117 protein-coding genes (2 of these 117 only partly in view) are annotated in these 114,500 nt (G+C 59.0%); 42 read left to right on the plus strand and 75 right to left on the minus strand.

Features of this window, described 5'->3' with window-relative positions; translation table 11 throughout:
* Positions 1–236 carry the end of a bifunctional DedA family/phosphatase PAP2 family protein gene (locus HU759_RS26750; RefSeq protein ID WP_017136045.1) on the plus strand. The gene continues 1,081 nt to the left of window position 1, outside the view, so only the last 236 of its 1,317 coding nucleotides appear in the window; the start codon falls outside the window, past its left edge; its stop codon occupies positions 234–236.
* On the opposite strand, the gene HU759_RS26755 is transcribed toward HU759_RS26750, so the two are convergent.
* From HU759_RS26755 to HU759_RS26765, 3 genes are read right to left on the minus strand one after another with little or no spacing between them, the layout of a single operon-like run.
* A complete protein-coding gene (locus tag HU759_RS26755) occupies positions 230–823 on the minus strand; it encodes an LON peptidase substrate-binding domain-containing protein (protein ID WP_017136044.1) in 594 nt (197 codons plus the stop codon). The two genes, HU759_RS26750 and HU759_RS26755, sit on opposite strands and share 7 nt — an antisense overlap.
* A 21-nt stretch (positions 824–844) precedes the next feature.
* Entirely contained in the window at positions 845–1,561 is a 717-nt protein-coding gene (locus HU759_RS26760) for an LrgB family protein (RefSeq protein ID WP_017136043.1), read from the minus strand.
* Positions 1,558–1,911, minus strand: coding sequence for a CidA/LrgA family protein (locus HU759_RS26765; RefSeq protein ID WP_017136042.1), 354 nt, complete (start codon positions 1,909–1,911; stop codon positions 1,558–1,560). Before HU759_RS26765 ends, HU759_RS26760 begins: the two co-directional genes overlap by 4 nt.
* Positions 1,912–2,077: 166 nt before the next feature.
* Between HU759_RS26765 and HU759_RS26770 the strand changes: the two genes are divergently transcribed.
* The 3 genes from HU759_RS26770 (at position 2,078) to HU759_RS26780 (ending at position 5,028) form a co-directional block, all read left to right on the plus strand.
* Positions 2,078–2,533: a MaoC family dehydratase gene (locus HU759_RS26770; RefSeq protein WP_099547585.1), complete on the plus strand. Its 456-nt coding sequence runs from the start codon at positions 2,078–2,080 to the stop codon at positions 2,531–2,533.
* 105 nt (positions 2,534–2,638) lie between these two features.
* Positions 2,639–4,357, plus strand: coding sequence for a C13 family peptidase (locus tag HU759_RS26775; protein WP_017136041.1), 1,719 nt, complete (start codon positions 2,639–2,641; stop codon positions 4,355–4,357).
* Positions 4,358–4,386: 29 nt separating this feature from the next.
* Positions 4,387–5,028, plus strand: a complete 642-nt coding sequence (locus tag HU759_RS26780; RefSeq protein ID WP_017136040.1) for an oxidoreductase — start codon at positions 4,387–4,389, stop codon at positions 5,026–5,028.
* Between the two features lie 114 nt (positions 5,029–5,142).
* Here the strand turns inward: HU759_RS26780 and HU759_RS26785 are convergent, their stop codons facing one another.
* The 7 genes from HU759_RS26785 to HU759_RS26815 all read right to left on the minus strand — a co-directional run bounded on the left by HU759_RS26785 (position 5,143) and on the right by HU759_RS26815 (position 15,648).
* A complete protein-coding gene (locus HU759_RS26785) occupies positions 5,143–5,427 on the minus strand; it encodes a YceK/YidQ family lipoprotein (RefSeq protein WP_170038070.1) in 285 nt (94 codons plus the stop codon).
* Positions 5,420–6,049, minus strand: coding sequence for a flavin prenyltransferase UbiX (gene ubiX, locus HU759_RS26790; protein WP_017136038.1), 630 nt, complete (start codon positions 6,047–6,049; stop codon positions 5,420–5,422). Before ubiX ends, HU759_RS26785 begins: the two co-directional genes overlap by 8 nt.
* Complete coding sequence (mpl, locus tag HU759_RS26795; protein ID WP_017136037.1) at positions 6,046–7,395, minus strand: UDP-N-acetylmuramate:L-alanyl-gamma-D-glutamyl-meso-diaminopimelate ligase; 1,350 nt, start codon at positions 7,393–7,395, stop codon at positions 6,046–6,048. The genes ubiX and mpl overlap by 4 nt, the downstream gene beginning before the upstream one ends.
* Positions 7,396–7,508: 113 nt before the next feature.
* Positions 7,509–8,609, minus strand: coding sequence for a hypothetical protein (locus tag HU759_RS26800; RefSeq protein ID WP_225933012.1), 1,101 nt, complete (start codon positions 8,607–8,609; stop codon positions 7,509–7,511).
* 487 nt (positions 8,610–9,096) lie between these two features.
* Complete coding sequence (locus HU759_RS26805; RefSeq protein WP_170038068.1) at positions 9,097–10,083, minus strand: hypothetical protein; 987 nt, start codon at positions 10,081–10,083, stop codon at positions 9,097–9,099.
* A gap of 276 nt (positions 10,084–10,359) precedes the next feature.
* On the minus strand, positions 10,360–13,566 hold the full coding sequence (locus tag HU759_RS26810; protein ID WP_170038066.1) for a hypothetical protein: 3,207 nt from the start codon (positions 13,564–13,566) through the stop codon (positions 10,360–10,362).
* Between the two features lie 171 nt (positions 13,567–13,737).
* Positions 13,738–15,648 carry a sigma-54-dependent Fis family transcriptional regulator gene (locus HU759_RS26815; RefSeq protein WP_169987403.1) on the minus strand — a complete coding sequence of 637 codons (1,911 nt, stop codon included), beginning with the start codon at positions 15,646–15,648 and terminating at the stop codon, positions 13,738–13,740.
* 271 nt (positions 15,649–15,919) lie between these two features.
* Here HU759_RS26815 and HU759_RS26820 point away from each other — a divergent pair, with 271 nt between their 5' ends.
* The 9 genes from HU759_RS26820 (at position 15,920) to HU759_RS26860 (ending at position 25,332) form a co-directional block, all read left to right on the plus strand.
* A complete protein-coding gene (locus tag HU759_RS26820) occupies positions 15,920–17,440 on the plus strand; it encodes an aldehyde dehydrogenase family protein (protein ID WP_058420203.1) in 1,521 nt (506 codons plus the stop codon).
* Between the two features lie 207 nt (positions 17,441–17,647).
* Complete coding sequence (gene eat / locus HU759_RS26825; protein WP_138450483.1) at positions 17,648–19,081, plus strand: ethanolamine permease; 1,434 nt, start codon at positions 17,648–17,650, stop codon at positions 19,079–19,081.
* A 64-nt stretch (positions 19,082–19,145) separates the two neighbouring features.
* Positions 19,146–20,540: an ethanolamine ammonia-lyase subunit EutB gene (locus HU759_RS26830; RefSeq protein ID WP_170038064.1), complete on the plus strand. Its 1,395-nt coding sequence runs from the start codon at positions 19,146–19,148 to the stop codon at positions 20,538–20,540.
* Positions 20,537–21,370 (plus strand): ethanolamine ammonia-lyase subunit EutC, encoded by an 834-nt coding sequence (gene eutC / locus HU759_RS26835; RefSeq protein WP_170038062.1) that lies wholly within the window; start codon positions 20,537–20,539, stop codon positions 21,368–21,370. Before HU759_RS26830 ends, eutC begins: the two co-directional genes overlap by 4 nt.
* A gap of 93 nt (positions 21,371–21,463) precedes the next feature.
* A complete protein-coding gene (locus HU759_RS26840; protein WP_099547578.1) occupies positions 21,464–21,922 on the plus strand; it encodes a GNAT family N-acetyltransferase in 459 nt (152 codons plus the stop codon).
* Positions 21,923–22,235: 313 nt separating this feature from the next.
* Entirely contained in the window at positions 22,236–22,889 is a 654-nt protein-coding gene (locus HU759_RS26845) for a DedA family protein (RefSeq protein WP_017136026.1), read from the plus strand.
* A gap of 6 nt (positions 22,890–22,895) precedes the next feature.
* The gene (locus HU759_RS26850) at positions 22,896–23,726 is read left to right on the plus strand and encodes a M90 family metallopeptidase (protein ID WP_170038060.1); all 831 of its coding nucleotides are present in this window, start codon (positions 22,896–22,898) and stop codon (positions 23,724–23,726) included.
* 93 nt (positions 23,727–23,819) lie between these two features.
* Entirely contained in the window at positions 23,820–24,347 is a 528-nt protein-coding gene (ppa, locus tag HU759_RS26855) for an inorganic diphosphatase (protein ID WP_003176323.1), read from the plus strand.
* A gap of 214 nt (positions 24,348–24,561) precedes the next feature.
* Positions 24,562–25,332, plus strand: coding sequence for a helix-turn-helix transcriptional regulator (locus tag HU759_RS26860; protein ID WP_186617112.1), 771 nt, complete (start codon positions 24,562–24,564; stop codon positions 25,330–25,332).
* A 288-nt stretch (positions 25,333–25,620) separates the two neighbouring features.
* On the opposite strand, the gene HU759_RS26865 is transcribed toward HU759_RS26860, so the two are convergent.
* Positions 25,621–25,857, minus strand: a complete 237-nt coding sequence (locus tag HU759_RS26865) for a hypothetical protein (RefSeq protein WP_138450496.1) — start codon at positions 25,855–25,857, stop codon at positions 25,621–25,623.
* A gap of 640 nt (positions 25,858–26,497) precedes the next feature.
* Here HU759_RS26865 and HU759_RS26870 point away from each other — a divergent pair.
* The 7 genes from HU759_RS26870 (at position 26,498) to ycaC (ending at position 34,341) form a co-directional block, all read left to right on the plus strand.
* On the plus strand, positions 26,498–27,829 hold the full coding sequence (locus HU759_RS26870) for an amino acid permease (RefSeq protein WP_225933013.1): 1,332 nt from the start codon (positions 26,498–26,500) through the stop codon (positions 27,827–27,829).
* Positions 27,813–29,108 carry an aminotransferase class III-fold pyridoxal phosphate-dependent enzyme gene (locus tag HU759_RS26875; RefSeq protein WP_170038050.1) on the plus strand — a complete coding sequence of 432 codons (1,296 nt, stop codon included), beginning with the start codon at positions 27,813–27,815 and terminating at the stop codon, positions 29,106–29,108. The genes HU759_RS26870 and HU759_RS26875 overlap by 17 nt, the downstream gene beginning before the upstream one ends.
* A 74-nt stretch (positions 29,109–29,182) precedes the next feature.
* Entirely contained in the window at positions 29,183–29,911 is a 729-nt protein-coding gene (locus HU759_RS26880) for a TetR family transcriptional regulator (RefSeq protein WP_170038048.1), read from the plus strand.
* 119 nt (positions 29,912–30,030) lie between these two features.
* A complete protein-coding gene (locus HU759_RS26885; protein ID WP_170038046.1) occupies positions 30,031–32,028 on the plus strand; it encodes an acetoacetate--CoA ligase in 1,998 nt (665 codons plus the stop codon).
* Complete coding sequence (locus HU759_RS26890) at positions 32,025–33,203, plus strand: thiolase domain-containing protein (RefSeq protein ID WP_170038044.1); 1,179 nt, start codon at positions 32,025–32,027, stop codon at positions 33,201–33,203. The genes HU759_RS26885 and HU759_RS26890 overlap by 4 nt, the downstream gene beginning before the upstream one ends.
* Before the next feature lies 1 nt (position 33,204).
* Positions 33,205–33,585: an OB-fold domain-containing protein gene (locus HU759_RS26895; RefSeq protein WP_017136017.1), complete on the plus strand. Its 381-nt coding sequence runs from the start codon at positions 33,205–33,207 to the stop codon at positions 33,583–33,585.
* 123 nt (positions 33,586–33,708) lie between these two features.
* On the plus strand, positions 33,709–34,341 hold the full coding sequence (ycaC, locus tag HU759_RS26900; RefSeq protein WP_170038042.1) for an isochorismate family cysteine hydrolase YcaC: 633 nt from the start codon (positions 33,709–33,711) through the stop codon (positions 34,339–34,341).
* A gap of 140 nt (positions 34,342–34,481) precedes the next feature.
* Here ycaC and HU759_RS26905 read toward each other — a convergent pair whose 3' ends face one another.
* The 7 genes from HU759_RS26905 to HU759_RS26935 form a co-directional block, all read right to left on the minus strand.
* Positions 34,482–35,639, minus strand: a complete 1,158-nt coding sequence (locus HU759_RS26905; protein ID WP_170038040.1) for a glutathionylspermidine synthase family protein — start codon at positions 35,637–35,639, stop codon at positions 34,482–34,484.
* Between the two features lie 12 nt (positions 35,640–35,651).
* A complete protein-coding gene (locus tag HU759_RS26910; RefSeq protein WP_017136014.1) occupies positions 35,652–36,365 on the minus strand; it encodes a DUF1190 domain-containing protein in 714 nt (237 codons plus the stop codon).
* Between the two features lie 18 nt (positions 36,366–36,383).
* Positions 36,384–36,812, minus strand: coding sequence for a DUF350 domain-containing protein (locus HU759_RS26915; protein ID WP_017136013.1), 429 nt, complete (start codon positions 36,810–36,812; stop codon positions 36,384–36,386).
* A 15-nt stretch (positions 36,813–36,827) separates the two neighbouring features.
* Positions 36,828–37,490 carry a DUF2491 family protein gene (locus HU759_RS26920; protein ID WP_099547566.1) on the minus strand — a complete coding sequence of 221 codons (663 nt, stop codon included), beginning with the start codon at positions 37,488–37,490 and terminating at the stop codon, positions 36,828–36,830.
* A 172-nt stretch (positions 37,491–37,662) separates the two neighbouring features.
* On the minus strand, positions 37,663–38,223 hold the full coding sequence (locus HU759_RS26925) for a rhomboid family intramembrane serine protease (protein WP_099547565.1): 561 nt from the start codon (positions 38,221–38,223) through the stop codon (positions 37,663–37,665).
* A 171-nt stretch (positions 38,224–38,394) separates the two neighbouring features.
* Positions 38,395–39,093, minus strand: a complete 699-nt coding sequence (locus HU759_RS26930) for a PspA/IM30 family protein (protein ID WP_017136010.1) — start codon at positions 39,091–39,093, stop codon at positions 38,395–38,397.
* Positions 39,094–39,110: 17 nt separating this feature from the next.
* Complete coding sequence (locus tag HU759_RS26935) at positions 39,111–39,692, minus strand: YjfI family protein (protein ID WP_032865490.1); 582 nt, start codon at positions 39,690–39,692, stop codon at positions 39,111–39,113.
* Between the two features lie 646 nt (positions 39,693–40,338).
* Between HU759_RS26935 and HU759_RS26940 the strand changes: the two genes are divergently transcribed.
* Entirely contained in the window at positions 40,339–43,509 is a 3,171-nt protein-coding gene (locus tag HU759_RS26940; RefSeq protein WP_170038038.1) for a hypothetical protein, read from the plus strand.
* Between the two features lie 59 nt (positions 43,510–43,568).
* Here HU759_RS26940 and HU759_RS26945 read toward each other — a convergent pair whose 3' ends face one another.
* Positions 43,569–44,600: a PDDEXK nuclease domain-containing protein gene (locus HU759_RS26945; protein ID WP_186617114.1), complete on the minus strand. Its 1,032-nt coding sequence runs from the start codon at positions 44,598–44,600 to the stop codon at positions 43,569–43,571.
* Between the two features lie 207 nt (positions 44,601–44,807).
* Here HU759_RS26945 and HU759_RS26950 point away from each other — a divergent pair, with 207 nt between their 5' ends.
* The 6 genes from HU759_RS26950 (at position 44,808) to HU759_RS26975 (ending at position 51,078) form a co-directional block, all read left to right on the plus strand.
* On the plus strand, positions 44,808–45,452 hold the full coding sequence (locus tag HU759_RS26950) for an NAD(P)H-dependent oxidoreductase (RefSeq protein WP_026013600.1): 645 nt from the start codon (positions 44,808–44,810) through the stop codon (positions 45,450–45,452).
* Entirely contained in the window at positions 45,391–45,759 is a 369-nt protein-coding gene (locus HU759_RS26955) for a MerR family transcriptional regulator (RefSeq protein WP_017136005.1), read from the plus strand. Before HU759_RS26950 ends, HU759_RS26955 begins: the two co-directional genes overlap by 62 nt.
* Positions 45,760–45,909: 150 nt before the next feature.
* The gene (locus HU759_RS26960) at positions 45,910–46,152 is read left to right on the plus strand and encodes an exodeoxyribonuclease VII small subunit (protein WP_003176346.1); all 243 of its coding nucleotides are present in this window, start codon (positions 45,910–45,912) and stop codon (positions 46,150–46,152) included.
* Positions 46,149–47,036: a farnesyl diphosphate synthase gene (locus tag HU759_RS26965; protein ID WP_138452003.1), complete on the plus strand. Its 888-nt coding sequence runs from the start codon at positions 46,149–46,151 to the stop codon at positions 47,034–47,036. The genes HU759_RS26960 and HU759_RS26965 overlap by 4 nt, the downstream gene beginning before the upstream one ends.
* Positions 47,037–47,146: 110 nt before the next feature.
* Positions 47,147–49,045, plus strand: coding sequence for a 1-deoxy-D-xylulose-5-phosphate synthase (gene dxs, locus HU759_RS26970; RefSeq protein WP_186617116.1), 1,899 nt, complete (start codon positions 47,147–47,149; stop codon positions 49,043–49,045).
* Positions 49,046–49,182: 137 nt separating this feature from the next.
* The gene (locus HU759_RS26975) at positions 49,183–51,078 is read left to right on the plus strand and encodes a TonB-dependent receptor (RefSeq protein WP_186617118.1); all 1,896 of its coding nucleotides are present in this window, start codon (positions 49,183–49,185) and stop codon (positions 51,076–51,078) included.
* A gap of 22 nt (positions 51,079–51,100) precedes the next feature.
* Here HU759_RS26975 and HU759_RS26980 read toward each other — a convergent pair whose 3' ends face one another.
* The 12 genes from HU759_RS26980 to nrdR all read right to left on the minus strand — a co-directional run bounded on the left by HU759_RS26980 (position 51,101) and on the right by nrdR (position 59,800).
* Positions 51,101–51,466: a hypothetical protein gene (locus HU759_RS26980; RefSeq protein WP_138451025.1), complete on the minus strand. Its 366-nt coding sequence runs from the start codon at positions 51,464–51,466 to the stop codon at positions 51,101–51,103.
* A gap of 128 nt (positions 51,467–51,594) precedes the next feature.
* Complete coding sequence (locus HU759_RS26985; RefSeq protein WP_138451027.1) at positions 51,595–52,395, minus strand: cobalamin-binding protein; 801 nt, start codon at positions 52,393–52,395, stop codon at positions 51,595–51,597.
* Entirely contained in the window at positions 52,392–52,811 is a 420-nt protein-coding gene (locus HU759_RS26990) for a nuclear FMR1 interacting 1 family protein (RefSeq protein ID WP_064454324.1), read from the minus strand. Before HU759_RS26990 ends, HU759_RS26985 begins: the two co-directional genes overlap by 4 nt.
* Positions 52,808–53,425 (minus strand): GTP cyclohydrolase II, encoded by a 618-nt coding sequence (gene ribA, locus HU759_RS26995; protein WP_017135999.1) that lies wholly within the window; start codon positions 53,423–53,425, stop codon positions 52,808–52,810. The genes HU759_RS26990 and ribA overlap by 4 nt, the downstream gene beginning before the upstream one ends.
* Positions 53,426–53,554: 129 nt before the next feature.
* Positions 53,555–54,280 (minus strand): transporter substrate-binding domain-containing protein, encoded by a 726-nt coding sequence (locus HU759_RS27000; protein ID WP_186617120.1) that lies wholly within the window; start codon positions 54,278–54,280, stop codon positions 53,555–53,557.
* Positions 54,281–54,335: 55 nt separating this feature from the next.
* Positions 54,336–55,301, minus strand: coding sequence for a thiamine-phosphate kinase (thiL, locus tag HU759_RS27005; protein WP_186617122.1), 966 nt, complete (start codon positions 55,299–55,301; stop codon positions 54,336–54,338).
* A 16-nt stretch (positions 55,302–55,317) separates the two neighbouring features.
* On the minus strand, positions 55,318–55,818 hold the full coding sequence (nusB, locus tag HU759_RS27010) for a transcription antitermination factor NusB (RefSeq protein WP_017135996.1): 501 nt from the start codon (positions 55,816–55,818) through the stop codon (positions 55,318–55,320).
* Complete coding sequence (gene ribE / locus HU759_RS27015) at positions 55,815–56,291, minus strand: 6,7-dimethyl-8-ribityllumazine synthase (RefSeq protein ID WP_003176356.1); 477 nt, start codon at positions 56,289–56,291, stop codon at positions 55,815–55,817. Before ribE ends, nusB begins: the two co-directional genes overlap by 4 nt.
* Positions 56,292–56,379: 88 nt before the next feature.
* On the minus strand, positions 56,380–57,471 hold the full coding sequence (gene ribBA, locus HU759_RS27020; RefSeq protein WP_017135995.1) for a bifunctional 3,4-dihydroxy-2-butanone-4-phosphate synthase/GTP cyclohydrolase II: 1,092 nt from the start codon (positions 57,469–57,471) through the stop codon (positions 56,380–56,382).
* A 15-nt stretch (positions 57,472–57,486) separates the two neighbouring features.
* Positions 57,487–58,149, minus strand: a complete 663-nt coding sequence (locus tag HU759_RS27025) for a riboflavin synthase (protein WP_017135994.1) — start codon at positions 58,147–58,149, stop codon at positions 57,487–57,489.
* 47 nt (positions 58,150–58,196) lie between these two features.
* Positions 58,197–59,333, minus strand: a complete 1,137-nt coding sequence (gene ribD, locus HU759_RS27030; protein WP_017135993.1) for a bifunctional diaminohydroxyphosphoribosylaminopyrimidine deaminase/5-amino-6-(5-phosphoribosylamino)uracil reductase RibD — start codon at positions 59,331–59,333, stop codon at positions 58,197–58,199.
* Complete coding sequence (gene nrdR / locus HU759_RS27035; protein WP_015886108.1) at positions 59,330–59,800, minus strand: transcriptional regulator NrdR; 471 nt, start codon at positions 59,798–59,800, stop codon at positions 59,330–59,332. Before nrdR ends, ribD begins: the two co-directional genes overlap by 4 nt.
* 140 nt (positions 59,801–59,940) lie before the next feature.
* Here nrdR and HU759_RS27040 point away from each other — a divergent pair, with 140 nt between their 5' ends.
* From HU759_RS27040 to trxA, 3 genes are all read left to right on the plus strand, one after another.
* A complete protein-coding gene (locus HU759_RS27040; protein WP_056861914.1) occupies positions 59,941–60,396 on the plus strand; it encodes a YbaY family lipoprotein in 456 nt (151 codons plus the stop codon).
* Positions 60,393–61,049 carry a 50S ribosomal protein L11 methyltransferase gene (locus tag HU759_RS27045; RefSeq protein WP_017135990.1) on the plus strand — a complete coding sequence of 219 codons (657 nt, stop codon included), beginning with the start codon at positions 60,393–60,395 and terminating at the stop codon, positions 61,047–61,049. Before HU759_RS27040 ends, HU759_RS27045 begins: the two co-directional genes overlap by 4 nt.
* A 132-nt stretch (positions 61,050–61,181) precedes the next feature.
* Positions 61,182–62,054, plus strand: coding sequence for a thioredoxin (trxA, locus tag HU759_RS27050; RefSeq protein ID WP_170038030.1), 873 nt, complete (start codon positions 61,182–61,184; stop codon positions 62,052–62,054).
* Here trxA and HU759_RS27055 read toward each other — a convergent pair.
* On the minus strand, positions 62,051–62,392 hold the full coding sequence (locus tag HU759_RS27055; protein ID WP_170038028.1) for a hypothetical protein: 342 nt from the start codon (positions 62,390–62,392) through the stop codon (positions 62,051–62,053). The genes trxA and HU759_RS27055 overlap by 4 nt on opposite strands.
* Positions 62,393–62,523: 131 nt before the next feature.
* Between HU759_RS27055 and HU759_RS27060 the strand changes: the two genes are divergently transcribed.
* From HU759_RS27060 to HU759_RS27080, 5 genes are all read left to right on the plus strand, one after another.
* Positions 62,524–63,135 (plus strand): DUF2796 domain-containing protein, encoded by a 612-nt coding sequence (locus HU759_RS27060; RefSeq protein ID WP_170038026.1) that lies wholly within the window; start codon positions 62,524–62,526, stop codon positions 63,133–63,135.
* A 149-nt stretch (positions 63,136–63,284) separates the two neighbouring features.
* Positions 63,285–63,995 (plus strand): ABC transporter ATP-binding protein, encoded by a 711-nt coding sequence (locus tag HU759_RS27065; RefSeq protein ID WP_017135986.1) that lies wholly within the window; start codon positions 63,285–63,287, stop codon positions 63,993–63,995.
* A 1-nt stretch (position 63,996) separates the two neighbouring features.
* Positions 63,997–65,262 (plus strand): ABC transporter permease, encoded by a 1,266-nt coding sequence (locus HU759_RS27070; RefSeq protein WP_017135985.1) that lies wholly within the window; start codon positions 63,997–63,999, stop codon positions 65,260–65,262.
* 11 nt (positions 65,263–65,273) lie between these two features.
* Positions 65,274–65,795, plus strand: coding sequence for a DUF3299 domain-containing protein (locus HU759_RS27075; RefSeq protein WP_017135984.1), 522 nt, complete (start codon positions 65,274–65,276; stop codon positions 65,793–65,795).
* A 95-nt stretch (positions 65,796–65,890) separates the two neighbouring features.
* Positions 65,891–66,589: an OmpW family outer membrane protein gene (locus tag HU759_RS27080; RefSeq protein WP_017135983.1), complete on the plus strand. Its 699-nt coding sequence runs from the start codon at positions 65,891–65,893 to the stop codon at positions 66,587–66,589.
* Positions 66,590–66,746: 157 nt separating this feature from the next.
* On the opposite strand, the gene HU759_RS27085 is transcribed toward HU759_RS27080, so the two are convergent.
* Positions 66,747–67,631: a sugar nucleotide-binding protein gene (locus HU759_RS27085; protein ID WP_017135982.1), complete on the minus strand. Its 885-nt coding sequence runs from the start codon at positions 67,629–67,631 to the stop codon at positions 66,747–66,749.
* 167 nt (positions 67,632–67,798) lie between these two features.
* Between HU759_RS27085 and HU759_RS27090 the strand changes: the two genes are divergently transcribed.
* Positions 67,799–72,046, plus strand: a complete 4,248-nt coding sequence (locus HU759_RS27090; protein ID WP_186617124.1) for a DEAD/DEAH box helicase — start codon at positions 67,799–67,801, stop codon at positions 72,044–72,046.
* 112 nt (positions 72,047–72,158) lie between these two features.
* Here HU759_RS27090 and HU759_RS27095 read toward each other — a convergent pair whose 3' ends face one another.
* A complete protein-coding gene (locus HU759_RS27095) occupies positions 72,159–74,261 on the minus strand; it encodes a mechanosensitive ion channel domain-containing protein (protein ID WP_186617126.1) in 2,103 nt (700 codons plus the stop codon).
* A 241-nt stretch (positions 74,262–74,502) separates the two neighbouring features.
* On the opposite strand from HU759_RS27095, the gene HU759_RS27100 reads away from it, so the two are divergent.
* From HU759_RS27100 to HU759_RS27110, 3 genes are read left to right on the plus strand one after another with little or no spacing between them, the layout of a single operon-like run.
* Positions 74,503–75,282, plus strand: coding sequence for an endonuclease/exonuclease/phosphatase family protein (locus tag HU759_RS27100; protein ID WP_017135979.1), 780 nt, complete (start codon positions 74,503–74,505; stop codon positions 75,280–75,282).
* A complete protein-coding gene (gene clsB / locus HU759_RS27105; RefSeq protein WP_099547547.1) occupies positions 75,279–76,541 on the plus strand; it encodes a cardiolipin synthase ClsB in 1,263 nt (420 codons plus the stop codon). Before HU759_RS27100 ends, clsB begins: the two co-directional genes overlap by 4 nt.
* Positions 76,531–77,487, plus strand: a complete 957-nt coding sequence (locus HU759_RS27110) for a lysylphosphatidylglycerol synthase domain-containing protein (protein WP_017135977.1) — start codon at positions 76,531–76,533, stop codon at positions 77,485–77,487. The genes clsB and HU759_RS27110 overlap by 11 nt, the downstream gene beginning before the upstream one ends.
* A 112-nt stretch (positions 77,488–77,599) precedes the next feature.
* Here the strand turns inward: HU759_RS27110 and HU759_RS27115 are convergent, their stop codons facing one another.
* Entirely contained in the window at positions 77,600–78,355 is a 756-nt protein-coding gene (locus HU759_RS27115) for an alpha/beta fold hydrolase (protein WP_017135976.1), read from the minus strand.
* A complete protein-coding gene (locus HU759_RS27120) occupies positions 78,345–79,454 on the minus strand; it encodes a DUF3182 family protein (RefSeq protein ID WP_017135975.1) in 1,110 nt (369 codons plus the stop codon). The genes HU759_RS27115 and HU759_RS27120 overlap by 11 nt, the downstream gene beginning before the upstream one ends.
* 249 nt (positions 79,455–79,703) lie before the next feature.
* Between HU759_RS27120 and HU759_RS27125 the strand changes: the two genes are divergently transcribed.
* Positions 79,704–80,267, plus strand: a complete 564-nt coding sequence (locus tag HU759_RS27125) for a cysteine hydrolase family protein (protein ID WP_017135974.1) — start codon at positions 79,704–79,706, stop codon at positions 80,265–80,267.
* A 20-nt stretch (positions 80,268–80,287) separates the two neighbouring features.
* Here HU759_RS27125 and tam read toward each other — a convergent pair whose 3' ends face one another.
* A complete protein-coding gene (gene tam, locus HU759_RS27130; RefSeq protein WP_186617128.1) occupies positions 80,288–81,049 on the minus strand; it encodes a trans-aconitate 2-methyltransferase in 762 nt (253 codons plus the stop codon).
* Between the two features lie 102 nt (positions 81,050–81,151).
* Between tam and HU759_RS27135 the strand changes: the two genes are divergently transcribed.
* Positions 81,152–82,060, plus strand: coding sequence for a LysR family transcriptional regulator (locus HU759_RS27135; RefSeq protein ID WP_099547542.1), 909 nt, complete (start codon positions 81,152–81,154; stop codon positions 82,058–82,060).
* 67 nt (positions 82,061–82,127) lie between these two features.
* On the opposite strand, the gene HU759_RS27140 is transcribed toward HU759_RS27135, so the two are convergent.
* Both HU759_RS27140 and HU759_RS27145 read right to left on the minus strand, forming a co-directional pair.
* Positions 82,128–82,655, minus strand: coding sequence for a single-stranded DNA-binding protein (locus HU759_RS27140; RefSeq protein ID WP_017135971.1), 528 nt, complete (start codon positions 82,653–82,655; stop codon positions 82,128–82,130).
* A gap of 9 nt (positions 82,656–82,664) precedes the next feature.
* Positions 82,665–84,059: an MFS transporter gene (locus HU759_RS27145; protein ID WP_170038014.1), complete on the minus strand. Its 1,395-nt coding sequence runs from the start codon at positions 84,057–84,059 to the stop codon at positions 82,665–82,667.
* 178 nt (positions 84,060–84,237) lie between these two features.
* Between HU759_RS27145 and uvrA the strand changes: the two genes are divergently transcribed.
* The gene (uvrA, locus tag HU759_RS27150; protein ID WP_026013597.1) at positions 84,238–87,072 is read left to right on the plus strand and encodes an excinuclease ABC subunit UvrA; all 2,835 of its coding nucleotides are present in this window, start codon (positions 84,238–84,240) and stop codon (positions 87,070–87,072) included.
* A gap of 65 nt (positions 87,073–87,137) precedes the next feature.
* Here the strand turns inward: uvrA and bfr are convergent, their stop codons facing one another.
* From bfr to rpoB, 36 genes are all read right to left on the minus strand, one after another.
* Complete coding sequence (gene bfr, locus HU759_RS27155; RefSeq protein WP_015886133.1) at positions 87,138–87,602, minus strand: bacterioferritin; 465 nt, start codon at positions 87,600–87,602, stop codon at positions 87,138–87,140.
* A gap of 155 nt (positions 87,603–87,757) precedes the next feature.
* The gene (locus HU759_RS27160; RefSeq protein ID WP_186617130.1) at positions 87,758–89,203 is read right to left on the minus strand and encodes a catalase; all 1,446 of its coding nucleotides are present in this window, start codon (positions 89,201–89,203) and stop codon (positions 87,758–87,760) included.
* Between the two features lie 241 nt (positions 89,204–89,444).
* Positions 89,445–89,831 (minus strand): 50S ribosomal protein L17, encoded by a 387-nt coding sequence (gene rplQ / locus HU759_RS27165; protein ID WP_017135967.1) that lies wholly within the window; start codon positions 89,829–89,831, stop codon positions 89,445–89,447.
* A gap of 41 nt (positions 89,832–89,872) precedes the next feature.
* Positions 89,873–90,874, minus strand: coding sequence for a DNA-directed RNA polymerase subunit alpha (gene rpoA, locus HU759_RS27170; RefSeq protein WP_003176403.1), 1,002 nt, complete (start codon positions 90,872–90,874; stop codon positions 89,873–89,875).
* A 22-nt stretch (positions 90,875–90,896) separates the two neighbouring features.
* Complete coding sequence (gene rpsD, locus HU759_RS27175; RefSeq protein ID WP_003210056.1) at positions 90,897–91,517, minus strand: 30S ribosomal protein S4; 621 nt, start codon at positions 91,515–91,517, stop codon at positions 90,897–90,899.
* 18 nt (positions 91,518–91,535) lie between these two features.
* Entirely contained in the window at positions 91,536–91,925 is a 390-nt protein-coding gene (gene rpsK, locus HU759_RS27180; protein ID WP_002555466.1) for a 30S ribosomal protein S11, read from the minus strand.
* A gap of 30 nt (positions 91,926–91,955) precedes the next feature.
* Complete coding sequence (gene rpsM / locus HU759_RS27185) at positions 91,956–92,312, minus strand: 30S ribosomal protein S13 (RefSeq protein ID WP_003210063.1); 357 nt, start codon at positions 92,310–92,312, stop codon at positions 91,956–91,958.
* 129 nt (positions 92,313–92,441) lie between these two features.
* Positions 92,442–92,558, minus strand: coding sequence for a 50S ribosomal protein L36 (gene rpmJ, locus HU759_RS27190; RefSeq protein ID WP_002555468.1), 117 nt, complete (start codon positions 92,556–92,558; stop codon positions 92,442–92,444).
* A 28-nt stretch (positions 92,559–92,586) separates the two neighbouring features.
* Positions 92,587–93,915 (minus strand): preprotein translocase subunit SecY, encoded by a 1,329-nt coding sequence (secY, locus tag HU759_RS27195; protein ID WP_017135965.1) that lies wholly within the window; start codon positions 93,913–93,915, stop codon positions 92,587–92,589.
* Complete coding sequence (gene rplO / locus HU759_RS27200; protein WP_003176407.1) at positions 93,916–94,353, minus strand: 50S ribosomal protein L15; 438 nt, start codon at positions 94,351–94,353, stop codon at positions 93,916–93,918.
* 3 nt (positions 94,354–94,356) lie between these two features.
* Positions 94,357–94,533, minus strand: a complete 177-nt coding sequence (gene rpmD, locus HU759_RS27205) for a 50S ribosomal protein L30 (RefSeq protein ID WP_003176408.1) — start codon at positions 94,531–94,533, stop codon at positions 94,357–94,359.
* A gap of 2 nt (positions 94,534–94,535) precedes the next feature.
* Entirely contained in the window at positions 94,536–95,036 is a 501-nt protein-coding gene (gene rpsE, locus HU759_RS27210; RefSeq protein ID WP_003176409.1) for a 30S ribosomal protein S5, read from the minus strand.
* Positions 95,037–95,039: 3 nt separating this feature from the next.
* Positions 95,040–95,390: a 50S ribosomal protein L18 gene (rplR, locus tag HU759_RS27215; RefSeq protein ID WP_017135964.1), complete on the minus strand. Its 351-nt coding sequence runs from the start codon at positions 95,388–95,390 to the stop codon at positions 95,040–95,042.
* Positions 95,391–95,400: 10 nt separating this feature from the next.
* On the minus strand, positions 95,401–95,934 hold the full coding sequence (gene rplF, locus HU759_RS27220) for a 50S ribosomal protein L6 (RefSeq protein ID WP_003176412.1): 534 nt from the start codon (positions 95,932–95,934) through the stop codon (positions 95,401–95,403).
* A 12-nt stretch (positions 95,935–95,946) separates the two neighbouring features.
* Positions 95,947–96,339, minus strand: coding sequence for a 30S ribosomal protein S8 (gene rpsH, locus HU759_RS27225; RefSeq protein ID WP_010566853.1), 393 nt, complete (start codon positions 96,337–96,339; stop codon positions 95,947–95,949).
* Between the two features lie 208 nt (positions 96,340–96,547).
* Positions 96,548–96,853 (minus strand): 30S ribosomal protein S14, encoded by a 306-nt coding sequence (gene rpsN / locus HU759_RS27230; RefSeq protein WP_003176414.1) that lies wholly within the window; start codon positions 96,851–96,853, stop codon positions 96,548–96,550.
* A 13-nt stretch (positions 96,854–96,866) separates the two neighbouring features.
* A complete protein-coding gene (gene rplE / locus HU759_RS27235; RefSeq protein WP_003176415.1) occupies positions 96,867–97,406 on the minus strand; it encodes a 50S ribosomal protein L5 in 540 nt (179 codons plus the stop codon).
* 20 nt (positions 97,407–97,426) lie between these two features.
* Entirely contained in the window at positions 97,427–97,741 is a 315-nt protein-coding gene (rplX, locus tag HU759_RS27240) for a 50S ribosomal protein L24 (protein ID WP_003176416.1), read from the minus strand.
* 11 nt (positions 97,742–97,752) lie between these two features.
* Positions 97,753–98,121, minus strand: coding sequence for a 50S ribosomal protein L14 (gene rplN / locus HU759_RS27245; RefSeq protein ID WP_002555479.1), 369 nt, complete (start codon positions 98,119–98,121; stop codon positions 97,753–97,755).
* Positions 98,122–98,144: 23 nt separating this feature from the next.
* Positions 98,145–98,411 (minus strand): 30S ribosomal protein S17, encoded by a 267-nt coding sequence (rpsQ, locus tag HU759_RS27250; RefSeq protein ID WP_003176419.1) that lies wholly within the window; start codon positions 98,409–98,411, stop codon positions 98,145–98,147.
* A 2-nt stretch (positions 98,412–98,413) separates the two neighbouring features.
* Positions 98,414–98,605, minus strand: coding sequence for a 50S ribosomal protein L29 (gene rpmC, locus HU759_RS27255; protein ID WP_002555481.1), 192 nt, complete (start codon positions 98,603–98,605; stop codon positions 98,414–98,416).
* The gene (gene rplP / locus HU759_RS27260; RefSeq protein WP_003232424.1) at positions 98,605–99,018 is read right to left on the minus strand and encodes a 50S ribosomal protein L16; all 414 of its coding nucleotides are present in this window, start codon (positions 99,016–99,018) and stop codon (positions 98,605–98,607) included. The genes rpmC and rplP overlap by 1 nt, the downstream gene beginning before the upstream one ends.
* Positions 99,019–99,030: 12 nt before the next feature.
* Positions 99,031–99,717: a 30S ribosomal protein S3 gene (gene rpsC, locus HU759_RS27265; RefSeq protein WP_003176422.1), complete on the minus strand. Its 687-nt coding sequence runs from the start codon at positions 99,715–99,717 to the stop codon at positions 99,031–99,033.
* Between the two features lie 13 nt (positions 99,718–99,730).
* Positions 99,731–100,063 carry a 50S ribosomal protein L22 gene (rplV, locus tag HU759_RS27270; protein WP_003103908.1) on the minus strand — a complete coding sequence of 111 codons (333 nt, stop codon included), beginning with the start codon at positions 100,061–100,063 and terminating at the stop codon, positions 99,731–99,733.
* Between the two features lie 11 nt (positions 100,064–100,074).
* Positions 100,075–100,350: a 30S ribosomal protein S19 gene (gene rpsS, locus HU759_RS27275; protein ID WP_002555486.1), complete on the minus strand. Its 276-nt coding sequence runs from the start codon at positions 100,348–100,350 to the stop codon at positions 100,075–100,077.
* Positions 100,351–100,366: 16 nt separating this feature from the next.
* Complete coding sequence (gene rplB / locus HU759_RS27280; RefSeq protein ID WP_003176423.1) at positions 100,367–101,191, minus strand: 50S ribosomal protein L2; 825 nt, start codon at positions 101,189–101,191, stop codon at positions 100,367–100,369.
* Positions 101,192–101,205: 14 nt separating this feature from the next.
* On the minus strand, positions 101,206–101,505 hold the full coding sequence (gene rplW / locus HU759_RS27285; protein ID WP_002555488.1) for a 50S ribosomal protein L23: 300 nt from the start codon (positions 101,503–101,505) through the stop codon (positions 101,206–101,208).
* Positions 101,502–102,104: a 50S ribosomal protein L4 gene (gene rplD / locus HU759_RS27290; RefSeq protein WP_017135963.1), complete on the minus strand. Its 603-nt coding sequence runs from the start codon at positions 102,102–102,104 to the stop codon at positions 101,502–101,504. The genes rplW and rplD overlap by 4 nt, the downstream gene beginning before the upstream one ends.
* A 12-nt stretch (positions 102,105–102,116) precedes the next feature.
* Positions 102,117–102,752 carry a 50S ribosomal protein L3 gene (gene rplC, locus HU759_RS27295; RefSeq protein ID WP_003194649.1) on the minus strand — a complete coding sequence of 212 codons (636 nt, stop codon included), beginning with the start codon at positions 102,750–102,752 and terminating at the stop codon, positions 102,117–102,119.
* Positions 102,753–102,833: 81 nt separating this feature from the next.
* Positions 102,834–103,145, minus strand: coding sequence for a 30S ribosomal protein S10 (rpsJ, locus tag HU759_RS27300; RefSeq protein WP_003186070.1), 312 nt, complete (start codon positions 103,143–103,145; stop codon positions 102,834–102,836).
* 159 nt (positions 103,146–103,304) lie between these two features.
* On the minus strand, positions 103,305–104,498 hold the full coding sequence (gene tuf, locus HU759_RS27305) for an elongation factor Tu (protein WP_003176426.1): 1,194 nt from the start codon (positions 104,496–104,498) through the stop codon (positions 103,305–103,307).
* A gap of 30 nt (positions 104,499–104,528) precedes the next feature.
* A complete protein-coding gene (gene fusA / locus HU759_RS27310) occupies positions 104,529–106,634 on the minus strand; it encodes an elongation factor G (protein ID WP_010206921.1) in 2,106 nt (701 codons plus the stop codon).
* A 30-nt stretch (positions 106,635–106,664) separates the two neighbouring features.
* A complete protein-coding gene (gene rpsG, locus HU759_RS27315; RefSeq protein ID WP_002555493.1) occupies positions 106,665–107,135 on the minus strand; it encodes a 30S ribosomal protein S7 in 471 nt (156 codons plus the stop codon).
* A 118-nt stretch (positions 107,136–107,253) separates the two neighbouring features.
* The gene (rpsL, locus tag HU759_RS27320; protein WP_002555494.1) at positions 107,254–107,625 is read right to left on the minus strand and encodes a 30S ribosomal protein S12; all 372 of its coding nucleotides are present in this window, start codon (positions 107,623–107,625) and stop codon (positions 107,254–107,256) included.
* 217 nt (positions 107,626–107,842) lie between these two features.
* Complete coding sequence (gene rpoC, locus HU759_RS27325; RefSeq protein WP_017135962.1) at positions 107,843–112,042, minus strand: DNA-directed RNA polymerase subunit beta'; 4,200 nt, start codon at positions 112,040–112,042, stop codon at positions 107,843–107,845.
* Between the two features lie 64 nt (positions 112,043–112,106).
* Positions 112,107–114,500 carry the 3' portion of a DNA-directed RNA polymerase subunit beta gene (rpoB, locus tag HU759_RS27330; protein WP_017135961.1) on the minus strand. Its footprint extends 1,680 nt past the window's final position, so 2,394 of the gene's 4,074 nt are visible here — the last part of the coding sequence; its start codon lies beyond the right edge, outside the window; it ends in the stop codon at positions 112,107–112,109.

Here is a 114,500-nt window from a genome sequence, read left to right on the forward strand (position 1 = left end):
CTTTTATTGCGCTGTCACGGGTTTACCTGGGCGCGCATTGGCCCACGGACATACTGGCCGGCACGCTGCTGGCGATGACGGTGTGCGCCTTCAGCCTGGCCGTCATCCAGTATCGAAGCCCGCTGCCGGCCATGCCGCAGAAAACCTGGTGGCTGCTGCTCCCGGTGCTGGTGGCGGTGCTGAGCTTTATCGCCCTCACCGGCACACCCCACGCCCTGTTGCGCTACGCCTACTGAGTGAACAGTTCGCCCTGCAACTCGTCGAGCAGCATCTGGATCGCATCCAGGCGCTGCTGCGGGTCATCGAGTTGCAGCAGGTCGATCTTGTCGGCCTCGGTGAACGGCAGCAGATACGCCAGCTGATTGCCCAAGGCTTGCTGGCCCTCGGCATGCGCGTCCATGTCCAGCGACGCCACCATCGGGTGCTCGGCCAGGGCCTGGAGCAACGCCAGCAGGTCGGCGTCCTCTTCTTCCAAAGGCTGGTCGGGCAGTTCCTCGAGCCATTGCACCTCGGCCACCAGCAACTGATCCTTCTGCACGCCGGCGTCGCGCACGCGGAAGCGGCGGCCACCTTCGACGCGAATCCCCAGCAGGCCGTTGTCCTGCTGTTTAAAATCGCGGATCAACGCTTCACAACCGATCAGCGCGTAGCCGTCCGGGGCCATGCCGACTTCCTTCCCGTCGAGGATGCACACCACACCAAAGCTTTCGCCCTTTTTCATGCAGCGGCTGATCATGTCCAGGTAGCGCGCCTCGAACAGTTGCAAGTCGAGGGTGCAGCCAGGGAACAGCACGGTATTGAGCGGGAACAGCGCCAGACTCATAAAGGTTTCCTTAAACCTGGTTTAAACGATCACCGACACGGCCAACGGCAGGAAAACCGCCGTGCCCACGCCCATCAGACTCATGGCCAACGCCGCGAAGGCGCCGCACTCTTCACTTTCCTGCAAGGCCACCGAGGTGCCGACGGCGTGGGCGGTCATGCCCAGCGCCATGCCACGCGCCTCGGGGCTGTGCACACCGAGGCGCGACAGGTACGCCGGGCCGATCATCGCGCCGATCACCCCGGTGATCAGCACAAACACCGCCGCCAGCGCAGCCACACCACCGATCTGCTCAGCCACCAGCATGGCAATCGGCGAGGTCACCGACTTGGGCGCCATGGTCATCAGCATCATGTGTTCGGCGCCGAACCACCAGCCCAGCAGCACACACAAGCCGGTGGCCACCACCCCGCCTATCACCAGCGTAGTAAAAATCGGCCAGAACAATTGACGAATCCGTCGCAGGTTCAAGAACAGCGGCACCGCCAAAGCCACCGTCGCCGGACCGAGCAGGATGCCCATGATCTCGGTGCTCTTGCGGTACTCGACGTAGGTCAGGCCGCAACTGAGCAGCACGCCGATCACCAGCAGCATGGACACCAGCACCGGCTGCAGGAAGACCCAGCGGGTTTTCTCGAATGCCGCCAGCACCAGTTGATAGGCGCCGAGGGTGATGCCGATGCCGAACAACGGATGATGAATAACCGCAGCCCACGCGCCCTGCCAGTCGCCGATCATTGATCGCGCTCCTTGCGCTTGACCATGCGCTGCATCAGCACGCCGACAAAACCCATGGCGATCACCAGCGACAAAACGAGCGCGCCGATGATGGCCCAGAAATCGGCGGCAATGTCCTTGGCGTAGACCATCACGCCCACCGCCGGCGGCACCAGCAGCAACGGCAAGTAACGTAACAGGCTGCTGGCAGCCAGGCTCAGGGGCTCGCCGACTTCACCGCGCCAGATCAAAAAACCCAGCATCAGCAGCAAGCCAATAATCGGCCCCGGCAGCACCGGCAACAGCAAATGGTTGATCGCGGTGCCGATCAATTGAAACAGCACCAGCCAGGTCAGGCCCCGTAACAGCATCGCTCTCTCCCCCCTCTAAAGCTGGGACGCATTATAAGCACGCCCGCCATATGCTTCGGCATTCGCCAAAAGCATGGTGGGTTGACCGGGTGGGTTGCCCATGATGATCTACATTGGTTCTCTGTAACTCATAAAAAACAGAATCGATGAACCAAGGAGAGTCGCAATGCCCTATGTACCTGTAGCGCAGCTCAAAGATTATGTCGGCAAGGAACTGGGACGTTCCGAATGGCTCACCATCGACCAGGCGCGCATCAACCTGTTCGCAGAAGCCACCGGCGATCATCAGTTCATCCACGTTGACCCGATCAAGGCCGCCAAGACCCCGTTCGGCAGCACCATCGCCCACGGTTTCCTGTCGCTGTCGTTGATGCCCAAGCTCATGGAAGACATCCTGATCATGCCCGAAGGCCTGAAGATGGCGGTCAACTATGGGCTGGACAGCGTGCGTTTTATCCAGCCGGTAAAGGTTAATTCCAAAGTCCGCCTGAACGTCACCCTCACCGACGTGACCGAGAAAAAACCTGGCCAATGGCTATTTAAGGCCACCGCCACCCTGGAAATCGAAGGCCAGGAAAAACCTGCTTACATCGCCGAGTCGCTGTCACTCTGCTTCGTGTAAGGCCGGGCCTGTGGCGAGGCAATAAACCTTGCCACAGTGTATGTAAATTTATGTATGAATCTCGCAGCTGCGGCATACTCGGCGCTCAATTATCCGGATCCCGCTATGCGCCCACTCGCTCCCCTTGCCCTTGCCCTGTTGCTCACCGCTTGCGGAGACGGCGAATCGCTGTTGCCGCCCGATGCGCGCCTGCCCGACGGCGGCCGTTACCGGGGTGATGTGGTCAACGGTTTGCTGCAAGGCCAGGGCCGCGTGGACTACCCCAATGGCAGTTGGTACGCCGGCCAGTTCGACAAAGGCCAGTGGCACGGCCAGGGCGAATGGCATGGCAGCAACGGCGAGGTCTATAAAGGCCAGTTCCAGCAAGGCCTGTTCGATGGCCAAGGCAGCCTGACCACGGCGGGCAGCAGCTACGTCGGCGGTTTCAAGAATGGGCGACGCAACGGCGAAGGCACCCTCAAAGAGGGGCAGATGACCTATCGCGGCGAATTCAAAAACGATCAATATTCCGGCCTTGGCCGCCTGGAATTGGCCGACGGCAGCCAGTACCAGGGCCAGTTCGTGCACGGCAAACCCAATGGCGAAGGCCAGCGCAACGACGACAGTGGCAACCAGTTCAGTGGTCGTTTTGTCGATGGCCAGCTTGAAGGCAATGGCACCTTCAACAGTGCCGACGGCGATATCTATGTCGGCCAGTTCAAACAGAACCAGCTCAACGGCAAGGGCCGTTATGAAAACGCCGACGGCGACGTGTGGATCGGCCAGTTCAAGGAAGGCGCGCTCAGCGGCAAAGGCGAGTTGATCGGTGTGGACGGCAGCCACTACGTGGGCCAGTTCAGCGAATGGCGCTTCAGCGGCGAAGGCCGTCTGAACCTCACCGACGGCAGTTTCTATGTCGGCGGTTTCGACAGCGACAGCTACCAGGGCAAAGGCACCCTGGTACTCACCGACGGCACTGTGCAGGCCGGCACTTGGGTCAACGGCATGCGCGTGCGCGATGCCGACGGCAAGTTGCTGCCCGACCCACTGGAGGTCGGCATACTGGCCCAAGGCCGCTTGCTCGATGCCGCCCTTGCCGCCGTGCCACCCTCCACGCCTGCCGTCGAGCTGTACACCCTGGTATTGGCCGGCGATGGCAAACAAAGCGTGTTCCTGCGCGAAGCCGATTACGTCAGCAACATGCTCGCCACGCGCTTCGGTGCGCGCGGGCAGATTCGTCTGGTCAACCACCGCGACCACATCGCCGACCGCCCGCTGGCCACCCGCGAAAGCCTGCGCCGCGCTGTGCAAACCCTGGCCGAACGCACCGGGCCGCAAGACCTGGTGTTTATCTACATGACCAGCCACGGCACCCACGAACATGAACTGGTGCTCGACCAGCCGCGCATGGAGCTGGCCGACCTGCCCGCCGATGAGCTGGCCGCCGTGCTTGCGCCGCTCAAGGACCGCGACAAGATCATCGTGATTTCCGCCTGCTACTCCGGTGGGTTTATCCCGGCCCTGAAGGACGAGCACACGCTGATCATGACCGCCTCGCGCGCGGATCGCGTGTCTTTCGGTTGCTCCGAGGAAGCGGACTTCACCTACTTCGGCGACGCCCTGTTCGCCCAGGCCTTCAACCAGACCGACGATTTGCAACAAGCCTTCAAACTGGCGCAGCTGCACGTGGCCGAGCGTGAACAGGCGGACAACTTCGAAGCCTCTGAACCGCAGATCTGGGCGCCCAAAGGCGTGATCGCCCACTGGCAATTGTTACGTAAACAGCAGGCACGAAAGGCGCTCGAAAGCGTCTCAATGAATAGCAAGGAAGCCAAAGGCAACTAAGCTGTAACGTGTAACAAGGGGGAAACACCATGTACCTGACACCTCAGCATATCCTGCTCGCCGGCGCCTCCGGCCTGACCGGCGAACACCTGCTCGACCGCCTGCTCAACGAACCCACGGTGACCCGCGTACTGGCACCTAGCCGCAAGCCGTTGGCCGAGCACCCACACCTGGAAAACCCGGTGGGTGACCCGGCGGTGTTCCTGCCGCAACTGAGCGGCCAGGTTGATATCGCCTTCTGCTGCCTGGGCACCACGATTAAAAAAGCCGGTTCAGAAGAAGCCTTCCGTGCGGTCGACCTGGACATGGTGGTGGCCTTCGCCAAGCGCGCACGGGAGATGGGCGCTCGGCACCTGATCGTGATCAGCGCGATTGGCGCCGACCCGAAGTCCTCGATTTTCTACAACCGCGTCAAAGGCGAAATGGAGCAAGCGCTCAAGGCTCAGGACTGGCCGCAACTGACCATCGTACGGCCTTCGTTGCTGCTGGGGGAACGCTTGGAATCGCGCCTGGCCGAGAAAATCGCCGGGCCGTTATCGCGGTTGATTCCGGGCAAATACCACGGTATCGAAGTCTGCGAACTGGCCCGCGCCATGTGGCGCCTGGCGCTGGAAGAGCAGGATGGCGTGCGGGTGGTGGAGTCGGATGAGTTGCGCAAGCTCGGCAAATGATCTAGCAGCGCCTGTGCGGGCCCCATCGCAGGCAAGCCAGCTCCCACCTTTGGAAGGCATTCCCCTGTGGGAGCCGGGCTTGCCCGCGATGGGGCCCGCACACTCAACGCAACACTAAAGCCCGCCCGTTGCGTTAAACCCCACACCCAACACCGTCAATAACGACAGCGGCAACAGCAAGGTGTCGAGCACCGCACTGGCCGGCAGGTCGATATGCGGATAGCTCGGCGCCTCAGCGCCAAATCGATCCTTGGCGCAACAGCCGCCATTGATCGCATACACATCCAGCCGCGTGCCGGCATACACCACCGGCGCCCCGGGTTGCGCGGCATCCAGCGTGCGCGCCGTGGCGCAGCCTGTCAGTTGCAGCGCCAACATTACCAGCAGCGCCTTATTCATCGCTGCTCAAATGGTGCTCGCCCCAACGTGGCAGCATGTCCTGGGGAATGTTCAGCAGGTTGAGAATGCGCGCCACTACAAAGTCCACCAGGTCATCGATGGTTTGCGGCTGGTGATAAAACCCTGGCGAGGCCGGCAAGATGGTCACGCCCATGTTCGACAGCTTGAGCATGTGCTCCAGGTGAATACTCGAATACGGCGCCTCGCGCGGCACCAGGATCAACTGGCGGCGCTCCTTCAGGGTAACGTCAGCCGCCCGCTCGATCAGATTGTTGCAGGCGCCCGTGGCAATCGCCGACAAGGTGCCGGTGGAGCACGGCACTACCACCATCGCCGCCGGCGCACCGGAGCCGGACGCTACCGGCGACATCCAGTCTTCTTTACCGTACACCTTGATCTGCCCGGCAGCCGCGCCGGTGTACTCGGTGAGGAAGGCTTGCATCATCTGCACCTTGGCCGGCAGTTGCACATCCGTCTCGGTGGCCAGCACCAGTTGCGCGGCCTTGGAAATCAGGAAGTGCACCTCGCGGTCTTCGCGCACCAGGCAGTCCAGCAAGCGCAGGCCGTAAGGCGCACCGGACGCGCCGGTCATCGCCAGGGTAATGCGTTCCGGGCCACTCATTTGAGCGCCTCGGCCAGCTTGCCGTGCAGGCCACCGAAACCGCCGTTGCTCATGACCACCACATGGGTGCCGGGCTTGGCTTGATGTTTGACGTGTTCGATGATCGCTTCAATGGAGTCGCACACGATGGAAGGCACCGTGCACAGCGCCGCAATCGCCGGCAGGTCCCAGCCGAGGTTAGTCGGGGCGTACCAAACCACCTGGTCGGCGTCGTTGACGCTTTCCGGCAAACCATCGCGGTGCGCGCCGAGTTTCATGGAATTGGAGCGCGGCTCAATAATGGCAATGATATTGGCATCACCGACGCGCTTGCGCAGGCCATCCAGCGTGGTCGCAATGGCTGTTGGGTGGTGGGCAAAGTCGTCGTAGATGGTAATCCCGTTCACATCAGCGACTTTTTCCATACGGCGTTTCACGCTCTTGAACGCGCTCAAGGCGGCGATGCCCATGGAAGGCACCACGCCCACATGCCGTGCGGCCGCCAGGGTGACCAAGGCGTTGGCGACGTTATGTTGACCGGTCATGTCCCATTCGACGACGCCTTGGGCCTCACCCTCGAACAGCACTTCAAAGCGCGAGCCGTCTTCGCTGAGCAACTTGACCTGCCACTGCCCGCCCGCGCCGGTGGTTTGCACCGGCGTCCAGCAGCCCATGTCGATCACGCGCTGCAGGGCCGGCTCGGTGGTCGGGTGAATGACCAGGCCTTCGCTGGGGATGGTGCGCACCAAATGGTGGAACTGGCGCTCAATGGCGGCCAGATCAGGGAAAATGTCCGCGTGGTCGAACTCAAGATTGTTGAGGATCGCGGTGCGCGGGCGGTAATGGACGAACTTGGAGCGTTTGTCGAAGAAGGCGCTGTCGTATTCATCGGCCTCAATCACAAAAAACGGCGTATCGCCCAAACGCGCCGACACCGAGAAGTTCTGCGGCACACCGCCGATCAGGAAACCCGGGCTCATGCCCGCATGCTCAAGCACCCAGGCCAGCATGCTGCTGGTGGTGGTCTTGCCATGGGTGCCCGCCACAGCAAGAACCCAGCGGCCTTGCAGCACATGGTCGGCCAGCCATTGCGGGCCGGAGACATAGGGCAAGCCCTTGTTGAGTACATATTCGACCGCCGGGTTACCACGTGACATGGCGTTACCGATCACCACCAGATCCGGGACCGGGTCGAACTGTGAGGGGTCGTAACCTTGGGTCAGCTCAATACCCTGGGCCTGAAGCTGCGTGCTCATGGGCGGATAAACGTTGGCGTCGGAGCCAGTAACGTGATGGCCCAACTCTTTGGCCAGGACCGCCATCGAACCCATGAATGTGCCGCAGATACCCAGAATATGAATGTGCATAGTTGACCTCGTAAACATCGAGGCAGGTTAGCGCAGGGAGTAGGAAATCGCACCTTTTAAACGGTCAGCGGGCGAGCGAAATGCGTCTGGCATTTCGCTCGATAGTGCCATCCTCAAGCGATGGCGGGTGCTTGAGTTTTGCGCTGACTGGCTTTCAAAGCAGCGAGCAAACGCAGGTTTTCATAGGCCTCGTCCATGCGCTTGAACTTCTTGTCGATCAGGTCAAGACGCCCTTCTGCATCGGCAGGTATGGGTTCGCCGGGTTTATATGGTTTAAAAATAATTCCGTTCTGCCGGGTGATCTTCTTCAATTGTTGCTCAGAGAACCTGAGTATCTTTTCCAGGTTGCTTAAGCGTGCGTCGTTATCGGTTGGCCAACGTTCACTCTTGGTAAATACACGGTTGTTCTCGCCCAACAGAATCATGACGGTGGAGCCCATGCCCAACAGCTTTATCTCGAAATCATCCAGGCGCTGGTCAATCGTGCCTGCCGAATCGGCTGTCGAATCGGGCGTCGAATCAACGTGCTCGGCAGCGTCACCTTTTTTGGGCGGGCTGCTGGCGCCGGGCAAAAACGGTGGCGGCAATACACCAGGGGCGTAAGAAGACTTGATCCGCTCTCCGGCGGCCACGGAGCCTGCATAGGCTGCTACGTTGATCGGCGCGCTGACCATCCCGGTGATACCGGCACTGATAGCCGCATCACGAGCAACGCGCAGGGCGCTTGGCCCGGTATCAATCACACCGGCCTTGACCAGTCTGTCGGCATCAAAAACTCGCTTGGCAGCCTCCGCCACACTGATAGGCGCCTGCTTGCGCAAATTGGCCATCATCAACTCGTCATTGGCCTTGATTTTATTGATCTGCATGACAGTGCTCCCCGCGTCCTTGAACCCACCGCCCTGGGGCTTGGGTGCAGGCCCGGGCTTGCTCGGCGGCGCGGGTTTAGGATCTGGTTTCGGCTTGGGCGGCACGGGCGGACGTGGGCGCGGTGGTAGCGGCGGCGGCCCAGGAGCAGGAGCAGGTGGTGGAGATGGAGGCCTCGGCCCCCTTCCACCTCCCCACTTGAGGTTTTTGCTCTCGATGGCCCCCTTGGTTTGCGACAAAGGCCAATCAGCAGGATCGCCTTTATACGACTCGAGCTGCGCAGCAGGCTGGTCGACGGATACAGGGTGTGAAGCAATGAAAGTGGCCATTGAAGGAATAATGTTCATAGTGTTCACCAGCGTGATTGTTATTGTATGAAAACACTCTAAGCAGTTGCCCTGAATGAGTGGGCACCCCACCCAGTACAGTTCCAGCCAGAGCCTGCCAACACGCCCTGTAAGACAAAGCCGTCTCACGGATGAAGCACAGCGTTAAACTCGACACTTTAAGCGTTCCCACCTACCTTGCTGTTCGAGCTATCTTTTTAGACTTGCACAGCCGCTCAGGCCGGCGCTGCAGCGCACTTTCGTACGCGATGAACGTGTTCATCCCGGCCCAGCACTTCTCTATGCCAATCAATCAGCGCCGATAGCGCTATGCGCAAGATCAGCAGAAACCGGAAGCACTCACATAAGCACGTCATAAAAAATTACTTCACCCGCAAGAAAAGCCCGCACTCTTTAATTAGAGTGCAGGTCAATCAGAGTGCAGGCGTTCAGCGCAGCGTCGACCTCGTTCCCGCCAATCGCCTGACCCGTGACACGCGCCGGCCTACTAGTTGGCACTGCCCGATACTTTCCCCTTTAAGACACCGAACAGTGCCGTCAGGGCCGCCAGCCTGGAATCGATGACAGCTGTGCGGGTCTTTATATCGTCGCTATCACCGCCCGAGGTAGCAGGTTGAAACTTAACGCCGTACTTTTGTGCATCCTTAACCAGTTCGGGCTCGCAATAGTCAAGTATTGCATCGAGAGAATCCAAACGTTCCTCATCGGTTTGCGCTGCCCATTTGTCCGATGGCCCAACATGCCCTTCGCCCCGCAGATTGGCTAAGGTATTGGCCACTTGAAATACACTTGTCTGCTTACGATCGACGAGCTTTCCTTCATCAACGGGGGCGCCCTCAGCAACGGTGACACCCTCAGCAACGGGGGCACCCTCAGCAACGGGGGTTGCACTGAGGTGAGGCTTAATAGTTTCATTGATAGTTCCGATGGTCACAAAAGCAACTATCGTAACTGGCAAAGTAATCGATGACGTCACCAGTGCATTTTTATACGCCTTACCCAGCTCAAATTTGGACTCCGCCCCTGAGGCTTTGCTTAAATCCGCTGCATTTTCCTCAAGCGCTCGAGAAGAGAACGGTGGAACCTCTTGCCCATCGACTCGACCCGGTGTGGGCTGAGCGAACAACTTGTCACGGGCTTCAGCATCTTTTTGCGTTTGCCACTTTTTCCTGTTCGCTTCTCTATAGTCAGCCACTTGCGAAGCAGTGGCATTTGTATCAGTGGCCTGCCCCGGCTGTCGTTGGCCACTGGCGTGCCCCGGACCTTCGAGGGATGTCACTTGTTTATCAATGAACCCCTGATCAAAACCGTTATTGCTACCGTCTGCGGGTTTGGCCGCTGCCGCGCCCTCTATCTTGGGAGCATCAGGTGTTCTTACAGGGCTAGGCGGCTCGCTTCTGGTCCATCCGCCACTGAAAAAATTCGAAATCTTTGAGCATACCAATGGCCGTTCAACTGCATTTGCAAATATCATAACGTTCTGCCTAATAATTAGTTTTAATTAGAAAGCCATCCATTTCCTTCAGCCATTAGGTGACACAAATACCTCATACAGTTCCAGGCTATAAAAAAATACGCACCCGCCACTGACCTACAACAACGTCGGCAAAAACGATCCAGGCACACAGGCACAGTGCGTCAGCCGCACGGATACTAAAAATCGCAGCCCGACGACTCAACCAAACGCGAACTTATTAACAACTCAGACGGGCGCGGCGACTTTTTCGCTAAGCCGCGCCCGTTAAAACCATTATGGTTTATCCGAAGGCGTCAGTGCATTCAGCACTCCAAACTGTGCTAACTGAGGGCCAAAGGGTGTATTGGTAACAGTACTGTATGCATACCAAGCGCCCTTTTTAAATAGCGCAACTACTGGCCTGCTTACACCGTCCGACTCCACCTGATAGAAGCCCTTGACAATATCACCCTCCTTGTAACTTCCTGTCACCTCATAAAATCTGTAATTCCCTTTCAGTCGAGCAAGCACCTCATCTGAATGTTTGCGTACCGTCTTTAAATCCTTACCTAAGGCGACTATCCCCCGTTTAAAGTTTTTTGGCAGATCAACGATATCGGTAACCCCCACAGAAGCACCGACCCCTGCAAAAAAAGACCGTTTGAGCACCTTGCCTGCTGACTTACCAAGCTTCAAGGCCCTATTCGCGGCACTCGCCCCGGGGAGAAAAAACCCTAAAAAATCGAACCCGATATTAAAAGCTGCGCCGGCAACATTGCCGTCGATCGCATCTTTAATACCATCATAGAAGGGAATAAGCGAAAGGAGAAAATTGTTGACAGCTTGATTAGCTCTGGTGTTCTTTTCAATCCTCGTTTCACCGAAAAGCTTTGTTTTTAAATAATCATAATCCTTGGTAAAAAAATCACCCACCGCGGCACCCAGCGAACCGTTTCGTTGAGAAAAATACGGCGTTCTTGCTTCACCGATTACATCAGGCGAATCACGCTCATTATTGGTGGCAAATTCTGTAAACACATTGTACGTGCCAGGGACTCGTGCCTCGTAACCCGGAGAAAAATACCTGCGATCGTCAAAGTTTGGCTGCTCTGCCGGCACTCCCTTTTCCTTAACAATTTTTCCCAGGGCTGGAAAATAACTAAAGTACTCAACCGCCCCCTGCCCGCCCTCAACTTTCATAAGCAAGCCTTGCCCCCCTTCCAACTCTTTGAGTTCGTGTGGAGTGGGCTTTCGGGGTTGGCGTCCGGGGTAAAGCTGTAGGTTGTTCGTTTCCTCTGTGCCCAAAAAAGGACGAGACACTCGCATGAACGTTACAGTTGATTGACTTATACGCTCCTGTTCAGCCATAGACAGCAAAGACGCCTGATATTTGAACTGAATAGCCCACCCCGCGGCCTGAGTCTTTTTATAGCCCTCAAACTTCTCAGCAAACGTTTGGCCGATATTGTTATCAAGCTCAGAAAAGCGAGACTTCATCTGCGTCCAAGGCAACTCCTTTTCATCACGTGACTTCCACCTGTCTGGCTCAAAAGGCTTCGTCATATAGACATCAAGTGGCGATACGATATAACGGCTATCCATGACACTGCATAAGGTTGTCTTCGTCGGATCAACATCCGGGTACACCCGTTTGAACTCAGACAGCGCCTCCGACTCCCGCGTCGGTGGCGGCTTCAATAACTCAGTGCGTGCCCATTCCAGTTCCCTTTTCTGCTTCTTTAACACGCGCTGTGATTGCTCAACCTCCTCGGGCGTATATCGACCGTCGGGGCTGTATTTTATCACCTTGTTAGCGACCCCCCACGCCCTAAGCGGATTGATCGACATGCTTGCTAACGCGTCCTCATCCTCAAGGAGATTAAGTTGCACATCGGCATAGTTCACTATTTGACGAAACGTCATGTTTCCCGATGCGCCGCCGCGATCTTCCTGCTCTACCAGTGCAACCGCTATAGAAAATTCAGTCCACGTATAAGACCCAAAAACCAGTTCGGGAGGAATATTTTTTACTTTGAGTTCAGGGGCGACGGCGGACAGTAATAGCTGCGCAGCAAGAGGGGCCACATCCGCGCCCAGCTTAGTTTCAAGATAAGTCGTAAAACGTTTAACAATCTCAGAAGCGCTAGCCCCCATATTGTCGCGTTGATAGAGGTTATAACCCGCCACGTTGAAGCATGACTTATCCGGGTTAGGATCAAGGTCCTGCAAGAGCGCCGCAGTCAATGCCTCAATCGCACCGGTCGGCGACTCTGCTGAGCTGATTCTTTTTTGTATGTCCAGGCCCAACGTCTGTGCATCGGGCGTCCGAATGAGCTGGTCCAATGCCAATGAGGGATTGTCCAGAATCATCTTCTGGGCAGGCGCCCCAGGCCTGTTCATCAGGCTACGTATAAAACTGCCGGCTCCTGCGTGAGAATCAGCAGCCGGGCTTGCATGTTTCAACTTCCACGGTTCCACTACCGCCTTCATCTTGCGCAACGCGGTTTTATTCAGCAGTCCAGCAATATGCCTGACGCCCCCACCGTCGGCCCCAGGCATCCGATGGGCAAGGTCAAAGGAGAGTGCGTTCGCCAAGCCAAGCGCCTGCGCACGGTTGCCAGGTAGCTTATGCCCCTTATTTTCGAGCATCTGAGCAACACTTATCTCCCGGCGCTGCTCCTCGATAAATAAACTTGAACGTCGGTCAATCGGGACCATAACGTTATTCAGATCTATTTTCCCTTCAGCATCGTCTACCTGGGCGTTCAGCGCCGCGATAAGTGCATGACGATTAGCGTCATCACCCAGCGCCTTGCCCTGCTCCACTAACGCCTCGACAGATCGCTGGGACGCATGACCCACAGGTGCGAACTCAAACGCTGACCCGGCCCTCAGTTTCTCTCGATGCGCGGCGGCTTGCGAAGGGGAGAGATCGATAGGTTCTGCGTAAAATCGACCCACCGTGTACAGCGGCACCTTACCGTCCGGCCAAGGATAACTGAACGCCTGCCCAGGCTTTGGAGCGATCACCCTGGCAATCGACAACAGCACCCTGGAGATGTCCGACCAACCCGAATTGTCTTCTAAGGAAAAAGTGTGGATCTTGCCATTTACAATTCCCGTCAATTCCCCGGCGAACGGATCCACTTTGAGGCTTTTGCTATCAAGGCCCTGTTCTTTCGCCCACGATAAAAACCCCCGGCTTTTAAAGGCGTCGTCCAATTGGGTCCGCCAACGACCGAGTGTGGACTGCGCAGGCACTTGAACATCCATTGGCCCCATTGAGGTGTGAAAGGAGCGCGTCGCTAATGCTAACGCGTAGGGCCTCGCCAACTGAGCGTCAGCCACCGCCCGGGTTTCGGGGGTGTCAGGCACCTGAGCATCCGTGTTGCGTTCATCATGTGCTTTATCGGTGCTAACCCTGGCGCCAGCCGCAGGAGGCTCATCGGCCCCTGTACTGAATAAGATGGGTGATACTTTCACTGCTTCAATATTTGTCATTTCCACACCCAAACCCGAATAAAAACAAGTAACTATTCAGAGACTGAGTGGCTCACAACTATACAAATCACACAAAAAACATCAGGCAAGGTTTATCCAAACGTTTCAACCCACTTCTCTCATGGGCGACTAAAAGCGGGCACTATGAGGGCTGCAGTAACAACGTGCAGATCACGCGTGTGAACAACGTTCAATTCCGTGCCGACGTAACTTCCTGTAAAGCGTATTCCGGCTCACGCCTAAACTTTCTGCCGTGCGGGACATGTGCCAATGTTGCTGTTTGAGTGCATTGAGTAACGCTACACGCTCTGCATCGTCCAGTACGCCCCCCTGCTGGGGCTCTAAAGCCCTCACGGGGCGCGGTTGGCGAATGATGGGCGGCAGGTCTTCAACGCTGATTTTCCCGTCCTCGCACAACGCCGCCAAAGTACGCAACACGTTGCGCAATTGCCGAATGTTTCCCGGCCAGGCGTAGTCCAGCAAAGCGCGCCGCGCTGGCTCATCAAGCACCACCGCTTGCCCTGCGGCTTCCTCCGCCAGCAAAAACGCCAGTAATTGCGCTTTGTCGCTGCGGTCGCGCAAGGGCGGCACGGCAATCTCAAGGCCGTTGAGGCGATAGTAAAGGTCTTCGCGGAAGCTACCGTCGGCAACACGCGCTAACAGGTCGCGGTGGGTCGCGCTGATGATTCTGACGTCCACCGCCTGCGGCGCGCCCCCGATGGGCACCACCACGCGGTCTTCCAGCACCCTTAAAAGACGGGTTTGCAACGCGAAAGGCATGTCGCCTATCTCATCGAGAAACAGGGTGCCGCCATCGGCCTGCTGTAATTTACCGCGCATGCCTTCTTTCAGCGCGCCGGTAAAGCTGCCGCCGCGATAACCGAACAACTCGCTTTCAATCAGGTTTTCCGGGATGGCGGCGCAATTAAGCGCAACGAAAGCCTTGTCGGCGCGCTGGCTGGCTTGATGCACCGCCTTGGCGAAGGCTTCTTTACCACAGCCGGTTTCGCCGTTGATCAACAGGGGCACGTCGCGCTCGAATACCCTGAGGGCCTTGCGAAAATCACTCTGTAACACCGGGTCGCCGAGGCAGATGCCCGGCAGGCGCGGTGCCTCGGGCTTGGCCATCGGCGCCGGCGGTGTACTCCGTGCCTGACCACGCAACGCAGCGAACAAATGCCGGCCATCGCGCGTACGCAACGGCCAACTGGCGGTGGCATTGGCACTGGCGCGGCCGAGCAACTGGTCCAGCGAGCATTCGAAAAACGCTTCCACCGGCTGCCCCAGCAAACCGCCCCGCGCCTGGCCCAGCAGGTTCAGGGCGCTCTGGTTGACCGCACAGATACGTCCGTCACCGTCGAAGGCCAGCAGCCCTTCGCTGAACAACCCCACAGATTCCGCCTGCAAGTGAAAGCGCAGCAGCCAGTGCTTTTCAAAATGGCGCAGGAAGTAACAACTTTCGATCATCTTGGCCGACAAGTTCACCAACGCCATGGTGTGGAACTGGCTTTGGCGCGACACCGCCTCACGTGCAGAAGACACATCCAGCACGGCCAGCAGTTCTCCATGGGGATCGAACACCGGGCTCGCTGAGCAGGTCAGACCGGTGTGGCGGCCGCGAAAATGCTCATCGCGGTGAATGGTCAGCGACTGGCGCTCCACCAAGCAGGTGCCGATGCCATTGGTGCCCTCGCACGCCTCGCTCCAGTCGGCCCCCAGCCATAGCCCCGCACGCTCGAACACCTTGCGCTCGGCCGGCGCGGTAACGCAGTTGAGGATCACCCCACGCGCATCGGTGAGCAGCACCGCATGGCCGGCGCCGGAAAGTTGTTGATGCAGGCTGTTCATCTCACTGCCGGCAATGCGCAGCACTTGCTGCAAGCGCTCGCGACTTTCCAGCAGGCGCCCGTGTTCCAGCACGGTGGGCGCCATGGTCAGCGCGGGGTCGAGGTGATAGTCCTCAAGGCACCGCAACCAGGACCGGGCGATGGACGGGTCGCTGCCGGGGCCGTGGGCGAGGTCTTGCCCGCGGGTGACGGTGAGGACCTGTTGAGCATGGCGACTGAAATGATCGTTGTGCATGTTCTTATTATTCTCCCTGCGTGAGAGCAGCCAGCATCCCCCAGCCATCCGGCCATTGCAATCCCGCGCCGACCCACCGGTCACAGGGTGTATCGCTTATGGCACAAACTGTCACACCGGCTGTGCCAGCCTTGTCACCGCAACACCTCGCAACAAAGCTCAAACCCTTGATTTAACAGGTGTGTAAAGCGATGGCCCAACCTTTGCTCTACGCTTTATCACGCGCAACACCGCTGTACTCCAATAAACATAAAAGCAGGAGATACCCACCATGCGTTACGCACATCCCGGCACCGAAGGCTCGATCGTTTCCTTCAAGGCCAAGTACGGCAACTTCATCGGCGGCGAGTTCGTTGCACCGGTGGACGGCAACTATTTCACTAACACCTCGCCGGTCAACGGCAAGCCCATCGCCGAATTCCCGCGCTCCACTGCCAAAGACATCGACAAGGCACTGGATGCCGCCCACGCCGCCGCTGACGCCTGGGGCAAGACCTCGGCCCAGGACCGCTCGCTGGTGCTGCTGAAAATCGCCGACCGCATCGAACAGAACCTCGAACTGCTGGCCATCACCGAGACCTGGGACAACGGCAAGGCCGTGCGTGAAACCCTCAACGCCGACATCCCGCTGGCCGCTGACCACTTCCGCTATTTCGCCGGTTGCATCCGCGCCCAGGAAGGCACCAGCGCCGAGATCAACGAACTTACCGCGTCCTACCACTTCCACGAGCCGCTGGGTGTGGTCGGCCAGATCATCCCGTGGAACTTCCCGCTGCTGATGGCCGCGTGGAAACTCGCACCGGCCCTGGCCGCCGGTAACTGCGTGGTGCTCAAACCCGCCGAGCAAACCCCGCTGGGCATCAACGTGCTGATGGAGCTGATCGGCGACCTGCTGCCGCCTGGCGTGCTGAACGTGGTGCACGGCTTCGGCAAAGAAGCGGGCGAAGCCCTGGCCACCAGCAAGCGCATCGCCAAGATCGCCTTCACCGGCTCCACGCCAGTGGGCTCGCACATCATGCACGCGGCGGCCGAGAACATTATTCCGTCCACCGTCGAGCTGGGCGGCAAGTCGCCGAACATCTTCTTTGCCGACATCATGAAAGCCGAACCTTCGTTTATCGAGAAAGCCGCCGAAGGCCTGGTGCTGGCGTTCTTTAACCAAGGCGAAGTGTGCACCTGCCCATCCCGTGCGCTGGTTGAAGAGTCGATCTACGACGACTTCATGAAAGTGGTGATGAAGAAGGTCGAGCAGATCAAACGCGGCGACCCGCTGGACACCGACACCATGGTCGGCGCCCAGGCGTCCGAGCAGCAGTTCGACAAGATCCTGTCCTACCTGGAAATCGCCAAGGGCGAAGGCGCGCAACTGCTCACCGGCGGCAAGGTCGAGCAACTGACCGGCGACATGGCCGGTGGTTATTACATCCAGCCGACCCTGCTCAAGGGCACCAATGAGATGCGCGTGTTCCAGGAAGAAATCTTCGGCCCGGTGGTGAGCATCACCACCTTCAAGGACGAAGCCGAAGCCCTGGCGATTGCCAACGACACCGAGTTCGGCCTCGGCGCCGGCGTGTGGACCCGCGACATCAACCGCGCCTACCGCATGGGCCGTGCGATCAAGGCGGGCCGTGTGTGGACCAACTGCTACCACCTGTACCCGGCGCATGCCGCGTTTGGTGGCTACAAGAAGTCCGGCGTGGGCCGTGAGACCCACAAGATGATGTTGGATCACTACCAGCAGACCAAGAACCTGCTGGTGAGCTACGACATTAATCCGTTGGGCTTTTTCTAACTAACACCCGCTCCACCATTTGAAATGCAATCAAGTGTGGGAGCTGGCTTGCCTGCGATAGCGGTAGTTCAACCAGCAAAAGTGGTGACTGCCCTACCGTCATCGCAGGCAAGCCAGCTCCCACATTTTGATCTTCGCAAGTACTCGCAACTCACGTTCGACACAAAGAGGTCGAGCTAGAACAATAACAACGGACGGTACTTCCCCATGCCTAGCGAACCCACTGGCTCTTCCGTCGACTTCGAAAAAGTCGGCACCGACTATTTCCAACAACGCGAACTGAAAAAAGGCGCCGCCGGCTGGGTGCTGCTGGTCGGCCTTGGCGTTGCCTATGTGATCTCCGGCGACTACGCCGGTTGGAACTTCGGCCTGGCCCAGGGCGGCTGGGGCGGCATGTTCCTCGCCACCTTGCTCATGGCCACCATGTACCTGTGCATGTGTTTCTCCCTGGCCGAACTGTCTTCCATGATTCCTACCGCCGGCGGTGGCTACGGCTTTGCCCGCAGCGCCTTTGGCCCTTGGGGCGGGTTCCTCACGGGCACCGCCATCCTGATCGAGTACGCGATTGCTCCTGCCGCCATCGCGGTGTTTATCGGCGCCTATTGCGAGTCGTTGTTCGGCATCGGCGGCTGGATGATTTACCTGGCGTTCTACATCATCTTTATCGGCATCCACATCTTTGGCGTGGGTGAAGCCTTGAAGCTGATGTTTGTGATCACCGCCGTCGCTGCGATTGCCTTGGGGGTGTTCCTGGTGTCGATGGTGCCGCACTTCAACGTCGCCAACTTGCTTGACATGCCGGTGACCGAGGCCAAGGGCGCCAGCACCTTCCTGCCGTTTGGCTATGTTGGCGTGTGGGCGGCGATTCCCTACGCGATCTGGTTTTTCCTCGCCGTCGAAGGTGTGCCCCTGGCCGCCGAAGAAACCAAGAACCCCAAGCGCGACCTGCCCCGCGGATTGATCGGCGCCATTGTGGTGCTGACCAGTTTTGCCCTGTTGATTCTGGTGATTGCGCCCGGCGGCGCCGGCACCTACGCGCTGATCAAATCGGGTAACCCGCTGGTTGAAGCACTGGCGTTGTCGTACGGCGGCTCGACCTGGATGGGCAGCTTCGTCAATCTGGTTGGCCTGGCCGGGCTGATCGCGAGCTTTTTCTCGATTATCTACGCCTACTCGCGGCAGATCTTTGCCTTGTCTCGTGCCGGCTACCTGCCGCGCAAGCTGTCGCAGACCAACAAAAGCAAGGCGCCGGTGCTGGCATTGGTGATCCCCGGCATCATCGGTTTCGGCCTGTCGCTGACCGGCCAGGGTGATTTGCTGATTCTGGTGGCGGTGTTCGGCGCGACCATTTCCTACGTACTGATGATGGCCGCGCACATCACGTTGCGCATCCGCCGCCCCAAAATGGACCGCCCGTACCGCACGCCGGGTGGCATTTTCACTTCCGGCATCGCCCTGGTACTGGCCTGCGTGGCCGTGGTAGCGGGCTTTCTGGTGGACCCACGGGTGGTGATTGGCGCTGCGATCATCTATGGAGTATTAATTGCTTACTTTGCTTTCTACAGCCGGCATCACTTGGTAGCAGGCACGCCCGAAGAGGAATTCGCGGCGATCCAGGCCGCAGAGGCCGCCTTGCACTAACTGCCGTAAACCTCGATGCGGGCGCCTTACTCACGGGCAGCCCGCGTCGCCAAGGAGACACTGTATGGCAAGCTTTACCCACGCGGTAGGTACACAGACCTACCGTTTCGACAGCCTCAAGGACGTGATGGCCAAGGCCAGCCCGGCGCGTTCCGGCGACTTCCTGGCCGGTGTGGCGGCGCAAAACGACGGCGAGCGCGTCGCGGCGCAAATGGCGCTGGCGAATATCCCGTTGAAACACTTCCTCGAAGAAGTGCTGATCCCCTACGAAAGCGACGAAGTCACCCGGCTAATCATCGACACCCACGATAAGCAGGCGTTTAGCGCAGTCAGCCACCTCACCGTCGGCGGCCTGCGCGACTGGCTGCTCAGTGATGCGGCCGACGAACATACCCTGCGTGCCCTGGCGCCCGGGCTGACCCCAGAGATGGCCGCCGCCGTTTCCAAGATCATGCGAGTGCAGGACTTGGTGCTGGTGGCGCAGAAGATCCGCGTGGTCACCCAGTTTCGCGGCACCATGGGCCTGCGCGGGCGCCTGTCGACCCGCCTGCAACCCAACCACCCGACGGATGAACCGGCGGGCATCGCCGCCAGCATTCTCGACGGCCTGCTCTACGGCAACGGCGACGCCATGATCGGCATCAACCCGGCCACCGACAGCATCGCCTCGATCTGCGCCATGCTGGAGATGCTTGACGCGATCATCCAGCGCTACGAAATCCCCACCCAAGCCTGCGTGCTGACCCACGTGACCACCTCCATCGAGGCCATCAACCGTGGCGTGCCGCTGGACCTGGTGTTTCAGTCAATTGCCGGCACCGAGGCGGCCAACGCCAGTTTCGGCATCAGCCTGAGCGTGCTGCAAGAAGGCTACGAAGCGGGTTTGAGCCTGAATCGCGGCACGTTGGGCCAGAACCTGATGTATTTCGAAACCGGCCAGGGCAGCGCCTTGTCGGCCAACGCGCACTTTGGCGTCGACCAGCAAACCTGTGAAACCCGCGCCTACGCCGTGGCGCGGCATTTCAAGCCGTTTTTGGTCAACACGGTTGTAGGCTTTATCGGCCCGGAGTACCTGTACAACGGCAAGCAGATCATCCGCGCCGGCCTCGAAGACCACTTCTGCGGCAAGCTGCTCGGCGTGCCGATGGGCTGTGATATCTGCTACACCAACCACGCCGAGGCCGACCAGGATGATATGGACACGCTGCTGACCCTGCTGGGCGTGGCCGGGATCAACTTCATCATGGGCATCCCCGGCTCCGACGACATCATGCTCAACTACCAGACCACCTCGTTCCACGACGCCCTGTACGCTCGGCAAACACTGGGTTTAAAGCCGGCGCCGGAGTTTGAGCAGTGGCTGGCGAAAATGGGCATCTTCACCCAAGCCGACGGCAAGGTGCACTTTGGCAACAGCCTGCCACCGGCGTTTCGCCACGCCTTGAAGCAATTAGGATGAAGGAGCCGCCTGTGCAACTCGACCTGCCTGACAACCCGTGGCTGGAACTGCGCCGCCTCACACCTGCACGCATTGCCCTGGGCCGCACCGGCACCAGCATCCCCACCAACGCGCAGCTGGATTTTCAGTTCGCCCACGCCCAGGCGCGCGATGCGGTACACCTGCCCTTCGACCATGCGGGCCTGAGCAGCCAAATGGCCGAGCGCGGGCGTGACAGCCTGTTGCTGCACAGCGCTGCGGTGGACCGGCACATGTACCTGCAACGCCCGGATCTGGGCCGGCGCCTGAGTGATGAGTCAGCCCAGAGCCTGCGCGACTATGCCGACGCCAACCCAGGTGGCGTGGATTTGGCCGTGGTGGTGGCTGATGGCCTGTCGGCGCTGGCGGTGCATAAACATACGCTGCCGTTTCTTACACGCATGGAGGAACAGACCCAGGCTGAAGGCTGGTCTTTATCGCCAGTGATTCTGGTGGAACAGGGCCGCGTGGCAGTGGCCGATGAAGTCGGCCAATTGCTCGGGGCCAAGATGGTGGTGATTCTGATCGGCGAACGACCGGGGCTCAGCTCGCCGGACAGCCTGGGGCTGTATTTCACCTACAACCCCAAGGTCGGACTCACCGATGCCTACCGCAACTGCATCTCCAACGTACGACTGGAGGGCCTGAGTTACGGCATGGCCGCCCATCGCCTGCTTTATTTGATGAAAGAGGCGTGTCGTCGGCAGCTGTCGGGGGTCAACCTCAAGGACGAGGCGCAGGTTCAGACCATTGAATCGGATGATCCTGACCTGATGAAAGGCAATTTCCTGCTCAGCCCACCCAATGACTGATAGCTGCACGATTGCGCTTTTTTGCGTCATTAGGCAGCATCGAGTCACGACCGCTTGTGTGGTCATACACCCATTTGGAAGTTGAGGCCTGGCATGCGGATTACTCAAGCGACCCTGGAACACCTGGACCTGCTGACCCCGTTGTTCGTCAAGTACCGTGAGTTTTATGGCGCGCTGCCCTTCCCGGATTCGTCGCGGGCCTTTCTGGAAAAGCGCCTGCGCCGCAAAGAGTCGGTGATCTACCTGGCCCTGGCGGATGATGACGACAAAAGGTTGCTGGGATTCTGCCAGCTGTACCCGAGCTTTTCGTCGCTGTCGCTTAAACGCGTGTGGATCCTCAACGACATCTACGTGGCCGAAGATGCCCGCCGGCAGCTGGTGGCCGACAACCTGATACGCACCGCGAAGAAGATGGCCAAGGAGACCCAGGCCGTGCGGCTGCGGGTGTCGACCAGCAGTGACAATGAAGTGGCGCAGAAGACCTATGAGTCGATCGGCTTTCGGGAAGATACGGAGTTCAAGAACTACGTGCTGCCGATCAGTGAGGACTGAGAAAACACCAGCGCTCCACTGTGGGAGCTGGCTTGCCTGCGATAGCGAAGTATCAGCGGATGCATCATTTGCTGGCCCACCGCTATCGCAGGCAAGCCAGCTCCCACATTTACATCTGAGCAACATTTAGGTCGGTGTGGGGCCTTGCTACCAGCGACACTCCCCGCTACAAAACCAACACGCTTTTCACCTCTTAATCCGTATAATGCGGACCTCTCAGAGTTGTAAGAATCGCGACATAACCTTGTAGCCTAACTTACCCGTAGCTTCCGCACAGGCCCGCTGAGTCGGGCCATTCACACAGGTGCCATCCATGGATTTCAACCCGCTCGACCTTATTCTGCATCTCGACGTGTACCTCGACATGCTGGTAAGAAACTACGGAGTGTGGATCTACGCCATTCTGTTCCTGGTTATCTTTTGCGAAACCGGTTTGGTGGTCATGCCCTTCCTGCCCGGTGACTCCCTGCTGTTTATCGCCGGCGCCGTCGCCGCAGGCGGCGGCATGGACCCGGTCCTGCTGGGCGGCCTGCTAATGCTGGCAGCCATCCTCGGCGACAGTACCAACTACGTGATCGGACGAACGGCCGGGGAGCGCTTGTTCAGCAACCCGAATTCGAAAATCTTCCGCCGCGACTACCTGCAAAAAACCCACGACTTCTACGACAAGCACGGCGGTAAAACCGTGACCCTGGCGCGCTTCCTGCCGATCCTGCGCACCTTTGCGCCATTCGTGGCCGGTATCGCCAAAATGCCTTACCCGCGCTTCTTTGGGTTCAGCGTGTTCGGCACCATCCTGTGGGTTGGCGGCCTGGTCACCCTGGGTTACTTCTTCGGCAACGTGCCGTTTATCAAAAAGAACCTCTCGCTGCTGGTGGTGTTCATCATCCTGCTGTCGCTGGTGCCAATGATCATCGGCGTGGTCCGCAGCCGTTTTGGCCGCAGTTCCGAAGCCAAGCCGCAGTAACCCGCGATGTGGTCCCTCAGCGCCTGGCGTCGCCGGCGCCTGCTGGCCAAGCACCCGATTGCCGATGACACCTGGCAGCGGGTGCGCCACCACCTGACCTTCCTCGACGGCATCAGCGCCGAGCAGGACCAGTGGCTGCGCGAAGCCTGCGTGGTGTTCCTGAATGGAAAGCACCTCACCGCCCTGCCCGGCGTCGAGTTGCATCAGGAACAGCGCCTGCTGCTCGCCGCCCAGGCACAATTGCCGTTGATGAACCTGGGCGACCTCGACTGGTATCAGGGTTTTCACGAAATCGTGCTGTACCCCGACGACTTCCTCAGCCCCCAGCGCCATCGCGATGCCAGCGGCGTCGAGCACGAGTGGGACGGTGAGCACAGCGGCGAAGCCTGGCAGCAAGGCCCGGTGATCCTCGCCTGGCCCGGCGTACTGGCCAGCGGCCAGTGGGAAGGCTACAACCTGGTGATCCACGAGCTGGCGCACAAGCTGGACATGCTCAACGGCGACGCCAACGGCCTGCCGCCGCTGCACCACGACATGCGCGTGCAGGAATGGGCCAGCGTGATGCAAAGCGCCTTTGACGACCTCAACCGCCAACTGGATGCCAACCCGGACGCCGAGACCGACATCGACCCCTACGCCGCCGAAAACCCGGCGGAGTTCTTTGCCGTCACCAGTGAGTATTTCTTCAGTGCCCCGGATTTACTGGTCGGCACTTACCCCCAGGTGTACGCGCAACTGAGCCGCTTCTATCGCCAGGACCCGCTGGCCCGCCTGCACCAACTGCAAACCGGCGATGCCCGCTACCAGACTGAACCGCTGGCGCCACACGACGTCTGACGCATGGCATCGGCGTCAGAATATGCCTATAATCGCCGCCACTTTTAGGCCAATCCGGCCATGTTTCATGGCCAACTACGGGGGCACCGCCCAATGAGCTACAGCAAGATTCCGGCTGGCAAAGACCTGCCGAACGACATCTACGTCGCCATCGAAATTCCGGCCAACCACGCGCCGATCAAATACGAAATCGACAAAGACAGCGACTGCCTGTTCGTTGACCGTTTCATGGCCACCCCGATGTTCTACCCGGCCAACTACGGTTTTATCCCTAACACCCTGGCTGACGACGGTGACCCCCTCGACGTGCTGGTAGTAACCCCTTACCCGGTTACCCCAGGCTCGGTGATTCGCGCGCGCCCAGTCGGCATCCTGAACATGACCGACGACGGCGGTGGCGATGCCAAAGTTATCGCGGTGCCACACGACAAGCTGTCCCAGCTGTACGTGGACGTGAAGGAATACACCGACCTGCCGCCACTGCTGCTGGAACAGATCAAGCACTTCTTCGAGAACTACAAAGACCTCGAAAAAGGCAAATGGGTGAAGATCGACGGTTGGGGCAACGCAGACGCCGCCCGCGCCGAGATCATGAAGTCGGTCGCTGCCTACAAAGGCTGATACCCGCTCCTCATTGCCCCGGCAATCAAAAAAGCCCCGACGATTCGGGGCTTTTTTTGTGGGAAAAATTAAACGCCAAGTTCAATGTTTAATTCGGAACGTTTAATAAGATTAGATAACTGACATATCAGACTACAACTAAGCAAATCCCTACACGCGAAACTCAACGCATAGTTTATTTGATGTATTTTTCCGGCCAGTAAACTCTGCGTTTATGAATACATCAGGTGATCGACTAAAAGCGTTACTGCGGGAAGTTCATCTTTCCGCCTCCGACTTCGCCAAGAACCGTGGTGTCACGCCTCAACACGTGAACAACTGGTTCAAGCGCGGCGTGCCCATGGGCCGACTCAACGAGATCGCAGAACTGCTCTGCGTCTCCAGCCGTTGGCTGCGCACCGGCGAAGGCCTCAAACACCCGCCGGCCAACTTCCTGCTGGAAGGCCCGGACCCAAGCAAGGGCATCGCCACCCGCGAAGACAGCGGCAAGTACCTCACGGGCCCCGCCCGTCTCCCAGAAAAAATCGACGTGGAGATCCCCCTCCACCCCACATTCACCTCAAGCGAACGCATCCGCGTCTCCCTGCACACCCTCGAAACCCTCAACGTACACCCCGACCGCGCGGTAGGCGCCTACATGGTCGACAACAGCATGACCGACATCATCCAACAAGGCGCCACCCTCGCCATCGACCGCGGCCGCAGCCAAATCACCGACGGCGAAATCTACGCCGTCGAACACGACGGCATGCTCCGCATCAAATACCTCTACAACCGCCCCGGCGGCGGCCTGCGCATGCGCAGCCACAACGCCGGCGAACACCCGGACGAATACCTCACCCACGAACAACGCTTTGAGCAGAACTTCGGGATCGTCGGCTGGGTGTTCTGGTGGTCCACCCTCAACAACCGCAGGCCGGTGCCGCTGGACGAACACCTGCTGGGCTGGGAAGGCTCTAAATCGGACCCGGAGGTAGGCATATGAGGTGAATGTGGGTATCATGCCGCCCACATTTGGCAGGGGGTGGCTTTGCGCTATCTATTCTGCCTGGCGATGCGGAGGAGTTCCCGCAGATGCCCCTACTATTCAGCCCGACGTGATGTGGGCTGAGCGATTTGAAGGCTGGTGAGGTTTGTCAAAAACAAGCTGAGGCAGTCCCCGAGAAGCCGGCCACAAGCCGGCTTTTTAATGCCTGTAAGAATCACAATCCAGTAGTCCAACAGTTGTCGGACTACTGGAGCCGCTTATTGCCTCACCCGCCTCTCTGGTGCGTTATCCAGGCTGCATACACTCCACAGCCCGATCCGCCACCATCTTCGCCATCTCCACCAAATGCATCACCGCCCTGTGCGGCGCACCCAGCGGTTCACCCAGTGCCTGCGATGTAGCCACCGCACACTGCAACAGCTCGGCTACGCGCACCCAGGCATCTTCAAAGCTCAGTTCTTCATTAACAGTAAATGGCTTGGTCGCAGCCGATGAGGGCAAATCCGAAACAACGTTATCCATAGCAAAACTCCAATCGATAATTTGGAGCTGCCAAGATCCGCGACTAAACGAAAGGCGGCAGCTGTACGCAGGTTAGTCGACCGGTCGATTGGGAACCCGGCGCACCCGGAGGTGCCCTGCGCACAGCCACCATAAGATGCAGGCGAAGGGGGGCCTGACTCATGAATTGCTTATGCGCCAATCGAATCCGGGCGACTAAACCCGATCACTGAAAAAACAGTGACGGAACGCAGCCTAGTCGCGGAATTTAGCTGGCGCAAGCGACTGGAATTCTCTAGGAAACGTCCTTCAAATGAAAGGGATCCGCCCTGCTGGCCCTTGAAAATCACCCCTGATTCTCGACCGTATCCCCCCCACCCATCTGTTTCCCCAGGTGACACGCTTTCACCCTCGCCCCAATCGACATCGCCCCAACGAACCTTCCTACAAACATATCTAAACAGCCCGTTTAAAAACCGCTTGCCGCCGCGTTTAGCATTTGGCCCAAAACCTGCTTATTGCACACCGTACAATAAAATCCGGTCTGAGCCGGGCCACCTCACTACTGCTGTGCAATACAGCTCGGGGAATGCTGATGTCCACACCACCGCTTCACTCTTCCAACCATGGCTTGGCGCGGTCGCTCAAGGAGCGGCATGTGATGTTGATTGCTATCGGCGGCATTATTGGGGCCGGTTTGTTTCTGGGTTCGGGTAAGGCTATTGCCACGGCGGGGCCGGCGTTGTTGCTGGCGTATGCGTTGTGTGGGGGGATGGTTTATTTGATTGCGCGGGCGCTGGGGGAGTTGTCGTTGTATCGGCCCGGTAGCGGGTCGTTTGCGACGTATGCGGAGGAGTTTTTGGGGCCGCGGGTGGCGTTTATTACGGGGTGGTCGTATTGGTTGATCTGGATTCTGGTGGGGGTGCTGGAGGTTACGGGGATCGGCTTGTTGATGAAATATTGGTTCCCGGAGTTGGCGCAGTGGATTCCGGCGTTGGTCACCACGGTGGTGTTGATGGTGATCAATTTGTTTGCGGTGAAGACGTTTGGCGAGGTGGAGTTCTGGCTGGCGTTGATCAAGGTGGTGACGATTGTCGGGTTGATTGCCGCAGGCTTGGCGATTCTGATTTTCGGGCTGGATACATCGTCGCAAACCACCCCTTCGATCACCAACCTGTGGCGGCACGGTGGGTTTTTCCCGAATGGCTGGAGTGGCTTTTGGTACGCGATACCGTTGGCGGCGTTTACCTTTGCCGGGGTCGAGGTGATTGGCTTGGTGGCGGCGGAAACGGCCAACCCGGAGCGCACATTGCCGCGAGCGATCAATAGCATCATCTGGCGGATGGCAATTTTTTATATCGGGTCGATCGCGGTGATCATGGCCCTTTATCCCTGGAACCAGATCGATACCTCGCAAAGCCCGTTTGTGAGGGTGTTCGACAGCATTGGCCTGGGGATTGCGGCCGGGCTGATCAATTTTGTAGTGATCAGTGCGCTGGCGTCGTCGTGCAATACCGGGTTGTTTGCCACCAGCCGGATGTTGTTTGCGCTGTCGCATATTCAGCAGGCACCCCGTCAATTGCAGGTGTTAAGCCCGCGCCAGGTGCCGGCGCGTTGCTTGATGGTGTCGACCGCGATTTTGCTGGTGGGGGTCTTGCTGAACTATTTGATGCCGGAACGTATTTTCAACCTATTGATCACCGGCATTCTGGGCCTGTTGATTTGGGTATGGGCGGTGATCATCACCACGCATATGGCGTATCGGTACAAGGTGCAGCGGGGTGAGTTGCCGCTGATGGCGTATCGCTTGCCGTGGGCTCGGGGCAGCAGCGTGTTGGTACTGTTGTTTTTGGCTGGGTTGACGGTGCTGGTGATTCGCGACCCGGAGACGCGCACGGCGTTTTACGTGGCGGCGGCCTGGTTTGCGCTGTTGCTGCTGGTATATCCAAAGCGCAACGCATCCAAGGAGGTGAGCGATGTTCACAGCGCCTGATAGGTCCGCGTTGCAGCGCTGCATCACACGCTATACCCACGCCAACCCCAACAGCGCCCGGCAAATGGACTTGGCCGCGCGGGTAATGCCGGGTGGCAATACCCGCTCAGTGCTGTTTTATGCGCCGTTTCCGTTGGTGATGTCGGGCGGCGCGGGCTGTTTTCTTGATGACCTGGACGGGCATCGTTATGTCGACTTTCTCGCCGAATACACCGCAGCGCTGTATGGGCACTCTCACCCGGTAATCATCCAGGCGCTGACGACGGCGATGGCGAACGGGCTGAACCTCAGCGCCCCTACGCAACTGGAAGCGCGGTTGGCAGCGTTGATCGTGGAGCGCTTTGGTTGTATCGAACAGGTGCGCTTTACCAATTCCGGTACCGAGGCGAATCTGCTCGCGCTGGCGGCGGCACGGGCCTACACCCGGCGCGACGGCGTCATCGCGTTTAACGGCGGTTATCACGGCGGCGTGCTGAGTTTTGCCGGGCCAGGCACGCCGATGAATGTGCCCCACCGCGTGTACCTGGCGGATTACAACGATCTAGGCAGTGTCGAGCGTTTGCTGTTTGAGCACCCTGGCGAATGTGCGGCGATCCTCGTGGAGCCGATGTTGGGCGCCGGTGGCTGTATCTGCGCCGCGCCGGGCTTTCTCGAGGGTTTGCGCGAGTTGAGCCGTGCGTATGGGGTACTGCTGGTGTTCGATGAGGTGATGACTTCACGCCTTGGCCCAGGCGGTTTACAAGAAAAGCTCGGTATAACGCCTGACCTGATGACCCTGGGCAAATACCTCGGCGGCGGGATGCCCTGTGGAATGTTGGGTGGCCGACGAGACATCATGGTGCAGTTCGATCCGCGCCATGGCAGCCTCTCTCACGCAGGCACCTTTAACAACAACGTACTGACCATGGCGGCGGGTATCGCTGGATTGGAGCAGGTGTATACCCGTGAGCAAGCCATTGCGTTGAATACAAGGGGCGACCGGTTGCGCGAGCAACTGAACGAGGTGCTCGCCTCTATGCCGATGCAGTTTACCGGGCAGGGTTCAGTGATGAACCTGCATCCCACAGGCTTGCCGATTCTTCGGCCCACGGATATCCCAACGGACCGAAACCGCCTACGGGACCTGTTCTTTTTTCACCTGCTTGAATGTGGGATCTACAGTGCGCGGCGTGGGCTGTTTGCGTTGAGCCTGCCGCTGACCGAGCACGAAATGAATCGGCTGGTTAACGCTACACAGGCCTTTGTAGAACGCTATGGAGGCATGTTGACCAGAGACTGACACCACGCCTGGAAGAGCGACAGCGAATCGACGACCGGCTATCCTTTCGCCGTCGCTCAACCGGAATAACGTCCATGACCAGCAAAACCGCAAACCCACGAGGCAGGCGTAAAAAAACCGTTGGCGAAGACCCGCAAAACCAGCTGAATAAAGACACGATTATCGCCGCCGCATTGGCGTTGATCGACCGCGAAGGCCTGGAAAAATGCAGCCTGCGCAACTTGGCAAATAGCCTGGGCGTGTACCCGACAGCCATTTACTGGTACGTCTCATCACGTGAGTTGCTGTTGAGTGAAGTGCTGGCCAAAGTCCTTGAAGGGGTGGCACCGCACCCTCAGGAACGCTGGCAGGACTACCTTCGCGCCACCCTGGTTAATTGCCATAACGCTGTGCACCAGCACCCGAATGTGGCGCCGTTGCTCGGTGCGCAACTGGTCTCCAACACCCGCACCGACTTCAAGTTGGTAGAAGGCGTATTGGCAGCGTTGCAGCAAGCGGGTTTCAGTGGGCCTTCATTGGCTGGCGCCTACAACACGTTTATCGCCGCCCTTGCCGGTTTCACCACCTTGGAGTTCGCCCCGCTGCCGGAGAACACCGAAGCCTGGCAGCAGCAAGTACAGGAAAGCCTGCAGACCGTTGACGCCGAGCAGCACCCGACCCTTGCGCAGAACATGGGCCAGCTCAGCAACCGTGGTTTCAGCCTGCGCTGGCAAAATGGTGTGCACGCGCCGCTGCATGAGAGCTTTGCGTTTTATGTCGACACCCTCCTCTGCGGCCTGGAAACCCTGGCGGCGCGTCGCTGAAAAATCGCACAACATAATCAGAAAGCCTATCAATTGTACGTCGTACAATTTATCGCTACAGTCCGTCACGCATGAATACCCCATGACCCTAAAAACAAAAACGTCAGAGGTCTTAAATCGTGGCGACTGCATTCAACGAAGTGGTCCAGGGCCAACGGCTTTGGCAGCCCTCCCCTGAACATATCCAACATACCCGCCTCACGCATTACCTGGCTTGGCTCAAACGCGAGCGCGGGCTGAGCTTTGTCGACTACCACGGGCTATGGCAGTGGTCGGTCGATGATCTGGACGCTTTCTGGCAATCGATCTGGGACCACTTCAAGGTGCAGACCAGTAGCCCCTACCACGCGGTGCTGGGTGATCGTAGGATGCCGGGTACTGAGTGGTTTCCCGGCGCGCAGCTGAATTTTGCCGAACACATTTTGCGCAACGAACGGCAAGGCGATGCGCTGCTCTACCTGAGCGAATCCGCTGCGTTGCAGGGCTTGCCATGGGTCGAGTTCTGCGACCAGGTACGCACGCTCGCCAGCTATCTGCGAGAGCTCGGCGTAGTGCCCGGTGATCGCGTGGTGGCTTACCTGCCAAACATTCCCGAGGCGATGATTGCACTATGTGCCTGCGCAGCCATCGGTGCGATCTGGGCCAGTTGCTCGCCGGATTTCGGCAGCGAGGGTGTGCTGGATCGGGTGCGGCAATTAGCGCCGAAAGTGCTGTTGGCGGTGGACGGTTACCGGTATGGCGGCAAGGTGTTTGACCGGCGCGAACAGGTCCGGCAGATCGTCGGCGAGTTGGGCAGTATCCAACAGGTGATTGTGCTGCCGGCGCTGTTTGCTGATGAGCCATTGACGCTGCCTAACGCCATCGACTGGCACAGCTTGCGCCTGCGCCCCAGCGTGCCCGCCGCCGATTTCCAGTGCGAGCAAGTCCCCTTCGATCATCCGTTATGGGTACTGTTCTCGTCCGGCACCACGGGGGTGCCCAAAGCCATCGTTCACAGCCATGGCGGGGTTCTGCTGGAGCAGCTCAAAGCACTGCATCTGCACCTGGATTTTCGTGCGGGTGACACCGCCTTCATTTTCACCACCACCGGCTGGATGATGTGGAACACCTTGTTCAGTGCCTTGCTCTGCGGTGTACGCCCGGTGCTTTACGACGGCCATCCCACCTGGCCAGGCACCGATGCGCTGTGGCAAATCCTGCAAGACAGCCGCGCGAGTTTTTTCGGCACCAGCCCCACCTACATTGAACTGATGCAACGCGAGGGGGTGGTGCCCGGCGAGCGTTTTGACCTGCACGCACTGCGCACGGTAATGCCGGTGGGGTCGCCGGTTTCACCGCAGTGTAATGCATGGTTTTACCGCAACCTGAACACGGCGGTGTGGGTCAACACGGGCAGCGGCGGTACGGATATCTGCACCGGTTTGGTCAGTGGCGTACCGACCTTGCCGGTGTATGCCGGCGAGATCCAGGCGCGCGCCCTGGGGGTGGATGCCCATGCGTTTGATGCACACGGCCAACCGGTGATCGATCAAGTCGGCGAGCTGGTGGTGAGGTCGCCCATGCCGTCGATGCCGGTGTATTTCTGGAATGACCCCACGGGCGAGCGCTATCGCGACAGCTACTTTCAGCCATGGCCGGGCGTGTGGCGCCATGGGGATTTCTTTTTGCTCAATGCTCGCGGCGGCTGCCAGGTGCTGGGGCGTTCCGATGCGACGCTGAACCGCTTTGGCGTGCGGATCGGCACGGCAGAGATTTATCGGGCGCTGGAGCACATCGCAGAAATCGAGGATGCACTGATCGTTAACCTTGATTTGCCCGAGGGCGGTTTCTTTATGCCGCTGTTTGTACAGCTGCGTGCCGACGCGGTGTTGGATGAGCCTTTGCAGCAACGCGTGAACGACTGCCTGCGCCTGGCGTGCACACCTCGGCATGTGCCGGACTGCATCCTGGCTGTACCGCTGATTCCCACCACCCTCACCGGGAAAAAAATGGAAGTGCCGGTACGCCGGATCCTGATGGGACACGACCCGCAGAAAGTCGCCAACCCCAGCGCCATGCGTGACCCGCAGGCGCTTGAGTTCTTTATCGAATACGCCGCCCGGAGCCGCCAGCCATGAGGGGTAAAGCTTATATCGTGGGTGCCTATGAACACCCTACCCGCCACGCCACGGACCGCTCCCTGGCGCAGTTGCATGCCGATGTGGCACGCGGCGCACTGGAGGATGCGGGGCTGAGCCTCAGTGATGTCGACGGCTATTTCTGCGCCAGTGATGTGCCGGGCTGGGGAGCGCCAGGCGTAGGGCCGTTCTCCATGGTCGAGTACCTGGGCATCCAGCCACGGCACCTGGATACGACGGAAAGTTGGGGCTCGTCCTACATGCATCAAGTCGCCCAGGCTACACGCGCCATCGCCGATGGGCGCTGCCGTGTCGCCTTGATCACCCAGGCCGGGCGCCCGCGTGCCGAGCGCCAACGTCCGCAAAGCAGCGCATTAGACCCAGCGTACAGCGCCTGTGAAGCACCGTTTGAAACGCCCTATGGCGCTGCCGTGGTCAACCGCTACGCGATGTGCGCCATGCGCCATCAGTACGAACACGGCACCACGGCCGAGCAATTGGCCTGGATAAAAGTCGCGGCATCGCACCATGCCCAGCACAACCCGCAGGCCATGTTGCGCAATGTGGTAACGGTGGAAGACGTTCTGAGTTCACCCTGGGTCGCCGCCCCTTTGCGGCGCTTGGACTGCTGCGTGATCAGCGACGGCGGCGGTGCCCTGGTGCTGGTGCATCCAGCCATTGCGCGCTCGCTCAAACGGCCGCTGATTACGCCTATCGGTTCGGGCTATGCGATTAACCATCTGAACGGCGGTTACTTCGACCTGCTGACCTCAGGTGGCGCGCAATCCGGCGCCAATGCATTCGGTGAGGCGCGCCTCACACCTGGCGATATTGACTACGCGTCGCTGTACGACAGCTTCACCATCACCGTATTGATCCAGCTGGAAAACCTCGGTTTTTGCGCCCCTGGCCAGGGCGGCGCCTTTGTCACTGACGGCAAGTTGATCAGCGGTGTCGGCCCCTTGGCGGTAAACACTGACGGCGGCGGCCTGTGCAATAACCACCCCGGCCATCGCGGCGGCATGGCCAGGCTAATTGAGGCTGTGCGCCAGTTGCGCGGCGAAGCACACCCGGCCGTTCAACGGCCTCATTGCGCACTGGCTCTGGCCCACGGCACCGGCGGCCTGCTGGGCTCACGCCACGGCAGCGCCACACTCATACTGGAGCGCCTTTGATATGCCACTGACCTCACCGCACATCACCGCGGAAAGTGCGCCCTTCTGGGCTGCCGCCAATCAAGACCAACTGTTGCTACGCCGTTGCCTGGACACCGGCAAGGCCTACTACTACCCCCGCGATCACAGCCCGTTCACCGGCAGCACCGCAACCGATTGGATCGTCGCCAGCGGTGGCGCCACCTTGTACAGCTTCAGCTATAGCGGGCGCGCAGACGACGTGCATTGCATTGCCTACGTGACGCTCGACGAAGGGCCAACGATGTTGTCGGTCATCCAGTGTGAGGCTGCGCACCGCTTGCGCATCGGGCAACGGCTCAAGGTGGCGTTTGCGCCCACGCCGAGCGGCCAAAAAGTCCCCGTGTTTGTTCCGTCAGTTTGATTGTCCTTTTTAAGTTGACGGTAAGACACATGCCAGCCGATTTATCACGTCCAACCCACCCATTAATCTGTGCCCATGTTGAACGCAACGCCAAACCAACCCAATCAAAAAAGGACTTCAACCATGAGCACGCCAACCCTCAGCCGCTTGAACAAAGACGACGCCATTGTTCTGCTGATCGACCACCAAACCGGCCTGATCTCGCTGGTACAGGACTTCTCCCCCAACGAGTTCAAGAACAACGTGCTGGCCCTGGCGGACGTCGCCAAGTTCTTCAACTTGCCGACCATTCTCACCACCAGTTTCGAGCAAGGCCCTAACGGCCCGTTGGTGCCGGAGTTGAAGGAGATGTTCCCGCAGGCGCCGTACATCGCTCGCCCTGGTCAGATCAATGCGTGGGACAACGAGGATTTCGTCAAGGCGGTCAAGGCGACTGGGCGTAAGCAGATCATTATTGCGGGTGTGGTGACGGATGTGTGTGTGACGTTCCCGACGTTGTCGGCGCTGGCGGAGGGGTTTGAGGTGTTTGTGGTGACGGATGCGTCGGGCACGTTTAATACGACGGTGCAGCAGGCGGCGTGGAGCCGGATGATGCAGGCGGGGGCGCAGATGATGAATTGGTTTTCGGTGGCGTGTGAGTTGCAGGGTGACTGGCGCAACGATATCGAGGGGCTGGGGAATTTGTTGTCGCAGCGGATTCCTAACTATCGGAACTTGATGAACAGCTATTCGGTGCTGGCAGCGCGTCAGGGGTGAGGTTGAGCGGCTTTAACCTGTGGGAGCGGGCTTGCCCGCGATGGCGGTGAATCAGTCACTACATTCGGTGGCTGACATACCGTCATCGCGGGCAAGCCCGCTCCCACATTTGGTCTTTGCTGCGTTGCGATTGGGGTGGTTCAGTCGAGGATCAGGTGCGGTAGAAACCGGCTTGAGTCCTTGGTGATCAGGCTGTTGTCTTCGCGCACGCCGATGCCTGCGGCTTGGTCAGCGATGACCCAGGAGCCGATCAGTGTATAGCTGTCGCCAAAGCGTGGCAGCGGCGCGAATTCCTGAAGGATGAACGGCGCGTCCGTGTAGGGGCCGTCTTCTTTTACGATCAGGCCGTCGGCGGTTTGCAGTTCGATGTTGGCGCCTTCGCGGGAGAAGAACGGTTTGCGCACCCAGCCCTTTGGCACGGCTTTGCCGGGGTCGGGGTCCAGGTGGGAGGCAAGCAGGTTCGGGTGGCCTTTATTGAACTCCCACAGCAGCGGCAGGATGCCTTTGTTGGAGAGGATGGCTTTCCACGCGGGCTCGAAGAACTGGGTGTCGCTCTGGGCAATCGCGGCGCCGAAGGGTTCGTGGAAGATGAACTCCCAGGCGTGCAGTTTGAACAGGTGGGGAATCCAGCGATCCTCAAGGTCGACGAAGCGGCCTTCGCTGGTGAGGCCGATGTCTTCGATGTCGATGTGGCGGGATTCAATACCAACTTTTTCGGCGACCAGGCGCAGGTAGTCGGTGGTGCCTTTGTCTTCGATCGAGTCTTTCATCGAGGCGAAGTAGAACGGCTGGTTGAGCTGCAATTGGGCGAAGGCTTGATGCAGCTTGGTGTCGATGCTGTTGAACTGGTCGGCGTGCTTGGGCAGCAGGCCGCGTTCAATGCATTGCTCCAGCCAGCCCCATTGAAACGCCGCCGCTTCATAGAGGCTGGTGGGTGTGTCGTAGTTGAGCTCGAGCAGTTTGGCTGGCCCGCTGCCGTTGTAGGAGAAGTCCATGCGCCCGTACAGGTGCGGGTGGCCTTCGAGCCATGAAGTGCGGATCATGTCGAAGAACGGCGCGGGAATGCTCAGGCGTTCCAGCAATTCCTCGTTTTGCACCACGCGGGCCACGAGGTCCATGCACATGTCATGGATCTCGGTGGTCGGGTCTTCGAGGTCGCGCTCAATTTGCTGGAGCGTGAACTGGTAGTACGCGCTTTCGTCCCAGTAGGGTTCGCCGTCGATGGTGTGGAACAGGAAGCCGAGGCTGTCGGCGGTCTGTTTCCAGTCATGACGTTCTGCGCAGTGGATCTTCTTCATGGCCTGGCTTCCTTAACTGCTCGAACCGCCGCCGCCCCAGCCGCTGCGGGCGCTGGCTTTGCTGCCGAAGCCGCCACGGGAGGTGGACGACGCAACGTTCACCGGTTTGCTGGAGGAGCGCAGCGTGTTGGAGTAATTGCTGCTGCCATATCGGGCCTGGTTGGAACGGCCAAAGGTCGCCCCGTTGGAGACACGCTGGTTGAGCGTCGAGTTGCCGTAATTGCCGCGATCATCGCGGTAGCGGTACACCGGCTCGGAGCGGTAGCTGTTGCGATTGTTGCTGAGCATGTTGCCGATCAACAGGCCGGTCAGCAGGCTGCTGGTGGAGAAGCCTGAACCACCGCTGTTGGCTTGCGAACCGGCGACTTGGGCATTGGCCGCATCGACCTGGGATTGGGTCACCTGGCCTTCGGCGGTCAGTTCGAAACCGCCCAGCCTTGGGATGAACTTGCCGGAGGAGTCTTGCTGACACCAGTCGGCGACAAAGTCGGCGTCGCAATCGGTCTGGCTGTCGTACACCGGCGCGATGCGGCGGTGCTCGGCCATGGCGGTCATGTAGGCGTCGGAGCAGACGTCGACCGGTAGCTTTTCATCGGCGCATTGCTGGACCGACTGGAAGTTGTACTTCTTCTGCAAATCGTAGGTTTTTTCGGTCGGCCCGCAGCCAGATATCGCCATGGCGACCGACGCTGCCAGCGACAGCTGGACGTACTTGCTTCGTTTCATCGAGAGCTCCGTGCGCAATCAGTACTGGGTGGGCGTCATGCACGCGGCGTTCAGCATGCCGACGCTGATAGCCACGGCGGCCACGTAGATGCCGGCCGCAACTTCGCCATTCTTGATGCGCTCGGACGTGCCTTTGAGCACCAGGCTGGTCAGCAGAAACGCCAGCAACTGGACGACGGCGGCGATCACCGACCAGACGACAAAATCCAGCAGGCTGATGGAGTAGGCAATCACATTGCTGGCCGGAATGGCGAAGCCAATGATCGCGCCGCCCAGGGCGACCGACGCCGAAACGTTGCCGGCGCGGATCAGTTCGAACTCCTTGTGCGGAGTGATGCGGGTGTAGATGAACTGGAACAGCGCGAACAGCACCGCAGCCCCCAGGATGTAGATGACAAAGCCGAGCACAGCCGCTTTGTTCAGGGAGATGGAGAGAGCTTCTAGCATGGATGGCTTCCTTTTTTAGAGCGCAGTCAGGTCGGTTGTGTACAGCGAAATGCCCAGCGACGTGCTCAGGCTGATGCCACCCTCGGCATCTTCTTCGACGGAAAACAGCAGGAACTCGCGGCGATCGGTCAGGCCGGTGTCGCGGGCGTACAGCATCGAACGGTGCTCGACGTTGTAGGCGTCTTCCGGGTTTATTACGCGCTCGCTCATCGCCACCAGTTCGGTCTGGCCGGCTTCGCTGCCCCAAACACGGGTGTATTCGACGCCGTTGTGGGTGTAAGTCGGTAGCCCGATCAGGCTTTGTGGGCCTGCCAGCCTGCGCAGTTCCGCTTCGCTGCTGAGGGTGACGTAGCTCAAGTAATTGAACAGGATCACCGACTCGACCTGCCCGGCGACTTCGCCGGTGGTGTGTACTTGCAGCCAGTAATCTTCGTCGTTCATGTAGTAGCGCGACAGCCAGGTCGATTGCCCGAGGTCAACGGTGCCGTTGGCCCAGACTTCCTGGGAGCCGGGGATCACCACCGAGGTTTTCCCATCGAGCAACAATTTCAGGGTGGTGTCGAACATCACGCCTTTGCCGGGCGCCAGGCCTAGCGGGCCGGTGGTCGGCAGCGGCGATATTGACTCGGCATTCGTTTGTGGGGCCTCAAGCCCCATCAACTGTTTAAACCATCCCATTGGAGAGTTCCTTGAGGTGGGTGGAAGCGATAGAGAAGGGAATAGATGAGAAACAATAAAAGCGGAAGATGACGCCCGAGCGCCACACAAGAAAATTCGACATGTCGCCCCTGACTCCCTGGGTACTTGATTCCTGACGCCATCGCCTCAGCGTCGGTAGGCGCAAGTGCGTTCACCCGGCATTAAACCTGCTGCGCGGTGTTGAGAGAAGTACCTTGGCAGCAATAAAGCCGGCGAGCGCACCAAACAGATGCCCTTCGAAGGAAATCCCCTGGCGCGGCACAAACCCCATGATCAACCCGCCATAAAACACCGCCACCACACCGGCGACTAACAGGTTGCTCCAGCTCCTGTGGAACCAGGCGCGCGACAAGAGGTAGGCCCATAGCCCAAAGACCCAGCCGCTGGCACCGACGTGTACGCCGGTAAACCCGAACAGCCAGACCAGCGAACCGCCCAGCAGGATAATAATCGCGCTGACGGTTATGAAACGGTTGAGCCCTTCAGCCATGACCAGGGTGCCCAGCACTACAAACGCAATCAGGTTTGCGCCCAGGTGGGCAAAGGAGGCGTGCAGAAACGGTGAGGTGAGGATGCCGAACAGGCCCTGCACGGTCCTCGGGATCAGACCGAATGCCATGAGGCTGTAACCGGTGGCGACATTGAGCAGTTGCAGCGCGACCATGAACACGGCCAGGCCTGCGATTGTCTTGAAACCCTTCAGGGCGTCCATCCTGACCTCGACGTAAAAAGGGCACAGTCAATGCCCGCCCGCTTAGAAAGAACACGGTCACTGTGGCGAGGGAGCTTGCTCCCGCTGGGCTGCGCAGCGGCCCTAAAAATGGGACTGCTACGCAGTCCAGCGGGAGCAAGCTCCCTCGCCACGGGTCGGGCAGTGGCAGCGCTACTCGGCCGACTTTTGCTTCAGACGCTCCAGAATCGCATTAGCGCTGCCGGTGTCCGGCGTGATGCCGGCTTCGCGCAGTTTGCGTTCCAGGTCAGTACCGGTCGATGCCTCGGCCAGTTCATCCTGGGCTTGCAGCTCAGCGGCACGTTGCTGCTGCTTGGCTTGCAGGCGGTTAAGCGTACCCACCGCAGTCTCCAGCTTGCCGTTGGCGCCGCCGCTGGCGACGGACGCGCTGACCTGGGCCTTTTGCACGCTTTCGCGGGCCTTGGCCATGTCCACTTGCTGGCGCAGGCTTTTGATCCGGCTTTCGGCCTTGGTGATGTCCTTGCGCATGCTGTCGGCGTAGCCACCGAACTCGGCGGTCTGCTTTTGCTCGGCGTCGCGCTCGTTGGTCAGGGTCGAAATGGCTTCGGCCACTTCCAGGGCCAGGTCTTCACGGTTGGCCTGGATAGCGGCCATCGCCTTGGATTCCAGGTCTTTGATCTTGGCGTCGTACTCGCCTACGCGGTCCGCTGCCAGCTTGTGCTTGGCCATGATGCTCACCAGCTCACGCTTGGCGTTGGCCAATGCTGTGTCGGCGTCGCGAATTTCTTGATCAAGGATGCGCAGGGCCTGTTGGTCGACGATCGATTCGCCGACTTCGCTGGCACCGCCACGCAGCGCGGTGAACAATTTGCTCCAGATGGACTGAGTCATTGGATACTCCCGAATACTTAATTGAAGAAACGTTCGAAGGCTTCGCTGGCGCGCTGCACGTTATCGACCAGGGTTTTCACCTCGGTCACGATGTTGGTCAGGCTGGAGTCGGAACTCAGCGCACCAAACATGTTGTAAACAACCTGCCCGTTCGGCATGGACTCGATACCGATCGACGACAACGGGAACATCTCCCGGCTGCGCAGCACGGCGTCATTGAAGGCGGTTACGTCGTTGATGGACTCGACGTCGACCAGCACGGTATCGACGATGATCTGCTCGCCCACCACCGCGATGTAAATCGGCAAGCCCCCGAAGTCGTTCATTTCCAGTTTAATGCTGGACTCGGAACCTTGAACCAGAGAAAGCGTAATGTCTTTGGCGACCACTTCGTCCAGGGCTTGCAGCGCGCTGAAGAGGCGGTCGATGTTCCAGTTGGTACCTGCGCTCATGAAATTCTCCGACATGAATGAGCCAGCCAGAATCGGTTGGCGAAGCTGTTTCTCCATTTGCTTGAGCAGGCTTCGGTTTTCGGGAAGCACCCAAGTCTCGTGTTTCACATAACCGGCGGCCGCCAGCCCCGCGCGCATCTGCTTCATGTAAAAGCTCGACGGCTTTTTAACCGGCGGTTTCAAGCGCTCTCCCTTGCGGCTTGCTGAATCGGTATCGGGCTCTGCGGGCGGGCTCGATGGAGAGCTGCTTTTCATGGTACTGGCCTCGTTGTGAAAATCTCACGCGTGAGAAAATCTACAGGCAATTTCCGCCAGGCTCAATAGCTCACGCGTGAGATTTTTTGTCTCACTTTTTCCCGCACCACCCAGCAGCGCCCATCGCTCAAGGCTGAGGCTCGATTGTTCCAACCTGATGAACGGTTAAATGCCATTGTTGGCGCGCCCACACTTGCCTCGCCACGCTCTAGCGCAAGCGCACCGTGACCATCGGGCTTTTTTTCGGGCACCGGCCTTACTGCATAAATGTTCCGAAATCACCTTGGCGTTGTGAATTGTTGTGAAGGCGTTGCGAATCAGCCAAAACTCCGTGCTAAGTTCCGTAACGTAGTTCCGTAACGTAGTTCCGTGACGTAGTTCCGTGACGTTGCGATTCACAGCATTCATACACAGCGGCCACCCAACTAAGGCCGCCCTCTTGTTATCAAATAAACAGCCTCGGGTAGTTAACCAGGAAGTTGTACGGCCCCGCGCGCTTTAAAAATAGCCGGGCCACACTTACATCAGGAGAGTAACCATGGTAGCGAAGGTAGAAACGACCCCAAAGGACGCCGCGGTCACTAATAAGAGCTCTGTCGCTGCCTGGGAAAAGTCCGTCAAAAAAGCCGCCGCCGCGCCCAAAGATGAGTTGGGCAAAAGCCAGAAACGCCCCGAAGGTGACACCCGCTCGGCCCAGCAAATCATCGATGACACGCCCCTGCTTGCCCAACTGGGCAATCAAAGCGGGGTGAAGGACAACCTTAAAAAGCAGGTCGGTGATTTTGATAAAGATGCGGATGCCGCCTATCGCGCGTCCAAGGTGCTGGAGCACGTGGAATACATCGACGAAGACGGCAAGCTCACCGATGGCAAGGAGGTCGGCAACCACAGCATCGACGGTTTCACCAAGGACGGCGAAGCCCGGCATGGCACCGAGGCGGGCCGTTTGCAGGACTTTGGCAAGTACGGGTATTCGAGCCTGCGCGGCGAAGTGGTCAAGTCGGACCTGGGCGACAAGCAGAAACGCCCCGACGGTGACACGCGTTCGGCCAAGGAGATTATCGACGCCACGCCCCTGCTGAAAAACCTCGGCAACCAGAGCGATGTGAAGGACAACCTCAAGAAGCAAGTGGGCGACTTCGAGACCGACGCCGACGCCGCGTACCGCGCTACCCAAGTGCTGGAACATGTGGTCAGCATCGATGAAAACGGCAAGTTGCTGACCGGTTATGACGCGCGCAATAAAGACAACGACAGCATTGATGGCTTCACCAAAGACAAAGAGGCCCGGCACGGTACCGAGGCCGGCCGCTTGCAGGATTTCGGCAAGTACGGCTACTCAAGCCTCAAGGGCGACCTGATGCACGTCAAGGACGCGACCCATACCGACAAGGCCGCGCCGCCTGATGAGCCACAGGACGTGCAGGCCCTGCGCGACAAATACAACATCCCCACCTTCGGCGCCGAAGGGCTGATGGACATGGAACTGCCCAACGACAAGACCGTGGGCGGCCAGACGGCCGAGAACTTTGTGCAGGGCATCCGCGATGACATCAAGAGCGGCAAGCTGACCGAGCACTCGGATGAGGCCAAGATCGTCAAGCTGATGGACGCCCAGGCCGCACTCGACAGTGGCTATGACCTGTACGGCTATGCCGAGAGTATCAACCTGGGCAGCGGCACTTACCGTGAAACGGATAAGAGCCCGACCAAGTTGAACGGCAAGGACGTCAAGGAGATGGTCGACGAGGACAAACTCGCCAAAGAAATTTCCACACTCATGGGCAAAGAAGGCATTAAAGACCGTTACGACGTAGAACTTAAGAACAGTGTCGGCAGCTTGTCGCAAGATCGCTTGAATGAAGTTCGCGAGCAAGTGTTCCCGGCACTGTTCAAAGACGGCACGCGTGATGCCAACTTGAACTTCGAAGACTATGTAATTGCCATGAATGACTCTGGCGACCCAAAGAAATCCGAAATGGCCGAGTTAGACGTAGACCGTTATTTTGAATCGCTGCGCATCCTCGAACCGGACAGTTACACCGCACGCCGTCAGACATTCGACCAGAACATGATGACGCACCAGCTCAACACCTACATGGAGAACCCCGACAAGGTTTCGCCGGAAAATGCCGAAAGTGGGTTGAAAGCCTCGTTCACGATGATCAAGGGCGGTATCAACGCCGTCCTCGGTGGCTTGGACAAAGGCGACAAAACCTACGACATGTACAAAAAGATGAAGGATGAGATCGACATCCTCGACGGCCATATCAAAGGGCTGACACCGGCCGAAAACAAACAGATCGCAGCGGCCATTCGTCTCGCAGCCGCCAGCGGCGACCCGAAAGCCATCGACAAGGTGGTCGACACCCAGTTGAAGGGCCTGGGCGACAAACGCGAGGCGGCCGCCGGCTCCCTGAAGACGGTGTTGCACACCGCCAGTTCCACCGGCGGGCTGAGTGCCATGGCGGGCACCATGAACCTGGTCAGCGGCGCCCTGCAGCTCGCCAATGGCGGCGGCAACATGACCGACGACCAGAAAATCGCCGCCGCCAAAGACCTGGTCGCCGGCTTGAGCTTTACTAACGACTTCCTCAAGTTCGGTTCGAACATTGTGGAAACCCTGGGAGGCACTAAACCCTATGAACCTGACGTGGATAAAGACGGCAAAGGCCCGGCAAAAATCAAAGCCACTGAATGGCTGGGGCTGATCGACGAAAACCTGCCGGATATCTGGGGCAAGAAAGCCACCGAAAAATCCGACGCACTGGCTGCCTCCATCAGCACCCAGGTTAAAGAGTCGTCCGAAACCCTCAAGAAACTCGACGTGGGCAACCTGTCGGCCGATGAGGTCAAGGAGTACGACAACGCGGCCAAATCCCTTGGCGAACACATGGGTGTCAAGGACATTCCCGGCAAAGGTAGCCCGGCGTCAAAATCCGAGATTGCGATCGCCTCCGGGCGCTCGTTCCTGCGCTTTATGGGCGGCGCCGGCCTGGATTTGACCGGCGGCGTGATGGACATCGTTTCCGGCGCACGCAAACTCAAAAATGCCAAGACCGCACTGGAAAAAACCGACGCAGCCTTCACCCTGGGCGGGGGTGCATCCGGTACCGGTATGGCCATTGCCAATACCATCGCGATGTTCGCCCCCAAAGGCGCTCACCTGGCTGGCAAACTGGCCGGTGATGTTGCCGCCACCGTGGTACGCGGGCTCGCCATCGGCGCCCGTATTGCTGGCCCGGTTTTCGCCGTGGCCGGTGTGATCTTCGGGGTGGCAGGCACCTTGATCGCAGAGGCGGTCGAGCATGCCAAAATGCAAAAGCTCACCGACTCCCAAGGCAAGTTCTTCAAAGACCTCGCCGCTGCCGGCGTGACCAAGGACGACTGGGGCGACAAGCTCGAATACGCGCGTTATGCCACCTATATGTACGGCGGTCGCGACACGCCGGACGACAAATCGATGTTCGAGTACCAGTCGGACGAATGGAAACACTTCAAGGAAACCGAAGACAAAAAAGGCAGCTCCCTGACGCGGCTGGCACCCTACCTGCACAAGGACAGCGACCCCGACAGCAAGAACTTGTGGGAAAAATTCCTGGCCGGCGGCACCAGCTCCAGCGGCCCCCATGGCAGTGAACGACATACCGATGACTGGCGGCCCTGGGGTAGCACGGACATGGATGCGGGCAAGCAGGAAAGGGCCTGATTTTATCCACTCAACGGTTGCAGCCTGCCTGAACGGCAGGCTGTAACGGTTAAACGCACCTAACCCGCCAGCTCCCGCTCAATCTGCTCAATGCTTGGCAAACTGGTTTGTAGCTCTGCCGGTAAAGACTCCACCAACTGATACTCCGCCACGCCGATCGGCCGGTTGTTGTCGCGCAATGCGTATTCAGCCACCACTTCATTTTTGCTCTTGCACAACAACAGGCCAATGGTGGGACCGTCCTGTGGGTGTTTAAGCTGAACATCCACTGCCGACAGGTAAAAACTCAGCTTGCCGAGGTGTTCGGGCTTGAATTTGCCTGTCTTGAGTTCGATCACCACGTAGCAGCGCAGCTTCAGGTGATAGAACAACAGGTCGACAAAAAACTCATCACCACCTACATCCAGTAATACCTGCTGGCCGACAAAGGCGAAACCGGCGCCCAGCTCAAGCAGGAAGTCGGTGACGTGCTTGATTAAGGCGTTTTCTATATCGCGCTCCTGCGCATCCAAAGCCAGGCTGAGGAAGTCGAAGCGATAAGGATCCTTGAGCGATTCGCGCGCCAGGTCGGATTGGGGCTTGGGCAAATGGTGTTCAAAATTGCTGACGGCCTTGCCACTGCGCTTCAGCAGGCGATGCTCGATTTGCATCACGAGCGTGCTACGTGACCAGTTGTGTTCAATTGCCTGGGCGATGTACCACCGGCGCGTTTCGGGGCCGGGGAGTTTGTCTAGAAGCACCACATTGTGGCCCCACGGCAATTGTGCAGCAGCCTGTTGCACAAATTCGGCATTCGGCCACGCCTCGGCAAAAGCGCGCATATATTTGAGGTTGCGCGGCGAAAAGCCCTTCATCTTGGGGAAGGCCGCGCGCAAGTCTTGGGCAAGGCGATCAACCACCTTGCTGCCCCAACCCTGCGCGGCCTGGCGGGTCAGAATATCGTGGCCGATCTGCCAGTAAAGCAGCACCAGTTCGCGGTTCACCGCCAGCGTTGCTCGCTGCTGGGCCGTATGGATGCGCAGTTTAAGGTCGCTCAACCAGTCGCTGTAGCCTACAGGAGGCGTGATCAAGCCGATGGAGGTTTCGCTCATGCCCGTTTCACTCTTGACTGGAGAGGCACAGGCTAGTCAGTGGTTTTTACCGTCACAAGGGGCCGCGAGCGCTTCAGGAAGGGCCTTGCACAGATCACAGAAACGTCCTGCTGGCCTTTGCAAATCGACGCATTGCTGGGCCGTGCCTTGACTCTCCCCTATACAGCACACCCTACCCTGAAAGGCCCACTTTCAGGCTTCGGCACCATGACTCAGCGCATCCTGCTCATTCTCGGCCACCCCTCCAGCACCAGTTTTTGCTCAGCCGTCGCTGATACCTACATCCACGCGGCTACAATCGCCGGCCACGAGGTACGCGTCCTGCGGCTAGGCGAACTGGCTTTCGACCCGGTCCTGCATAACGGCTATGCCCTGCCCCAAGCCTTGGAACCCGATTTGCTCAGCGCCCAAGCCGATATCCTCTGGGCGACTCATCTGGCGTGGGTTTTCCCGATCTGGTGGGGCGGCATCCCGGCATTGATGAAAGGCTTCATCGACCGTATTTTCCTACCCGGCTTTGCCTTCAAATACCGTAAGGGCAAGGCTTTCCCGGATAAGCTGCTGCAGGGCCGCACCGCCCATTTGTTGGTGACCCTGGACACGCCGACGTGGTATTACCGCTGGGTCTATCGCATGCCGGGGATTCATCAGATGCGCAGCACGACCCTGGCCTTTTGCGGCATCAAGCCGACCAAGACGCTGATGTTCGGACCTGTACTGGGATCAACCGCAACGCAGCGCGACACGTGGCTGAAACAGGTCGGCGCACTATTTGAAAAAAGGAGTTTTCATGTACATCGGCAAAGCCGCGCAGTTGTCGGGCACGACCATCAAGGCGATTCGTCATTATGAAGCGATTGGCCTGCTGCCAGCGCCACAGCGTGCGGGGCGTTATCGAGTTTACTCGGCGCAGAGTGTCGAATTGCTGACGCTGATCAAATGCGCCCAGCAGTTGGGGTTCAAGCTCAAGGAGTTGCAGGGGATTTTGCACGGGCACGAGGGCGATGCGTTGCCTTGGGAAAGGGCAGACCAGGCCATCGCCAGCAAGAAGTGCGAACTGGCCGGGCAGATTGCCGGGCTGCAGAAAATGCAGGCCGGGTTGATGGCATTTGAAGCGCAGCTCAAGGACGCACAGGGGCAATACTGCGGTATGCGCTGAGCCGAATAAAATGCCTAATCGGCTCACGAAATGAGCCGAATAAGCATTTTATTCGGCTCAACGGCAGACCAGTGACAGCCCCGCTCATTTGCCCAGAATCCCCATGTCTGCTAGTGTCGCGCCGGTTTACCGTCTACCGGATTAGCCGCCATGGCCCGCAAAAAAGTTGCACTCGATTTCGAACAATCCCTCGCCGACCTGCAAACCCTGGTTGAGCGTCTGGAGAACGGCGAGTTGTCGCTGGAAGACTCGTTGACGGCGTTTGAGCAAGGCATCGGCCTGACTCGCGACTGCCAGAGCGCGTTGGCGCAGGCAGAGCAGAAGGTGCAGGTGTTGCTGGAGCGCGACGGGGAGTTGGCCGAAGAACCTTTCGATGCGGAACAGCCCGAATGATCGATGCGTATCAGGCCAGCAGCCAGGCCCGGGTCAATGCGGCGCTCGAACCTTTGTTCGTAGCGCCAGGCCCGCAGATGAAGCGCTTGTATGAAGCCATGCGCTACAGCGTGATGAATGGCGGCAAGCGTGTGCGCCCGCTGCTGGCGTATGCGGCCTGTGAAGCCCTGGGTGCGCCGGCCGAGCACGCCAATGGCGCGGCGTGTGCGGTTGAGCTGATTCATGCCTATTCCCTGGTGCATGACGATTTACCGGCCATGGACGATGACGATCTGCGTCGCGGCCAGCCCACCACCCATAAAGCCTTTGACGAAGCCTACGCGATCCTCGCCGGTGACGGCTTGCAGAGCCTGGCGTTCAGCGCCTTGCTGGACCCACGCCTGAACAGCGTGAATGCCGAGATCAGCCTGCGCATGGTCACGGCCCTGGCCTTGGCCGCAGGCCCGGCCGGTATGGTCGGCGGGCAGGCCATCGACATGGGTTCGGTCAGCCTCAAGCTCGACCAAAAAGCCCTCGAACATATGCACCGTCACAAGACCGGCGCGCTGATCGAAGCCGCCGTACACTTGGGCGCCCTGGCCAGTGGCCGCGCCGAAGCTGCGCAATTGGCGGCCCTGCAGACCTATTCCCGGGCCATCGGCCTGGCGTTTCAGGTGCAGGACGACATTCTCGACGTGGAAAGTGACACCGCCACCCTGGGCAAACGCCAAGGCGCGGATATCGCACGAGACAAACCGACTTATCCGGCATTGCTGGGCCTTGATGCCGCCAAGGCTTACGCCCTGGAACTGCGCGACCAGGCCCTGGACGCCCTGCGACCTTTCGACGCGGCGGCCGAGCCACTGCGCGACCTGGCGCGGTATATCGTCGAACGCCGCCACTGATAACCGCGGCCTTTCGCGCCGCATATCGGCCAAGTTCGGCGCCCTGCGTGGGCAGTTTGCACCGCTTGAGGTAAACTGCCGCCTCTTCTATACCTATAACGATTCGCCTGATGCCCACGACGTTTCAAGAGATTCCCCGCAAGCGCCCGTCCACGCCCCTGCTCGACCGTGCTGTCACGCCGGTTGGCCTGCGTCGACTGGGTGAAGCCGAGCTGGAAACCCTGGCCGATGAGTTGCGCCTGGAATTGCTCTACACGGTCGGCCAGACCGGTGGGCATTTCGGTGCCGGGCTGGGCGTCATCGAGCTGACCATCGCCCTGCACTACGTGTTCGACACCCCGGACGACCGGCTGGTGTGGGACGTGGGCCATCAGGCGTATCCGCATAAAATCCTAACAGGCCGCCGCGAGCGCATGGGCAGCCTGCGCCAGAAGGACGGCCTGGCCGCCTTCCCGCGCCGCTCCGAAAGCGAGTACGACACCTTTGGCGTCGGCCACTCCAGCACCTCCATCAGCGCCGCGCTGGGCATGGCAATTGCCGCCCGCCTGCAAGGCAGCGATCGCAAGGCGATTGCGGTGATTGGTGATGGCGCGCTGACCGCCGGCATGGCCTTTGAAGCACTGAACCACGCGCCGGAAGTGGACGCCAACATGTTGGTGATCCTCAACGACAACGACATGTCGATTTCGCGCAATGTGGGTGGCCTGTCCAATTACCTGGCAAAAATCCTTTCGAGCCGCACCTACGCCAGCATGCGCGAAGGCAGCAAGAAGGTGCTCTCGCGCCTGCCCGGCGCGTGGGAAATTGCCCGGCGTACCGAAGAATATGCCAAGGGCATGCTGGTGCCCGGCACCCTGTTTGAAGAGCTGGGCTGGAATTACATCGGCCCGATCGACGGCCATGACCTGCCGACCCTGATCGCCACGCTGCGCAATATGCGTGACCTCAAGGGCCCGCAGTTCCTGCATATCGTCACCAAAAAAGGCAAAGGCTTCGCTCCGGCAGAAGTCGACCCGATTGGTTACCACGCCATCACCAAGCTCGAACCCCTGGATGCGCCCGCCGCTGCGCCGAAAAAAGCCAGCGGGCCGAAGTATTCCGGCGTGTTTGGCGAATGGCTGTGCGACATGGCCGCCGCCGACCCGCGCCTGGTGGGCATCACCCCAGCGATGAAGGAAGGCTCCGACCTGGTGGCATTCAGCGAGCGTTTCCCGCTGCGCTACTTCGATGTGGCAATTGCCGAGCAACACGCGGTGACCTTCGCCGCCGGCATGGCCTGTGAAGGCGCCAAGCCGGTGGTCGCGATTTACTCCACCTTCCTGCAACGCGGCTATGACCAGCTTGTTCACGATGTGGCGGTGCAGAACCTCGACGTGCTGTTCGCCATCGACCGCGCAGGTTTGGTCGGCGAAGACGGCCCGACTCACGCCGGCAGCTTCGATTTGTCCTACCTGCGCTGCATCCCCGGCATGCTGGTGATGACCCCGAGCGACGAAAACGAACTGCGCAAGATGCTCAGCACCGGCCACCTGTACAACGGCCCGGCTGCCGTGCGCTACCCGCGCGGCAACGGCCCGAATGCGGTAATCGAGAAAAACCTCGAGCCGATCGAGATTGGCAAAGGCATCGTGCGCCGCCAGGGCAGCAAGGTCGCGTTTCTGGTGTTCGGCGTGCAAGTGGCCGAAGCCCTTAAGGTCGCCGAGAAAATCGACGCCACCGTGGTCGACATGCGCTTCGTCAAACCGCTGGATGAGACCTTAGTGCGTGAAATCGCCGCCAGCCATGAACTGCTGGTGACCGTCGAAGAAAACGCCATCATGGGTGGCGCCGGTGCGGCAGTCAGTGAGTTCCTGGCGCGGGAGAACATCCTCAAGTCGGTGCTGCACCTGGGCTTGCCGGATGTGTATGTGGAACACGCCAAACCGGCGCAGATGCTGGCCGAATGTGGCCTGGATGAGGCCGGGATCGAGGCTTCGGTGCGCGCGCGCATGGCGCTGCTGGGCCTGTAAAACACTCATAACATGTGGGAGCTGGCTTGCCTGCGATAGCATCACCTCGGTCTTACTGAAAAACCGAGGTGACCGCATCGCAGGCAAGCCAGCTCCCACATTGTTTTTGTATTGCTGCTCAATGCTATGGACAGCCCATGAATCGCCTTCGCTTTGCCCTGCCCCTGCTGCTGCTCCCCGCCACTGCCGTGCTGGCCGACAGCTTCGAGCGCGACGACGCCCTCAAACTCCCCAACGTGGTGATCAGCGCCAACCGCCAGGTGCAGGCGCGTAACGACAGCAGCGCCGCCAACAGCGTGTTTACCCGCGACGACATCGACCGCTTGCAGCCCACCAGCGTGAGCGACTTGCTCAGCCGTGTGCCCGGTGTGCAGGTGGCGCAAAGTGGTGGCCGTGGCAGCGTGACCAACGTGTATGTGCGCGGCACGTCCACCGCCCAGAGCCTGGTGTTGGTGGATGGCCAGCGCATCAGCAGCTCCACCACCGGCACCAGCAACCTGCAATACCTCAACATCGACCAGATCGAACGCGTAGAAGTGCTGCGCGGCTCGCGCTCGGCGATCTACGGCAGCGATGCGATTGGCGGGGTGATTCAGATCTTCACCCGGCGCAACACCGAGTCGGGCCTGCAACCGCGCCTGCACGTGGGCTTTGGCAGCAATCAGACGTGGGAGCGCAGCCTGGGACTGTCCGGCGGCGACCAGCAAACCCGTTTCAGCCTCGGCGCCAGCCTGGATGACACGGCGGGGATCAACCGCACACGCACGTCGTACCCGAGCGATGGCGACCACGATGCTTATCGCAACCAAGCCATCAGTTTCAGCCTGAGCCATGCCTTCACCGATGACATCGACGCTGGCGTGAATGTGCTGGATAACCGTGGCAAAAGCGAATTCGACAACCCTTTTGGTCGCTATGACTCGCTCAATTACCAGAGCTTCCAGCAACAACCCTATACAGACTTCACCGTCAGCAGCGTCAGCAGTTATGTCGACGCGCGCCTCAACGATGCGTGGAAGTCTCGCCTGGAGCTGGGTCACAGCGAAAACCGCGAAAAAACCCTGGATAAACTCAGCGACGACCGCAGTGTGTTCAACACCTACCGCGACTCGCTGACCTGGCAGAACGACTTGACCCTCAATGATCAGAACAGCCTGATCCTGGGCGGCGACTGGTACGAAGACCGGGTCAACAGCAGTACGGTGCTCGCCGAAGACAGCCGCTGGAACCGCGCCGCGTTTATCCAGCACCGCTTTGAAACACAGTATTTTTCCACCGAGCTGGGCCTGCGCCGCGACCAGAACCAGCAATTCGGCGGTCACAACAGCTGGAGCGGCACCCTGACCCTGCCGGTGAACCCGGATAACGACCTGTTGTTCAGTTACAGCGAAGGCTTCCGCGCACCGACCTTCAACGACCTTTATTACCCGGACGAATACGGCTTCAAAAACGCCAACCCAAACCTGAAACCCGAAACCTCCAAAAGCTATGAACTGCAATGGCGCAGCCAGCTCAGCGACACCAGCCGCCTGGAGGCGTCGCTGTACCGCACCGATATTCAGGACGCCATCGTGTTCGGCAGCGACGGCCCACAAAACGTCAGCTCGGCCCGCATCAATGGCTTCGAAGCAGCGCTCAAGCAAGAACTGTTCGGCTGGCAAGGCAGCCTCGGGCTGGCGATGATTGACCCACGCGACCGCGACACCGGCCGCACATTGGCTCGCCGCGCCAGACGCACGGTGAGCCTGGATCTGGATCGCCAATTCGATCAGTTTGGCGTCGGCGCCAGCTGGCAAGCGGTAAGCAGCAGCTACGATGATCCGAAAAACCAGCAACGGTTGGGTGGTTACGGGTTGCTGGGGCTTCGCGCCAGTTGGGCGGTGAACCGTGAAGTAACATTGAACATGAAGGTCGATAACCTGCTGAACAAAGACTACAGCCGGGCGCTGTATCAGTATCAAGGCCAACAATACGGCTACCGGGAAGAAGGCCGGGCGCTGTTGTTTGGAGTGACCTGGACGCCGGAACTGTAACGCCAGCGCGCACTATCAATGGTCAGTACTGCCTCTTGATCCGCTCGTTAGACGTCAGGCTGCCTGCTGCCACCTGCTTGCTGCACGTTGAGTAGCCCCAGGCATTTGCCCAACCCTGGGAGGTGAACGAGACGAAATAATCGGCTCTTTTACCATCGCGCTCCAACGCGTAATCAAAGCACTGGGAGGTGCCGCCACGGATCGAGGTGATTTTCGCAGGCTTCTGGATAGTGAGGAGGTCTTGCTGGGTGCTGTCCACCGTTGCGGTCCTGTCCACCACTGGGTGATTACCAAATGTCCTCAGTTCGGAAATTCTTTGGGAAATATCGCACCCGCTTATAAGCGCCAATGCGAAAGCGGCGCCGGCCATCGCCAATAGATAACGCATGATGTGTCCTTGATCAGCTCGAATGGGAGAGCCGCGAAACTAGCACTCCTAGGCGGGTAGATCGCCAGGCAAAATCCGATGGTTTTGACAGACTAATCGCACCGCAGCAGACGAAAACACAGCGACTCTCAGCGCTGGGCAGCCATTGCCTGACAGAGCTTCGCGATGGCCTCAACCATCTGCCCGCTGGGCCGCTCCAGCCCCTTGTCGGGCACGACCTGCAAACGACCTTCAGCCACCGCCGCGATCTGAGGCCAGGCCTTCCACTCGTCGAGTTGCGCCTGATCACCCGCCAGGATCAGCTGAGGGTTGCGCTGCAACACTGACTCGACGCTGACCTGCGGCGCGGGCAGCTTGAGGTCGGCAAACACGTTGCGTGCGCCACATACCTCCAAGGCATCACTGATGATCTGCCCGCCGCCCACGGTGTACAGCGGCTGGTTCCATACCTGATAAAACACACGTAACGGTTCGGCGCGCTGATAGCGTTGGCGCAGTTCGGCCAAGCGTTGGCGTAACTGCGCGGCCAGCGTGCGCCCCGCCGCTTCGCGGCCCAATTGTTGAGCGATGGCTTGTACCTGGGCCGTCAGCTGTTCAAGGCTATGGGGTTCAGCCACATAAACCGGGATATTCAGGCGCTGCAATTGCTCGCGCTGGGCCGGGCCAACACTGCCGGGCCAGAGCAGAATGAGGTCGGGCTTGAGGCTGAGCAAGCGCTCCATATTCAGTTGGCCGTATTGCCCAACCGACGGCACTTGGGCCAATGCCGCCGGGCGCTCGCCGCCGTCGAGCACGCCCACCAGCAGGTCGGCGGCGCCCAGTTCGACCACGATTTCGGAGAGAGACGGCGCCAGGCTGACGACGCGTTCAACCGCAATCGCCTGGGCACTGAATGCCAGCACCAGAAGCGACAGCCAAACACGCATCATCCCAGCTGACGCGGGATGCGATAGAGATAGAACAGCACCAGTGTCGACAGCGCCAGCAGGCACAGCGGCACCGCCTCCAGGCCGACAAACACCGCCAACGCACCGATCCAGGCTGGCAGGGCAGCCACCAGCAACGCCGTGCGCCGACGTGCCGCGAGGGTGATCCAGGCAGCCGGTTCTTCGGGCGTGTCGAGGGCTTTGGAAGTGGCAATCAGCGCGTGTTTATATCCATGAAAATAACGCAGGCTCAGAAACATCGAGGCCACGCCGGCAATAAAGAACGGCATGGCCAGTACGGGAAGCAGGGATTCGGCCTGACCAAACACCAGGTTGATGACAAACAACGGGAGCAATGCCAGGGCCAGGTACTGCCACCAGTTGAAGGACAGTCGCCGTTTTACCTGGCCACGGGTCACGCGCGGTCGACCTCGCCCTGATGCTCGTTGCCCATCATGTGGTCGAGCTTGCTGGCTTTGGTGGCCAGGTAGAGCTTGTTGTGCGGGTTTTGCCCGGTGTGCAGCGGCACGCGCTCGGCCACGGTGATGCCCATCTCGGTCAAGGCTTTGACTTTGCGCGGGTTGTTGGTCATCAGGCGCAGGGATTTGACGCCCAAATGCTCCAGCATCGGCAGGCAGATCGCGTAGTCGCGCTGGTCGGCGGCAAAACCCAGGCGCTCGTTGGCTTCGACGGTATCGGCGCCACCATCTTGCAGCTCGTAGGCGCGAATCTTGTTCATCAGGCCAATGCCACGGCCTTCCTGGCGCAAGTACAGCAGCACACCACGGCCTTCACGGGCAATGGCGCGCATCGCCGCTTCCAGTTGCGAGCCGCAGTCGCAGCGCTGGCTGAACAAGGCGTCGCCGGTCAGGCATTCGGAATGCACGCGGCCGAGCACCGGCGCGCCGTCGGCGATATCACCCAGGCTGAGCACGACGTGCTCGCGGCCAGTGGCCTCTTCGAGAAAGCCGTTCATGGTGAACGTGGCAAAAGGGGTAGGCAGCTTGGAAGCGGCGACGAAAACGACGGGCACCGTGTGCTCCTGATTTCAGATTTCACAGAGGGCGTCATTGTAACAGCAGGTTCCTACAGACGCTTAAGCTGAATTATCGCTGATAAAGATCAATAGGTTCGATTGGCCTTCGTCCTGGTTCTATGCAGGTCAGAACGGGTACGGTTGTTTCCAGTGCTCGAAAATCGCTTTCAACTCGCCGCTCTTCACCAACGTGGCCATGCGTTGCTCATAAACCCCCATCAATGCCCGCCCACGCTCGGTGTCGGCAAAGCCTATGTAGAGCGGCAGTTCGGCTATATGAGTGAGCTTGAATTGCGCCGGGTCATCCGACTGGCTGAGCACGTATTTGGCTTCAGTGAGGGCATCAATATAGAAGTCGGCGCGGCCGTGTTGCAGCATCGGCAGGATGCCACTCCGACGTTCTATCGGGTTGAAGCGGCGCACATTCGGCAGGTATTCCTCGTACTTGTAGCCGCGCACCCAGGCCAAACGATAATTGCCCAACGTGGCGACGCTCGGTGCAGGTGTGGCTGCCAGCCCTAGGGCGTAGATGTGGTCGGAGTCGAAATTCCAGTGCGGGTACAACACGCCACTGGCTTCGTCGCGATAGGAACCGACCCAGCCATCCACCTCGCCACGCTGGGCCAGGCCGACCGAACGGGTATAGGGCACGCTGCGGGTTTGCACGGTAATGCCCACCGGCTCGAAGATCTTTCGCAACACATCCCAGGCCAGGCCGCTGCCATCTTTGTTGGTGTAGTCGTTCCACTGCTCACTGGCCAGCATGATCTTGCCAGGGACAGGTGCTTCATCGGCGAGAATCTGGGTTGCGAGAGCGCACAACACTATCAGCAGCCAACGGCGCACACCCATGGTGACTACCTCCTGTACAGGGATAACCGTATAGAGGGTAGCGCAGGTCTGTCGCTTAAGGCGTGTCGCGAAAATGCTGATAGCCGCGCACGGCTGGCGTGATGTCTTGCCCGGCGGCGTCAATCAGCGTCACGCCTTGCCCCGCCGCGACCCGGCCGATCACGTGAATCGGCCAGCCGTCCGCCAACAGCGGCGCCAGCTCGGCCGGTGGCAGGGTGAACGCCAACACATAGTCGTCGCCCCCGCTCAACGCGGCCACACGGGCATCGTCATCGCCAACAAACGCCAGCAACGCCTGGGATAACGGCAGTTTCTTACGCTCAATGACCAGCCTGACAGCCGATGCCTTGGCGATATGCCCACAATCGGCCAGCAGGCCGTCGGAGATGTCCATCGCAGACGTGGCCTTACCCCGAAGCGCGAGGCCCAGCGCCAACTGCGGTTGCGGCGACCAGTAATGGGCGAGCAGCGGATCAGCGATAGCTGCGTCCGCCGTGCGTTGCCCCAATACCAGCGGCAAAGCGCCGGCAGCGTTACCCAGCTCACCACCCACACACAGCAAATCACCCGGCTGCGCACCGCTGCGAACCAGCGCCTGCCCGGCCGGCACACGGCCAAACACGGTCAGGGTCAGGCTCAGCGGCCCGCGCGTGGTATCGCCGCCCACCAACCCCACGCCGCAGCTTTGCGCCATGGCGTTCAAACCCTGGGCGTAGCGTTGCAGCCAATCGGCATCGACGGTGGGAGTGGTGAGTGCGAGGGTGAAGGCCAGAGGATGGGCGCCCATGGCGGCCAGGTCGCTGACTGCCACGGCCAACGAGCGCTGGCCGAGCAGGAACGGGTCACAGGGGTCGGCGAAGTGCACGCCAGCCACCAGCGTATCGGTGGAGATTGCCAACTGCTCCCCGGCAGGGAGCGCCAGCAGGGCGCAGTCGTCGCCGATCCCCAAGGCAATGCCTTCACCGCCCTGCGCACAAGGCGCGGCAGCGAAGTAATTGCGGATCAGCTCGAACTCACCCATTCAGGACTCAAGCGACTTAGCGCTTGTGTTCCTTCACTTCGGCTTCGCGCAGGCGCGGGGCCAGCTTGTCGAGCACGCCGTTGACGAACTTGTGGCCGTCGGTCGAACCGTAGACTTTCGCCAGCTCGATACCTTCGTTGATCACCACGCGGTAAGGCACGTCGACGCGCTTGAGCAACTCCCAGGTGGACAGGCGCATCACGCACAGTTCAACCGGGTCGAGTTCTTCAATGGTCAGGTCCAGGCATGGCGCCAGAGCCGTGTCGATCTCGGTCAGGTTGGCATGCACACCGTGCAGGATATCGTGGAAGTAGCTCTGGTCGGCAAACGTGAAGTCGTTGTCGACGCGAAACTGCGCTTCGATTTCGTTCAGCGAGGCACCGGCCATCAGGCGCTGGTACAGCGCCTGGGTCGCGAGTTGACGCGCCTTACGGCGCTTCTCGCTTTTGGATGGCTTGCCGGCATCGGCTGGACGCGGATCCTGTGGGTTGAACTGATCGCTCTCGTCGGAAATCACTTGGCCTCCAACTGCGACAGCAGGCTAACCATTTCCAGTGCGGACAAGGCAGCTTCTGCGCCCTTGTTACCGGCCTTGGTGCCGGAGCGCTCGATGGCTTGCTCGATGGAATCTACGGTCAGTACGCCGAAAGCGACTGGCACGCCGAACTCCATGGACACCTGGGCCAGGCCCTTGGTGCATTCGCCAGCCACGTATTCGAAGTGCGGAGTACCGCCCCGAATGACCGCGCCCAGGGCGATGATCGCCGCGTATTCACCCTGCTGTGCAACTTTTTGCGCAACCAGTGGAATTTCGAAGGCGCCAGGGGCGCGGATGATAGTGATGTCGCTCTCGCTCACACCGTGGCGAACCAGGGCATCCACGGCACCGCTTACCAGGCTTTCAACCACGAAGCTGTTGAAGCGGCCAACCACCAGGGCATAGCGGCCTTTGGGGGCGATGAAGGTACCTTCGATGGTCTTCAGGGTCATTCGACAAATCTCTTAAAGAGCCGGGACGCGAAAAGTGCGTCCCTCAGTGATGATTTAACCGCGAACAAGGGGCAGAAAACGCCAGCCTTTATTCGGAGGGCACGTATTCTACAACTTCCAGGTCGAATCCGGATATCGCATTAAATTTCATCGGTGCGCTCATCAGGCGCATTTTGCGCACACCGAGGTCACGCAGAATCTGCGAACCGGCACCGACGATGCTGTAGGTGGTCGGTGTTTTGACCTGGGTGTGCTCGGCGGTTTCACGAATATGCGCGAGCAATACGTCGCCATCCACCGGGTTGCCCAGCAGCAACACCACACCGCTGCCGGCCTCGGAAACCGCGGCCATGGCGGCACGCAGGCTCCAGCGGCCCGGCTGCTTGACCATCAGCAGGTCGCGCAGCGGGTCCATGTTATGCACGCGCACCAGGGTCGGTTCTTCAGCGCAAATGCTCCCCAAGGTGAGGGCCATGTGCACATCGCCTTCGACTGAATCACGGTAGGTCACCAGGTTGAACTGGCCCAGTTCGCTGTCCAGCGGCTGCTCGGCAATCCGCTGAACGGTACGTTCGTGGATCATGCGGTAGTGAATCAGGTCGGCAATGGTGCCGATCTTGATGCCGTGTTCGGCAGCAAACGCCTCGAGTTCGGCGCGACGGGCCATGGTGCCGTCGTCGTTCATGACTTCGCAGATCACGCCGCTTGGCTCGAAACCGGCCATGCGCGCCAGGTCACAGGCCGCCTCGGTGTGGCCGGCGCGAGCGAGGGTGCCGCCCGGTTGGGCCATCAGCGGGAAAATGTGGCCGGGGCTCACAATGTCTTCGGCCTTGGCGTCTTTGGCCGCAGCGGCTTGCACCGTGCGCGCACGGTCGGCGGCGGAAATGCCGGTGGTGACGCCGGTGGTCGCTTCAATCGATACGGTGAACTTGGTGCCGAAACCCGAGCCATTGCGCGGCGCCATCAACGGCAGCTTGAGCAGCTCGCAGCGCTCGCGGCTCATGGGCATGCAGATCAGCCCACGGGCGTGCTTGGCCATAAAGTTGATGTGCTCGGGCTTGCACGCCTCGGCGGCCATGATGATATCGCCTTCGTTCTCGCGATCTTCGTCATCCATCAGGATGACCATCTTGCCTTGGCGGATGTCTTCAACCAGTTCTTCGATGCTATTGAGCGCCACGCGGCACCCCCTTGGTCAGGATTTCAGGTAGCCGTTAGCGGCCAGAAAACTTTCAGTGATGTTCCCGGATGCTGGCTCTGCGGCCTTATCGCCCATCAGCAGGCGCTCCAGGTAACGGGCAAGCAAGTCGACTTCCAGGTTCACCCGGCGACCTGGCTGGTACGACGCCATGATGGTTTCGCTCAGGGTGTGCGGGATGATGGTCAGTTCGAATTCGGCGCCATTCACGGCGTTCACGGTCAGGCTGGTGCCGTCGACGGTGATCGAGCCTTTGTGGGCGATGTACTTGGCCAGTTCTTTCGGCGCACGAATGCGAAATTCCACGGCGCGCGCGTTTTCGCTGCGCGCAACCACTTCGCCGACGCCGTCAACGTGGCCGCTGACCAGGTGGCCGCCCAAACGGGTGGTCGGGGTCAGGGCTTTTTCCAGGTTTACCGGGCTGCCGGCTTTGAGGTCGTTCATCGCGGTGCAGTCCAGGGTTTCCCGGCTGACGTCGGCGGCAAAGCCGTTACCCGGCAACTCGATGACGGTCAGGCACACGCCGCTGACAGCGATGCTGTCGCCCAGCTTGACGTCGCCGAGGTCGAGCTTGCCGGTTTCAACCAGCAGGCGTACGTCGCCGCCCTTTGGGGTCATGGCGCGGATGCTGCCGATGGATTCGATAATGCCGGTGAACATGGCCTTCTCCTGGAAAACGGGACGGGCGCTGGAGCGCCCGGTCGGAATTATACGCTCGCTGGTGGTAGCGGGATGGCAGTGACTCGCCAGTCGTCGCCTACAGCGCGCATTTCAGTGATCTTGAGTTGGGGGGCGTCGGCCAGTTTCTCAAGCGGCCAGTCGAGCAAAGGCCGGGCGGCGGAGCCCAGGAACTTGCCGGCGACGAAAATCACGTATTCGTCGACCAGGCCTTGCTGGGCAAACGCGCCCGCCAGGCTTGGGCCGGCTTCCACCAGCACTTCGTTGACGCCACGGGCTGCCAGCGCCAGCAGCGCCGAACGCAGGTCGACCTGACCTTCAACGCCCGGCACCACCAGGCATTCCGGGCCACGCGGGAACTGGTTTTCCGGGGTGACGCAGGTGATGACCAGCGCCGGGCCGGCCTTGAAGAACGGAGCGTTGAGCGGCACCCGCAGGCGACCGTCGATCAACACGCGCAATGGCGGGCGCGACATGGCCAGAGCGGTGGTTTCTTCGTCCAGACCAAGCTCAGCGGCGCGCACAGTAAGGCGCGCACCGTCGGCCAGCACCGTATCGGCGCCGGTCAGCACTACACTGGCCTCGGCGCGCAGGCGCTGCACGGCGGCGCGGGCAGCCGGCCCGGTAATCCATTGGCTTTCGCCGCTGGCCATCGCGGTACGGCCGTCCAGGCTCATCGCCAGCTTGACCCGCACAAACGGCAGGCCGTGTTCCATACGCTTGAGGAAGCCGGGGTTCAGCGCGCGCGCTTGTTGTTCGAGTACGCCGCTGTGGGTTTCGATGCCGGCTTGAGCCAAGCGCTGCAGCCCGCGCCCGGCCACTTCCGGGTTCGGGTCCTGCATCCCGGCCACTACGCGTGCCACACCGGCGGTCACCAGCGCATCGGCGCAAGGCGGCGTGCGCCCATGGTGGCTGCACGGCTCGAGGGTCACGTACACCGTGGCGCCACGGGCCTTGTCGCCGGCGGCGCGCAGGGCGTTCGGCTCGGCATGGGGCTCGCCGGTGCGCTCATGCCAGCCTTCGCCGACAATCTGCCCATCCCGCACAATCACGCAGCCCACTCGTGGGTTGGGGTGGGTGGTGTACAGGCCTTTGCGCGCCAATTCGAGGGCGCGGGCCATGTAATGGGCATCGAGGACGGCTTGTTCGGCAGACGGTGGGTTCATTCTTTGGCAGGCTCACGGGCCAGGCGGTCGATCTCTTCGCGGAACTCATTGAGGTCCTGGAAGCGTCGATACACGGAGGCGAAACGGATATAGGCGACTTCGTCGAGCTTTTGCAGCTCGCCCATCACCAGTTCTCCAACCACCAGGCTCTTGACCTCGCGCTCGCCGGTGGCGCGCAGCTTGTGCTTGATATGCACCAGCGCCGCCTCCAGCCGCTCGACACTCACCGGGCGTTTTTCCAGGGCGCGCTGCATACCGGCGCGCAGTTTTTCTTCGTCGAAAGGCTGGCGGCTGCCGTCGGACTTGATCAGACGTGGCAACACCAGTTCGGCGGTTTCGAAGGTGGTGAAACGTTCACCGCAGCCAGAGGCCAGGCATTCGCGCCGGCGGCGTACTTGATCGCCCTCGGCGACCAGACGCGAGTCAATGACCTTGGTGTCGTTGGCACCGCAGAAGGGACAGTGCATGGTTGGCAGGCAACAAAAAATGGGAGGGCCATGGTAGCGCATCCCCGTGGCAAGACAAGCCATAGCCTTTACGGTATATAGGCTGACTATTATGTTTCATATTTTTTAAGCCACGGATTTTGTCCTTTCTGGAGCCGTACATGCAGTTACGACCACTTGTTTTACTCGCCCTGTTCAGTTTTCTGGTCGCCTGTAGCAGCGAAGCCCCAAAACCGTCGACACCACAACCCGCGCCTGCCCAAGAGAAAAAAGTCCCCGGCATTGAAGACCTCGGCCCCTTGCCGGCTTACCAGCGGGAAATCAACGGCACTCTGAATGGCGTGCCAGCCAATGCCGAAGTCGAACTGGCCCTGCTGGTAATCGATGAGCGCAACCGCCCGCAACAACTGCTCGCCAGCAGCGTACTCACCGGCAACGGCAAGCCCCTGGCCTTCCGCTTGCGTTTTAACCCAGAGGCTTTCCCAGCCGGTGCACGGGTTGAACTGCGCGGTCGCGCCAGCCAGTCCGGCCAGTTGATCCTGCACCTGCCTGCGGTGCGTATCACCCAGGCGATCACCCAGACCACCGGCCCTCTGCAACTCGTCCGGGCACCATGACGCCACCGCTGGGCCTGCAACGCGCCCTGAGCGAACTGATCGGCGACGCACAACTGGTGCCCTGCCCGCTGCCGGGCACCGAGCTGTCGTTGTGGCTGCTGGACGCAGGCAACATGGACCGTGCCTTCAGCCAGGAAGAGACCCGGCGCATCCTGCATGAACCGCCGTACTGGAGTTTTTGCTGGGCCAGCGGTTTGGCACTGGCGCGCTACCTGGCAGCGAATCCCGAGTGGGTGGCGGGCAAACGCGTGCTGGATTTTGGCGCAGGTTCCGGTGTGGCTGCGATTGCTGCGGTTAAAGCGGGCGCGCTGGAAGTGGTGGCCTGCGACCTCGACCCGCTGGCTTTGGCCGCTTGCCGGGCAAACGCCGAACTCAATGGTGTAGCGCTGAGTTATTCAGCCGACTTTTTTGCCGAGGCCGACCGCTTCGACCTGATCCTGGTGGCCGACGTGCTCTACGACCGTGCCAACCTGCCGCTGCTCGACCACTTCCTGACGCGTGGCCATGAAGCGCTGGTGGCCGACTCCCGGGTGCGCGACTTCCAGCACCCGGCGTATCAGCGCCTGGACATCCTCGATGCGCTGACGCTGCCGGACCTGGCCGAGCCTTGGGAGTTTCGCAAAGTGAGCCTGTACCATTCGCGGCGCGCTTGAGGCCATCGCGGGCAAGCCAGCTCCCACAGTTGAGCGCATTCTCCAGTAGGGGCTGGCTTGAACTCATCATGCTTTCAGCCAACCTCGCCAGCCCTTATAGTTGCCCCATTCCCGCTTTATTCGAGACGCCCCATGAGTGAGCCCACGCCGTACATCTTCGACGCCACCACTGCTACGTTCGACCAGGCAGTGATTCAGAACTCATTCGAAAAACCCGTGCTGGTGGATTTCTGGGCCGAGTGGTGCGCGCCGTGCAAGGCATTGATGCCGATGCTGGCGAAAATTGCCGAGAGTTATCAGGGCGAGTTGCTGCTGGCCAAGGTCGATTGCGAGGCCGAGCAGGACATCGTCGCGCGTTTTGGCATTCAAAGCCTGCCCACGGTGGTGCTGTTCAAGGACGGCCAGCCGGTGGATGGATTTGCCGGGGCGCAGCCGGAGTCGGCCGTGCGAGCGATGCTCGAGCCCCACGTGAAGATGCCGCCACCGAAGGCGGCTGACCCGCTGGAGCAGGCCCAGGCGTTGTTTGCCGAAGGCCGTATCAGCGATGCCGAAGCGGTGCTGGTGGCGCTGCTGGGCGAGGACAACACCAACGCCGCCGCGCTGATTCTGTATGCACGCTGCCTGGCCGAACGCGGCGAACTGAGCGAAGCCCAAACCGTGCTCGACGCGGTGAAAAGCGACGATCACAAAGCCGCCCTCGCCGGCGCCAAGGCGCAAATCACCTTCCTGCGCCAGGCCGCCGACCTGCCGGATGCCGCCGACTTGAAAAGCCGCCTGGCGCAAGACCCGCAGGACGATGAAGCAGCCTATCAACTGGCGATTCAGCAACTGGCGCGCCAGCAATACGACGCCGCGCTGGAAGGCCTGCTCAAGCTGTTTATCCGCAACCGCAGCTACAGCGAAGGCCTGCCGCACAAGACGTTGCTGCAGGTGTTCGAACTGCTGGGCAATGACCACCCGCTGGTCACGGTGTACCGTCGCAAGTTGTTCGCCGCGCTGTATTAATCGCCGATCCAGCTGTACAGCGGCGTATCCCCGCCGCTGGCCACTTTCACACTGGCACTGTGGCGCAGCCGTACCAGCAGGCGTTTGCCTGAGACTGCATCACCGGCCAAGCCTTCAAGCTGATCAAGCAACTCAAGCCCATTAAGTTGCCCGGCCTTGCGCAACAGATCCTGGGCGTTCTGCCACAAATCATCGTTGTGTTTGACCGGCGCAACAGCCGGCGCGCTCGGCGCCGGAGTTGCCTGCAAGTGCTCGCCCAGGCGCGCCCAATCGCCGTCATCGAGTTCCAGGGTCAAATCCACCGGCAAGTCACCGACGGTTCCACGAATTCGCAACATCGCTCTTACTCCCGCAGTTTTCCGACCCGCATGCTCCCACGCGACTTGCGCAACGCCAAGCGGGCGTTCAAACTGGCGCGAATATTGTTATAAGATCACATAACAAAACTTTCATCTTATGGAGCCTTCTCATGCGCCGTCTGCTGCTTGCCTTGCCGTTTGCCCTGCTGCCCCTGGCCATCGCCCACGCCTCCGATGAACACGATCATGAGCATGAACACGGCAGCCTCGGTGCCCACGAACATGGTGTCGGCCGCCTCAATGCGGTACTCGACGGCCAGGCGCTTGAGCTGGAATTCGACAGCCCGGCCATGAACCTTGTGGGCTTTGAACACAAGGCCACCACGCCTGCCGACAAAGCCAAGGTCGCCGCCGCACGCAAGCAGCTGGAAAACCCACAGGCGCTGTTCAAGCTGCCCAAATCTGCCGGTTGTGTGATCAGCACCCAGGAACTCAACAGCCCGTTGTTTGGCGATAAGCCTGAAGCCGACCATGATGAGGACGATGACGACCACGCCACCGACGGCAAAGGCACTGCCGCCCACGAACATCATCACGACCACAGCGAAATCCACGCGCACTACCAGTTCACCTGCGCCACGCCGACCGCGCTGAGCAACCTCGACCTGACCCAAGTGTTCAAGACCTTCCCTGCCACCCAGAAGATTCAGGTACAACTGATCGGCCCAAGCGGCCAGCAAGGTGTTGAAGCGACGGCCACGACCGCCACTCTTAAATTCTGATTTGAAACACGGTCAATGTGGGAGCTGGCTTGCCTGCGATAGCGGTATAACAGACACATCGATATTGAATGTGCCGCCGTCATCGCAGGCAAGCCAGCTCCCACATTGGATCGGCGCCACGCTCTACAACCAGGCGATATTGATTTCACATGACCCAAGCACTGATCGAACTGTCTGACCTGGGCTTCAACTGGCCCGGCCACCCGCAGTTGCTGGATATCCCCGCGTTCCGCCTGGAAGCGGGGGAAACCTTGTTTCTCAAAGGCCCGAGCGGCAGTGGCAAAACCACCTTGCTCGGGCTGTTGGGCGGTGTTCAGAAACCCAGCCGTGGCAGCATTCGCCTGCTCGGCCAGGAGCTGACCGAACTCTCGGCCGGTGCCCGCGACCGCTTCCGCGTCGATCACACCGGCTATATTTTTCAGCAATTCAACCTGTTGCCGTTTCTCTCAGTGCGCGAGAACGTCGAACTGCCGTGTCACTTTTCCAGGCTGCGTGCGCAGCGGGCGACTCAGCGACACGGCAGCGTCGACCAGGCCGCCGCGACCTTGCTGGCGCATTTGGGCTTGAAGGACAAAGACCTGCTGGAACGCCGTGCCGACTCGCTGTCCATCGGCCAGCAACAACGCGTGGCCGCCGCCCGTGCGTTGATCGGCCAACCGGAACTGGTGATCGCCGACGAACCCACCTCAGCCCTCGATTACGACGCCCGCGAAGCGTTCATTCAGCTGCTGTTCGCCGAATGCCGCGAAGCAGGCGCCAGTCTGTTATTCGTCAGCCATGACCAGAGCCTCGCGCCGCTGTTCGACCGCCACCTGTCGCTGGCCGAACTCAATCGCGCCGCCACGCCCGCAGAGGTTTGAGATGTATCTGTTCCGTCTAGCCATGGCCAGCCTGGCTAACCGCCGCTTTACCGCGATTCTCACTGCCTTCGCCATCGCCCTTTCGGTGTGCCTGTTGCTCGCCGTTGAACGCGTGCGTGTTGAGGCGCGCAACAGTTTCGCCAGCACCATCAGCGGCACTGACCTGATCGTTGGCGCCCGCTCCGGCTCGGTCAACTTGCTGCTGTATTCGGTGTTCCGCATCGGCAACGCCACCAATAACATCCGTTGGGACAGCTTCGAGCACTTCGCCGCCAGCCCGCAGGTGAAATGGGCGATCCCGATTTCCCTCGGCGACTCGCACCGTGGCTATCGCGTGATGGGCACCAACGCGTCCTACTTCGAGCATTACCAATATGGCCGCAAGCAGAACCTCGAACTGGCCAGCGGCCGTGCTTTCGCCACTGACCCATTCGAAGTGGTGCTCGGCGCCGAAGTGGCGGATGCGCTGCACTACAAGCTCGGCGACAAGCTGGTGCTGGCCCACGGTGTAGCAGTGGTTAGCCTGGTCAAACACGACGACAAACCGTTTACCGTGGTCGGCATTCTCAAGCGCACCGGCACGCCGGTGGACCGCACGCTGCACATCAGCCTCGGCGGTATGGAGGCGATCCATATCGACTGGCACAACGGCGTGCCGGCCCAGGGCAAAGGCCGTATCAGTGCCGACCAGGCACGCAATATGGACCTCACGCCGCAAGCGATCACTGCGTTTATGCTCGGCCTGAACAACAAGATTTCCACCTTCGCGCTGCAACGCGAGATCAATGAGTTCCGTGGCGAGCCGATGCTGGCGATCCTGCCGGGCGTGGCGCTGCAAGAGCTGTGGAGCATGATGGGCACCGCCGAAAAAGCGCTGTTCGTGATCTCGCTGTTCGTGGTGCTGACGGGCTTGATCGGTATGCTTACGGCAATCCTCACCAGCCTCAATGAACGCCGCCGCGAGATGGCGATTTTGCGCTCGGTGGGCGCACGCCCCTGGCACATTGCGACCCTGCTGATCTTCGAAGCCTTCGCGCTGGCTTTGTCGGGCGTCGTGGCGGGCGTGGGTCTGCTGTACGTGTGCATCGCCGCGTCGCGCGGGTATTTGCAGGCCAACTACGGCCTGGACCTGCCGATGTCGTGGCCGAGCGAATATGAATGGACCTTGCTCATCGGTATCCTGGCCGCCGCGCTGTTGATGGGCAGCGTGCCCGCGTGGCGCGCCTATCGGCAATCGTTGGCCGATGGCCTGTCCATACGTTTATGAGGAAGCTGTCGATGCATCGTGCCCTGTTTGCGCTGTTGCTGCTGGTGGTGGTGCCCGCCTGGGCCGACGAGCAGCCCAAGGACCTGTCGTGGCAGGAAATGATCCCGCCGGACGCGCCGCCGGAAGTCCCCAACATGAAACCGCTGCACGACCTGTCGAACATGGCCGATGCGCTTTCGGTCGAGGCCGCGCCTGCGGCCAAACAGGAACTGCCCAACGCGCCAGTGGTGCAGAGCCTGAACGGCAAGCACATCCGTTTGCCGGGCTATATCGTGCCGCTGGAAGTCAGCGAAGAAGGCCGCACCACCGAGTTTTTGCTGGTGCCGTATTTCGGCGCGTGCATCCACGTACCGCCGCCGCCGTCGAACCAGATCGTGCATGTAAAAAGCGAAGTCGGCGTGAAGCTTGATGAGCTGTATCAGCCGTATTGGATCGAAGGTGCGATGCAGGTCAAGCCGTCTTCCAGTGAGCTGGCCGACGCCGGTTACCAGATGGATGCCGAGAAGATTTACGTCTACGAACTGCAGGAGTAACGCTGATCGAGCTTTCATTGAGCTGAGTCAAAAGATCGGACGGAACGATCTTTACCATTGGACGTACAACTTTTAAACGTCCTTTTGGAGCTCCCATGAACAAGTCTCTGCTCGGCGCGTCCCTCTTCGCGCTCGCCCTCGCCGCCCCTGTCGCACACGCTCACGAAGCCGGCGATATTCTGATTCGCGCCGGTGCAATCACCGTGAACCCGAAAGCAGACAGCGGCCATGTGAAGGTTGACCAGGGGCCATTGGCCGGCACCAACCTGGGCGGCAAAGCGACCATGAGCAGCGACACCCAACTGGGCCTCAACTTCGCCTACATGATCACCAACCACATCGGTATCGAACTGCTGGCCGCCACGCCGTTCGAGCATGACGTGAAGATCAAGAACACCGCCCTGGGCGCCGCCAACGGCAAGCTCGGTACGCTCAAGCACCTGCCGCCGACCTTGAGCGTCGTGTACTACCCGCTGGACAACAAGTCCGCGTTCCAGCCGTATGTAGGCGCCGGTATCAACTACACCTGGATCTACGACGAGCACGTTGGCAGCCGCGCCGAACAAGCTGGCTTCAGCAACTTCAAGGCTGAAAACTCCTGGGGCTGGGCCGCGCAGATCGGCGCCGACTACATGATCAACGACAAGTGGATGATCAACGCCCAGGCGCGTTACATCGACATCAGCACCAAGGCGACTGTGGATAACAATGCGCTGGGCCAAGGCACACGCGCCAAGGTCAATGTGGATGTTGACCCGATGGTTTACATGGTGGGTATTGGTTACAAGTTCTAAACAACACGGCATAACCCAATGTGGGAGCTGGGCTTGTGTGGGAGTCGGGCTTGCCCGCGATACAGGCACCTCGGTGTATCAGTGATACCGGGGTGATGCTATCGCAGGCAAGCCAGCTCCCACACAAGCCCAGCTCCCACATTTTTTTGTGTTGCCTTCAGCTATGTCGGTAGAACCGATCCAGCAACGCCGGCAACCCCGCCCGCCACGCCCGTGGTTTGATGCCGAAGGTGTGGAGGATTTTCTTGCAGGCCAGCACCGCGTGCTGCGGCTCGTCCGCCGCATCCGGCCGGGCCGCGTGGGCCTGGGCGGTGGGAGATTCGATCGCCAGCGGATGGAAATTGCGCGCTTCAGTAAGGATCGCCTGCCCCAGCGCCAACGGCGTGGTCGCTTCGTGGCCAGCGTAATGATAGGTGCCCCACAGCGGCGCCGCACAATCAAGTTGCTTGAGCACCGAAATGATCACCCGCGCCGCATCGTCCACCGGCGTCGGGTTGCCGCGCCGGTCATCGGCCATCAGCAATTCATCCGGCTTTTCGGCACGTGCCAGGAAGCGCCCGAGGGTGCCATCGACACTGTCATCCAGCAGCCAGCCAAAGCGCAGCAGCACATGTTGCGGGCAGGTGGCGCGCACGCTCTGCTCGATCCGCCATAACGCCTGGCCGCGCAAGCCCAGGGGCACCGGTTCGTCTTTTTCGCTGTAGGCGGTGGCACGAGAGCCATCGAACACGCGGTAGCTGGACGGTTGCAGCAAGGTGATGTTGTGGTGCTGGCACAGTTCGGCCAGGCGTTCGATGGCGAACTCCTGCGCGGCCAAACGCGTTTCGCTGACCGCTTCGGCCTGGAACCAGTCGAAATAGTAGGCGAGGTTGATCAGCGCATCGGGACGGGTGTCGTCGAGCAATTGGGTGAGGCTCGCGGCATCCCAGCCGTCTTGGGGCGGTTTAGGTGCGAGGAAACCGATGTCTTCCTCTGCACCGAGGCGAATCAGCGCCTGCCCGAGGGCATTCCCGCCGCCCAGTAACATAAGGCGCATTCGCATAGATTGAGCAGGCCCGGTCTGTTTGGAACGATGGTTATTATCGGCAGGCGTGTGCGCCTTGCCGTAGGTTGTTGCCAGAATCGTTGCATTTTGCGGGTTTGTAGCGCAACCGTCACGGACAAAGTACCTGATTGCAACTTGTTGGCATGGGCAGTATCAATCAATAGATGAACCTTCCTGAATCAACCGACACGGTATTGGACGGCTTCCACCCCGCCGTCAGTGCCTGGTTTGGCAACACCTTCCCCTCGGTGACCGGCGCCCAGGCCCAGGCGTGGCCGCTGATCCGCCAACGCCGCTCAACCTTGATCGCCGCGCCCACAGGCTCCGGCAAGACCCTGACTGCGTTCCTGGCGGTGCTCGATGACCTGGTGCATCAAGGCTTGGCCAACGGTGGGCAACTGCCGGACGAAACGCTGGTGGTGTACGTGTCGCCGCTCAAGGCGCTGTCCAACGATATCCAGATCAACCTGCAAAACCCGCTGGCCGGCATCACCGCGCAATTACAGGCGCAGGGCTTGCCGCCGCTGACTATTCGCACCGCCGTGCGTACCGGCGACACCCCGCAAAAAGACCGCGCACTCATGCGCAAACGGCCGCCGCATATCCTCGTCACCACGCCGGAATCCCTCTACGTGCTGCTGGGCTCGGACTCCGGTCGGCAGATGCTGGCCAGCACGCGCACGGTGATCGTCGACGAAATCCACGCCATCGCCGCCGGCAAGCGCGGCAGCCACCTGGCTCTGAGCCTGGAGCGCCTGCAAGGGTTATGCAGCGAGCCATTGACCCGCGTCGGCCTGTCGGCCACGCAAAAGCCTATCGAGGCGGTGTCGCGATTTTTGGTCGGCAGCGGGCGTGAGTGCGCCATCGTCGATATCGGCCACGCGCGCCCCCGCGACCTGGATATCGAAGTACCACCAGTGCCGCTCTCGGCGGTGATGGCCAACGATGTGTGGGAATTGGTTTACGACCGCCTCGCCACGCTGGCCCGCGAACACCGCACTACGCTGGTGTTTGTCAACACCCGGCGCCTGGCCGAACGCTTGGCCCGGCACTTGAGCGAGCGTTTGGGCAAGACCGCTGTGGCCGCGCACCACGGCAGCCTGGCCAAAGAGCTGCGCCTGGACGCCGAGCAACGGCTCAAGGCCGGTGAACTGCAAGTGCTGATCGCCACCGCGTCGCTGGAGTTGGGGATTGATATCGGTGAGGTCGACCTGGTGTGCCAGATCGGCTCGCCCGGTTCCATCAACGGTTTTCTGCAAAGGGTCGGGCGTTCCGGTCACCAGGTCGGCGGCACGCCCAAGGGGCGACTGTTCGCCACCACCCGTGATGATTTGATCGAATGCGCCGCCCTGCTCGACTGCGTGCGGCGCGGCGAACTGGACACCTTGCACATCCCCATCGCCCCGCTGGACGTGCTGGCCCAACAAATCATCGCCGAAGTCAGCGCCCGCGAATGGCCGGAACAGGCGTTGCTGGACCTCATCCGTCGCGCCTCACCCTACGCCGCACTCGATGAACGCCACTACCAGGCGCTGCTGCACATGCTCGCCGACGGCTATAACGGCCGCCAGGGCATCCGCAGTGCCTACCTGCACCGTGACGCCGTGACCCACACCCTGCGCGCCCGCCGTGGCGCCAAACTCACCGCCGTGACCAGCGGTGGCACCATCCCCGACAACGCCGACTACAGCGTATTGCTGGAGCCTCAGAGCCTGAACATCGGCAGCGTCAACGAAGACTTCGCGGTGGAGAGCATCGCCGGGGATATCTTTCAGCTCGGTAATACGTCCTATAGAATCCTGCGGGTAGAAAGCGGCAAGGTGCGCGTCGAAGATGCCCACGGCCAGCCGCCGACCATCCCCTTCTGGCTGGGTGAAGCACCGGGGCGCAGCAACGAGTTGTCGTCGGCAGTCGCACGTTTTCAGGGGCAGTTGGACGCTCTGCTCAGCACCACGCCCGGTGACCTGCAACCCGCGCAAGACTGGCTCACCGCCAGCCTTGGCCTGAACCGCGCCAGCGCCGAGCAGATCCTTGATTACCTGGCCCGTGCGCGCCTGGCGCTGAGCGCATTACCGTCCCAGGACACATTGATCATGGAACGGTTTTTCGATGAGTCCGGCGGCACTCAGTTGATCATCCACACGCCGTTCGGCAGCCGCATCAACCGCGCCTGGGGCCTGGCGCTGCGCAAGCGTTTTTGCCGCACGTTCAACTTTGAATTGCAGGCAGCCGCCAGTGAGAATGCAATCGTGCTGTCGCTGTCCACCAGCCACAGTTTTGAGCTGGATGAAGTGTGGCGCTATGTGAACAGCAACAGCGCCGAACACCTGCTGATTCAGGCCGTATTGGATGCACCGCTGTTTGGCGTGCGCTGGCGCTGGAATGCCGGTGTGGCCCTGGCGTTGCCGCGCTACACCGGCGGGCGCAAGGTGGCGCCGCAGATCCAGCGCATGAAAAGCGAAGACCTGATCGCCAGCGTGTTTCCCGACCAGATTGCCTGCCTGGAAAACCTCGCCGGTGAACGCGAAGTACCCGAACACCCGCTGGTTGAGCAAACCCTCGACGACTGCCTGCACGAAGCCATGGACAGCGAAGGTTGGCTGACGCTGTTGCGGCGCATGGAGCGCGGCGAAGTGCGCCTGATCAGCCGCGACCTGCCTGCGCCCTCGCCCATGGCCGCCGAAATTCTCAGCGCGCGGCCCTACACCTTTCTCGACGACGCACCATTGGAAGAGCGCCGTACCCAAGCCGTGCTCAACCGTCGCTGGAGCGACCCGCACAGTACCGACGACCTCGGCGCGCTGGACGCCGAGGCCATTGCCGGCGTGCATGAAGAAGCCTGGCCCGCGCCCAATGGCCTGGATGAAATGCATGAGGCGCTGATGAGCCTGGCGTGTATCGCCGGCAACGAAGTCACGCCGCAATGGGCCGAGTGGTTGCACGCCTTGGCCAAGGGTGGGCGCGCCTATCAACTGGACAATGGCCTGTGGGTAGCGGTAGAGCGCTTGAGTTGCCTGCAAGCGATCTATCCGAATGACCTGCCGTTGTTGCCGGGCTTCGATGAGCCCTGGACCTTTGACGATGCACTGGCCGAAGTGCTGCGCGCGCGCCTCGGCGGTTTCGGCCCATTGAGCCTGGTTGAGATCGCCACGCCGTTGGCGCTGCCGGTCGCGGATATCAGCCAGGCACTCGCGCGTCTGGAGCAGGAAGGCTATGTGCTGCGCGGCCATTTCAGCCCCGGCGCCACCCAGGAACAATGGTGCGAGCGGCATTTGCTCGCGCGTATCCATCGCTACACAGTCAAGCGTCTGCGCCGGGAAATCGAGCCGGTGGCGCTGCAGGACTTCATGCGCTTTCTGTTCGATTGGCAGCACCTGTCCGACGGCACCCGTGGCCAGGGCAGCGCAATGTTGCCGCAGATTGTCGGGCAGTTCGAAGGTTACGCCGCCGCCACCTCGGCCTGGGACAGCGACTTGCTCAGTGCGCGGCTCAAGGACTATTCCTCCACCTGGCTCGACGAGCTGTGCCGCAGCGGCAAACTGGTATGGACGCGCCTGAGCAACAAGGCCGGCGCCCTGGCACTGCGCAGTACGCCGGTGGTGTTGCTGCCGCGCAGCCAGGTGCCGTTGTGGAGCGGGCTGACCGAACCGACCGACAGCACCACGCTGTCGCCCAAGGCGCAAAAAGTCCACCTGGCGCTGCGTGAACACGGCGCGCTGTTTTTCGACGAACTGGTGCATGAAGCCCATCTGCTGCGCAGCGAACTGGAAACCGCCTTGCAGGAACTGGTGGGCGCGGGGCTGGTGAATGCCGACAGCTTTGCCGGGCTGCGGGCCTTGACCACGCCCGCCAGCAAACGCCAGGCCCGCAGTAGCCGGCGTGGGCGCGGGGCGTTTATTGGCGGCATGGACGACGCCGGGCGCTGGGCCTTGTTGCGCCGCTCGCCCAGCGCCGCCGGCCCGCATTCGGCCGAGACCCTGGAGCATGTGGCGATGACCCTGCTGCGCCGTTATGGCGTGGTGTTCTGGCGGTTGCTGGAGCGGGAGCCCGACTGGCTGCCAAGCTGGCGCGAATTGCTGCGCACCTTCCATCGCCTGGAAGCGCGGGGTGAGATTCGCGGCGGGCGGTTTGTGAGTGGTTTGGCGGGGGAACAGTTTGCGTTGCCGGAGGCGATCCCGTTGCTACGTGAGGTCAGACGTCGGCCGCATGACGGCAGTTTGATTGCGGTGTGCGGGGCGGACCCATTGAACCTGGTGGGCACCTTGTTGCCAGGCAGCAAAGTGCCGGCGGTGAGCGGCAATCGGGTTGTGTACCGCGATGGCTTGCCGGCGGCGGTGATGGTCGCGGGTAAGCAGCAGGTGTTGCTGGAGGAGGACTTGCAGGCGGTGCAGGAGAGGTTGATCAGGCGCTGATACCTGTATGGACCTTGCCGGCCTCATCGCGGGCAAGCCCGGCTCCCACAGGGGAATGCATTCCAACGGTGGGAGCTGGCTTGCCTGCGATGAGGCCGGAACAGTCATTACATCATTGAGGCCTGTGCTGCTCGGTCACCACCACCGCACCCGGCACCTCCTCACCCGCCTCATCCACAGGCGCCGAACGCTTGGGCAGCCAAACCTGCTGTGGATAAGTCTGCGCGAAGTGCACCTCATCACAGTTATCCACAAGCTTTTTCAGGCGCTGGTTAAACGCGCGGCTCACAGCATATTGCCCGCCCGACACGGTACGGAACTGCGCCGTCAGCACCACGCCGTTGAGGTCCATCTTGTCGACCCCAAACACTTCCAGCGGACCTTGCAGGTTGTACTTGAGGAACACATCGTCGCGGATCGACTGCCCCGCCTCACGGATCAGCTCCACAGCCTTGTCCACGTCGGTGTCGTAGGTGAACTGCACCGAGAAGAACGCATAGGCAAACTGCCGCGACTGGTTGGTGACCGCCTTGATCTGCCCGAACGGCACCGAGTGCACAAACCCCTTGCCGTCTCGCAGACGCAGGGTGCGGATGGTCAGGCCCTCCACGGTGCCGGCATGGCCGGAGTCGAGCACTACCCAATCGCCGATCGACAGCGTGTCTTCAATGATGATGAACAGGCCGGTGATCACGTCCTGCACCAACTGCTGGGAGCCAAAACCGATGGCCAGACCGACCACACCGGCACCCGCCAGCAGAGGTGCGACATTGATGCCTAGGTTGGCCATGGTGGTGATCGCGCAGATCACCACCAGCACGATCTTCACCGCATTGCGCAACAACGGCAGGATGGTTTTGACCCGTGTACTCGGCTGGCGGCTGGAGCGCTTGTTGACCGGCGGTTTCAAGGCTTCCTGGATCGCTGTGTCGAGCACCACCCAGAACAGCCAGGTCACCAGCAGGATCAGGCCAATGCTGCTGAGGGAATCGCTGATCGCCCGGCCTACCGAGTTACGCTGGGCAAATTCGAACAGCGATACACCCCAGATACGCCCGAGAATTTCGATAAACGCGATGGCCATGGCGATGCGCAGTATTGCGTGCAGCAGGCTGAGGAAGCGCTCTTTGTAGGCGCTGCTGCGCTGGATCGCCACTTGGCTGCGGGACTTGAACAGGTGTTGCAACACCGTGCTGAGAAACACTGTGCCGATCAACAGAATCGTGGTGAACAGCGCGCAACGCAAAGCCTTCTGGTTATCGTCGCCGGCGCCGATCAGGTTGATCGCCGAGACCAGCACCATCAACAGAATCGGCCAATACCACAGCCCGGAAAACACTCGCAGCGATTGCTGCAGCGCCGGGTGTTTGAGGCGCTGGGCCAGCGGCCGATTGCGGATCAGATGCGCGACCGGACGGCGCAGGCGCACCACCAGCACGCCGAAAATCACCGCCGCGAACAGGCCGGTAAACACCGCGATGCTGCTGGTGATATTGCCACCCAACTGGCGCGCGATCTGCGGGCTGGTCAGGGCATCGCTGAGAGCGGCGAGAAAGCCGATCAGGAACAGCGGCTTGGGGCAATAGTTGCGAATAATCTGCACGGCTGGGCGCTTGTGGCCGACGTTGAACATGACGATGACGCACAACAGCATCGACGTGGAGAAGATACCGCTGCTGGTGGCATAGGCAAAACACAGCGCCAGCGCACGGCCTACGGAGCTGGGTAAAAAGTGGCTGACGTAAAGCGTCAGCGGCAGGCAGATCAAGGCTGGAATCGTGTAGGGCACCACGTAGCCAAGAACGCCCTGCAGACGCCCGCGCTGCTCAACGAAACGCCGCCGACCGAGACGCTGCACGCTCAAACGCCCGAGCAGTGTGAGTGTCGCAAAGGCGCCGACCCACACCCCGGACAGCAGCAGGAAGTCCCCGCCCACGCTCCACGGCGAACGTTGTGCGGTTTGATCGACCAGCCGCCCGACTTCATCCGCCGCACGGTCGGCGCGCAGGCGCCAGGCGTCGATGAGGTTCTGGTTGAGGTCGAGTTTGTCTTGCACATCGTCAATGCTGGAGCTGATGGCGCCGAGCAGGCCACCTTCGACCAGCAACTCCGGCTTGGCTGGAGCCTCAGCTGCCGCAGGCGCCGCAGCTTGCAGCGCGCCATTGCCACACACCAACAACGCGACGAGCAGTAATGCAGTCTTTAGATTCAGCAAAACGCCGGGCTCCTTCAGCAGGGTCTGTAAGGAACTGACGGGTTTGAGCGCTGATCGTTCCCACGCTCTGCGTCCATGGGACGCGGAGCGTCCCGGGCTGCATTACCACGCGGAGCGTGGGAACGATCGGTTAACAGCACCGCCTGTAGGTCACTCGAAACTTTCCGTCAACACCCGCAGTCAGCCAATAACATCAGCCAATAAAACAGGCTTCACCCTTTACTTATCCACAGGAGCGATCATGGCTGCGATTGCCGACTGGGTGCCCGTTACGCCCAGCACCGCCATCACCCGCTTCACCGTGCTGACGGTGAATATCCATAAGGGTTTCACCGCGTTGAACAGACGCTTCATCCTGCCCGAGTTGCGTGAGGCGGTGCGCAGCGTGGGTGCCGACATGGTGTTCCTGCAGGAAATCCACGGCACCCATGAGCGGCACCCGCAGCGTTACAGCGACTGGCCGAAGATGCCGCAGTATGAGTTCCTCGCCGACAGCATCTGGCCGCAGTTCGCCTACGGCCGCAACGCGGTCTACCCGCATGGCGACCACGGCAACGCGCTGCTGTCCAAATTCCAGATCATCCGCTACGACAACCTCGACATCTCCCAGAGCGGGCATGAAAGCCGTGGCCTGCTGCATTGCGTGCTGCGCTTGCCGGGCAGCGGCCAAGAGGTGCATGCGATCTGCATGCACCTGGGCCTGCGCGAGGTGCATCGCCAGCAGCAATTGCGTTTGCTGGAGCAGCGCATTGCCGAGATTCCGGCTGACGCGGCGCTGATCGTCGCCGGTGATTTCAATGACTGGCGCCAGAAGGCCAACCTGAGCCAAAGCGGGCTCAGGGAAGTGTTTATCGAAGCCCATGGCAAACCGGCGCGCACCTTTCCGGCGCGCCTGCCATTGCTGCCTTTGGATCGCATCTATGTGCGTAACCTGAAGGTGCATAACCCCAGGGCGCTGACGACGCGGCCCTGGTCTCACCTGTCAGACCACGTGCCGCTGTCGGTGGAGATCGAACTATGAATGTCGCCGTGGAACACATTGCCACCGACCAGCCACCGGATGATGCCAAGGCCCGCGACCTGGATTACGGCTGGCAACCGGGCAACCGCATTGAGCTGCTGGAGAACGGCGAGGCGTACTTTCCCGCCGTCTTCGAGGCCATGCGCCAGGCACAGCGGGAGATCCTGCTGGAAACCTTTATTCTGTTCGAAGACAAGGTTGGCCATGAACTGCAAGGCATCCTGATCGAAGCGGCGCAGCGCGGCGTAAAGGTCATCGTCAGCCTCGATGGCTTTGGCTGCGGCGAGCTGAGCCCTGCCTTTCTCGGTGAGCTGGCCGAGGCCGGGGTGACGGTGCAAATGTTTGACCCGGCAGCGAAGATAGTGGGCATTCGCACCAACTGGTTCCGTCGCCTGCACCGCAAGATTGTGGTGGTGGACGCCGCCGTGGCGTTTATCGGCGGGATCAATTTTTCTGCCGACCACTTGGGTGATTTCGGCCCCGAAGCCAAGCAGGATTATGCCGTGCAGGTAAGCGGCCCGGCCGTGGCGGACCTGCATCATTTCGCCCTCGCCCAAAGTGGCCGCCAGGTGCGCACGCGACGCGGCTGGCGACGGCGCCAGCAACGGCCATCGCTGTGGCCGACGCACACCGACGACGGCCTGGTGCGCCTGATTTATCGCGATAACCTGCAACATCGCGATGATATCGAAGAGGCCTATATACACGCCTTGAGCAAGGCGCAAAAACGCGTGGTGATTGCCAACGCCTACTTCTTCCCAGGCTATCGCCTGCTGCGTGAAATCCGCAATGCCGCGCGACGTGGCGTACAGGTGCAACTGATTATGCAGGGCCAACCCGATGTGCTGCTGGCCAAGCTTGCCGCGCGCATGCTGTATGACTATTTGCTCAAGGATGGCGTAGTGATTCACGAGTATTGCCAGCGCCCGTTGCATGGCAAAGTGGCCTTGGTGGATGACGACTGGAGCACTGTGGGTTCGAGCAACCTGGACCCATTGAGCCTGTCGCTGAACCTGGAAGCCAACGTGCTGATTCGTGACCGCGCGTTCAATCAACAGCTGTATGAAAGCCTGGAAACACTGGCACGTAATCATTGCCGGACCATGCCGGAAAACCGCAAGCCGCGCCTGTGGTTATGGCGATTGACCGTGGGCTTTTTGGTGTTCCATGTCATGCGGCACTTCCCCGCGCTGACGGGCTGGCTGCCAGCACACAAACCGCGCCTCAAGCCATTCGAGAGCCAGGCCCATGAGCACTGAAAGCGGCGGCTCGCGGTTCAAGCGCTGGAAGAAACCGCTGACGTTCGCGTTTTTTCTGCTGCTGATTGTGCTGTTCACCCTGCTCGCACGGCGCATCGACTGGAGCGAAGTGCTGCAAACGCTGGCGGCCTTCAAGCTGCGCACGCTGTTGATCGCCGGTGGGCTGACGCTCTGCAGCTTTCTTGTCTACGCCAGCTTCGACCTGATAGGCCGCACCTACATTCGCCAGGATTTGCGTTGGAAGCAGATCCTGCCGGTCGGGATCATCAGCTACGCCTTTAACCTCAACCTGAGCGCGTGGGTCGGCGGCATTGCCATGCGCTATCGGCTGTACTCGCGGCTCGGGGTGAGCACCAGCAATATCGCCAAGATTCTTGGGCTGAGCCTGGCCACCAACTGGTTTGGCTATATGGCCGTGGCCGGAGGGGTATTCAGCAGTGGGCTGGTGACAATGCCGCCGGGCTGGAAGGTCAGCAGCGGCGCGTTGCAAGGCATTGGCGTGGTGTTGGTGCTGGCCAGCCTGGGTTATCTGGCGGCCTGCCAGTTTGCAAAGAAACGCGCGTGGTCGATCAAAGGCATCGAGATCAACTTGCCGTCGTTGCGCATGGCTTGTTTGCAGCTGGCGCTGGGTGCGTTGAATTGGTCGTTGATGGCGGCGGTGATCTTTACGTTGCTGCCCGCCAAGCTGGACTACCCGCTGGTATTGGGCGTGCTGCTGATCAGCGCGATTGCCGGGGTGATCACCCATATCCCCGCCGGGCTCGGTGTGCTGGAAGCAGTGTTTATCGGGCTGATGCAGCATGAGGCGTCGCGGGGAAGTTTGCTTGCAGGGCTGATTGCCTACCGGGCGATCTACTTTATTTTGCCGCTGTTGGTGGCGTTGGTGATGTATTTGGCGGTGGAGGCAAAGGCCAAGGCGTTGCGGGTCAAGAAAACACCGGCGTGAACGGTGTCGGCAGTTCGATCGCCATCGCGGGCAAGCCCGCTCCCACAGGTTGCAATACATTCCAAGTGTGGGAGCCGGGCTTGCCCGCGATGAGGCCCTAAAGGGCACCCCACTATCGTGACTGAATAATGCTCAACCGCTCCCCCACCACCATCTCGGTAATCCAGTCCACCAGGATCGAGGTGTAGGCCTGCTGCGACACCGGGTCGCTCAACGAATGATCGGCGCCATCGATGATCCGATGGGTCAGCGAATGGGTGTTCTGGCAGGCCGCGCGGTAACTCATGATGGTGGCATGGGGCACGTGGTCGTCGGTTTCCGACTCGACGATCAGCACATCACCGCTGAACTTGGCGCAGGCATGCAGGGCGCGATTGGTCTCGGCGTGTACCAGGGTGCTGCGGTAATCCATCAGGTCGGCCTTATCCAGGTCGCGCTTGGGCTTGAGCCACTCCTGGTCGCGATACAACGCCGGCACGCGCAGCGCCAACCAGCGTACCGGGCGCAATGAGGTGAGAATCGCCGCCAGATAGCCGCCATAACTGGTGCCCACCACGGCCACGGCCGAGGTGTCGATGGCGGGGTGTGAGAGCAGCCGATCATAGGCCGCCAGCAAATCGCGCAGGTTGTCTTCACGGGTGACGCGGGACAAGGGAATGCCGGTGCCGGCGTGGCCGCGCAGGTCGAAGGTCAGGCACACGCAGCCTAAGCCCGCGATGCCTTTGGCGCGCTCCAGGTCGCGTTCCTGGCTGCCGCCCCAGCCGTGCACAAACAAAACGCCGGGGACTTTGGATTTTGGGCTCAGGAAGGTGCCGCTCATCTGTTCGTCGTCAATATCGATCGCAATGCTTTCGCTTCTAGCCGTCATAAGATTTAACCGTCACATACTTGAGAAGAAAGTCGCTGTTTTCGGCCGGGCCGCGATACACCTCAATAGCGTGCGCCGGCAGCGGTTGGTCCACATAGGTCTCTACCGAGGACACATGAATCGCCCGCAGGCCGGGGTTATTGATTAAGCTTTGCAGCGCCGCGACTTCCGCGCTGCTGGCCCCACCCATGCGCCAGGATTGTTCGAGCACGCCACTACGGCGTTGGCCGTCACTGTCCAGGCCTTGGGCAATGTCGTAATTGCGCCGCGAGGCATAGAAACCAGGGTAGGCCTCATCGGCGGCACTGTCGAAGACCTGGGCTTGTTGGATGGCTTCGCGCACATCGTCGGGCAAATCGAGCTCAAGCAGATCTTCATAGCCACCGGGCACCACCAGCAAGGTCGAGCCGCCGTAAACCTCTTCGCCGTGCCCGTCCTGGGTGAGAAATTGCTCGCCGCAGTAGCTGATCACGTGATCGCCGATAAAGCTCTGGCCCACACTGTGGGTGGTGACGTCGTGCAGATCCTGCTCCAGCACTACGCCGTCGTTGAACAGCTGCGCCGCTTCGGGTCGCGCCAGCAAAGCCTCGAATGCGTCGAGGCTGTGGATAACTTCCTGGCCGCGTCCGGCACAGGCATGCACCGGTTTCATGCGAATCGGCCCGCTGTAGAGCAAGCGCGTGGCGGCAGGCAATGCGTCTTCAAGGGCAAACACGCTGAGCCCGTCGAGAACAACCGTGCGCACACGCTCACAGAACGCTGGCGACCAGCCTTCAGGCGCCGTGGCGTCAGGACTTAGCAGGCCGTGGGTGATCGCTTTGGTACAGATGAATGCGTGATCGACATAACCGCCCCACAGATCTTCCGGCCCTCTGATATTAAGCGGTCGCGCTTGAGCGGGGCCGACCAGGGTTTGGGTGGGTAACACATACAAGTCGAGACCGGCGTGTAACTGCGGGTCATAGCTGCCGCCGAATTTAAGCCCAAGGATCTGCGCCAGCCAGCGCGCGAGGGCGCGATTGGTTTCGACTTCATGCTGCGGCGCCCCTTCTCTTGTGGAGTGGGCGACTACGCGTTTTTTGCGTTGAATCGGGGTCATGCGTCCCCCTTGGCGATCCTGCCATGTGTGTGCGAGGAAGGTTGCATGGATCACGCCAAGGCAAGGCTGGGGAGGATGGCCGTTAAATCAAACAGTTACTGACACAGCGATGGCACTAGGCCTGTTTTATTCTGCACGACAGGGGTTTAAACGGACGGTGTTCTGCACGACGCCTCCATCAAAGCAGCTGCGTGGATGGCGACGGGCCAGCTAAGATGCAAGGCACTGCCAACCATCATAAGGACACCCATGGCCAAGCAAGCGCTCATCCTCATCGATATCCAGAACGATTACTTCCCCGAGGGCAAGTGGCCGCTCGATGGCGTGGAAGCCGCGGCGGACAAGGCCGCGCAGGTGCTGCAGGCGTTTCGCCAGGCGGGCAACGCCGTTGTCCATGTGCGCCATGAGTTCACCAGCGAAGACGCACCCTTCTTCACGCCAGGCTCCGAGGGCGCGCACCTGCATGCCAAGGTACTCAACGAGGGTAATGAGCCGGTGGTGCTCAAACACTTTGTGAACGCGTTTCGCGGGACAAACCTGCGCACCGTGCTGGAACAACGCGCCATCACTGACGTGGTGGTGGTCGGCAACATGAGCCATATGTGCATCGACGCCGTGGTGCGGGCTGCGGCAGACCTGGGCTACCAGGTCACGCTGATTCATGACGCCTGCGCGACCCGCGACCAGGTATTCAATGGCCAGGTGATTGCGGCGGCGCAGGTGCATGGCGCTTATATGGCATCGCTGGCCTTTGGGTACGCCAGCGTGGTGTCGACGGATGAATACTTGAAGGAGCAAGCGGCGGCGCAATGACCACCGCTTGTTTGCGGCCCTCAGCGGGTTGCGATGATGAACAGACGCGGAAAAGGCAGTAATACAGTGCCGTCAGCCAGGGCCGGGTAAGCCTGGGTAATACGCGTCTGGTATTGCTGTAGGAATGCGGCTTTTTCGCTATCGGTCAACGGTGCAAGAAACGGCCGCAACGCAGAAGCCTTGAACCACTCCACCACCGCCCCGTGATCGGCCAGCGGGTGTTGATAGGTGGTGCGCCACACGTCGACGGTGCTGCAATGTTTGCTCAGCAGCTCGTAGTAGTAACTCGCGGTGTGCCGCTCATTGTGTTTGACCGCACCAATCTTGGCCGCCCACGGGCCATCTGCCGCCACTTCGCGGGCCAGCCGGTGGGCAGGTTCGTCGAGGTTGTCCGGGGTTTGTACGGCGAGGGTGCCGCCAGGTGTCAGCTGGTCGAGCAGATGCGGATAAAGCGTGGCGTGGTCAGGTAGCCATTGCAGGGACGCGTTGGCGAGGATCACATCGAACTTCTGGCCTGGGTTCCAGGCGGCGATGTCTGCCAGCTCGAAATTCAGTTGCGGCAGGCGCTTGCGGGCGTCGACCAGCATGTCGTCGGAGCTGTCCATGCCCGTAACGTGCGCCTGCGGGAAACGCTCGGCCAACACTTCAGTGGAATTGCCAGGGCCGCACCCCAGGTCGACGGCGCTACGCACATCGGTATTGGGAATGGCCGCGACCAAGTCACGGACCGGGCGGGTGCGTTGCTGTTCAAACATCGTGTATTGCTTGGCAGACCAGGTCATCGCGGCTTTCCTTCTTTGTTAGCGGTGACCACAGCCTAAGTCTTGTGAGCCATGAGAACAAATGCCAGGATTGGCAAACTCCCATACCTTGAAAGTATCCTTATGTTGGAGCTTCGCCAGCTTAAAGCCTTCGTGGCTATTGCCGAGGAAGGCTACATCACTCGCGCTGCGGAACGCCTGGGCATGCAACAACCACCCTTGACGCGCTTGCTGCAGAGTCTTGAAACGCAATTGGGTGTGGTGTTGATGGAGCGCCTGCCCCGCGGCGTGCGCCCAACCACTGCCGGCCTCGCGTTGCTGGACGAGGCGCGTGACATCCTGGCGCGGGCCGAGGGTGTGGCCGACGTGGTGCGCCGTGCCGCCCGGGGTGAACGGGGCCGACTCGCTATCGGCTTTACCAGCTCGGCGGCGTTGCACCCGTTTGTGCCCAGCGTGCTGCGGCGGTTTCGCGAGGCCTTTGTGGGGGTCTCGGTGGTACTGGAAGAAGCGGGAACCGGCGAACTGCTGGACGCGCTGGTGCAGGAAAAACTGGATGCCGCGTTTATCCGCTCACCGCTCAGTGGCACGCAACAGTTGCAGGACGAACCGATCCTGGTGGAGCCGATGCTGCTGGCGCTGCCGACCGATCATCCCTTGGCACTCGATGCGGGGCAGCCGTTACCCTTGGCAGCATTGGCTGATGAGGCTTTTGTGCTCTATCGCCGGCGCGTGGGGCTGGGTTTGTATGACGCCATTCTGGTGGCCTGCCGTGAAGCGGGGTTCAGCCCGCAAGTGGTGCAGGAGGCGCCACGCATGACGGCGACCTTGAGTCTTGTGGCTGCAGGGCTTGGGGTCTCTATCGTGCCCGCCTCCATGCAGCGGCTGCGCGGCGATGGCATTATTTATCGCGAGCTGATCGAGTGCCAGAGCCTGGTGGCGCCGTTGCATTTGGCCACGCGTATTGGTGACAGCTCGGCGGTTTTGCGCAGGTTCAAGGAGATGGTGGTCACAGCGGCCGCGACGGACGCCTGATTGCAGGCATTAAAAAACCCCCGAGGCTTTCGCCTTCGGGGGTTTTGCTCGTTCCGGGCCTGGGACCTTAGAACGGGATATCGTCATCAAAGCTGTCGAAATCCGGAGCCGGCTGTGGCGCGGCCTGCTGTGGAGGCGGTGCCTGGCGCGACTGTTGCGGAGCCGACTGCTGCGGGCGCGGAGCCTGCTGGCGTGGGGTCGGAGCGGACTGCTGGTAGTTATTGCCCCCGCCCTGTTGGTCGCCCTGCTGTGGACGGCCGCCCAGCAGTTGCATGGTGCCTTGCATGTCCACCACGATTTCGGTGGTGTAACGCTTGATGCCGTCTTTTTCCCACTCGCGGGTTTGCAGTTTGCCTTCGATGTAGACCTGCGAACCTTTGCGCAGGTATTCACCGGCGATTTCTGCCACCTTGCCGAACATCGACACACGGTGCCATTCGGTTTTCTCGACCTTCTGGCCAGTCTGCTTGTCGGTCCACTGTTCGCTGGTCGCCAGACTCAAGTTGGTCACGGCGTTACCGTTAGGCAAGTAGCGAACTTCGGGATCCTGGCCGCATGTACCGACCAATATGACTTTGTTAACCCCACGGGCCATAACGTTCTCCTAGGCTGGGCGCGCTGTCGGCACTGGGTTGACCAGTTGCTCGAGCGTCGCGCGATCCAATAATTCGGTGTCTAATTTGATGTAGATGGCGGCTTCTTCTGCAATAACCACGGCATCTGTAACCCCGGTAACGGCCTTGAGGCGCTCAACCAGACCGGCTTCGCGGATCGCTTCTGGCGATAACGGCAAACGCAGGCTCGTCACATAGGGAGGTTCGCGCATGGTAACAGCAAAGGCCAACCAAAGTGCAGCCAGCCCGGCGCATCCGAGGAACACAACCGACAAACCGCCATGCTGGAACATCCAGCCGCCCATGATGCCGCCAAGCGCGGAGCCGAGGAACTGGCTGGTGGAATACACCCCCATCGCCGTGCCCTTGCCACCGGCCGGTGAAACTTTACTGATCAGCGAAGGCAGCGAAGCCTCCAGCAGGTTGAACGCGGTGAAGAACACCACCGTGCCGATTACCAGCGCCCGCAGGCTGTCGCCGAACTTCCAGAAGAATAGCTCAGTGAGCATCAGCGTCGCGACGGCGCCGAGCAAAACTCGTTTCATTTTGCGTTTCTTCTCGCCATAGATGATGAACGGGATCATGGCGAAAAATGAAATCAGCAGTGCGGTGAGGTACACCCACCAGTGCTGTTCCTTGGGCAAACCGGCTTTTTGCACCAGTGCCAGGGGCAGCGCGACGAAGCTGCACATCAGCATTGCGTGCAACACGAAGATACCTAAATCCAGACGCAGCAGGTCCGGGTGCTTGAGCGTCGGCAACAATGCCTTGCGTGCGACGCCGGACTCACGGTGCTGCAAGGTGCCGGTGGAGCGCGGCACCATGAAGGCCACGATCACGATGCCGAACAACGCCATGCCGCCGGTGGCGAGGAACAGCCCGTGCAAACCGAAGGCACGGGTCAGCAAGGGGCCGACGACCATCGCAACGGCGAATGAAAGGCCGATGGTCATGCCGATCATGGCCATGGCCTTGGTGCGGTGTTGTTCGCGGGTCAGGTCCGAGAGCAGCGCCATCACCGCTGCGGAAATCGCCCCGGCGCCCTGTAGGACGCGCCCGGCAATCACCCCCCAAATAGAATCAGACTGGGCCGCGAGCACGCTGCCGAGGGCGAACACGATCAGCCCCAGGTAGATGATGGGACGACGGCCGATACGGTCGGAAATGATCCCGAACGGGATCTGAAAAAGCGCCTGGGTCAGGCCATAGGCGCCAATCGCCAGGCCGATCAGTGCGGGGGTCGCTCCTGCGAGATCCATTCCATAGGTCGCCAGCACCGGCAACACCATAAACATGCCTAGCATACGGAACGCGAACACCAGGGCCAGACCGCTTGCTGCTCGGGTCTCGCCGCTACTCATGCGTTCGCTGTGGGGATCGTGCATGGAAAAACCTCGTGTGAACCGGCGGCGATTCTACCAGTCCCATCGATTGAGAGGGTATATGCGGCGCTTTGCCGCGCAGCTTTCATGTAAGGCTGCACCCGGCACTTTGGCAGTGTATATTCATCCAGTCTTTAGCCGTATACTCCTGCATTATTTACGCCCGCCGTGCGAGGCCATCTTGGACAAGATCCTGATTCGTGGGGCTAGAACCCACAACCTGAAGAACATCGACCTGACCCTGCCCCGGGACAAACTGATCGTCATCACCGGCTTGTCCGGCTCGGGCAAATCGTCACTGGCGTTTGACACGCTGTATGCCGAGGGCCAGCGCCGCTATGTGGAATCGCTGTCGGCCTATGCGCGACAGTTCCTGTCAATGATGGAAAAACCCGACGTCGACACCATTGAAGGCCTGTCGCCGGCGATTTCCATCGAACAGAAGTCGACCTCCCATAACCCGCGTTCCACCGTGGGCACCATCACTGAAATCTACGACTACCTGCGCCTGCTGTATGCGCGCGTAGGTATTCCACGCTGCCCGGACCACGACATTCCGCTGGAAGCCCAGACCGTCAGCCAGATGGTCGACCTGGTGCTGGCCCAGCCGGAAGGCGCCAAGCTGATGCTGCTGGCGCCGGTGATTCGCGAGCGCAAGGGTGAGCACCTGTCGGTGTTCGAAGAGCTGCGTGCCCAGGGCTTTGTGCGGGCGCGCATCAACGGCAAGCTGTATGAGCTGGACGAAGCGCCGAAGCTCGACAAGCAGAAGAAGCATTCGATTGATGTGGTCGTCGACCGCTTCAAGGTACGCGCCGACTTGCAGCAGCGTTTGGCGGAATCGTTCGAGACCGCGCTGAAGCTGGCCGATGGTATTGCCCTGGTCGCACCGATGGATGACGAACCGGGCGAAGAGATCATCTTCTCCGCACGTTTTGCCTGCCCGATCTGCGGCCATGCGATCAGCGAGCTGGAACCCAAGCTGTTTTCCTTCAACAACCCGGCCGGGGCCTGCCCGACGTGCGATGGCCTCGGGGTGAAGCAGTTCTTCGACATCAAGCGCCTGGTCAACGGTGACCTGACCTTGGCGGAAGGTGCCATACGCGGCTGGGACAGGCGCAACGTCTATTACTTCCAGATGCTGGGATCGCTGGCGTCGCACTATAAATTCAGCCTGGAAGTGCCGTTCAACCAACTGCCAGCCGAGCAGCAGAAAGTCATCCTGCACGGTAGCGGCTCGCAGAATGTCGATTTCAAATACCTGAACGACCGCGGCGATATCGTCAAACGCTCGCACCCGTTTGAGGGCATCGTGCCCAACCTGGAGCGGCGCTACCGCGAGACCGAATCGGCGAGCGTACGCGAAGAGCTGGCGAAATTCCTCAGCACCCAACCGTGCCCCGACTGCCGCGGCACGCGCCTGCGTCGTGAGGCGCGGCACGTATGGGTAGGCGAGAAGACGTTGCCGGCAGTAACCAACCTGCCGATCGGCGATGCCTGTGAATACTTCGGTGTACTCAAGCTGACCGGCCGCCGTGGGGAAATTGCCGACAAGATTCTCAAGGAAATTCGCGAGCGCTTGCAGTTCCTGGTCAACGTCGGCCTGGACTACCTGTCGCTGGATCGCAGCGCGGATACCTTGTCCGGTGGTGAGGCCCAGCGGATTCGCCTGGCCAGCCAGATTGGTGCCGGCCTGGTGGGCGTTCTGTACATCCTCGACGAGCCGTCGATCGGCCTGCACCAACGTGACAATGATCGCCTGCTGGGTACGCTGAAACACCTGCGCGATATCGGCAACACGGTGATCGTGGTTGAGCACGACGAAGACGCGATTCGCCTGGCCGATTATGTGGTCGACATTGGTCCTGGTGCGGGTGTGCATGGCGGGCATATTGTCGCCGAGGGCACGCCTGCCGAAGTGATGGCTCACCCGGACTCGTTGACCGGCAAGTACCTGTCCGGTCGCGTGAAAATCGAAGTGCCAGCCAAGCGCACGCCGCGTAACAAAAAAATGGCGCTGCACCTCAAGGGCGCGCGCGGAAATAACCTGCGCAATGTCGACCTGGAGATTCCGCTGGGCTTGCTGACCTGCGTGACCGGTGTTTCCGGCTCGGGCAAATCGACGCTGATCAACAACACGCTGTTCCCACTGAGCGCCACCGCCCTGAACGGCGCGACTACCCTGGAAGCGGCTGCACACGACAGCATCAAGGGCCTGGAGCACTTGGACAAGGTGGTCGATATCGACCAAAGCCCGATTGGCCGCACACCCCGCTCGAACCCTGCGACCTATACCGGGTTGTTCACGCCGATACGCGAACTGTTTGCCGGCGTGCCAGAGTCGCGCTCACGGGGCTATGGGCCTGGCCGGTTCTCGTTCAACGTCAAGGGTGGCCGCTGCGAAGCTTGCCAGGGCGATGGCCTGATCAAAGTGGAAATGCACTTCCTGCCGGACATCTACGTGCCGTGCGATGTGTGCAAGAGCAAGCGCTACAACCGCGAAACCCTGGAGATCAAGTACAAGGGCAAGAGCATCCACGAAACCCTCGAGATGACCATCGAGGAAGCGCGGGTGTTCTTCGACGCAGTTCCAGCATTGGCGCGCAAGCTGCAGACGTTGATGGATGTGGGCCTGTCGTACATCAAGCTGGGGCAGTCAGCGACCACGCTGTCGGGTGGCGAGGCGCAACGGGTGAAGTTGTCTCGTGAGCTGTCCAAACGCGACACGGGCAAGACCCTGTATATCCTCGATGAGCCAACCACGGGCCTGCACTTCGCGGACATTCAGCAATTGCTCGACGTTTTGCACCGCTTGCGCGACCACGGCAACACGGTGGTAGTCATCGAACACAACCTGGATGTGATCAAAACGGCCGACTGGCTGGTGGACCTCGGACCGGAAGGCGGTTCAAAGGGTGGCCAGATCATTGCGGTGGGCACGCCGGAGCAGGTCTCCGAGATGCCACAGTCGCATACTGGTTACTACTTGAAGCCACTGCTGGCACGCGACAGAGCCTGATTTATCGGGCTCATGAAAAAGCCCCTGTCACTTTGCGGTGACAGGGGCTTTTTTGCAGCCGCAAATCAGAACTGCGATTGCAGGTAATTCTCCAGACCGACCAACTTTATCAGCCCCAACTGCTTTTCAAGCCAGTAGGTGTGATCTTCTTCGGTGTCATTCAACTGCACGCGCAGAATTTCGCGAGTGACATAGTCGTTGTGCTGCTCACAGAGCTCGATGCCCTTGCAGAGCGCGGCACGCACCTTGTACTCGAGACGAAGGTCGGCAGCGAGCATGTCAGGTACCGTGGTGCCCACGTCCAGGTCGTCGGGACGCATGCGCGGCGTGCCTTCGAGCATCAGGATACGGCGCATCAGCGCGTCGGCGTGCTGTGCCTCTTCTTCCATTTCGTGGTTGATACGCTCGTAGAGCTCGGTAAAGCCCCAGTCTTCGTACATACGCGAATGGATGAAATATTGGTCACGAGCTGCCAGTTCGCCCGTCAGCAACGTGTTGAGGTAATCGATTACGTCGGGGTGACCTTGCATCGCCCTACATCTCCCTGCTTGAAAGTCTGTAGTTTGAACCATGCTGACTCGAAGGTCACGGGACAAACGGCAGAAAAGCGAAGATATTCAGAGAAAAGTGGCGGAAATAACGCAAAAACCGCCCGAATGAGGGCGGTTCTGCTTCTCGTTTAGAGTCAGCTAAGCGTTACGCCCAATGCAGTTGCAATGCCCTGGCCGTAAGCTGGGTCAGCCTTGAAAAAGTGCTGAAGCTGGCGCTGAACCACATCACTGCTGACGCCGGCCATCGCGCCGGCGATGTTGTTAATCAGCAGCGCTTTCTGAGCGTCGTCTTGCAGGCGGAACAACGCACCGGCATGGCTGTAGTAGTCCGTGTCTTCACGTTGATCATAACGGTCAGCAGCACCGTTCAGCGCCAGAGGCGGCTCAGCGTACTGTGGCGCCTGCTTTGGTGTATCCGCCACGCTGTTGGGCTCATAGTTAGGAGACGCACCACCGTAACCAAAGGACATGGAACCATCGCGCTGGTTGTTATTGACCGGACTCAATGGGGAGTTGATCGGCAACTGCTGATGGTTTGTGCCAACGCGATAGCGGTGGGCGTCCGCATAAGCGAAAACACGGCCTTGAAGCATACGGTCTGGCGACAGACCAACACCCGGAACCATATTGCTTGGGCCGAAGCATGCCTGCTCGACTTCAGCAAAGTAATTCACTGGATTACGGTTCAGCTCCAGCTCACCCACCTCGATCAACGGAAACTCCTGCTGCGACCAGGTCTTAGTCACGTCGAACGGGTTTTCATAGTGAGCAGCGGCCTGAGCCTCGGTCATGATCTGGATGTTGACGCTCCACTTCGGAAAGTCACCGCGCTCAATCGCATCAAACAGGTCACGCTGCGCGTAATCAGGATCGGTACCGGCGATACGTGTCGCCTCCTCGGGTGTCAGGTTTTTGATCCCTTGCTTGGTTTTATAGTGCCACTTGACCCAATGGCGCTCGCCTTTAGCGTTGATAAGGCTGTAGGTATGGCTCCCGAAGCCGTGCATGTGACGATAGCCGTCTGGAGTGCCACGATCCGAGAACAGAATGGTGATCTGGTGCAGCGCCTCTGGGGACAATGACCAGAAGTCCCAGACCATCTGTGCACTTTTGAGGTTGGTTTGCGGCAACCGTTTCTGGGTGTGGATAAAATCTGGAAACTTGAGCGGGTCGCGAATGAAGAACACCGGGGTGTTGTTGCCAACGATGTCCCAGTTACCTTCCTCGGTGTAAAACTTCAAGGCAAAGCCGCGCGGGTCACGCGCAGTATCTGCCGAGCCACGCTCACCACCCACCGTGGAAAAACGCAGAAACGTTGGAGTCTGCTTGCCTACGGACTCAAACAGCTTGGCGCGGGTGTATTGGGTAATATCCCGAGTCACTGTAAACGTACCGTGTGCACCAGAGCCTTTGGCGTGCACACGACGCTCAGGAATGTTCTCACGGTTGAAGTGCGCAAGCTTCTCGATGAGATGAAAATCATCGAGGAGCAGTGGCCCACGCGGGCCGGCAGTGCGGGAGTTCTGGTTATCTGCGACGGGAGCGCCGCTGGCGGTGGTCAGAATTGTACTCATGCTCAATCTTCCTCAGGTCAGGCTTAGAACTGCCGGCTAATCGGCTGGAGGGAGTATTGACCATCAAGATGACACCATCAAATGCATTAAATTATGGACTTTGATAGAAAATAACTAATAACCCGTCAGGGCGAATAGAGTTTGGATTAATAAGGGAACCGGCAGCGACTTGAGGAATATAGACGACTTTCCTATCGCCCACAAAAAACCGGGCACTAGGCCCGGTTCTTCGTTGCAGCGTGTCGTCTTACTCGGCGCTTACAGCTTCGCCGGCAGTAGCACGATCAACCAACTCGACATACGCCATAGGCGCGTTGTCGCCAGTGCGGAAGCCGCACTTGAGGATGCGCAGGTAGCCACCCTCACGGGTAGCGTAACGCTTGCCCAGGTCGTTGAAGAGCTTACCAACGATAGCTTTCGAACGAGTACGGTCGAAAACCAAACGGCGGTTAGCCAGGCTGTCTGTCTTGGCCAAAGTGATCAGCGGCTCAGCAACGCGACGCAGTTCTTTAGCTTTCGGCAGGGTAGTTTTGATCAGCTCGTGCTCGAACAGCGACACCGCCATGTTTTGAAACATGGCCTTGCGGTGCGAGCTGGTACGGCTCAGGTGACGACCACTTTTACGATGACGCATGGTTCATTCCTTACCAAACTCACGTTCGGTGATTACGACGATCAGGCAGTCGCCTTGTCGTCCTTCTTAAGACTTGCAGGCGGCCAGTTGTCGAGGCGCATGCCGAGGGACAGACCGCGGGAGGCCAGAACGTCCTTGATTTCAGTCAAGGATTTCTTGCCCAGGTTCGGAGTCTTCAACAGTTCTACTTCGGTACGCTGAATCAGGTCGCCGATGTAGTAAATGTTTTCCGCCTTAAGGCAGTTAGCCGAACGTACAGTCAGTTCCAGATCGTCAACCGGGCGAAGCAGGATCGGATCGATCTCGTCTTCCTGCTCGATTACCACTGGTTCGCTGTCACCTTTGAGGTCGACGAACGCAGCCAACTGCTGTTGCAGAATGGTTGCAGCGCGGCGGATAGCCTCTTCAGGATCCAGAGTACCGTTGGTTTCCAGATCAATAACCAGCTTGTCCAGGTTAGTACGCTGCTCGACACGGGCGTTTTCCACCACGTATGCGATACGGCGAACCGGGCTGAACGAAGAGTCAAGCTGCAAGCGACCAATGCTGCGGCTTTCGTCTTCATCGCTCTGACGCGAGTCGGCCGGTTCATAACCACGACCACGAGCTACAGTGAGCTTCATGTTCAGGGCGCCGTTAGACGCCAGGTTAGCGATTACGTGATCGGGATTAACGATCTCGACATCATGATCCAGCTGAATATCGGCAGCGGTAACCACCCCCGAACCCTTCTTCGACAAGGTCAGCGTAACTTCGTCACGGCCGTGCAGCTTGATAGCCAGACCTTTAAGGTTCAACAGGATTTCAATTACGTCTTCCTGTACACCTTCGATGGCGCTGTACTCGTGGAGCACACCGTCAATCTCGGCCTCGACTACTGCACAGCCGGGCATTGAGGACAACAGGATGCGGCGCAGCGCGTTGCCCAGGGTGTGGCCAAAACCACGCTCGAGAGGCTCGAGAGTGATCTTGGCGCGGGTTGGACTGACAACCTGCACATCAATGTGGCGGGGTGTCAGGAACTCATTTACCGAAATCTGCATGGATGCACCTATTTTCTAGCCCTTACTTGGAGTAGAGCTCGACAATCAGGCTTTCGTTGATGTCGGCGGACAGATCACTGCGAGCAGGAACGTTCTTGAAAACGCCCGACTTCTTCTCAGTGTCTACTTCTACCCATTCTACGCGGCCACGTTGGGCACACAGATCGAGAGCTTGGACAATGCGAAGTTGGTTTTTTGCTTTCTCGCGAATCGCGACCACGTCACCAGCACGAACCTGGTAGGACGGAACGTTAACGGTTTGGCCGTTTACGCTGACGGATTTGTGCGATACCAGCTGACGGGATTCGGCACGAGTCGAACCAAAGCCCATACGGTATACAACGTTGTCCAGACGGCATTCGAGCAGTTGCAGCAGGTTTTCACCGGTTGCACCTTTCTTGCCAGCAGCTTCTTTGTAGTAGCCGCTGAACTGACGCTCGAGAACGCCGTAAATACGACGGACCTTCTGCTTTTCACGCAGTTGGGTGCCGTAATCGGACTGGCGACCGCGGCGTTGGCCGTGGATACCAGGTGCTGCTTCAATGTTGCACTTCGATTCGATCGCGCGCACGCCGCTCTTCAAGAAGAGATCGGTGCCTTCGCGACGAGCGAGTTTGCATTTTGGACCAATGTAACGAGCCATTCTTTACAATCTCCTGGATTACACGCGGCGCTTCTTCGGCGGACGGCACCCGTTGTGCGGGATTGGCGTCACGTCGGTGATGCTGGCGATCTTATAGCCACAGCCGTTCAAAGCACGGACAGCAGACTCACGACCTGGACCTGGACCTTTGACGTTAACGTCGAGGTTTTTCAGGCCGTATTCCAGCGCAGCTTGACCAGCACGTTCAGCAGCTACTTGAGCAGCAAACGGGGTGGACTTGCGGGAACCGCGGAAACCCGAACCACCAGAGGTAGCCCAAGACAGCGCGTTACCTTGACGGTCGGTGATGGTCACGATGGTGTTGTTAAAAGATGCATGGATGTGGGCGATGCCATCAACCACTGTCTTTTTAACTTTTTTACGAGGACGAGCAGCAGGTTTTGCCATGATAATTTTCCTGTCGATTCGCGTGGGCGATTACTTGCGGATCGGCTTACGCGGACCTTTACGGGTACGCGCGTTAGTCTTGGTACGCTGACCGCGTACTGGAAGACCACGACGATGACGCAGACCACGGTAGCAACCGAGGTCCATCAAACGCTTGATTTTCATGTTGATTTCGCGACGCAGGTCACCTTCAGTGGTGAACTTCGCCACTTCGCCACGCAACAGCTCAATCTGCTCGTCGCTCAGATCTTTGATCTTTGCGGCTGGGTTTACCCCAGTGTCTGCGCAAATTTTCTGCGCAGTAGTGCGACCAACACCATAGATGTAGGTCAGCGAGATAACAGTGTGCTTGTTATCTGGAATGTTAACGCCTGCAATACGGGCCATTCAGTGGGACTCCAATTGACAGCTACCTACGCCCCGGAAGCCAAGAAATAGGGCGCGAGATAATATCGCTGTAATAACAAATAATCAACCCGGCAGCGCACTAGCTGCCGGGCTTCAAGCGGATCACACTCAGCCTTGGCGCTGTTTGTGACGCGGTTCCGCGCTGCAAATTACTCGAACAACACCTTCGCGGCGAATAATCTTGCAGTTACGGCACAGCTTTTTCACCGATGCACGAACTTTCATCACCAACTCCTCGAACCTTATGGGGTACTCAGCGCAACATGCCGCTGCCGTAGCCCTTCAGGTTGGCTTTCTTCATCAGGGATTCGTACTGGTGCGAAACGAGGTGCGATTGTACTTGGGACATGAAGTCCATCACAACCACGACCACGATCAGCAACGAGGTCCCGCCAAGGTAGAACGGAACGTTTGCTGCAACCACCAGGAACTGGGGAAGCAAGCACACGGCCGTCATATATAGAGCACCGAACAGGGTCAAACGAGTCAGAACGCCATCAATGTAGCGTGCCGACTGCTCACCTGGACGGATACCCGGAATAAAGGCACCGGACTTCTTCAGGTTTTCCGCTACGTCTTTCGGATTGAACATCAACGCCGTATAGAAGAAGCAGAAGAAAATAATCCCTGCACTAAACAGCAGAATATTCAACGGCTGACCAGGAGCGATCGACTGAGAGAGGTCCTGCAGCCAGCCCATATTTTCAGACTGACCAAACCAGGTACCCAACGAAGCCGGAAACAGCAAAATGCTGCTCGCGAAAATTGCCGGAATAACACCGGCCATATTCACTTTCAGCGGCAAGTGGCTGGTCTGCGCAGCAAAGACCTTACGGCCCTGCTGACGCTTGGCGTAGTGAACAGCAATACGACGCTGGCCACGCTCAATGAACACCACAAAACCGATAATCGCTACTGCCAGCACACCGATGGCAACCAGGGCGAAGATATTGATATCACCCTGACGTGCAGACTCGAAAGACTGCCCGATTGCTCTCGGAAGACCGGCGACGATACCTGCGAAAATCAACATCGAGATACCGTTGCCAACACCACGCTCAGTAATCTGCTCACCCAGCCACATCATGAACATCGCGCCAGCCACAAACGTGGATACCGCGACGAAATAGAAGCCAAAGTCACCAGTGAACGCAACGCCCTGCCCCGCCAGGCCAACGGACATGCCGATAGCTTGAACCAGGGCGAGAACGACAGTGCCGTAGCGGGTGTACTGGCTAATCTTGCGACGGCCAGCTTCACCTTCCTTCTTCAACTGCTCCAGCTGCGGGCTCACGGCGGTCATCAACTGCATGATGATCGATGCCGAAATGTACGGCATGATCCCCAATGCAAAGATGCTCATCCGTTCCAGCGCGCCGCCGGAAAACATGTTGAACAAGCTAAGAATGGTCCCCTCATTCTGTCGAAACAGGTCTGCGAGTCGGTCCGGGTTGATACCTGGAACCGGGATGTGTGCGCCTATTCGGTAGACGATAATCGCCAGGAACAGAAAACGCAGACGAGCCCAAAGTTCAGACATACCGCCTTTGCCGAGCGCTGAGAGAGCACCTTGCTTAGCCATTTATTCCTCGAACTTGCCGCCAGCTGCTTCGATAGCCGAACGCGCACCTTTGGTGGCGCCGATTCCCTTGCCGATAGTGACAGCGCGAGTCACTTCACCGGACAACATGATTTTCACACGTTGTACGTTGACGTTGATCACGTTGGCATCTTTCAGGGTCTGCACAGTAACGATGTCGCCTTCCACTTTAGCCAGCTCGGACAGACGCACTTCTGCGCGATCCATGGCTTTCAGGGATACGAAACCGAACTTAGGCAGGCGACGATGCAGCGGCTGTTGACCGCCTTCAAAGCCAGGAGCAATGGTGCCACCGGAGCGGGAGGTTTGACCTTTGTGGCCACGGCCACCAGTCTTACCCAAACCGCTACCGATACCACGGCCCGGACGATGCTTTTCGCGACGGGAACCCGGCGCTGGACTCAGATCATTGAGTTTCATCGATTAACCCTCTACACGCAGCATGTAGTAAGCCTTGTTGATCATCCCGCGATTCTCGGGAGTATCCTGGACTTCTACAGTGTGACCGATGCGACGCAGACCCAAACCTTTAACACACAGTTTGTGGTTAGGGATGCGGCCGGTCATGCTTTTGATCAGCGTTACTTTAACGGTAGCCATGATCAGAAGATCTCCTTGACAGTCAGACCACGCTTGGCAGCGATGGACTCAGGAGATTGCATAGCTTTCAAACCCTTGAAAGTGGCGTGAACCACGTTTACCGGGTTAGTCGAGCCGTAGCACTTGGCCAGAACGTTCTGAACGCCAGCAACCTCGAGGACAGCACGCATAGCGCCGCCAGCGATGATACCGGTACCTTCAGAAGCAGGCTGCATGTACACCTTCGAAGCGCCGTGAGCGGACTTCATTGCGTACTGCAGCGTGGTGCCGTTCAGATCAACTTGGATCATGTTGCGACGAGCAGCTTCCATTGCCTTCTGGATCGCGGCAGGCACTTCACGTGACTTGCCACGGCCGAAGCCAACACGCCCTTTACCATCACCTACCACGGTCAACGCGGTGAAAGTGAAGATACGGCCGCCTTTAACGGTTTTGGCTACGCGGTTAACTTGAACCAGCTTCTCAATGTAGCCTTCGTCGCGCTTTTGGTCGTTATTTGACATAACTTAGAACTCCAGCCCAGCTTCACGAGCAGCATCAGCCAGCGCTTTCACGCGACCGTGGTACTTGAAGCCAGAGCGGTCGAAAGCCACTTGCGAGACGCCCACGGCCTTAGCACGTGTAGCGACCAGCTGGCCAACCTTTGTGGCCGCGTCGATGTTGCCGGTGGCACCATCACGCAGTTCTTTATCCAAAGTCGAGGCGCTGGCCAGGACTTTGTTGCCGTCGGCCGAGATGACCTGGGCGTAGATGTGCTGCGACGAGCGGTACACGCAGAGACGCACGACTTCGAGTTCGTGCATTTTCAGGCGTGCTTTGCGAGCGCGACGCAGTCGAGTAACTTTTTTGTCGGTCATTTGCTATGCCCTACTTCTTCTTGGCTTCTTTACGACGGACGACTTCGTCCGCGTAGCGCACACCTTTGCCTTTGTACGGCTCTGGTGGACGGAAGTCGCGGATCTCAGCGGCCACCTGACCTACCAGCTGCTTATCAATACCCTTGATCAGGATATCGGTTTGGCTAGGGGTCTCAGCGGTGATGCCTTCCGGCAGTTCGTAATCCACTGGGTGCGAGAAGCCAAGGGCCAGGTTCAAAACCGTGCCTTTTGCTTGCGCTTTGTAACCAACACCGACCAGCTGGAGCTTACGCTCGAAGCCTTGGCTTACGCCTTGGACCATGTTGTTTACCAACGCACGCGTGGTACCGGCCATTGCGCGAGTTTGTTGATCGCCATTGCGAGCAGCGAAACGCAGCTCACCAGCTTCTTCAACGATCTCAACGGACGAATGGATGTTCAGTTCAAGAGTGCCCTTGGCACCCTTCACCGAAAGCTGTTGGCCTGCGAATTTTACTTCGACACCGGCTGGCAGCTTAACGGGGTTCTTAGCGACGCGAGACATGCTTATCCCCCCTTAGAACACAGTGCAAAGAACTTCGCCGCCGACACCGGCAGCGCGCGCAGCACGATCCGTCATCACACCTTTGTTGGTGGAGACGATAGACACGCCCAGACCGCCACGAACTTTCGGCAGATCTTCAGCGGACTTGTACTGACGCAGGCCTGGACGGCTAACGCGCTTCACTTCTTCAATGACCGAACGGCCTTCGAAGTACTTCAGCTCGATGGACAGCAGTGGCTTGGTTTCGCTGCTGATCTGATAACCCGCAATGTAGCCTTCGTCTTTCAGGACTTTGGCAACAGCTACCTTCAACTTGGAAGATGGCATGCTTACGACGGACTTTTCAGCCATCTGGGCATTACGGATACGAGTTAGCATGTCCGCTAACGGGTCCTGCATACTCATGGGCTAGACGCTCCTAATACAAAAAAATTAGCCTTGCGGCTACATATGTCGCCGAGAATCTCCGGCCATAAAAAACACGGGCTCAGGCGAGCCGCGTATTTTAGACATACTCCGGAAATGAAACAAGCCCCAAAAGGGGCTTGATCCAGATTCAAGGTCACCGGCGGTCAGTATCTTGCGATTCTGCCCACCCGGACGTTGAAAGTACTTACCAGCTGGCTTTAACCAGACCTGGTACGTCACCACGCATTGCCGCTTCACGCAGTTTGTTACGGCCGAGGCCGAACTTGCGGTAAACGCCGTGTGGACGACCGGTCAGGCGGCAGCGGTTACGCATGCGCGAAGCGCTTGCGTCACGTGGCTGCTTCTGCAGAGCAACTGTAGCTTCCCAGCGTGCTTCTGGACTTGCGTTCAGATCAACGATGATTGCTTTCAGTGCTGCACGCTTCTTGGCGTACTTGGCAACCGTGAGCTGACGCTTCAGCTCGCGGTTTTTCATGCTCATCTTGGCCATGGTCCTACTCCAATCAGTTGCGGAACGGGAATTTGAAAGCACGCAACAGGGCGCGACCTTCATCATCGTTCTTGGCAGTGGTGGTCAGGGTGATGTCCAGACCGCGGAGAGCATCGATCTTGTCGTAGTCGATTTCCGGGAAGATGATCTGCTCTTTCACGCCCATGCTGTAGTTACCACGACCATCGAAGGACTTGGCATTCAGGCCGCGGAAGTCGCGAACCCGAGGCAGGGAGATCGACAGCAGACGATCCAGGAATTCATACATACGCTCACGGCGCAGAGTCACTTTGACGCCGATCGGCCAACCTTCACGGACTTTAAAGCCAGCGATGGATTTCCGAGCGTAAGTCACAACGACTTTTTGACCGGTGATCTTTTCCAGGTCAGCAACAGCGTGCTCGATGACTTTTTTGTCACCGACCGCTTCGCCCAGACCCATGTTCAGGGTGATTTTGGTAACGCGTGGAACTTCCATCACGTTCGAAAGCTTAAGTTCTTCCTTAAGTTTCGGTGCGATTTCTTTCCAGTAAATCTCTTTTAGTCGTGCCATGGTCTTCTACCTAGCAGTGTTCAAGCATCAACCGCTTTTTGGGTCGACTTGAAGACACGAATTTTCTTGCCGTCTTCTACTTTGAAACCAACGCGGTCAGCCTTGTTGGTTTCGCCGTTGAAAATGGCGACGTTAGAAGCGTCCAGTGGAGCTTCTTTTTCGACGATACCGCCTTGTACGCCCGACATCGGGTTAGGCTTGGTATGACGCTTAACCAGGTTCAGACCGCCGATAACCAGACGGTTATTAGCGAGAACCTTAAGCACCTTACCGCGCTTACCTTTGTCTTTGCCGGCGATCACGATGATCTCGTCGTCACGACGAATCTTTTGCATGTCGGATCTCCTTACAGCACTTCTGGGGCGAGCGAGACGATCTTCATGAACTTCTCAGTACGAAGTTCACGGGTCACTGGCCCAAAGATACGGGTGCCGATCGGCTCTTGCTTGTTGTTCAGAAGAACAGCAGCGTTGCCATCAAAGCGGATAATGGAGCCATCAGCACGGCGTACGCCGTGACGAGTGCGGACTACAACAGCAGTCATCACTTGGCCTTTTTTCACTTTACCGCGAGGAATTGCTTCCTTCACGGTAACTTTGATGATGTCACCGATACCAGCGTAACGACGATGGGAGCCACCCAGCACCTTGATGCACATAACACGGCGAGCGCCGCTGTTATCGGCCACATCGAGCATGGATTGAGTCTGAATCATATAATTTCTCCGACCCCTAGTCCTTAGACTTCCACAGCGCGTTCGAGAACATCAACCAGTGCCCAAGACTTGGTCTTGGCCAGCGGACGAGTTTCACGAATAGTGACTTTGTCGCCGATGTGGCACTGGTTGGTTTCGTCGTGCGCGTGCAGCTTAGTCGAACGCTTAACATATTTACCGTAGATCGGGTGCTTAACGCGACGCTCGATCAGTACGGTGATGGTTTTGTCCATCTTGTCGCTGACAACACGGCCAGTCAGCGTACGGACAGTCTTTTCGGCTTCAGCCATGATCACTTACCTGCCTGCTGGTTGAGCACAGTCTTCACGCGAGCGATGTCACGCTTAACTTGCGAGAGCAGATGAGACTGCCCCAACTGGCCAGTTGCTTTCTGCATACGCAGATTGAACTGGTCGCGCAGCAGGCCGAGCAGTTGCTCGTTCAGCTGCTGTGCGGATTTTTCACGAAGTTCATTCGCTTTCATCACATCACCGTCCGTTTAACAAAGGCGGTGGCGAGCGGCAGCTTTGCAGCAGCCAGGGCAAAAGCCTCACGCGCCAGCTCTTCAGTTACACCCTCGATTTCATACAGGACTTTGCCTGGCTGAATCTGGGCTACCCAGTATTCCACGTTACCCTTACCTTTACCCATCCGAACCTCGAGAGGTTTTTTGGAGATCGGCTTGTCCGGGAATACACGGATCCAGATCTTGCCGCCACGTTTAACGTGACGGGTCAGTGCACGACGCGCTGACTCGATCTGACGAGCGGTGAGACGACCACGAGCTACAGACTTCAGCGCGAACTCGCCGAAGCTGACTTTGCTACCGCGCTGAGCCAGACCACGGTTGTGGCCTGTCATCTGCTTGCGGAACTTCGTACGCTTAGGTTGCAACATTTGGCGTACCCCTTACTTAGCAGCTTTTTTACGAGGCGCTGGTGCTTGTGGTTTCAGTTCTTCTTGGCGACCACCAATTACTTCGCCCTTGAAGATCCAAACCTTTACACCGATCACACCGTAAGTGGTGTGAGCTTCGTAGTTGGCATAGTCGATGTCGGCACGCAGGGTGTGCAGTGGCACACGACCTTCGCGATACCATTCAGTACGTGCGATTTCAGCACCGCCGAGACGACCGCTCACTTGGATTTTGATGCCTTTGGCACCAATGCGCATGGCGTTCTGTACAGCGCGCTTCATAGCGCGACGGAACATTACACGACGCTCCAGCTGCTGAGCTACGCTCTGCGCAACCAGCATACCGTCGAGCTCCGGCTTACGGATCTCTTCGATATTGATGTGCACAGGCACACCCATTTGCTTGGTCAGGTCCTGACGCAGTTTCTCAACATCTTCACCTTTCTTCCCGATAACGATACCTGGACGAGCGGTGTGGATGGTGATACGTGCAGTTTGTGCCGGACGATGGATATCGATACGGCTTACGGACGCGCTTTTTAGTTTGTCTTGGAGATACTCACGCACCTTCAGATCAGCGAACAAATAGTCCGCATAAGTCCGACCGTCTGCGTACCAGACGGAGGTGTGCTCCTTGACGATTCCCAGGCGAATGCCAATGGGATGTACTTTCTGACCCATCTCTTCGACTCCGTTACTTGTCAGCAACCTTGACAGTGATATGGCAAGACCGCTTGACGATGCGATCAGCACGGCCTTTGGCACGTGGCATGATGCGCTTCAGCGAACGCCCTTCGTTGACGAAAACGGTGCTGACCTTCAGGTCATCAACGTCTGCGCCTTCGTTATGCTCGGCGTTGGCTACGGCCGACTCCAGCACTTTCTTCATGATCTCGGCGGCTTTCTTACTGCTGAAAGCCAACAGGTTGAGCGCTTCGCCCACCTTCTTCCCGCGGATCTGGTCGGCGACCAAGCGGGCTTTCTGGGCGGAGATTCGAGCGCCCGACAACTTAGCGGCTACTTCCATTTCCTAACCCCTTAACGCTTGGCTTTCTTGTCTGCCACGTGCCCACGATAAGTGCGGGTACCGGCAAACTCGCCCAGTTTGTGGCCGACCATGTCTTCGTTAACGAGAACTGGGACGTGTTGGCGACCGTTGTGTACTGCGATGGTCAGACCGACCATTTGTGGCAGGATCATCGAACGACGCGACCAGGTCTTAACTGGTTTGCGATCGTTCTTTTCCGCCGCCACTTCGATCTTCTTCAGTAGGTGAAGATCAATAAAAGGACCTTTTTTCAGAGAACGTGGCACTGTCGTATCCCTCTATTTACTTGCGACGACGGACGATCATTTTGTCGGTACGCTTATTACCACGAGTCTTCGCGCCCTTAGTCGGGAAGCCCCATGGCGATACCGGATGACGACCACCAGAGGTACGACCTTCACCACCACCGTGTGGGTGGTCAACCGGGTTCATGGCAACACCACGAACGGTTGGGCGAACGCCACGCCAGCGTTTGGCACCAGCTTTACCCAGCGAACGCAGGCTGTGCTCGGAGTTCGAGACTTCGCCCAAGGTCGCGCGGCATTCAGCCAGCACTTTACGCATCTCACCAGAACGCAGACGCAGGGTCACGTAGACACCTTCACGAGCGATCAGCTGAGCCGAAGCACCAGCGGAACGAGCGATTTGCGCGCCTTTACCTGGCTTCAATTCGATGCCGTGTACGGTGCTACCAACTGGAATGTTACGCAGTTGCAGAGCGTTGCCCGGCTTGATCGGTGCCAAAGCACCTGCGATCAGCTGGTCACCAGCACTCACGCCTTTAGGGGCGATGATGTAGCGACGCTCGCCATCTGCGTACAGCAGCAGAGCGATGTGAGCAGTACGGTTTGGATCGTATTCAATACGCTCGACAGTGGCAGAGATGCCATCTTTGTCGTTGCGACGGAAATCGACCAGACGATAATGCTGCTTATGACCACCACCGATGTGACGAGTGGTAATACGACCATTGTTGTTACGACCACCAGTCTTCGATTTTTTCTCGAGCAGCGGTGCGTGAGGAGCGCCTTTATGCAGCTCCTGGTTGACCACCTTGACCACAAAACGGCGGCCAGGGGAAGTCGGTTTGCATTTAACGATTGCCATGATGCACCCCTTCCTTACTCAGCACTGCTGCTGAAATCGAGATCTTGGCCTGGCTGAAGGGAGATAACTGCCTTCTTCCAGTCATTACGCTTGCCCAGACCGCGAGCAGTGCGCTTGCTCTTACCCAGAACATTCAGGGTAGTAACACGCTCTACTTTCACGCTGAACAGGCTTTCGACGGCCTTCTTGATTTCCAGCTTGGTTGCGTCAGTTGCAACCTTGAAAACGAACTGGCCTTTCTTGTCAGCCAGAACCGTAGCCTTTTCGGAAACGTGCGGGCCAAGCAGAACTTTAAATACGCGTTCCTGGTTCATCCCAGCAGCTCCTCGAATTTCTTCACGGCCGACACGGTGATCAACACCTTGTCGTATGCGATCAGACTAACTGGATCGGAACCTTGCACGTCACGTACATCAACGTGTGGCAGGTTGCGAGCAGCCAGGTACAGGTTCTGATCAACAGCTTCCGACACGATCAAAACGTCGGTCAGGCTCATGTTGTTCAGTTTGCCCAGCAGATCTTTGGTTTTTGGACTTTCAACAGCGAAGTCTTGAACCACGACCAGACGATCAGTACGCACGAGTTCAGCAAGGATGGAGCGCAGTGCTGCGCGATACATCTTCTTGTTGAGCTTCTGAGTGTGATCCTGTGGACGAGCTGCGAAAGTGGTACCGCCGCCACGCCAGATTGGGCTACGGATAGTACCGGCACGAGCACGGCCAGTACCTTTCTGACGCCAAGGGCGCTTACCGCCACCACGTACGTCGGAACGGGTCTTTTGCTGCTTGCTACCTTGACGGCCGCCGGCCATGTAGGCCACGACTGCTTGGTGAACCAGCGTCTCGTTGAATTCGCCGCCAAATGTCAGTTCGGAAACTTCGATCGCTTGAGCGTCATTTACATTTAATTGCATGTCAGCTTCCCCTTAACCGCGAGCCTTGGCCGCTGGACGTACAACCAGGTTGCCGCCAGTAGCGCCAGGAACAGCACCCTTGACCAACAACAGATTGCGTTCAGCGTCGACGCGCACTACTTCGAGGGACTGCACGGTCACGCGCTCAGCGCCCATATGACCGGACATTTTTTTGCCCTTGAATACACGACCAGGAGTCTGGCACTGGCCAATAGAGCCCGGGACGCGGTGGGAAACGGAGTTACCGTGAGTGTTGTCTTGGCCACGGAAATTCCAACGCTTGATCGTACCCTGGAAGCCTTTACCCTTGGACTGACCGGTTACATCAACCAGTTGACCAGCGGCGAAGATTTCAGCGTTGATCAGATCGCCAGCCTGGTAGTCGCCGTCTTCGAGACGGAACTCCATAACAGTGCGACCAGCTGCAACGTTTGCTTTAGCGAAGTGACCTGCTTGAGCAGCAGTCACGCGCGAAGCACGACGCTCGCCGACAGTGACTTGCACTGCACGATAGCCATCGGTTTCTTCAGTTTTGAACTGGGTGACGCGATTCGGCTCGATCTCAATGACCGTGACCGGAATGGAGACACCTTCTTCGGTGAAAATACGGGTCATACCGCATTTACGACCGACTACACCAATAGTCATGTTGTAAACCTCATGAGTGTACGGGGCTTTCACCCGCTATGGCCGCCCATTTCAGAGCGTTACACGACTAAGACCCAAGTCTTAGCCGAGGCTGATCTGTACTTCCACACCGGCCGCCAGATCAAGCTTCATAAGTGCATCAACGGTTTTATCCGTTGGCTGGACGATGTCCAGTACGCGCTTATGAGTACGGATCTCGTACTGGTCACGCGCGTCTTTGTTGACGTGCGGGGAGACCAGAACGGTGAACCGCTCTTTACGGGTAGGCAGTGGAATTGGACCACGCACTTGAGCACCAGTACGTTTCGCGGTTTCCACGATTTCCTGGGTGGATTGGTCGATCAGGCGATGGTCAAAAGCCTTCAACCTGATACGGATTTGCTGATTTTGCATTGGATTTCAGACTCCGGCTGCTATTCCCAGCGAGCGCAATACGCCCGTTAAAAGGAGGCGCAATTCTATAGACGGCCCTGATAGGTGTCAACCCAATAAAAAAGGCCCCCGCTGAGCGGGGGCCTTTTCAAAACATCAGAGCTATCTCAGAAGAGATAATTACTCGATGATTTTAGCTACAACGCCAGCACCAACGGTACGGCCGCCTTCACGGATTGCGAAACGCAGACCGTCTTCCATAGCGATGGTTTTGATCAGGGTGACAACCATTTTGATGTTGTCGCCTGGCATTACCATTTCTACGCCTTCCGGCAGTTCGCAGTTACCGGTTACGTCGGTAGTACGGAAGTAGAACTGTGGACGGTAGCCTTTGAAGAACGGAGTGTGACGGCCGCCTTCTTCTTTGCTCAGCACGTACACTTCAGCTTCGAACTTGGTGTGCGGCTTAACCGAACCTGGCTTAACCAGAACCTGGCCACGCTCAACGTCGTCACGCTTGGTACCACGCAGCAGAACGCCGCAGTTCTCGCCAGCACGACCTTCGTCGAGCAGTTTACGGAACATTTCAACACCGGTGCAGGTGGTGACGGTAGTGTCACGCAGACCAACGATTTCCAGTGGATCTTGAACCTTGACGATACCGCGCTCGATACGACCAGTTACAACAGTACCGCGACCGGAGATCGAGAATACGTCTTCGATTGGCATCAGGAACGGCTTGTCGATAACACGAACTGGATCTGGGATGTAGCTGTCCAGAGTCTCAACCAGTTTACGAACGGACGTGGTGCCCATTTCGTTGTCGTCTTTGCCTTCCAGAGCCATACGAGCAGAACCGATGATGATCGGAGTGTCGTCGCCTGGGAAGTCGTAAGTGCTCAGCAGATCGCGCACTTCCATCTCAACCAGTTCCAGCAGCTCAGCGTCGTCTACCAGGTCGGCCTTGTTCAGGTAAACCACGATGTACGGAACGCCTACCTGACGGGACAGCAGGATGTGCTCACGGGTTTGTGGCATCGGACCATCAGCGGCCGAGCAAACCAGGATCGCGCCGTCCATCTGGGCAGCACCGGTGATCATGTTCTTCACATAGTCAGCGTGACCTGGGCAGTCAACGTGAGCGTAGTGACGGATCAGCGAGTTGTATTCAACGTGCGCGGTGTTGATGGTGATACCACGAGCTTTTTCTTCTGGCGCGCTGTCGATTTTATCGAAATCAACGATTGCGGAACCGAATACTTCGGAGCAAACGCGAGTCAGAGCAGCAGTCAGAGTGGTTTTACCGTGGTCAACGTGACCGATGGTGCCAACGTTGACGTGCGGTAGGGAACGATCAAATTTTTCTTTAGCCACGACAATTAACTCCTTGCCTAAAGGACTGAATCAGCCTTGTTTTTTGGATACAGTTTCAGCGATGTGCGCCGGAGCTGTGTTGTATTTTTTGAATTCCATAGAGTAGCTTGCGCGACCCTGGGACATGGAGCGAACGTCGGTCGCATAACCGAACATCTCACCCAACGGAACCTCGGCGCGAATCACTTTGCCGGAAACCGTGTCTTCCATACCCAAGATCATGCCGCGACGACGGTTAAGGTCGCCCATGACATCACCCATATAGTCTTCAGGTGTAACAACTTCTACCGCCATGATTGGCTCAAGCAACTCACCACCGCCCTTCTGGGCCAGTTGCTTGGTTGCCATGGAAGCAGCCACCTTAAACGCCATCTCGTTGGAGTCGACGTCGTGGTAAGAACCGTCAAAAACGGTTGCTTTCAGGCCGATCAGCGGATAGCCGGCAACAACACCGTTCTTCATCTGCTCTTCGATACCCTTCTGGATAGCAGGGATGTATTCCTTAGGAACAACACCACCCACTACTTCGTTCACGAATTGCAGACCTTCCTGACCTTCGTCAGCAGGAGCAAAACGGATCCAGCAGTGACCGAACTGACCACGACCGCCGGACTGACGAACGAACTTGCCTTCGATTTCACAGTTCTTCGTGATGCGCTCACGATAGGAAACCTGAGGCTTACCGATGTTGGCTTCGACGTTGAACTCACGGCGCATCCGATCAACCAGGATGTCCAGGTGCAGCTCGCCCATGCCGGAGATGATCGTTTGACCAGTCTCTTCATCAGTCTTGACGCGGAAAGATGGATCTTCCTGAGCAAGTTTGCCCAAAGCGATACCCATTTTTTCCTGGTCATCCTTGGTCTTAGGCTCTACGGCAACCGAAATAACCGGCTCCGGGAAGTCCATGCGAACCAGGATGATTGGCTTGGCAGCGTCGCACAAAGTCTCACCAGTGGTGACGTCCTTCATGCCGATCAGGGCCGCGATGTCACCAGCGCGTACTTCCTTGATCTCTTCACGGGCGTTTGCGTGCATTTGCACCATACGACCCACGCGCTCTTTCTTACCTTTAACCGAGTTGATCACGCCGTCGCCGGATGCCAACACGCCCGAGTAAACACGGACGAAGGTCAAAGTACCCACGAATGGGTCGGTAGCGATCTTGAACGCCAGGGCCGAGAACGGCTCGCTGTCGTCTGCATGACGCTCCATTTCTTCTTCCTCGTTATCAGGGTTGGTACCCTTGATAGCAGGAATATCGGTTGGAGCAGGCAGGTAGTCGATCACAGCATCGAGAACCAGGGGAACGCCCTTGTTCTTGAACGAGGAACCGCAAACAGCCAAGACGATCTCACCAGCGATAGTACGCTGACGCAGAGCGGCCTTGATTTCCACGTTGGTGAGTTCTTCACCCTCGAGGTACTTGTTCATCAGCTCTTCGCTGGCTTCGGCCGCAGCCTCAACCATGTTGTTGCGCCACTCGTCAGCCAGTTCCTGCAGTTCTGCAGGGATAGGCTTACGAACAGGAACCATACCTTTGTCGGAGTCATTCCAGTAAACAGCTTCCATGTTGATCAGATCGATCTGACCCTGGAAGTTGTCTTCGGAGCCGATTGCCAATTGAATTGGCACCGGAGTGTGACCCAGGCGCTGTTTGATCTGACCGATCACGCGCAGGAAGTTGGCACCAGCACGGTCCATCTTGTTTACGTAAACAAGACGTGGAACGCCGTACTTGTTGGCTTGACGCCATACGGTTTCCGACTGAGGCTCAACACCCGAGGTACCGCAGAACACAACGACAGCGCCGTCGAGTACGCGCAGGGAACGCTCAACTTCAATGGTGAAGTCTACGTGGCCTGGTGTATCGATTACGTTGAAGCGATGCTCGTCTTTGTACTGCTTCTCGGAACCCTTCCAGAAGGCGGTAATAGCAGCAGAAGTAATGGTAATACCACGCTCCTGCTCCTGAACCATCCAGTCTGTGGTCGCGGCGCCGTCATGCACCTCGCCCATTTTGTGACTTTTGCCGGTGTAAAACAGTACGCGCTCGGTGGTGGTGGTTTTACCAGCATCCACGTGAGCAACGATACCGATGTTACGGTAGCGGCTAATCGGAGTAGTACGAGCCATAAAGCCCTCGCAAAATTAGTGAAGCTAAGATTAGAAGCGGTAGTGCGAGAAAGCTTTGTTAGCTTCAGCCATACGGTGCACGTCTTCACGCTTCTTAACAGCAGCACCTTTACCTTCAGCGGCGTCCAACAGCTCGCCGGCCAAACGCAGAGCCATAGACTTCTCGCCGCGCTTACGGGCGAAGTCTACCAACCAGCGCATTGCCAGAGCGTTACGACGGGACGGACGAACTTCGACCGGAACCTGGTAAGTAGCACCGCCTACACGGCGCGACTTCACTTCGACCAGCGGAGCGATGGCGTCGAGAGCTTTCTCGAAGATTTCCAGGGGGTCGCTGTTCTTGCGTTCTTTAACCTTTTCCAGCGCGCCATAAACGATACGCTCGGCAACGGCTTTCTTGCCGCTTTCCATCACGTGGTTCATGAACTTGGCCAGAATTTGGCTTCCGTATTTTGGATCGTCAAGCACTTCGCGCTTGGCTGCTACGCGTCTTCTTGGCATGGATAAGCCCTCAAACGGTCTTCAGGTTCGCTCGGAATCGGTGCCCTTTCGGGACGCCTCCGACCTTACTCTTATCGACTCAGAAAATAAGATGATTCAGTTTTACAAAAAGCCGCTACTACTTAGGCTTCTTGGTACCGTACTTCGAACGACCCTGGTTACGACCTTTAACGCCGGAAGTATCCAAGGAGCCGCGTACGGTGTGGTAACGAACACCTGGCAAGTCTTTTACACGACCGCCGCGGATCAGTACCACGCTGTGCTCTTGCAGGTTGTGGCCTTCACCGCCGATGTACGAGGAAACCTCGAAACCGTTGGTCAGACGCACACGGCATACTTTACGCAGTGCCGAGTTAGGTTTTTTCGGCGTGGTGGTATACACACGAGTGCATACGCCACGACGTTGCGGGCAGTTCTGCAGCGCAGGTACGTCGGATTTCTCGACGATACGCTTACGCGGCTGACGTACCAGCTGGTTGATAGTTGCCATCTACTAGCTCCACTGTTGTCTTGCGACGCTATTGTCTTGCAAGAAAAGCAAAATGGCAGGAACGAATTCCCGCCAAATTTAGGGGTACAAGAGTCTAAAGAGGATCTTGCCCCCAGTCAAGGCAAGGCCCCGACCTCCCCTCTCATCGAACCGGGACAAAAATGCCTCGATCCGACGAATGGGGGCTGCCAGGGCCCAGACTTATTTATCGCAGAACTCAGTTACCGCTTGAGTTCAGCGCTTCGGTCAGTGCAGCTTCCACTTCACTGGCGCTTACGCGCAGCGGCTTGTCAGCATCACGGCGGCGCTTGCGCTCGCTGTGGTAAGCCAAACCGGTACCTGCCGGGATCAAACGACCCACGACTACGTTTTCCTTCAGGCCGCGCAGGTAATCGCGCTTGCCGGTTACCGCTGCTTCGGTCAGTACGCGAGTGGTCTCCTGGAAGGAGGCCGCCGAGATGAACGACTCAGTGGACAACGACGCCTTGGTGATACCCAGCAACACACGAGTGAACTTGGAGACAAATTTGTCTTCCGCGCCCAGACGTTCGTTTTCTACCAGTACGTGAGTCAGTTCCATCTGGTCGCCCTTGATGAAACTGGAATCGCCGGATTCAGCGATTTCAACTTTACGCAGCATCTGACGCAGGATGGTCTCGATGTGCTTATCGTTGATCTTCACGCCTTGCAGACGGTAAACGTCCTGGATCTCGTTAACGATGTACTTGGCCAGCGCACTCACACCCAGCAGACGCAGGATGTCGTGTGGATCGCTCGGGCCGTCGGAGATAACTTCGCCGCGGTTTACCTGTTCGCCTTCGAAGACGTTCAGGTGACGCCACTTCGGAATCAGCTCTTCGTACGGATCAGTACCATCGTTCGGGGTAATGACCAGACGGCGCTTGCCTTTGGTCTCTTTACCGAACGCGATGGTGCCGCTGACTTCAGCCAGAATCGACGCTTCTTTCGGACGACGAGCTTCGAACAAGTCGGCAACACGCGGCAGACCACCGGTGATGTCGCGAGTCTTCGAAGTTTCTTGCGGGATACGCGCGATAACATCACCGATCGCGATCTTCGCACCATCCGCTACACCGACCAGGGCGTTGGCTGGCAGGAAGTACTGAGCGATTACGTCAGTGCCTGGCAGCAACAAGTCCTTGCCGTTGTCGTCAACCATCTTAACGGCAGGACGGATGTCCTTACCGGCAGCTGGACGATCTTTCGCGTCGAGTACTTCAATGTTGGTCATACCGGTCAATTCGTCAGTCTGACGCTTGATCGTGATGCCTTCTTCCATGCCCACGTAGGTCACGGTACCTTTCATTTCGGTAACGATTGGGTGAGTGTGCGGATCCCACTTGGCCACGATTGCGCCAGCGTCGACCTTGTCACCTTCTTTAACCGAAATCACAGCACCGTACGGCAGCTTATAACGCTCACGCTCACGACCGTAGTCATCAGCGATTGCCAGCTCACCGGAACGGGACACAGCAACCAGGCAACCATCCACTCGCTCAACGTGTTTCAGGTTGTGCAGACGGACAGTACCGCCGTTCTTCACCTGAACGCTGTCAGCTGCGGAGGTCCGGCTTGCCGCACCACCGATGTGGAACGTACGCATGGTCAGCTGGGTACCCGGCTCACCGATGGACTGGGCAGCAATTACGCCAACCGCTTCACCGATGTTCACCTGGTGACCACGAGCCAAGTCACGGCCGTAGCACTTGGCGCAAATGCCGTAGCGGGTTTCGCAGCTGATCGGCGAGCGAACAATCACTTCGTCGATGCTGTTGAGTTCGATGAACTCGACCCACTTTTCATCCACCAGGGTGCCAGCAGGAACGATAACTTCCTCGGTACCTGGCTTGAATACGTCACGGGCAATTACTCGACCCAGTACGCGCTCACCCAACGGTTCTACAACGTCGCCGCCTTCGATGTGCGGAGTCATCAGCAGACCGTGTTCGGTGCCGCAGTCAACTTCAGTCACAACCAAGTCTTGCGCAACGTCTACCAGACGACGAGTCAGGTAACCGGAGTTAGCCGTTTTCAACGCGGTATCCGCAAGACCCTTACGAGCACCGTGAGTGGAGATGAAGTACTGAAGTACGCTCAAACCTTCACGGAAGTTCGCAGTAATCGGCGTTTCGATGATGGAGCCGTCCGGCTTGGCCATCAGGCCACGCATACCGGCGAGCTGACGGATCTGCGCAGCAGAACCCCGTGCGCCCGAGTCGGCCATCATGTACATCGAGTTGAACGACTCTTGATCGACTTCTACGCCATGACGGTCGATAACCTTCTCTTTCGAGAGGTTAGCCATCATCGCCTTCGACACTTCGTCGTTGGCCTTGGACCAAAGGTCGATCACTTTGTTGTACTTCTCGCCCTGGGTTACCAGGCCGGAGGCGTACTGGCTTTCGATTTCTTTCACTTCATCAGTTGCAGCATTGATGATCTGAGCTTTTTCATCCGGGATAACGAAGTCGTTAACACCGATGGAAACGCCGGAAATGGTCGAATAAGCAAAGCCGGTGTACATCAGCTGGTCAGCGAAGATCACGGTCTCTTTCAAACCAACCACGCGGTAGCACTGGTTGATCAGCTTGGAGATCGCCTTTTTCTTCATCGGCAAGTTGACGACGTCGTACGACAGGCCTTTTGGCACAACTTGATACAGCAAGGCACGGCCGACAGTGGTGTCGACAATACGGGTGCCGCTCACGCTGCCGCCATCACGGTCGTTGACGGTTTCGTTGATCCGCACTTTGACCTTGGCGTGCAGTGCGGCTTCGCCGGCACGGAACACACGGTCAACTTCTTGCAGGTCAGCGAACACACGACCCTCACCTTTGGCGTTGATCGCTTCACGAGTCATGTAGTACAGACCCAATACAACGTCCTGCGACGGAACGATGATTGGCTCACCGTTGGCTGGCGACAGAATGTTGTTGGTCGACATCATCAACGCGCGCGCTTCCAACTGGGCTTCCAGTGTCAGCGGTACGTGCACGGCCATTTGGTCGCCGTCGAAGTCGGCGTTGTACGCAGCACAGACCAGAGGGTGCAGCTGGATAGCCTTACCTTCGATCAGTACTGGTTCAAACGCCTGGATACCCAGACGGTGAAGGGTCGGTGCACGGTTGAGGAGAACCGGGTGTTCGCGAATCACTTCAGCGAGAACGTCCCAAACCTCTGGCAGTTCGCGCTCGACCATTTTCTTGGCCGCTTTGATGGTGGTCGCGAGACCGCGCATTTCCAGCTTGCCGAAGATGAATGGCTTGAACAGCTCAAGTGCCATCTTCTTGGGCAGACCGCACTGGTGCAGACGCAGGGTCGGGCCTACGGTAATTACCGAACGACCGGAGTAGTCAACACGCTTGCCGAGCAAGTTCTGACGGAAACGACCTTGCTTACCCTTGATCATGTCAGCCAAGGATTTCAGAGGACGCTTGTTGGAACCGGTGATAGCGCGGCCACGACGGCCGTTGTCGAGCAAGGCATCGACAGCTTCTTGCAACATACGCTTTTCGTTGCGCACGATGATGTCCGGAGCGGACAGATCGAGCAGGCGCTTCAAGCGGTTGTTACGGTTGATCACGCGGCGGTACAGGTCGTTGAGGTCGGACGTCGCGAAACGACCACCGTCCAACGGTACCAGCGGACGCAGGTCTGGCGGCAGAACCGGCAGAACGGTCAGCACCATCCACTCTGGCAAGTTGCCGGAACCCTGGAAGGCTTCCATCAACTTCAGACGCTTGGACAGTTTCTTGATCTTGGTTTCGGAGTTGGTTTGCGGAATTTCTTCGCGCAGACGGCCAATCTCGTGCTCCAGGTCGATAGCGTGCAGCAGCTCGCGGACAGCCTCGGCACCCATACGGGCATCAAAGTCGTCGCCGAATTCTTCCAGCGCTTCGAAGTACTGCTCGTCGTTCAGCAGCTGACCTTTTTCAAGGGTGGTCATGCCTGGATCGATAACGACATAGCTCTCGAAGTAGAGAACGCGTTCGATATCACGCAGGGTCATGTCCATCAGCAAGCCGATACGGGACGGCAGCGATTTCAGGAACCAGATGTGGGCAACCGGCGAAGCCAGTTCGATGTGCGCCATGCGCTCACGACGAACCTTGGCCAGTGCAACTTCAACGCCGCACTTCTCGCAGATCACACCACGGTGCTTCAAGCGCTTGTACTTACCGCACAGGCACTCGTAATCCTTTACCGGGCCAAAGATCTTGGCGCAGAACAGGCCGTCACGCTCAGGTTTGAACGTACGGTAGTTGATGGTTTCCGGCTTTTTAACTTCACCGAACGACCACGAACGGATCATCTCAGGCGATGCCAACCCAATACGGATGGCGTCGAACTCTTCGACTTGACCCTGGTTTTTCAGCAAATTCAGTAGGTCTTTCAAGGCCTTTCCTCCTGGCGGAGCAGAGAGCGGGCTAAACAACCCCGCTCTCGATTCGCGTCACGTGTTATTCGGTTTCCAGATCGATATCGATGCCGAGGGAACGAATTTCTTTGATCAACACGTTGAAGGACTCGGGCATGCCCGGCTCCATACGGTGATCGCCGTCCACGATGTTTTTGTACATCTTGGTCCGACCGTTCACATCGTCCGACTTCACTGTGAGCATTTCTTGCAGAGTGTATGCAGCACCGTATGCTTCCAGTGCCCAGACCTCCATCTCCCCGAAACGCTGACCACCGAACTGAGCCTTACCACCCAGCGGCTGCTGGGTAACCAGGCTGTACGAACCGGTAGAACGAGCGTGCATCTTGTCGTCTACCAAGTGGTTCAGCTTCAGCATGTACATGTAGCCAACAGTAACCGGGCGCTCAAACTTGTTGCCGGTACGGCCGTCGAACAGCTGCATCTGGCCGCTTTCCGGCAGGTCTGCCAGTTTCAGCATGGCCTTGATTTCGCTTTCCTTGGCACCGTCGAACACCGGGGTAGCCATTGGAACGCCGCCGCGCAGGTTCTTCGCCAGGTCCAGGATTTCCTGGTCGGAGAAGGTGTCCAGCTCTTCGTTGCGACCGCCGATCTCGTTGTAGATCTCGTGCAGGAACTTACGCAGGTCAGCAACCTTGCGCTGCTCTTCGATCATACGGTTGATCTTCTCGCCCAGACCTTTGGCCGCGAGGCCCAGGTGGGTTTCGAGGATCTGACCAACGTTCATACGCGAAGGTACGCCCAACGGGTTGAGGACGACGTCGACCGGGGTGCCATTGGCATCGTGCGGCATGTCTTCAACCGGCATGATCACGGAGACCACACCTTTGTTACCGTGACGACCGGCCATCTTGTCGCCCGGCTGGATGCGGCGACGGATTGCCAGGTAAACCTTGACGATTTTCAGCACGCCTGGAGCCAGGTCATCGCCCTGCTGCAGTTTGCGCTTCTTGTCTTCGAACTTGTCGTCCAGCAGACGGCGGCGATCAACGATGTAGGCCTGGGCCTTCTCGAGCTGCTCGTTCAGAGCATCTTCAGCCATGCGCAGTTTGAACCACTGGCCGTGCTCAAGACCGTCGAGTACTTCGTCGGTGATGTCTTGACCTTTCTTCAGACCTGCGCCGCCTTCAGCCTTGTGGCCTACCAGAGCGGAACGCAGACGTTCGAAGGTCGCGCCTTCAACGATACGGAACTCTTCGTTCAGGTCCTTGCGGATCTCGTCGAGTTGAGTCTTCTCGATGGACAGTGCACGAGCATCACGCTCAACGCCGTCACGGGTGAAGACCTGTACGTCGATAACAGTACCCTTGGTACCGGTAGGTACACGCAGGGAGGTGTCTTTAACGTCGCTGGCTTTTTCACCGAAGATGGCACGCAGCAGCTTCTCTTCCGGAGTCAGTTGGGTCTCGCCTTTCGGAGTGACCTTACCTACCAGGATGTCGCCTGCGCCAACTTCAGCACCTACGTAAACGATACCGGCTTCGTCCAGCTTGTTCAGTGCAGCCTCACCCACGTTCGGGATGTCTGCAGTGATTTCCTCTGGCCCAAGCTTGGTATCACGTGCCACACAGGTCAGTTCCTGAATGTGGATCGTGGTGAAACGGTCTTCTTGAACAACACGCTCGGACAGGCAGATGGAGTCTTCGAAGTTGAAGCCGTTCCATGCCATGAACGCGATGCGCATGTTCTGACCCAGAGCCAGTTCACCCATGTCGGTGGACGGGCCGTCGGCCATGATGTCGCTACGCTGAACGCGGTCACCCTTGCTCACCAGCGGACGCTGGTTGATGCAGGTGTTCTGGTTCGAGCGGGTGTATTTGGTCAGGTTGTAGATGTCGACACCGGCTTCGCCAGTTTCAACTTCATCATCGGCAACACGAACCACGATACGGCTGGCATCAACGGAGTCGATCACGCCGCCACGACGGGCTACGACGCAAACGCCGGAGTCACGGGCTACGTTACGCTCCATGCCGGTACCTACCAGCGGCTTGTCAGCGCGCAGGGTTGGTACAGCTTGACGCTGCATGTTGGAACCCATCAACGCACGGTTGGCGTCATCGTGTTCCAGGAACGGGATCAGCGACGCTGCAACCGAAACTACCTGCTTCGGCGAAACGTCCATCAAGGTGACGTCTTCCGGCGCCTTGACGGTGAACTCGTTCAAGTGACGAACAGCTACCAGCTCGTCGATCAGGACTTTCTTGTCGTTCATCGTGGCCGAAGCCTGAGCGATCACGTGATCAGCTTCTTCGATGGCGGACAGGAATACGATCTCGTCGGTGACCAGAGCGTCTTTCACCACGCGGTACGGGCTCTCGAGGAAGCCGTACTGGTTGGTGCGCGCATAAGCGGCCAGGGAGTTGATCAGACCGATGTTCGGACCTTCCGGCGTTTCGATCGGGCAAACACGACC

The sequence above is a fragment of the Pseudomonas sp. OE 28.3 genome (assembly GCF_014268205.2).
Classification (GTDB): domain Bacteria; phylum Pseudomonadota; class Gammaproteobacteria; order Pseudomonadales; family Pseudomonadaceae; genus Aquipseudomonas; species Aquipseudomonas edaphica.

Coding starts and splice junctions, on each gene's coding strand:
- fusA (WP_010206921.1), bottom strand. CDS start 106,634: ATGGCTCGTACTACTCCGATTAGCCGCTACCGTAACATCGGTATCGTT.
- HU759_RS27070 (WP_017135985.1), top strand. CDS start 63,997: ATGTATCTGTTCCGTCTAGCCATGGCCAGCCTGGCTAACCGCCGCTTT.
- rpmD (WP_003176408.1), bottom strand. CDS start 94,533: ATGGCTACCGTTAAAGTAACGCTGATCAAAAGCATGACCGGCCGCATC.
- rplW (WP_002555488.1), bottom strand. CDS start 101,505: ATGAACCAGGAACGCGTATTTAAAGTTCTGCTTGGCCCGCACGTTTCC.
- HU759_RS27125 (WP_017135974.1), top strand. CDS start 79,704: ATGGCCAAGCAAGCGCTCATCCTCATCGATATCCAGAACGATTACTTC.
- trxA (WP_170038030.1), top strand. CDS start 61,182: ATGAGTGAGCCCACGCCGTACATCTTCGACGCCACCACTGCTACGTTC.
- HU759_RS27090 (WP_186617124.1), top strand. CDS start 67,799: ATGAACCTTCCTGAATCAACCGACACGGTATTGGACGGCTTCCACCCC.
- HU759_RS26755 (WP_017136044.1), bottom strand. CDS start 823: ATGAGTCTGGCGCTGTTCCCGCTCAATACCGTGCTGTTCCCTGGCTGC.
- rplV (WP_003103908.1), bottom strand. CDS start 100,063: ATGGAAGTAGCCGCTAAGTTGTCGGGCGCTCGAATCTCCGCCCAGAAA.
- bfr (WP_015886133.1), bottom strand. CDS start 87,602: ATGCAAGGTCACCCCGACGTAATCGATTACCTCAACACGTTGCTGACG.
- HU759_RS26910 (WP_017136014.1), bottom strand. CDS start 36,365: ATGAAACGAAGCAAGTACGTCCAGCTGTCGCTGGCAGCGTCGGTCGCC.
- HU759_RS26785 (WP_170038070.1), bottom strand. CDS start 5,427: ATGAATAAGGCGCTGCTGGTAATGTTGGCGCTGCAACTGACAGGCTGC.
- HU759_RS26925 (WP_099547565.1), bottom strand. CDS start 38,223: ATGGACGCCCTGAAGGGTTTCAAGACAATCGCAGGCCTGGCCGTGTTC.
- rplR (WP_017135964.1), bottom strand. CDS start 95,390: ATGACCGACAAAAAAGTTACTCGACTGCGTCGCGCTCGCAAAGCACGC.
- HU759_RS26840 (WP_099547578.1), top strand. CDS start 21,464: ATGCGGATTACTCAAGCGACCCTGGAACACCTGGACCTGCTGACCCCG.
- HU759_RS26965 (WP_138452003.1), top strand. CDS start 46,149: ATGATCGATGCGTATCAGGCCAGCAGCCAGGCCCGGGTCAATGCGGCG.
- rplN (WP_002555479.1), bottom strand. CDS start 98,121: ATGATTCAGACTCAATCCATGCTCGATGTGGCCGATAACAGCGGCGCT.
- HU759_RS27000 (WP_186617120.1), bottom strand. CDS start 54,280: ATGGGTGTGCGCCGTTGGCTGCTGATAGTGTTGTGCGCTCTCGCAACC.
- HU759_RS26905 (WP_170038040.1), bottom strand. CDS start 35,639: ATGAAGAAGATCCACTGCGCAGAACGTCATGACTGGAAACAGACCGCC.
- HU759_RS26815 (WP_169987403.1), bottom strand. CDS start 15,648: ATGCACAACGATCATTTCAGTCGCCATGCTCAACAGGTCCTCACCGTC.
- HU759_RS26960 (WP_003176346.1), top strand. CDS start 45,910: ATGGCCCGCAAAAAAGTTGCACTCGATTTCGAACAATCCCTCGCCGAC.
- HU759_RS26945 (WP_186617114.1), bottom strand. CDS start 44,600: ATGAGCGAAACCTCCATCGGCTTGATCACGCCTCCTGTAGGCTACAGC.
- tam (WP_186617128.1), bottom strand. CDS start 81,049: ATGACCTGGTCTGCCAAGCAATACACGATGTTTGAACAGCAACGCACC.
- HU759_RS27040 (WP_056861914.1), top strand. CDS start 59,941: ATGCAGTTACGACCACTTGTTTTACTCGCCCTGTTCAGTTTTCTGGTC.
- HU759_RS27100 (WP_017135979.1), top strand. CDS start 74,503: ATGGCTGCGATTGCCGACTGGGTGCCCGTTACGCCCAGCACCGCCATC.
- HU759_RS26820 (WP_058420203.1), top strand. CDS start 15,920: ATGCGTTACGCACATCCCGGCACCGAAGGCTCGATCGTTTCCTTCAAG.
- eat (WP_138450483.1), top strand. CDS start 17,648: ATGCCTAGCGAACCCACTGGCTCTTCCGTCGACTTCGAAAAAGTCGGC.
- rplP (WP_003232424.1), bottom strand. CDS start 99,018: ATGTTGCAACCTAAGCGTACGAAGTTCCGCAAGCAGATGACAGGCCAC.
- HU759_RS27110 (WP_017135977.1), top strand. CDS start 76,531: ATGAGCACTGAAAGCGGCGGCTCGCGGTTCAAGCGCTGGAAGAAACCG.
- rpsQ (WP_003176419.1), bottom strand. CDS start 98,411: ATGGCTGAAGCCGAAAAGACTGTCCGTACGCTGACTGGCCGTGTTGTC.
- HU759_RS27065 (WP_017135986.1), top strand. CDS start 63,285: ATGACCCAAGCACTGATCGAACTGTCTGACCTGGGCTTCAACTGGCCC.
- clsB (WP_099547547.1), top strand. CDS start 75,279: ATGAATGTCGCCGTGGAACACATTGCCACCGACCAGCCACCGGATGAT.
- HU759_RS26800 (WP_225933012.1), bottom strand. CDS start 8,609: ATGAACATTATTCCTTCAATGGCCACTTTCATTGCTTCACACCCTGTA.
- rpsL (WP_002555494.1), bottom strand. CDS start 107,625: ATGGCAACTATCAACCAGCTGGTACGTCAGCCGCGTAAGCGTATCGTC.
- rpsC (WP_003176422.1), bottom strand. CDS start 99,717: ATGGGTCAGAAAGTACATCCCATTGGCATTCGCCTGGGAATCGTCAAG.
- rpsD (WP_003210056.1), bottom strand. CDS start 91,517: ATGGCTCGTTACATTGGTCCAAAATGCAAACTCGCTCGTCGCGAAGGC.
- HU759_RS27120 (WP_017135975.1), bottom strand. CDS start 79,454: ATGACCCCGATTCAACGCAAAAAACGCGTAGTCGCCCACTCCACAAGA.
- mpl (WP_017136037.1), bottom strand. CDS start 7,395: ATGCACATTCATATTCTGGGTATCTGCGGCACATTCATGGGTTCGATG.
- HU759_RS26760 (WP_017136043.1), bottom strand. CDS start 1,561: ATGATCGGCGACTGGCAGGGCGCGTGGGCTGCGGTTATTCATCATCCG.
- HU759_RS26985 (WP_138451027.1), bottom strand. CDS start 52,395: ATGATGCGTGTTTGGCTGTCGCTTCTGGTGCTGGCATTCAGTGCCCAG.
- rpsK (WP_002555466.1), bottom strand. CDS start 91,925: ATGGCAAAACCTGCTGCTCGTCCTCGTAAAAAAGTTAAAAAGACAGTG.
- HU759_RS26890 (WP_170038044.1), top strand. CDS start 32,025: ATGAGGGGTAAAGCTTATATCGTGGGTGCCTATGAACACCCTACCCGC.
- rpsM (WP_003210063.1), bottom strand. CDS start 92,312: ATGGCCCGTATTGCAGGCGTTAACATTCCAGATAACAAGCACACTGTT.
- HU759_RS26870 (WP_225933013.1), top strand. CDS start 26,498: ATGTTGATTGCTATCGGCGGCATTATTGGGGCCGGTTTGTTTCTGGGT.
- ribD (WP_017135993.1), bottom strand. CDS start 59,333: ATGAACCCACCGTCTGCCGAACAAGCCGTCCTCGATGCCCATTACATG.
- HU759_RS27115 (WP_017135976.1), bottom strand. CDS start 78,355: ATGACGGCTAGAAGCGAAAGCATTGCGATCGATATTGACGACGAACAG.
- HU759_RS26955 (WP_017136005.1), top strand. CDS start 45,391: ATGTACATCGGCAAAGCCGCGCAGTTGTCGGGCACGACCATCAAGGCG.
- ubiX (WP_017136038.1), bottom strand. CDS start 6,049: ATGAGTGGCCCGGAACGCATTACCCTGGCGATGACCGGCGCGTCCGGT.
- HU759_RS27085 (WP_017135982.1), bottom strand. CDS start 67,631: ATGCGAATGCGCCTTATGTTACTGGGCGGCGGGAATGCCCTCGGGCAG.
- thiL (WP_186617122.1), bottom strand. CDS start 55,301: ATGGGTGAGTTCGAGCTGATCCGCAATTACTTCGCTGCCGCGCCTTGT.
- ribE (WP_003176356.1), bottom strand. CDS start 56,291: ATGACCCTGAAGACCATCGAAGGTACCTTCATCGCCCCCAAAGGCCGC.
- HU759_RS26950 (WP_026013600.1), top strand. CDS start 44,808: ATGACTCAGCGCATCCTGCTCATTCTCGGCCACCCCTCCAGCACCAGT.
- rplF (WP_003176412.1), bottom strand. CDS start 95,934: ATGTCTCGCGTCGCTAAGAACCCCGTTAAGCTGCCAGCCGGTGTCGAA.
- rpsH (WP_010566853.1), bottom strand. CDS start 96,339: ATGAGTATGCAGGACCCGTTAGCGGACATGCTAACTCGTATCCGTAAT.
- rpsE (WP_003176409.1), bottom strand. CDS start 95,036: ATGTCAAATAACGACCAAAAGCGCGACGAAGGCTACATTGAGAAGCTG.
- HU759_RS26935 (WP_032865490.1), bottom strand. CDS start 39,692: ATGAAGCAGATGCGCGCGGGGCTGGCGGCCGCCGGTTATGTGAAACAC.
- rpmJ (WP_002555468.1), bottom strand. CDS start 92,558: ATGAAAGTTCGTGCATCGGTGAAAAAGCTGTGCCGTAACTGCAAGATT.
- rplC (WP_003194649.1), bottom strand. CDS start 102,752: ATGACTATTGGTGTAGTCGGTCGTAAATGCGGTATGACCCGTATTTTC.
- HU759_RS26810 (WP_170038066.1), bottom strand. CDS start 13,566: ATGACAAATATTGAAGCAGTGAAAGTATCACCCATCTTATTCAGTACA.
- rplD (WP_017135963.1), bottom strand. CDS start 102,104: ATGCAATTAAATGTAAATGACGCTCAAGCGATCGAAGTTTCCGAACTG.
- HU759_RS26880 (WP_170038048.1), top strand. CDS start 29,183: ATGACCAGCAAAACCGCAAACCCACGAGGCAGGCGTAAAAAAACCGTT.
- dxs (WP_186617116.1), top strand. CDS start 47,147: ATGCCCACGACGTTTCAAGAGATTCCCCGCAAGCGCCCGTCCACGCCC.
- HU759_RS26975 (WP_186617118.1), top strand. CDS start 49,183: ATGAATCGCCTTCGCTTTGCCCTGCCCCTGCTGCTGCTCCCCGCCACT.
- HU759_RS26860 (WP_186617112.1), top strand. CDS start 24,562: ATGAATACATCAGGTGATCGACTAAAAGCGTTACTGCGGGAAGTTCAT.
- HU759_RS27025 (WP_017135994.1), bottom strand. CDS start 58,149: ATGTTCACCGGCATTATCGAATCCATCGGCAGCATCCGCGCCATGACC.
- HU759_RS26980 (WP_138451025.1), bottom strand. CDS start 51,466: ATGCGTTATCTATTGGCGATGGCCGGCGCCGCTTTCGCATTGGCGCTT.
- nrdR (WP_015886108.1), bottom strand. CDS start 59,800: ATGCACTGTCCCTTCTGCGGTGCCAACGACACCAAGGTCATTGACTCG.
- rplQ (WP_017135967.1), bottom strand. CDS start 89,831: ATGCGTCATCGTAAAAGTGGTCGTCACCTGAGCCGTACCAGCTCGCAC.
- HU759_RS27080 (WP_017135983.1), top strand. CDS start 65,891: ATGAACAAGTCTCTGCTCGGCGCGTCCCTCTTCGCGCTCGCCCTCGCC.
- HU759_RS26765 (WP_017136042.1), bottom strand. CDS start 1,911: ATGCTGTTACGGGGCCTGACCTGGCTGGTGCTGTTTCAATTGATCGGC.
- HU759_RS26920 (WP_099547566.1), bottom strand. CDS start 37,490: ATGGGATGGTTTAAACAGTTGATGGGGCTTGAGGCCCCACAAACGAAT.
- ycaC (WP_170038042.1), top strand. CDS start 33,709: ATGAGCACGCCAACCCTCAGCCGCTTGAACAAAGACGACGCCATTGTT.
- HU759_RS26850 (WP_170038060.1), top strand. CDS start 22,896: ATGTGGTCCCTCAGCGCCTGGCGTCGCCGGCGCCTGCTGGCCAAGCAC.
- HU759_RS27075 (WP_017135984.1), top strand. CDS start 65,274: ATGCATCGTGCCCTGTTTGCGCTGTTGCTGCTGGTGGTGGTGCCCGCC.
- HU759_RS27060 (WP_170038026.1), top strand. CDS start 62,524: ATGCGCCGTCTGCTGCTTGCCTTGCCGTTTGCCCTGCTGCCCCTGGCC.
- HU759_RS26780 (WP_017136040.1), top strand. CDS start 4,387: ATGTACCTGACACCTCAGCATATCCTGCTCGCCGGCGCCTCCGGCCTG.
- HU759_RS27135 (WP_099547542.1), top strand. CDS start 81,152: ATGTTGGAGCTTCGCCAGCTTAAAGCCTTCGTGGCTATTGCCGAGGAA.
- HU759_RS26865 (WP_138450496.1), bottom strand. CDS start 25,857: ATGGATAACGTTGTTTCGGATTTGCCCTCATCGGCTGCGACCAAGCCA.
- rplB (WP_003176423.1), bottom strand. CDS start 101,191: ATGGCAATCGTTAAATGCAAACCGACTTCCCCTGGCCGCCGTTTTGTG.
- rplE (WP_003176415.1), bottom strand. CDS start 97,406: ATGGCACGACTAAAAGAGATTTACTGGAAAGAAATCGCACCGAAACTT.
- rplX (WP_003176416.1), bottom strand. CDS start 97,741: ATGCAAAAGATTCGTCGTGACGACGAGATCATCGTGATCGCCGGCAAA.
- rpsN (WP_003176414.1), bottom strand. CDS start 96,853: ATGGCCAAGATGAGCATGAAAAACCGCGAGCTGAAGCGTCAGCTCACG.
- HU759_RS26805 (WP_170038068.1), bottom strand. CDS start 10,083: ATGATATTTGCAAATGCAGTTGAACGGCCATTGGTATGCTCAAAGATT.
- HU759_RS26845 (WP_017136026.1), top strand. CDS start 22,236: ATGGATTTCAACCCGCTCGACCTTATTCTGCATCTCGACGTGTACCTC.
- HU759_RS26930 (WP_017136010.1), bottom strand. CDS start 39,093: ATGACTCAGTCCATCTGGAGCAAATTGTTCACCGCGCTGCGTGGCGGT.
- HU759_RS27055 (WP_170038028.1), bottom strand. CDS start 62,392: ATGTTGCGAATTCGTGGAACCGTCGGTGACTTGCCGGTGGATTTGACC.
- HU759_RS26830 (WP_170038064.1), top strand. CDS start 19,146: ATGGCAAGCTTTACCCACGCGGTAGGTACACAGACCTACCGTTTCGAC.
- rpsG (WP_002555493.1), bottom strand. CDS start 107,135: ATGCCAAGAAGACGCGTAGCAGCCAAGCGCGAAGTGCTTGACGATCCA.
- rpsJ (WP_003186070.1), bottom strand. CDS start 103,145: ATGCAAAATCAGCAAATCCGTATCAGGTTGAAGGCTTTTGACCATCGC.
- HU759_RS26775 (WP_017136041.1), top strand. CDS start 2,639: ATGCGCCCACTCGCTCCCCTTGCCCTTGCCCTGTTGCTCACCGCTTGC.
- HU759_RS27045 (WP_017135990.1), top strand. CDS start 60,393: ATGACGCCACCGCTGGGCCTGCAACGCGCCCTGAGCGAACTGATCGGC.
- ppa (WP_003176323.1), top strand. CDS start 23,820: ATGAGCTACAGCAAGATTCCGGCTGGCAAAGACCTGCCGAACGACATC.
- HU759_RS26770 (WP_099547585.1), top strand. CDS start 2,078: ATGCCCTATGTACCTGTAGCGCAGCTCAAAGATTATGTCGGCAAGGAA.
- rpmC (WP_002555481.1), bottom strand. CDS start 98,605: ATGAAAGCGAATGAACTTCGTGAAAAATCCGCACAGCAGCTGAACGAG.
- rplO (WP_003176407.1), bottom strand. CDS start 94,353: ATGAAACTCAATGATCTGAGTCCAGCGCCGGGTTCCCGTCGCGAAAAG.
- HU759_RS27145 (WP_170038014.1), bottom strand. CDS start 84,059: ATGCACGATCCCCACAGCGAACGCATGAGTAGCGGCGAGACCCGAGCA.
- HU759_RS26895 (WP_017136017.1), top strand. CDS start 33,205: ATGCCACTGACCTCACCGCACATCACCGCGGAAAGTGCGCCCTTCTGG.
- HU759_RS26875 (WP_170038050.1), top strand. CDS start 27,813: ATGTTCACAGCGCCTGATAGGTCCGCGTTGCAGCGCTGCATCACACGC.
- HU759_RS26940 (WP_170038038.1), top strand. CDS start 40,339: ATGGTAGCGAAGGTAGAAACGACCCCAAAGGACGCCGCGGTCACTAAT.
- rpoA (WP_003176403.1), bottom strand. CDS start 90,874: ATGCAGATTTCGGTAAATGAGTTCCTGACACCCCGCCACATTGATGTG.
- HU759_RS27140 (WP_017135971.1), bottom strand. CDS start 82,655: ATGGCCCGTGGGGTTAACAAAGTCATATTGGTCGGTACATGCGGCCAG.
- eutC (WP_170038062.1), top strand. CDS start 20,537: ATGAAGGAGCCGCCTGTGCAACTCGACCTGCCTGACAACCCGTGGCTG.
- HU759_RS26915 (WP_017136013.1), bottom strand. CDS start 36,812: ATGCTAGAAGCTCTCTCCATCTCCCTGAACAAAGCGGCTGTGCTCGGC.
- secY (WP_017135965.1), bottom strand. CDS start 93,915: ATGGCTAAGCAAGGTGCTCTCTCAGCGCTCGGCAAAGGCGGTATGTCT.